Origin of the sequence: Siminovitchia sp. FSL W7-1587, assembly GCF_037963795.1 — a bacterium.
In the GTDB taxonomy this organism is placed as follows: domain Bacteria; phylum Bacillota; class Bacilli; order Bacillales; family Bacillaceae_C; genus Siminovitchia; species Siminovitchia thermophila.
In genome coordinates, this window is record NZ_CP150169.1 from 2,076,171 (window position 1) to 2,191,513 (window position 115,343).

Sequence of the window (115,343 nt, forward strand, 5' to 3'; positions counted from 1 at the left end):
GCAAAAGCGATGATGGGGCTTTCTTTTACAGACTTTGAAAAGATGGGTGTTTTTCTGCCTGTAACAAAATTAGAAAGCAACTATCTACAATCGGCAACTCTAGATCAAGAAATCGTTATTTTTTTAAAGCTGCTAGAACGCGATGTTGCAATCGCAACGTTTTATTATGACATGCGAGATAAAAATAGCGGGCAAAAGTTATTTGAAGGAATGACAGAACACGCCTTTGTTGATCGTCTTGACAAACTCCTTTTACATTACCCGGAAAAGTGGAATGAGGCGCTGCAACTAATAAAACAAACAAACCCATCCTATATACTCTAACCATTAACGTTATTCAGTTTCCTTATACGTGCCGTGCCAAACATCTTTTGGAGGTTCCTTTATGCTTAAATATGTTTTTCAAAACATCCGTAAAAGAAAAATACGGACGGTTTTAACGGTATTCGCGATTATGGTATGTATTCAAATGTTTACCGTCATTTATTCGATTGTAGAATATACAGTCGCCGACTTAGAAGGAGAAATGGCTAAATATGCGGGGCAAATGTATGTGAAAAATATTAGTGCGTCTTCTAGTGCCGGAGAAGATTTCCCACCGATTAACAGTACGATTTCAAGTAAAACAGGTGACGACATTCTCAAGTCTGTCGATGCCAAAGTAAATACAGATTTAAGTACACCGATTATTTTTCGGCCGATTGCGGGAGCAACCGCGCCCAACATGCCGCCTCAAGCATTAGCAGTCGGTGTTTCCAGCGGAAAAGAGACGGCCTATACCGGAGAGAATGTTGACCTTAAAAAAGGTTCCATGGAACTTGCTGAAGGTGAAAAACAAGTAGTACTCGGCGCTGGCGCAGCTCAATTTTTTCAAGTAAACAATATTGGTGAAAAAATAGATATTTCCGGTGAAACATTTGAGGTAATCGGTCTTTTGAAAAAAGGAAATCGAGTTACTGATCCGATGGTGCTAGCGCCCATTGATCAATTACAAAAAGTCTTTGCATTAGAAACCACATACTCAACCTTGTTGCTAACTGCAAAATCAATCGAACAAATTGATACGTTGTCAAAAACAATCGAAACCGATTTTAAAGACGTTGAAGTAATGACACAAGGAAATATTGCCGACAATATTAACCAATCTCTTGCTGGCACTAAAATGTTCATGAACACTATTTTAGGCACTGTCATCGCCGTTGCTGTAATTGTCATTTTAATCGTTATGACGCTCGCCATTATGGAGCGGACGAAAGAAATTGGTGTCATGCGCGCAATCGGTGCTCAAAAATGGGACATCACAAAAATTATTATCCTTGAATCGCTGTGCATGAGTTTAATCGGTGGAATTCTTGGCGTCATCGGCGGATATCTTATCATGCGGTTTATATTTACAGCACCAGAATTTATTACCGTAAAAATAGCAGTAACTTCTATCGTCATGGCTGTACTTGTCGGTATTTTGTCAAGCCTCTACCCTGGAATAAAAGCCGTCAGTATTCAACCACAGGAGGCTTTGCGATATGAGTGATTGTTTAATCGAAGCAAACCAATTATCTAAAACATATCAGATGGGAAAAGTCGGAGTCTCAGCTTTGAAAAAAGCTAGCTTTACCATTCAGAAAGGTTCGTTCACGGCAATTATCGGCACATCCGGCTCCGGAAAGAGTACGTTACTCAATTTACTCGGTTTAATTGATCATCCAACCGATGGTTCTTTAACATTCAAGGGATTAAATGTGAATCAGCTATCAAACTATGAACAAACAAAAATAAGAGCGGAAAATATCGGCTTTATTTTTCAAAGTTTTCACCTTGTTCCGGTAATGAACATCCTTGATAACGTCATGTTGCAATTGTCATTTAGCAAAAAGGATAAAAAACAGCGAAAAAAAACAGCAATCGAAGCATTAAATAGCGTTGGCTTAGGTACATACCTTCAACATTATCCCGCAGACTTATCTGGCGGACAACGGCAAAGGGTATCGATTGCAAGAGCATTAAGTAAAGATCCCGACTTAATTTTAGCTGATGAACCCACCGGTAGCTTAGATAGTAAATCAGGCGCGGGAGTGTTAGACATTTTTAAAGCATTACATAAACGAGGAAAAACCATTATTATTGTCACCCACGACTTGGAAATTGCTTCCATTGCCAATCAACAACTCGTTTTAAAAGATGGAGAATTACTTGAAACGAATACAAACGACGTAGAACAATTAAAAAAATATTATTACCGTTAGGGGAAAAGAAAGATGAAAACCATTCAAGTCGGAATTATCGGTTGTGGTACGATTGCAAAAATTCGTCATCTCCCCGAATGTCGAGATAATGAGCACGTAACGATCTTTGGCGTCTGTGATGTAAATGAAGAACGAGTGCAAAAGTTTGCCAGAACATATCGCACAAAAGCATTTGCAAATTACGAGGATATGTTAAATGACCCGGCACTAGACGCAGTTATTATTTCACTGCCCCATCATTTACATGCTCCAGCCGCAATCTATGCAGCCCGTGCCGGCAAACATATTTTAGTCGAAAAACCGATTGCGACAAATCTAAATGATGCCTGCGCTATCGTTGAAACAGCCAAGGCGAATGGCGTAAAGTTAATGGTCGCTCATAATCAACGCTTCGTTCCATCACATAAGCAAGCGAAAAAACTAATAGCAGAACGAGCAATTGGACGAATATATTCGTTTCAAGCGACATTCGGCCATAGCGGACCCGAGCAATGGAGTATTGATGGAAACGATTGTTTTTACACACAACCTAAACAAGAAGGTTTTGGCGTGTTAGGTGACTTGGCCATACATAAAATTGATTTAATACAATTTTTGCTCCAGGCAAAAATAGTCGATGTCCAGTCTATGATCGGCTCCTTGTCACGAACACAAACAGAGATTGAAGATGAAGCCGTTTTGGCAGTAAAAATGGACAACGGGATCATCGGATCGATTACAGCAAGTTGGAATTATATAAAACCCGACTTTTCAACCATCATATATGGGGAAAATGGAGTCATTCGGCTAGAAGATGATCCCGATTATCCACTTATCATCCAGTATCGGGATGGTACATCAATTAAGTATGAATTGCCTGACATACTCGAATATGAAAGAAAAATGCCAGGCAGAAGTCAAGTAATTACCTCTTTTATTAACAGTATTTTATACGATGAAACACCTCCTGTAACTGGAGAAGAAGCACTCGATGCGTTATCCATAGTTGTCCAATCAATAGAACAACAACGAGTGGTCATCTAGTTAACCGGAAGTTTTAGATCAATCATCACAGGGGGAATAGTGATGTCCACATTAATTGATTTTGATACGCACCGCCTGGGACTAAACTGTGGTTCAGCACCGATCAGAGACATGCTTGAATTTTACGGCTATCCATTTTCCGAACCTATGTGTTTCGGATTAGGAAGCGGGCTGCACTTTGTTTACCATCATGGCGGCAAAGAAGTAGTTGACAGACAGTATCGTGCGCCGCTAACCGTCATTACAGGACGTACAGAAACACCTTTTGTAGAACTTTGCAGTGTACTTGGCATAAAGATTACATTTAAACGAACGCATGACCGAGAGTTTGCGTGGCAAACCGTGAAAGAACTCGTTGATCGGCACATCCCTGTCGCTTGTGATATCGATGTTTCTAAAATCCATGATACAAATCCGATTGCGGAAACATTCGGTCTTTCAATGGGTGGACATAAAGTCATTTTAATCGGTTACGATGAAGATAAAAATACAGCAACCATTATCGAAAATGTGATTGAAGAACCAGTTACAATTCCTTTAGACGTGTTTCAGCACATTCGTTCATCGGCAGAATTATACCCGTCAGAAAATGAATGGTTTTATATTGATCCACCCCGGCAAATTCAACATATGAAAAAGGCACTTAAAATGGCCATTATTAAAAATGTCCAACTAATGAAGTATCCGGCATTTTCCTTATACGGGACAGATGTTGAATGTAGCGGCTTAAGTGGTATACAACTTTGGCGTGAAGAAATAACGAAATGGCCGGAAATTCTTCATCCAGAGCGTCTAGAGTTAAGTATCTTCACCGTCCATATCCAAAATAGCATTTCAGGCGGCGGGCTGTTTAGAAAAATGTACGCGCGCTTTCTACGTGAAGCAGATGATTATTTACATGAAGAAAACTTAGTCCGCGCCTCTAATATGTATCGCAAGCTGGCAAAGCACTGGGACGAGATCATTAAAACCATGTTAGAAGCCTATAAAAAGAAAGAGTATAACGTATTTTTCACAGAAGCATTCAGTCATCTTGCTGATGAAATTGTGATGAAAGAAAAGGAAGCGATTCGATTGCTAGAGGAGGCTTCAGATAAGTGGCTGTAAACAACAATCATTTGTTTGAAGTGTCTCCTATTCCCGGGGTTCATCCACATTTAAGTTTATTAACAACGATTTTTCGCTACCACCAACAACATTTTGGGAAATTGAAACAAGTAACATTATCTGAACCGCTTTTATTTGGACTCGCTTCCGGACCAGGATTTTTTTATAAAAAAAGAAGCAACCATTGTCTCGTCTTAGGCAGTCATTCCTTTGATCTTTTACAAGACCTTGCCACAAGTACCGGCACGTGGATTAATCGTCGTTTCTCTTTGTCTGGAAAGCATGCGATCAGAGAAATGAAGAACTATTTGTCAATATGGAAAGCCCCCATTTTGGTGACGGTTCCCTTGCATGTTTTTCCTCAGGCAAAATGCGACGAAGAAGAAGCGTTACGCACAACATTAGATGAACCAGTGACAAAATGTATCGTTACTGCCATTAATGATGAACTTGTCCAATGCTATATTCATACAAAAAACATACCCCTTTACCTTCGTGTAGAGTTATTTGAACGCATCTTAAACAAGTATTGCCATCGTTGGGCAGATATTATTTTCCCGAGTAACGACATTTCACTTCATTGGCTTTATGGCCATTCCATCGATCGCCATATCCAACGTTCAACAGGTTGGAGTGGGTACGGAACTCCACATGAACATATGCGCGCATTTTTTTATGATGCGGCACACCATCCGGCTGAACTCTCAATAGAAGCTGTCCTATTAAGTGCTGAAACATTAGGCGGCGACTTTGGCAGGACTTGGTATGGTCAATTTTTACAGGAAGCAAACAAACATATCGAAAGCTCCTATGTGGAAGAAGCGGCAAAACTTTATAAGTTAGCCGCTACATATTGGAAAAAGATTTTAAAAGACTTAGAGATGTCGATGGTTGATACCGATTCGATTGAAAACATGATGGAGATTGAAACATTAGCAGTAGAGAAACTAGCAAAGAGAAAAAAGAAGGCGGGTGGTTGTCATGTCTGCCAGCACAAAATCTCCCTACCAACATAAAAGAGGAATTCACTGTATCACTACAGCAATGGCCAACATATTAAGTGGCGAAAATATAGATCTTTCCGAAGAACTCTGTTTTGGGATTGGTAGCGGCTTAGGATTTACGTATACACGGGGGAAAAGCATCGAGCAATATCTCGTCTTCGGTAGAAGTGATGATTTAGAACTTAATTTATGTGAAATGCTTGGAATATATGCGAAGTTATCCCATGAGCCCGATAGTGACATGGCATTGGAACATTTAATGAAAAAAAAGGCAGCCAATGAGCCGGTTATTGTTGACCTTGATATTAGTAAACTGGCTTATTTAACTGAGGCATTGAAATGGCCGGAAACATCGTCTCATGGTGGCCATAAAGCAGTATTCGGCGGTTATGATCGTAAAACAGATGAAGTCTTTTTATATGAATATCTGTGGCTAGAACCGCAACGAATGAAACGAGAAGATTTTTTTCAAGCTTGGAATTCGTTTAACGGGTTAGCACCAGCTCGTAACTTATGGTACGAGTTTATCTTCCCTAACTCTACTGTGCCTTTGGAAACAGCCATTAAAAAAGGAATTCAGATGAATGTGTACCGTATGCTTTCCCCTTGGAACAAGTTTCATGGGATGGAAGGATTGAAAGCTTTTTTACGGGCGGTTCCGAACTGGCCATATTTATTTCAAGAAGAAGATCGCAGAAAGCTCGCTTATGCTTCATATGTTTCATTAGAAATTGGCGGTACCGGTAAAGGCGCATTTCGTAAAATGTTCAGCCGTTTTCTAAAAAAAGCTGCCCATTCTATTCATGATGAGGCGTTACGAGAGGTGGCGAAAGATTATTTACAGTTAGCGACCCTATGGTCCGAACTGGCCACCCTTCTATTTGAAGGAAGTGAAGATCCAAACAGCGGAATTTTTTCTGGCAGTCGGGAAAATGAAACGTTAACAGAAGAAATATATGCCAAAGAGAAACAAGCGATTCATCGACTATTCGCCATTTCTGAGAATTGGGGCTGAGGAAGTGTTTCGATGCTAAGTATTATTATCCCAACATTTAACCAACGTGAACGATTGGCAGTGACACTGGAAAATTTGGCAAAACAAGAACGAATAGAACATACGACCGTATATGTCGTAAATGATGGTTCGACAGACGGCACAAAACAGTGGTTAGACGAGTTGGACTATTCTTGGTTAGTTCCCATTCATCAAGAAAATAGGGGGAGAAGCGCGGCAAGAAATACAGGAATCAACCATGCACGCTCGACATATGTCCTTTTTTTAGATGACGATATGGTCGTAACCCCTCATTTTATTTGTGCCCATTTAGCAGCCCAACAGCAAAAAGAAGCCATATATATCGGCGAAATCATTAATATTCCGAATGAATATGTTGACGATCTATTTCATAGAAAGCAAACTTGTCTTACTTTCCATGAATTGGACCCATTTGAACAAGAAGATTTCCTCGTCAATTTAGGACGTTATTTTCAAAAGTGGAACAACGAAGGAAACGATATTTCATGGACATGCATGGTTGCGGCCAATGTTTCATTTCCAATCACATTATTTAAACAAGTCAACGGGTTTGATGAACGTTTTAAAGGTTGGGGTGTGGAAGATCATGAGCTCGCTTTCCGGTTTTATCAAGAAGGCGGTACATTTCAATTTTTAAAACAGGCAAAAGCGTACCATCTTGACCATCGCAAAAAAATAAATCGCACACAAATATTAGAAAATGTCTTATATTTTTATAAAAAAACAGGTCTTCACCCTGAAGTAAAAGCATATGTAGATTATGTGACTGGGAAAATTTCGATGAATGAATTATATCGCCAAACGATGAAACGTGAGCCTGCTGTGCATGAGGAGCCACTATTTTTCAAGCCCAATAAGCATTTAACCGATAAAGAAAGTAAGGGACATTTTCATGCAACACATCATTGATACATTCGTACAAAGACATAAACGCCCACAACTTGTAAACATACAAAAAGGCAAAAAAGTGCTTGTTTTAGCCCCCCATCCCGACGATGAAGTAATTGGCGCCGGTGGCAGTCTCTTAAAGCATAGGGATTATGAAAACAAAGTCCATATCGTTTTTATTACCGATGGCAGCAAAGGGCGAACGAGAGAACAGTCGATTGAAGAAACAATACGAGTAAGGGAAAAAGAGGCAATCAACCTCTGCAACGTGCTAAGTGCAGATTACTCTTTTTTAAAATGTAAAGATGGTGAGTACATTCCAGAACAAAGTAAAATTCAATGGATGAGAAATAAGATAGAATCGTATAACCCAACCGATATATATTTGCCGCATCTTGACGATTCTCATCGGGATCATTTTATGACGAATATCTTATTTTTTGAAGCATTGAACAGTTTACCAGAACAAGGACGGAACATATGGCAATACGAAGTCTGGTCTCCTGTCTCACCGAATATCGTCATCAACATTTCTAATGAATTTGAGCGAAAAAGAGAATTAATGTTGCTTTATGAGTCCCAATTACAACTCATCCCCTATGATAAAATAATGGAAGGACTAAATAAATATCGCGTCGCAACGGTACCATTGCCGGGCATTGAATATATAGAAGCTTTTTATCATTCAGATGAACAAGAATATAAGAATAATGTGCGCAGACGACAAGGAGAATGACGATGGAAATAAAAGAAATTATGACGAAACTGAATCACCGCTACCCCTTTTTACTCGTTGACCGAATTGTTGAACTAGAAGTAGATCAACGTATAAAAGGATATAAGAACATAACCTTTAACGAGCCATACTTTTCAGGACACTTCCCTGAAAATCCAATTTTTCCGGGCGTATTCATTATCGAATCGATGGCGCAAGTTGGTGGACTAATGTTCTCTAAAAGAAAGAAAGGCTTCCTCGTTGCTGTTGACAACGCAAAGTTCACGGAGTTTGTTACACCTGGTGATCGACTCATGACCGAAGCTACGTTAATGAAAGAGTTTGGTAAATATGCAAAAGTAGCTGTGACAGGGAAGGTTGAGGAAAAAATTGTGGCAAAAGCAGAAGTGACGTATTATTTTGATGAAACTGCCAATGAAAGAAGACCAGCTCAAGGAAGTAATGCCCTTTTTGAAAAATAATGATAGGATAGGCACATCAATAAATACGAAATCTAGTTGAAGCTTACTGGTCTTTCGTTAACGGATGGCAAACATAATAGGAGTTGGCTTACGAGCGGCTGCACCAACGACTGTTCCATATTTGCTTTGCCACTTTTGATCATGCCATCGACAGTGCTGGATCATCAAAACTTACGCCACAAAAGAAGCTTGTCCTACAACACGTTAAAGACGATGGATTGCGCATAAAGATTTAAAACGAATGAATCATCATACAAGAGGAGAAGATGAATTGCTGTGGGTTCCGAAAATTATGTCTTGAAATTATTGCTCGCTATTTTGCTTACAAGTGCAGCTTATTTTTTGGGAGATGCTATCATTGCGCACAAATTATTTATCTGGCAAACAATCGTCATTGGTGCTACTGTTGTTTTAGCGGGCGCCTTTGTAGAAAAAATCCACGCGCCAATGTGGTTAATCATTATAACACCTTTTCCAATCGGAATGACTTTACTATATGTTTTTCTAAATGAAACGACGTACACCTGGTTTATTACATATGCATTAACATTGTTTATTTATGTGATCATCCACGTTATTGCCAGTTCACTCTTTCGCTTTCATTCTTTAATTCCAGCCTGGAAGTTGCGAAAAGAATAGTAGCTAAAGAGGATAGGGTTGTTGTCAATTTATTTTATTTATGGACTCGTATCCGTACGGCAAATAACGTTTTGCGTATTATTTTTGGCGAAATGCCTTGTTCAAGGAAGCGGCTGGGACATAAGCAAATACGAAATAGCAAAAGCCGAACAATTCATTTATAATTGTTCGGTTTATTTGTGTTAAAAAAATCCCGATCATCGCTACGTCAACATATTTCGCTTTCCGCGGGCCCGGCTTCAGCTTCCTCGGAAAGCAAAGGCCGCTTTCCTGCGGGATCTTCAGCTCGAGCTATTCCCGCAGGAGTCTACCTATTTTGACTACGCTAAAAGTTTGCGTATGATACACTGGGACAATTTTTCCCGCATGTAAGGTGCCGTAAGACTCCCACTTCAAAATCTTGAGTGAATACAAAAGGGCTAAGTCGGAGATAACGGCACCTAAATGCCCGATTGGTTCAACTAACATTCAGTAGGAGATGGAAGAAAGCTCCTACTGAATGAAGTTTCACTTTATTGTTCGTTTTTTCATCAGCTGATTTAGTTGTGGCCCAGTCTCTTTTTGTCATGTGAATAGGATTTGATTTTTATTTTAAAACTCATGTGTTGACTGAGAATAACATGAATACGAATTACCTACTCCTTCCAACAGCATATCATTCACCTCAGATTGATCATACGAATGAAAATTGATTTGCTCTTGCTTCATCGGTACCCGAGAACAGAGCGCAAAATGATAGTTGTCCTGGATTTTTTCACTATAAAAATGATACGCACTACTTTTGTTCCCACCTTGGTAAAAATAAATGCTAGTTCCATCAATTGAGAACGAAAATGATTTTAAAGATACGTGCAGACCTTTTCCAATTGCTTTTACATAACTCTCTTTTAACGTCCACATTTTATAAAAAGCTTCTTCCACATTCGTGCTCTGAATGATGTAGCTATACTCTTCAGGAACGCAAAATTGTTTGGCAAGTTCCACATAGTCTAAGTTTTTATATTGTTCACAGTCGATACCTACCTCTTCCTTTGCGATTGCGATGGCAATCATGTCACCTGAATGAGAAATATTAAAGGAGCAATTAAGATGCGATACAAGGTAAGGTTTTTTATATTTACTATATGAAAATTGTACATCCTCCATCTTACAATCTAGTTCTTTTGCAAGTAAATATTTGACGAATAGATGGCTTAGCACTGTACGAACCTTATCCTTTTCCATCTTAAGGTTAGACATTGTTTCTTTTTTATTCCTGTCTAGTAATGGGAACAAACGCTTATATGGATCGATCGTTGATGTCTTGGACAGACGAATAAAATAAACTTGCAATCAGACCACTCCTTCAGCGAATAAAAAATGAGAAATCTCAACTTATATGGTTAAAATTTTCAGATGAAAGCGCTGATGATCAAGGAAGTGCTGTTGGGGACAGGATGTTGACACTGAAACCTTACATTCGGTGTCGATACTCACCAAGAGCAGCATTTTCAAAGGTAAAAACTGTTTTTTATTAGTGGTAGGTAAATAAAAAGTAACAGACCCGATTTCATATCAAAGTCACATCATTAATGCGCTTATTGATCATACCACTATAGTTTGTTCCCGCTTTATTGTGCTGCGCGACAAAATGGCCAGTCACACTGGACAACTGTGACGATTGTGCTGTTGCTTTACAAGTCATTTAATCGAGTGCGATCACAGTTCCTTATTTGCGTCATTAGCTATCCTCTTATATAAAGTACGACTGCAGTTGTCGCATAGTCACTATCAAAATCTATTCATATGGGGTATTATATGGCAGAGGCTGGGACATAAGCAAATACGAAATAGCAAAAGCCGAACAATTCATTTATAATTGTTCGGTTTATTTGTGTTAAAAAAATCCCTATCATCGCTACGTCAACATATTTCGCTTTCCGCAGGTCTCTTCAGCTTCCTCGGAAAGCAAAGGCCGCTTTTCTGCGGGATCTTCAGCTCGAGCTACTCCCGCAGGAGTCTACCTATTTTGACTTCGCTAAAAGCTTGCGTATGATACACTAGGACAATTTATCCCTTAAGACTCCCACTTCAAGACCAGTGTTGATACAAAAGGTAAGTGGGAGATAACGGCACCTAAATGCCCGATTCGTTTAACTAACATTCAGTAGGAGCCCTACTGAAAGAAGTTTCACTTTATTGTTCGTTTTTTCATTAGCTGATTTTGTTGTGTCCCAGCCCCATATGGCAAGAGGGGCTGTTTAAACAGCCCCTCTATGAGTGAGATTTATTGTCCGCCCATCTCATTCAAATTAACTTCCTGCGCGTTTTCCAATGCTTCTTTTGGCACTTCAATGCTTTCTACTTTATTATAGTTGCTGTAAGTGGATTTCATATCGAGATTCATGTTCATTTTCTGTCCGTTTACATCCGTATCCATATCTGTTACCATGTTCAACGCGGTTAAATAGAATGTTTCTTTGTCAATAAATAGCTCGTAGTCAACTTGATTGAATGTCACATCGCTCATCGCTGCTTCATCCTGCATGTCAGGAGGCATTGTGGCCTTGACATTATCTTTTAAAAACTGATCGAATTTTTCACCGGATGCTTTTAAAGTCAATATATAACTTTTTTCATCTTGTTTAAATTCAAAGTCATCAACAAATTGTTTTAATTGGTTTAATTGCTCAGAAGGGTTCGTTTGTCCTTCGGACATTTGCAAGATTTGACTTGAAAGTTCAGACGGGAGCTTCAACCACGTTTTTTGATTCGGCTCATACACGTAGAAACCGTCTTTTGTCAGATAAGCATCCAATTCCTGTTTTTCTTCCCCAATAGACATAGTCATTTTTTGATGTAATGTCATTGGTTCCATGATAAATTCCATGGCCATATCCGACTTGATTTCCTGCTTCTCCCCGCCTGCATCAACTTTTTGATTCATGGTAATATTACTTTCAAAGCTTTTGATATCCTTGTTTGCTTCCTCAACCTTCTTATAAACTTCTTCCAGTGTGAGATCTTGTTCTTTTTTTGTCGTTTCAGTCTTTCCATCTTTTTCGACTGGCTCCGCTGTTTGGTTACATGCCGACACCACCAGCATAAGCATGGCTCCTAATATGATTGTTAATGCTTTCTTCATGAAAGTCAGCTCCTTAAATGATGTTATACGCTAGGCTGCCCATTATTAAGTACGATTTAAGAGTCTTTTTGTTTCATATTTGTAAAAATTGGTTCTAATGGCATAAAAGGAAACTCGGTGCTGGTATTATATTTTTGAATTCCGCTCTTGCATAGCCCATTCCCAATATTCGTTTATTACCTTCAGCATTTCATCCAAGGAGCAGGCCAGAATTTTAACGGGTATGTTAACTTGTGTTTCCATGAGTCCTTTATTTACCTGGTTAAATAGCTTCTTAATACCCGTCGTCCGGTTGATGATCAATTCGCGGTCAAAAGTAGAAATACCAAGATAAATCTGACCCGAAAAGCTGACAAACTGAATTTCCTTTATTTCATCCCATTTTACGATCCCGGCTCCGATAAAACTAGATTGATCGACAATTCCTTCAGCAGAAATAATAACGGCCGGCTCCCGTTTGATAAATATTTTTAAGTAATAAATGAAACAAAGCCCAAAAATAACAATCGGTAGAATACTTGCAAGAGTCAGCCAGGCTGATTCTTCAGCCTTTACGCTAAAAGATATGAATAAAAGTACAATTCCAAGGACGACAAAAATCAGTGACAAAGCTGCCAGCATGAGAATCTTCTTCATTTTTGGCATAATGACAAAATGATTCATCAACATCCCTCTCTGAGCTAGCAAAAAATTCCATACTTATACAGCTTAATTGTTTTCGATAAAAACATAAATCCCCCAAAAGGACCATCCTAAAAGATCTGTTCGTTCCATCTTGTTTGTTGTATGTCTTATTGGGCATGTCGCAAGCCTGAAACTGGATTTCTACTTCGATATTTTTATGGCTTGGCTTCAATCGTCGTTTGTTTTGCAGCAACCACCGTGTTGTCATGCCGAAAAGTTGCGGACGTTCATTGCTTTTTTCAAGTTTTTCTTGAATGAACAAGGGAATACAACCGATAAAATTGGTAGGAAATGCCTAAATTGCGGAAACTCTTACGAATTGGTTATATGCCAATGACACTGAATAACATACTATTTATTCAGAATGTGAAGAGGTGGAACTTAAAAATGTGGAGGCCGGAACCTTTTTAGCATCATGAACCGCATGAAATCAAGCTTAAAAACCCTGAGTTCATGCGGTTTTATGTTTATCAATTCAATCAGAATTTTTTGCTCCGCATGTAGAAGATTGAGGGAGCTTGCTTAACCTTCATGAAATCAAGCCGGCAGGTTACGAACAGCGGATAATGGGGTCGGCCGCTGATCACCTTTTTTCTGTTGCATCAAACAAACCTCATAATGTCCGCGAAATGCGAACTGTAAATGCCTCTGCAACTTCTGAATCGAAGCAACTATGCCATGATCCAAGCACATTTTTGTTCATCCCATTCAACTGGTTTTTCTTCATTACAAATAACCGTTGAAATATTGGACAACGGGCAAATTTTAAAGTTGGACCTTTTATTGAATTTTGACGCATCGGCAAGTAAGATTGATTCTTTACTGCATTGGATCATCGTTTCCGAAACAAGAGATTCATCCATATCAAAGTCATAAATCGCATTGGTTGTAAAGCCTCCACAGGAGATAAACGCTCGGGTAAAATTAAATCTCTTTAAAAATTCCACTGTGGCCGTTCCTTTCACAGATGCTTGATAAGGATTTGTAATGCCTGGCAACATGATCACCTGTCCAGAAATCCGTCGCTCCTCGAGTGCTAAATTAAAGCGAATGGCGGCACTTAATGAATTGGTTACGACGGTCAACGATTGTACATCTTCAATCATATCGGCTATATGTACGGTTGTCGTGCCCAAATCCAATGCGATCGTATCTCCATGTTGTATCAGCTCAGCCGCCCGCTTTGCTATCCGTTTCTTTTCCTCAAGATATAAGGACATTTTCTTCTCATAAATCATTTCTCTTTGCGTCGGGATAAAGGGAACGGCTCCTCCGTGAATACGAGTCAGTTGTTCATTCATTTCAAGCTCTGCCAAATCTCTTCGAATCGTTTCCGGAGTAACGTTAAGTACATTTGCCAAATCCATTACTAACACTTTGTCGTGTACTTCTAGCTGTTTTACAATAAACATATGTCTTTCTTCTTTATTCAATCCAACTGGCCCCCATTCGATTTATCTCCTCTGGATACATGAACTAGCTAATTTCAATTTTTATATCTTAATTATAAAATAAGACTTCCTGAGCAAACATAAAAATCTAGCGCTATCATGAACCTTTTATGCTTGCGAACGCTTTATCATGTGAACATGGGCGAAAGGACTGCCCTTAATTAGACAATCCCTCCCTTACATGCTTCTCCCTTTCATTACAATAGGATTTCGCGTAATTGCAGGACATCATCAAAAATATAGTCGGCATTTAGTGCTTCAAACATTGAACGTGACGCTTTACCTGATAAACAACAAGTTAAAATAGCAGCAATTTTACATCCCATCGACTGCGCCGCCATATAATCTGCCACTGAGTCACCAATGATCAGAACATCCTCGCCCTTGTGAATGGGCAATGGTATGGACAATACTTTTTCATCCGCCACTTTTCTTCCTTTATACCCTTTTACGTACGTAAATGGTTTCGGTTTGCCAAGTGGTACTTGATTGGGAAATTTACGCTCCGCCTCGCTCACATCCGTTGCCGTCACAACATGTTCTGGATGAAAGTACTCCCAGAATCCAAGCCTTTGAAACGGAATTTTACATTCCAGATAGGGTCTGCTAGTACCGATCCCCAATAAATACCCTTTTTCCCGCAAATCGCGTAAAAAGGAGCGAATGTCTTCTACATTGGCGAGTGCTATTTCATCTTCAAGAAATCCATTTTTCCCCAAAGTATATGGACGCTCTCTTTCTGATTGCTCATAATATGGATCCCCTAAATACCATTCTTGGTACACTTTCCGTCCCAATTCCCACAAAGGATTGTTTATCGGAAAAAGATCATCATCTATTCCCAGCCAATGTCTGGCCAAATCATTCACATACAATAGTAGGTCCTGTTGCTCAACATCTGTTTGCTGAAAATCCCGAACGAACTCATCATAATTTGGAATAAATGAAATGTTGCTTTCATTACATGCTTCCCCAATTTCCCGCAAACGATCTTTATCGATAGGCCGCTGTAATATCGACTCTACGAATTCACGTCGTTCTAATGAGAGCTCGTATAATAATCGCACGAGTTGATGAGAAAAAGTTAAAAACACCATATCCCAATTCGAATTAATACCACGATCTTTTACAAATTGCAATATCGCATCGTTTGATAAGACATGTTCGCGAATACGGCGGATGTTTTCCTCTGTTGGGGAGACGGTAAAGGTATCTCCCGAAAGCCCTAAATATAGTGGATTGTAAACTAATTCCCAAATGGATAATGCGGTTGCATCAAAACAACGCTCCTCACTTAAAAATACGCCATCTACATCAAACAATATTGTTTTAACCATATTGAACGCTCCTTCCTAGCCGGCTTTGCTTCTTGATGCTTCTTGCCAAGCATTCATGCGCTTTTTTATTTTCTTGGTAAAAAATTCATAACCTAATCTAACGAGTATGTTCGTGACAATCACGATGATTGACATCGCCGCGGCAGACTCCGTATTACCTTCATCCATCATCGTTACGATGGCCACAGAAGCTGGTTTTGTTTGAGAAGTATATAAGAAGATAATCGCTGATATCGTCGTCATCGAGTTAATAAAGAAGTACACGAACATTTCCACAATGGCCGCAAATGACATAGGCATGGTGACTCGCGTAAATGTCCTATAAAAAGGGACATTCATCGACTCGGAAACCGATTCAAATTCATGATCCAACTTTTTCAATGCCGTATTGGCCGTGAAAAAGTTGACCGAGTAAAAATGGACGATATTGGCCAATACAAGAATCCAGATCGTGCCGTATAACATATTAAATGGGTTCGGTATGCTCAAATCGGTAAACGGAATCGCTAACGCCGCTTGATTAAAAAAGAAAATATACGCCAGACCAATCGCCAATCCCGGCAGCGCCAAAGGAATGATCGAAAGGAAATAAGCCGTTTGCCTGATTGCCTTAAAGGACCGTGATTTTTCAATCAAATAAGCACTGAAAAAAACAATCGCTGTTCCTAAAACAGCAGTCAGAAGAGCAATCCATAAACTATTTATATATGGTTGAATTCCGGTTGTGGAGGCGCGCTTAAACAAGAAGTGATCGAATGTCAGTGATAAATTATATGGCCAATATGTACTGATTGCGGGCAATAATACTGCTGCCATCAGCAATAAAACAGACCCTGAAATGATCAAACAATATATAAAATATAAACGATCACGCAGACGGTTCGGCTTTATTTTATAAGGTACAGATTTTGCGGAAATCACCGTACTCTGTTTTCTTTGGATGATCCGGTCGGCAATAAAAGCGATGACGGCAGGGATGATCAAAATAAGACCTACAGTTGCCCCCATTGACATCTTGAACTGCCCCACTACTTGCTGGTAAATATCCGTAGCCATCACATTATACTGCCCGCCCACTACAACCGGAGCGCCAAAATCTGTAAAGCTTAAAATAAACGAAATAATAAACGAACTAAATAAGGCGTACTTTACACTAGGCAGTGTAACGGTGAATAATTTTTTGATCGGTCCCGCGCCTAATGTATCTGCCGCTTCATATAAGCGATAATCCGTTGTCGCAAGTGAAATGCTTAATAGTAAAAAAGCTTGTGGAAACGTATAAAACACTTCCGAAATAATAATGCCGACCGGCCCGTACAGATGAATATCCACTCCTGCATTTACACCGAACATAGACTCAAATAAACCAAAAAACCCTGTTGTAACGACTCCATTATTTCCGAATAAATTAATTAACCCGATTCCGTAAGTCATGGTTGGAGCAAATAAAGGAATAAAAGCAATGTATTTAAAAATCGTTTTCCATCTCATTTCCGTTCTTGTCACCGCATAAGCAAATGTAAAGCCGAGCATGACTGAAATGACACCCGTTGTAATCGCAATAAACAACGTATTGTACATTGACTTTACTAAAGAGGGTGTGGAAAAATATTCGATAAAGTTTGCGAATCCAATAAACTGTCCTTGTTCATTCGATAATGCTTTCATAACGAGCTGTAACAGCGGCAGAACAATCGCAATGACGAGACCAAGAACCATTAAAATGATCAGTAGTTTTTGCAGGCGGTCAATCCACCCTGATTGCTGCCTTACCTTTTTATGACGAATCTTCCGTTTCATGGCTGATTGTGCAGGATAGAGCAACTGTTCTTTGTTTACCATATACTCTCTTACTCCTTAAAAAAATGAAATTCCACTGCTTGCCGGCATACTATATCCGCCCTCACTGCGCCCACTTTGGTCATATGTAATCAATCTGTCTTGAAAAAATGTAACAAACATTTCTTTACCCTTTTGCATCACTACATTTCTTGCTTGATTGATAGGCAGATCAACCACTAATAAATTTCTTTCCAATTGTATGTCGCTATTTTTCTCTAACTGTAAATAAACCCGACTTAACGAACCGCGAAACTCCACTGCTTCCACGACTGCTCTGATGCTATCTTCCGACTCTATTTCACTCATGACGATGTTTTCAGGACGAATAGCCACAACAGAGCCTAACGCGTTTTTAATGAAATTGGCTGTTCCAATGAAGTCGGCTACAAACGGTGTGATCGGCTGTTCGTAAACCTCAATGGGAGAACCAATCTGCTCAATACAAGCATCGTTCATGACAACGATTTTATCTCCCATTGATAAGGCTTCTTCCTGATCATGGGTAACCATTATCGTTGTCACTCCAAGCTGTTCTTGAAGATGTCGAATTTCCATCCTGAGATGCATTCTCACCTTCGCATCTAAAGCTGATAAAGGCTCATCCAGTAAAAGAAAGCTTGGCGACAAGGCTAACGCGCGTGCCAAAGCGACACGCTGTTGCTGTCCACCCGACAACTGTGTCGGATAATGATCACGCACACGTTCTAAATTGACTTGCGCAAGGCATTCTTGCACCTTCTCCTTTATGTCACTTTTACTCAACCTTTTGCTCTTTAATCCGTAAGCGATATTTTGGGCAACCGTCAAATTCGGAAATAACGCATAAGATTGGAAGACGATCCCGAAGTCTCTTTTATGCGGCGGCCACTTTGTTACATCCTGGCCTCCCATCACTATTTTCGAACCGGCATTCGGCTGTTCTAAGCCGGCGATTATTCTAAGCAATGTTGTTTTCCCACATCCGCTCGGACCTAGTAAACAGACAAACTCGCCTTTTTCCACTGTGAAATTGATATCATATAATGCGACAAAATTTCCATATGTTTTCGTTACATGTTGGATTTTTAAAAAATCCATCTTTTTCCCTCCTTCTATCAGGTAAGAAAAAAGAGGCATCCGGTACCTCGGAATAAAGAAGTATTCTACTCCAATCCGGATAATCGGAATGCCTCTTCGCCACTGTTATTATTCTTCTTCAGGCGCGCTCTTTTCGTCGTAGCGCTTTAACCACTCATCCAGTATGCCTTCTCGGTTTTGAGCGGCCCAGCTAAAGTCGTTATCAATCATTTGGTCAATGATATTTTCCGGAAATCCTTCATTTGCTTTCGTGTCCACATTAACGGCAACTACACCGTGATATTGTTGATATCCTTCCATCGCGTTATCGCTGATTGCCCAATCTAAGAATGTTTTAGCCGCTTCCTTGATTTCAGGTTTTTTAACAAGAGCATTGGCTTCGATTTCCCAACCAGAACCCTCTGACGGTAAAACCAATTCAACAGGTGCTCCTTTTTCAATTTCGCTTATGACTGGATACGCAAACGTTAAACCGATTGGAAACTCTCCTCTAGCTACGGCTTTTGCTGGTTTTGAACCGGAATGTACATATTGATTCATGTTTTTATGTAATCCGTCCATGAACTCCCAACCGCCTTCTTCCTCAAACATTTGCAGCCAAGCATTAACCATTAAAAATCCGGTTCCTGAAGATGCGGGGTTTGGCATAACGATTAAGTCTTTATATTTTGGATCTAATAAATCTTTGTAAGACTTAGGAGCTTCTACACCTAAGCGCTCTAATTCTTGCGTATTGACAGCAATCGCTGCGACAAAAGCGTCGTTTCCGGTCCAAAGTGCGGGATCATTGACTTGGTCTTTAAACTTAGGTTCTAAACGCTCGATGCCTTTTGGATTATATCCTTCCAATAGATCATGTTCCTCTAAAAATAACAAGCTGCTTGCAGCTACTCCAAACACTACGTCAGCCACGGGATTATCTTTTTCCGCTAATAGCTTGGAGGTCGTTACACCAGTAGAGTCACGTACCAAATCTACTTCAATTTCCGGATGTGCTTCTTCAAATCTTTTCATATACTCTTCTAACTCTTCTGTTTCATAGGAAGAATAGACGGTGATTTTTTCTTTTTTCCCTGAATCGCTTGCTTCTTTTCCTGAGGTTTCTTTCGAATCTTTCGATCCTCCAGAGCATCCAGCTATGATCAATGCGAATAGCGAGACTGCAATTAGTAACAAAATTGGTTTTTTCATCGTATTAGACCTTTCTACATAAGTGTTTTGTTGAGGTGGATTCTACGAAAGTGAAATAGTCACTTTCCCCACCTTATATAACTTGGTGATGGGCATTTTGTATGGAAGAGGGGGCGACCATATATTATATGGATCGCTCGTCCCATTCCATACTTATATAGGATATTATCCTTTCAATCTCTTTCTTTTATTGGCAATATACACGCTTAATCCTCCAATACCGACGAGAAGAAATCCTGCGAGAGCCCAATGAAACATAGAAGTAGCCGTATTAGGTAATTGACTACCTTTATGCCCTTTCTCTTGTTGTTGCTTATCATATGTTTTATTTACTTTTTTATTTCCGCTCTCTTTTTCATTCGTAGTTGGTTGGTCAACTTTTGGCTTGTCAACTTTCGGCTCTTCACTGACTACTAATTGGGTCATCGCGTCTTGTAATGCTTTTAGTGCTCCGTCTACCTCAGACTGGGTAGCATTTTCCTTATGAAGCACTTCCTTGGCGGCAGATAACTTCTCCAAAAATACTTGCACACTTTCTGGTGTATACTTATCTGTATTCATTTTTTCTGACCCTTTAATGAGAGACTCAAGTGCTTTTTTGTCAACTTCTTCTGAAGGAGCTTCTTTTTCTTGTAATGCTTTTATCGCGTCCTGCAGCGCTGTTACAGCTCCATCCACTTCTGATTGTGGCGCGGATTCGTTTGCCATTACTTCTTTTGCCACCGCTAATTTTTCTGCAAAAACTTGGACACTTGCTTCTGTATACTTCTCTGTATTGACTTTGTCTGCTTCAGCAATGACAGACTCGAGAGTTGATTTATCAACTTCTTCTGAAGGAGCTTCTTTTTCTTGTAATGCTTTTATCGCGTCCCGCAGCGCTGTTACAGCTCCATCCACTTCTGATTGTGTTGCGGATTCGTTTGCCATTACTTCTTTTGCCGCCGCTAACTTTTCTGCAAAAACTTGGACACTTGCTTCTGTATACTTCTCTGTATTCACTTTGTCTGCTTCGGCAATGACAGACTCGAGCGCTGACTTGTCAACTTCTTCAGAAGGAGCTTCTTTTTCTTGTAGTGCTTTTATCGCGTCTTGCAACGCTGTTACAGCTCCATCCACTTCTGACTGTGGCGCGGATTCGTTTGCCATTACTTCTTTCGCCGCCGCTAATTTTTCTGCAAAAACTTGGACACTTGCTTCTGTATACTTCTCTGTATTGACTTTGTCTGCTTCAGCAATGACAGACTCGAGAGTTGATTTATCAACTTCTTCTGAAGGAGCTTCTTTTTCTTGTAATGCTTTTATCGCGTCCTGCAGCGCTGTTACAGCTCCATCCACTTCTGATTGTGTTGCGGATTCGTTTGCCATTACTTCTTTTGCCGCCGCTAACTTTTCCGCAAAAACTTCGACACTTGCTTCTGTATACTTCTCTGTATTGACTTTGTCGGCTTCGGCAATGACAGACTCTAGCGTTGACTTGTCAACTTCTTCCGCAGGAGCTTCTTTTTCTTGCAATGCTTTCATTGCGTCTTGCAACGCTGTTACAGCTCCATCCACTTCTGATTGTGGCGCGGATTCGTTTGCCATTACTTCTTTCGCCGCCGCTAATTTTTCTGCAAAAACTTGGACACTTGCTTCCGTATACTTCTCTGTATTGACTTTGTCTGCTTCGGCAATGACAGACTCTAGCGCTGACTTGTCAACTTCTTCAGAAGGAGCTTCTTTTTCTTGTAGTGCTTTTATCGCGTCTTGCAACGCTATTACAGCTCCATCCACTTCTGATTGTGGCGCGGATTCGTTTGCCATTACTTCTTTTGCCGCCGCTAATTTCTCTGCAAAAACTTGGACACTTGCTTCTGTATACTTCTCTGTATTGACTTTGTCGGCTTCGGCAATGACAGACTCTAGCGTTGATTTATCAACTTGCTCCACATTTTTCAAAGGAATGACATGTTGGTATTCATCTATCCAGTCTGATTTCGTAAAGTCTCGTCCTTTAATAACGACTTTATCGTCATGGACTTCTACATATAATCCTGTACTGCCTGTTCCATCAATCACTTTCTCTCCGCCTTGACCATCTGGACCATACGTATTGATTACTGCTCCAGTACTCACTTGATAAAAGCCGTCATGATTTCCAAACATATCCGGCAAACGCAAATCCCAATGCTGGTGACCCGAAAAAACAATAGCATTCGGATATTTTGAAAGGGTCTCTTTTAATTGTTTATATTGATTAATACCGTCTCGATAGTACGCAACATCCCATGTTCCGTTAATGGTAAATGGCAGTGGCTGGTGCAAGAAAACAAAAATCGGTTTATTTGGATCTTGTTTTTTCATTGTGTCTTCAAACCACTGAAGCTGTGCGTCACTAAGATTAATGGGTTCTTTTGCTTCCTCTTGACCAAGTACAATAAACGGATATCCATTTACTTCTCTTTCGTAGTACACTGTGTCAAGGCCTGTAAAATCTAAAAATCGTTTCTTGCCCATTTCAGTATTCGTGCCATAATATTCATGGTTGCCGATTGTATAGAATAAGTTATCAGGGCGCGGGTTATCAGCCATCACTTGTTTCATTTCATCATATTGATTTTGATAACTGGAATCCACAACATCTCCAACCACGACCATTGCATGCTGATTAGGATTAATTAAATTTAAATCCCATAAAGCACGTTCTGTTTTCTTTATATTGGTATGGGTATCACTAATAACAGACATAGACATCTTTAATCCTTCATTAGCATTTGTGCCTGTTACCATTACTTCTCGAGTGACAGATTCAGTAAATCCGGTACTATTCGTAACACTATAAGTCACTTCATATATTCCTGGGTTAGATGTATCAATTTCATGCTCCACTACCACTTTATCGGTTAAATCCCCATCTAACTGATCAAATGCTGTAACTCCTGGATCAATAAACTCACTTCCGAGTTCGATTACTAAAGGATTTTCACCTTGTAATGTTAATTCTGGCAATGAGGCTTTTTCCAATAATCGGATATTATCAATTGCCCAGAAATAATTATTGACAGCATTAAATAATCTAAATTCAAGTGTCATCGATGTTGCCTGATCAGGCACTTTAATCTTTTTGATTTCTGTTTTATTTAAAACATCGATGCCTTTATTATCTGAGTTCTCATTGTGATCATAGCGTAATACCTGTTGCTCTTCCCCAGTATCAAATTTGGCCGTGATTAATGCCGTTTGAACTCCCTCTTGGCGATAATGAGTATCAAGGCTTAAATCAAGCGTATCTCCGCCATTAACATTCATCTTTGGAGACACTAAAGTACTATCGTACTGCCCTTGAGAAGCAGGGCTTCCTTGATCATCCCATTCGTCTGGATCAGCTATAGCTATGACACCAGATCCTTTTGAGAATTCTTCACGCAGTTGCGTATCAGCAGATATCCAAAAATCTCTCGTTGCAAAACTCCAACCTTGCCATTCTGTTACACCTTGAGGCATATTAGACGCATTTATTTTTTCCCATCCTTCTGGTGTTTCATGTGTCCAGCCTAGAACAGATGGATCAATGCTTTCATCTTTGGCAGGCTGTAGTTTTGCTTCTAGTCCATCAAAATTTTCTGAAAGGATATCAGTGACTAAAATAGCTTCACCAAAACCATATGTATCATTCCAGAAAGAGGATCTTTCAAATGCGCTCCATGCACTTACAGAAGAATCGTCTTCAGATTTGTTATCACGGTCAACAGCATGTACTTCGATTCCTAATTTCTTAGAAGTATTAGGATCAAAATCAAGCATTTCCCACGGTACGGCTATTTCTACAGACCAACCTTTTTCTGTTGTTTGAATAGCTCTTTTAATCTTGCTTTCATTTGCCGGATCATGATTGGCAATAGGTGCGCCACCAAAGTAAAAGTCTGGCTCATTTGAGTTGGGTTTATAAACAAGCCCAATTTGCAAATCATTATCTACATATGGACTGGATTGATGTAATGTCGGGTCTAAAAACAAGCCAATATTATCTTGTTGATACCAGTATCCACTACCATCATGAACGAGTGTGTCGTCGACCATGTCCATTGCCACATAAAGATATTCTTGATCCCAAAGAAGTCCAAATGTAGCTTCGGGAGCTTCTCCTTCTCCTATGTGTTTTGTTAATGGTTCACTAACCTTCCACATTGGCTCATCAATGGAACCATCAATCGTTGGGGCTTCGAGTGTTCTTTTCAAATCGATTGTAGGCCTTTTCTGATCCGCAGCCGATGCGTTTAGTACATGTAGATTCAATGTACTGAAGATCATCAAGAGAATCATCATCATCATGAACATCGATTGTTTTTTGATCACGTTTTGTTACTCTCCCTTATTGAGTGTGATTTGGAATTGCTTGGATGACCTTCTAAACAAATGTGTGGGTGTAATGGTCTTATTTGTTTTTTACTCATTTTTCGCATTGGCTGTTGTTATTAATTTTCACTGCTCTTTTTAACAGATCATTCAAGTAGTTCAATGAATTGCCAAAGCACGAAAGCTGAGTAACTGCAGTTTCCTCCTCTCTAACCTACTAAAAACCAAACATAAACGGACATTTATATTTTTTGTTTAATGTTTGTTTATGAATTAAAACTAGCAAACAAATGTAAAACAAACATTTACTTTATGTAAATTTCATGTAATTTTTCATATAAAAATGTGGTGAAAATTAATTTTTATTGAGAACATCCCTATTAAACCAAGCGTTTCGAAGTCATCAATAAGAAACACAGCCAAATATTCAAATGGTCGCTCATGTCTAAAGCAAACTAAGATATTAGCGTTAAGAGAATGGGTAAAATAACATTGCTGGTGAATCGCTCACTTTGATCAAAAAATGATGTAACAATGAAAAAAATGAGTATGGGACACAACTAAATCAACTGATGAAAAAACGAACAATAAAGTGAAACTTCATTCAGTAGGCGTTTTCTTCCATCTCCTACTGAATGTTAGTTGAACCAATCGGGCATTTAGGTGCCGTTTTCTCCCACTCAGATTTTGAAGTGGGAGTCTTACGGCACCTTACATGCGGGATAAATTGTCCTGGTGTCTAACCCGCAAGCTTTTAGCGTAGTCAAAATAGGTAGACTCCTGTGGGAATAGCTTGAGCTGAAGATCCCGCAGGAAAGCGACCTTTGCTTTCCGAGGAAGCTGAAGAGACCTGCGGAAAGCGAAATATGTTGACGTAGAGATGATAGGAATTTTTTTACACAAATAAACCGGCAAACGACATTTTTAGAATGCTATAAACACATTGGTTTCACCGCATCTTCTTTTGGATGTGGAAATCACTTACATTCTTCCTTAAATCCCCTTGATTAACCGTTCTAACTCTATCATTTCTGATAAATCTGTTTCGTTCATCTTTTATCCGATCATCGTATGTTCTTGTGGCGACCGTACGATTCAGGGCATTTTATTTCTTCGATCCCCTTCTTCTATTGATTAAGCTGTCTGCTGTCGATATTGGTTAACTGTGCTCTCTAGTTGGCTTTTCTTGGTACATATTGTGGTGACAAAACCTCTTCCATTTTTACAAAACTTTACAATTTTTTAACCGCTTACTAATAGTTGATACTTATACTTAATATTACATTGTAAAAAGGAGGAAAAATGATGAAAAAAAGGAATTTACGTACGCTATTAGCAGGAATAACTGCCATCATGCTAGTTATTACAAACTTATTACATACCAGCTCGATTGCGTATGCCACTGTTTCTCATCCACAGCAACAAACAGAACAAGCAACTGAAAGTTCTGGTTCATCTGAACAAGATGCGAAACAACAGTTGGAAATTCAACATGTAGCACCCGAATCATTTAATGCTTTAGAAAACCAGCAAGTAACCGCAACCATTCCAAATGCGGCAAAAGCAACCTTATACTATCAGTCTACACCCCTTTCCAAGCCGGTTGCCGTGATTATGAATAAGGCAGAAAATCATACTTTTACTGCTTCTATCCCGGCCACTTCAGTTTGGTCAAATAAAATGAACTATTGGATTGTAGCTGATGATGGGCAAACCGAAAGAACGTCAGATACTTTTACAGTGCCTATTAAAAATCAAGCGAAAACGGATCCACAAGCCGCTCCTCATCTGATGATAACGGAAGTGAATCTTGGTAAAGAGCCGTTTATCGAAGTGTATAACAACACGACAGAAGCCGTACCGTTAAAAGATTATTCATTGTTGATTCAGGATAAAAAAATTGAATTTAATGATTCAAACATTATTCCAGCTGGAGAAACCAAAATCATTTGGTTCACCAACAAAACGAATCATATAGAAACCTTTCATAACCATTACGGTACAAATGTAAAAAAAGAACAAGTCATCGTGATTGATCATGCCGCTGTATCAGCCAAAGATTCAACCATTAAATTTATCAAGCAAGATGACAATAAAAGTGTATCCGAAATTGCTTACATCTATGATGAAACCAGTGCTAGTCAGCTTTTTTATTTTTATAATAACCAAATGAATGACGGAGGTTTAGCGAAAACAGCTACACCTGGTACATTCACTCATGGACAAGTTCCAGATCAACAAGTGGAAATAGAAGTTTCTCAAGAAGCTCCTCAAGATAACAGCCAACAAGAAAAGACAGCCGATTCTACAAAGCCGGCTCAAAAAGAAGTACAAAAAAACGTTACGAATAAAGCAGAAACGACAAATGAAGAATCGATTATTAAGCACGAGCCAACGGAACAGATTTCCAATGAAAAAGATCTAACCATACATGCAACTGCCCCTAATGTGAAAAGTTTGACACTAACATTTAAAACAGGGAAGCAAATGATGAAGCAAGAGCTTCCTTTCACGAAATCGGAGGGTACAGATGCATTTACAGTAACAGTGCCAAAAGAATTCCTTTGGTCACCTAGTTTCAGCTATCAAATCGTGGCAGAAACTACTGAAGGTGGAACAGTTGTATACCCTAAAGAGAATGATATACAAGTTACCGTCGATCAAGTAACGAATGTGGATACGCAAAAACTTCCCAAGCTATTGATTACTGAAATCACTCCTGACACTGCAAATGTGAATAAAGCTGATGGTTATGAGTTCATTGAGATCTATAATAATTCAAACCAATCTATTAATATGAAAGACTATCAATTACTTTACCGTTACCCTGACGGTACAGCCGATCAAGTATGGAAGCTATCTGATAATAAAGTCATTGCGCCGCAAGAAAGCTTTATTGTCTGGATTAAAAATAGCGGCAACCAAGACAAAACACTTGCTGACTTCAACCAACAATATGGGTTAAATCTGCCAGAAAGTCATGTCACAGAAGTTCATAGCGATGGAATGGCGAATGGCAGTCAGCGCACCCTCGTCGTTGCAGATAAGTTTAATAACGAAATTGTGCAAGCAACCTATAATGATACTGCAGCAGATGATACACTTCCAGATCAAGGCATTGTGTACAGTTACCCTAAACAAGGAACAAAGATGCTGAAGGTTGGTATTGGAGAAACGATTACACCATTAACCATCGTTCCCGGGCAAGCTCCGGAAAAGCCCGTTATGATTGATGAAGACGAAAGCGGAAGCATCGCTAAACCGGTCATTAAAAATCCTGCGGTTACCGTTGACAACGATCAAATCAAGATAAATGTAACTATTTCATCGGAGCAGAAATTAGTAGGAGCAACTATTTCAATCTCACAAAGTGACAAAGCGGATTATCAAACTTGGCAATTGGAACCTTCTAAAGATGACCCGACTAACTATTCCGTGACGATTCCGCGGGATGCGATATGGAGCAATAAAATAAACTATTATTTTACAGCTTCCAATGAAGCGGGTGAGACAAAAACGGAAGTTCAAGAATACAAATTTCCAGCAGAAGATATTGATTATCAAAAGGTGCCGCCTCTTTTAATTACTGAACTTGTTCCGGATACGACAAATAGCAATGGCGCTGATGCCTATGAGTTTATCGAAGTCTATAACAATTCAACAGAACCGATTAATTTTAAAGACTATTCGATTCGTTATCGTTATCCGAATACAGGTGCGGGAAATGACTTAATTTGGGGCCCTAAAGATGACCAAGAAGTGATAATTGCTCCTGGAGAAACAATCGTATTCTGGATAATAAATCATGCAAACACGGATAAAACAGCTGCTGATTTTAATGCGAATTTTAAAACAAATTTAATGGAAGGGAAAAACCTTTTTAAGATTTATAATACATCAATGGCGAACAGCGGCCAGCGCACACTAGTTATTGCGACCAAAACAGGAAAAGAACTGTCCTATGCAAGCTATAATGATGAAGTTGATGTAGATGATACGGTAGCTAACAAAGGTATCTTTTATCGTTATCCAACCGACGGAGGCCTTTATTCGAAAAAAATCAGTGCCGGAAAATCGCCGGCAACTCCAGGATCTGTATTAACGGAACAAGTGCCGGCAGAAAAAGTCAACATACCGAAAGACACAGAAAAACCAGTCATTACAGATACAACAAATAAAAAAGAAATTACTTCAAAAGAACCGGTGACACTTTCAGCAACAGTGACAGATAATCTCGATGTTAAATCCGTTACTGTCTATTATCGTAACGATAAAACAGCCGACTTCAGAAAAGTCAACTTAGTAACACAAGCTGATCATAAATATGAACATATTGTTTATGAACCAGAGTTAATTGGCAAAAGTGAATTAGAATACTATTTTGTCGCGAGCGATGGAAGAAATGAAGCGGTTTCTAACGCCAGTACGATCAGCATTGAAAACCCTAATTTGCAAGAAGGTTTGCGTCTGAATGTCAGCGATAATGAGCTGATTTCCGGCGAAAAAGTAATGAAGGCGACCACAGATGATGGGAAAGCCGCGCCTCAACTATTTATTGATAACAATGAAGTAACAAACACCTTTAAAGCAATGGAATCCGAGGCATATTTTGCCTTTGAGGTAAAAGATACAAATATTTATTTCCAAAACGGCGTAACGATGGGAGATGAAATTCTCCATATCTTCGATGATACGCATACGAACTTTACGACATTTACGATTCCAATCCCTGCGGATAAACTGAAACAAGGTGAAAATACCGTTACGATTCGCGCCGGTAACAAAGTAGGGCCATTTGATGAAACTTCTCAAGAAAACCGAGATGACTTTACGATTAAAAACATCCGCTTGGTTTTATCTGATGGAACAACGATATATGATCCGAAATTCAGTGATCCGAATCAGGATTACTGGATCGGCGACAGCCCGGGAAAAGATCCCATTTATGACTTCACGTTTAATCTCGGGGAAGAAGAATTTGCTTCAACCGCTTATTTATTTGATACAACGAAAGTGCCTGATGGCAAGCATCACATAAAAGCTGTCTCAGGAAATGAAGAAGTTGCCGCTACGGTTATAACGGATAATACGAAACCGATTATTCTTTCTTCTATTAAAGATGGGGAAACGTATAAGGGAGAATTTACAATTGACGCAGAAGCAAAAGATGAAACGAGTGAAGTGACTTCATTAACCGCACAACTAGATGGAGAATATATTTCACTTCCTTACAAAACATCTTCCGCCCTTTTAAAACCGGGAAAACATGAGCTCGTCTATCAAGCTACCGATGCTGCCAACAATACAATGGAAAAAAAGCTGACGTTCCATGTAGTTGAGGAACATCCGTTTTTACCTGACTGGCTATCAAACGATCCGGATAGCACGAGCGCGAATCTATCCGTTACGGTAAAAGATCCGACAAGCGATGAAATGGATGTCGATTTTTACCAAGCATATCAATATACTGCTGAAGACAAAAATATGACCATTTCTCAGAATGCTGTCGACACCGAGCCTCCTAACGAGCATCTTCCTGAAGGAGAAGAGCGGATAACAGATGATGAGCGCAAACCATTGCAAGCTCTGGATGGAAACAAACTAGAAACGGAATCGGATTATCAGTTTCCTTACCACCGTTTTGATGTTACGGTTGATCAGAAAGTAGATGAAAACGACGAAATTGAAATTGTTTGGAATGGTTCTTCCTTAGAAGGCAGAAAAGTAACGATGTATGCTTGGAACTACCAAACTAGTAAATGGGATGCTCTTGTAACGACGATTGCCGGAAAAGAAGACTTTGAACTTGTGGGAACTGTTCAAGGACTGGAATATGTTCAAGATCAAAAAATTAGCGTCATTGTCCAAGACCAAATTGCGACTATTGGGGAAGATTTCAGTTTTGTCTGGATGTCAGATACACAATATTATACGGAAAGCTATCCATATATTTATGAAAAGCAAACAGACTGGATCGTAAAAAATAGAGAAAAGCTAAACATTGAATATGTTTTCCACACGGGAGACATCGTAAATGTTTACGATGATTTAAACCAATGGAATGTTGCGGATAAAGCGATGAAGACGTTAGATGATGCCGGTGTTCCATATGGCGTTCTTGCCGGAAACCATGATGTCAACAACAAAGACCATGATTATAGTTACTATAGTCGTTTCTTTGGAGAAGACCGTTTTAAAGACAACGATTATTATGGAGGTTCTTTCCAAAATAATCGTGGACATTACGATTTACTGTCAGTCAACGGTATGGACTTTATCATGATCTATCTTGGTTGGGGTATTGAAGAAGAGGGCATTGCCTGGGTAAATCAATTGCTCGAAGCTCATCCCAACAGAAAAGCTGTTCTGAATGTACATGAATATTTATTAGCAACGGGTAATAGAAGTCCTATCGGGGATGCGCTTTTTGAACAAGTGGTTGTGCCAAATGAAAATGTCTTTGCCGTATTGTCTGGCCATTATCATAACGCCCAAACATTGGTAGACGAAATTGATGATAATGGGGACGGCATTGCTGATCGGACCGTTTATCAAATGTTGGCTGATTATCAAGGCGGCCCTGAAGGTGGTCAAGGATATTTACGGATTTTAAATGTCAAAATGAAAGATAATCAAATCTATGTCCAAACATATTCTCCTTACCTGGATGATTATAATTATTATGATCCAGCGGAGTATCCTGGAAAAGATGAATTTTCATTTGATTTTGATACAGCGGCACAAACGAAAAAGGTTGCTACGGATTACATTGAAGTCAATGTGTATACAGACGAAAAAATTGGCACAGTAAACAATGTTCCTAGCGGGGAAAAAGCCTCTGTTGTATGGAATGATTTAGATCCGAACCATGAATATTTCTGGTATACGGTAGTGACTGATAAGTTCGGTGGTCAAACACGCTCTGACATTTGGAGTTTTCTAACGGTTGATGGAGAAGTTATTGAACCAGAAAAACCAGAGAAACCGGAAAAACCGGAAAAACCAAGCGATGGCGGCCAACCAGGTGGAAAGCCAAATGATGGTAAAAACAAGCCAGGCAATTCCAATGGAAACGGTCAAGATTCTGAAAAGCCTCGTATAGAACGACCAGCAGCCAAGAATGGCAAAAACCAACCGAAAGTAAGTCAAACAAAGGATGATGGCCAAGCGCCCATTATTAAAAATACATCCAATCATAATGGTACAGGATCATCTTCTTTACCGAATACAGCAACAAATCTATATAATTGGATGTTGCTCGGCGCATTCTTACTATTAATGGGTACGAGCTTATGGCTCATTCAACACTATCGTAAAAAGAAAACGATCAACTAAGACAAAAAACGGACCGGCTGAAACTTAAATTCAAGGAACACTCTTCTTCTTGAAATTGTACTATTGAAGGAGCCGGGACATAAGTTGAAAGCTGATTCATATTCGTAAAAATCGCGAGAATAAAGCCGCGTGAAATCAAGTTTTTTAAACTTGATTCCATGCGGTTTATTTCATTTTTACAGGGTTTTTTCCGGCCCCTATTTGTGTTAAAAAATCCCGATCATCGCTACGTCAACATATTTCGCTTTCCGCAGGTCTCTTCAGCTTCCACGGAAGCATAGGTCGCTTCTGCGGGATCTTCAAAAAGCTTGTCGATACTCCGTATCTAACTAATAAGAACGTTCTTTCATCAATGCTTTTCCAAAATAAAGAAAGAGCGAACCTTCATTGACACCTGCTTGTTTCGCTTTCCTTTAGTAGCACCCCTTATTGCAAAGAATGACAGCTGTCAAAATACGATCTTTTGCCTGTTTCGTTGTATATCCACAAGCATCACCTGATTGATGAAGATGAGACAACAAAACGTTCGTAAGCCGCCGGATCATGACTCGGAATACAAATGAGGTCTGGATGGTTCTGTTCCAATTGCTTAAACAGTGAGAACCATGAAATCATTTGCTTGTAATTGAAATGGGCCAGACGACTCCACCAACTGCCTGTCGTCAGCGTACGATAATTTTCATTCAGATAAACCGCATCAGCTAAGAGAAAAAACCGTTTCCCGCTCGGTTGGTTTAAGAGGAGACCGTATTGACCAATCGAATGTCCTGGCAGTGAGATCAATATAATGGAACCATCTTGAAATAAATCAATTGCATGTTTAAAGGGACCGTATGGAGTGCCATTTTTCTCGAAATGGAGGAGCGTCCGTTTACTCAATGGAATCTGATCATATAGCTTTTTAATATAACCGTTTAGCAAAAGCCGCCATGCGGCGCGCTGACCAAATTCCCACTCTTTACAATCCACGAAAAACCGCGCGTGTTTAAAATCTTGCACTCCCCCACTATGATCAACATGCAAATGCGACAGCAAGACATGCCGGATCTCTTCTGGGGCGATCCCGATTGCTTTCAGTTGAGTAGCTGCATTTTCTTGATCGGTAATGTGAACAGGCGTAATGGCGCTCATAAGTGAATATGGAAAGGTGGCAGTATAGGCGTAAAAACGAGTAGAATAACCGGTATCAAATAACAGATTTCCTGCAACGGGATGTTGTATTAAAAAAAACAACGCAGGAATTTTCATTGTTGTCTTTGGCTTATTTTTTACAAGATGATGGTGTTTCGCCCTACAAAAACCTGCATTGAATACCTGAAGTTCACATGGGGGAGTATCTGGGTGGATGTCCGGTAATGTAAAAGTTTCCCTCACTCGCTTTTACTCTCCTCACATATATCTGCCCTTTGTCCCCATCTCGAATGTTGGAGAGCAGGCAGCTGACGCGGAACAAATTGTGTCAATGTACCGAGTCGATCAAATGTAATCGAAATACGATCCCCTGGACGAATCCATTCATCACGATCGAACCCGCAACAATCTGGAATGGTTCCCATCCCAATCACCGTTCCAGCTGCAGGTTGAAAAATCTTTTGCACATAAGCCAGGACATCATTAGGATGCACCGTGTATTCAGATGTACTTCCTTCCCATCTCCATCTATCCGCAATTTGAACAGATACATGCAAAGCGAGAGGGTTTTCGACTTCATCAGGTGTCACAAGATAAGGGCCAAATCCATTACTTCGTTCAAAATCCTTACTTGTGCTGGGACCACATAAGCTACGAAAATCTTCCCACTGGACATCCCGCGCTGACACATCATTATAAATAACGTAACCTGCAATTGTTGGCACAACTTCACCTGCGGCATCCAGCTGATGGCCAATGACAATGCCAAGTTCCGGTTCAATATCCAAGTAAGATGTATACGCTGGCCATACCAACTCCTCATCTGGTCCACTTACTTGTAGATGATTACATTTGTAATACCGATAAACTGTTTTCTTTTTCTCTTTTTGAAAAGAACGCTTTAAAAACCACTTCAATAAAGAGCGAAGAGGCCACTGAAATTCATGGTTGATGAGTGTCTCACCTGCATTTGCCAAATGCCTCGGACTAAAACCAAAATCTAGTAAAGCCGAAACAGTGTCGAGCGGTGATAACAATTGAACTTCATGTAAAGGATAGATGGCATCATCAGTCGCAAATTGCTCGTACTGCCTGCCAAACTCGACTAAACTTTTTGCTTGCTGTTCACTTGCTGGTAAGTTCTGAAGATACGTCCCACAATCTGTTAACAATGAAGCCGACCTGCCACTTATGTGGTGAAGAGTTTCAAATGAAACGACTCGTTCATTTAATAGTACACCAAAATGAATGTCTTGCTGACCCTTCATGCGAAAACGTAACAGTTTCAAGAAAGCCCCCTCCTTCTCGTTACTCATATTGTACAGATCGCCCAGCATGAATGCAAGTACTTGCTTGCAAATATAATTCAAATGCTTTTTACTCAATAAAAAGTGTTGTTCTGATCGAAAACAATTGTAAATCCTGCGCTCGTAAAAACGATGAGCCCACGCTTGCACTTGGCCTTCGTCCAAATATCGACAGCAATACAACTGGCGCCTCCATCCTGACCTAAAAAAAATATATGTGGCTTTGCGAAAGGCTCACTTGAACCTCCATTGAATGGAATATCTATCTGCAAGTATACTGCGAAAGCAAGTTAAACTTTTCTGTAGTAAGCGTAAAAAATGGCGAATAAAAAAAAGCCCGAATGAATGGTAATCAAAACCACTTCATCACGAGCCATTGCTGTATTAAATTCCCTTCAAACAGTCTTCATGAAGATAGAAAGCCGATCATCCATCTCGAGCGAATTTGTTCTAGCTACGCAAATCCGTGTAAAATACTTCAAAATACCCTCGCAAAATGAATGCGCAATTCATCATCCACTTCATAAACTTGTCGACTTTCCGTGACTGCAGTACTGTCGTTGCTTGGATCAACTCAATTATAATTCATTTAAGTGATTAAAAGGAACTTTATTTTCTAGCACTCTCTTTATATTTTCAATAAAGAATTGAAACCTTTTTTGATGAAACTTCATTCCGTCAGGCATTCCTGCCGTATGCGGTGTTAAAATGACATTTTCCAATTGTCTAAGTTCGCTCTCTAAACTGAGTGGCTCATTTTCAAAAACATCTAAACAAGCGCCACCAATCTCTCTATTTTTGAGTGCAGCGATTAAATCGGGTTCACATACAATCGGTCCTCTAGCTGTATTAATGAAAAGAGCATCTTTCTTCATCTTACTTAAAAATTGACGGTCTACTAAATGTCTAGTCGATTCATTTAGAAAAATATTGACGGTAATCACATCAGACTTTTCGATCAGTTCTTCTAATTCAACAAGAGTGGCTATTTTATGATCGATATTTTTATTAATATCATAAGCTAACACATTCATTCCAAATGCGTTTGCCAACTCTGCAACTCTTTTACCGATTGCACCTAGCCCGATTGTGCCGATTGTTTTCCCAAACAATTCTCCACCTGTATAACTCAATTGCGTTTCATCTTTTTTATTTTTCATAAAGTGGTCTAAGTAAGGGATATTTTTAAAGTAACTGAGCATAAAAGCGATAATATGCTCGGCTACTGCATTGGCGTTAACCCCGGCAGCATTGCTCACCCAAATATGTTTTTTTGAACAAGCATCAATATCAACATTATCGTAACCTGCTCCTGTTTGCACAAACTTCAATTTTTTTGCTTTTTGAAGCAACTGACTATTGACTTGAATATGTTCCGGGATTAAAACGTCAGCTTCACTAATATATTCTTCAATGAGTTCAGGTTCGATCACTTTCACGGACCACTCATTTGGAAAAGCTTGAATGACTCTCCGTTTTGAACCCTCACTATAATAACCTGTTATTAAAATATTCATATATGCACCACCTAGGCCATTTCCCATGCTTCTAAAAATGTACGTTTCACATTAGCAATAACCAATTGCGAGGATTCCTGCTCCAAACGTCCTACTTCAAATGTGACGACAGGCTTTCTCGTCGGTTTTGGACTTTTAAAAAAGTCGATTTCATGTAGTGTCCGAATAAATTGTGCCAGCTCTTCCACACCTACTTCGGAATCTTGAATACCAAATGGAATATGCTTATCACCAAAATATGGTACATTTCTATCTTTGATATAACTGTTTCCGAGATGAATATGTGTTAAATAATCTTTTGCTAACCAAAGCGACTTTACCGGATTTTCTTGCATGATTGGTAAATGACTTTGATCCAGTAACAAACCAAAGTTCTGATATTCACTGCGAATCTTTTGGGCTACACTTACCGCTTCATGTGTTGGTCCTAGTAAATATTGACGATCAACATGCCGATCACCAATCTCTAACGATATACAGAGTTCATAATGTGCCGCTTTTTTTCTAGCCTCATGACAAATCTCCATCGCCGACTGTATAAATGCTTCGATATTCTGTTTTCGATACGCTTCGCCTTCATATTTTCCAGTGACGATATGCATCACTTTGGCGTTCATTTCATAGCAATGTTCGATGAGCATTTTACATTTTTCAACAGACGCTTCTCTCTTTTTTGAATCTAAAGAGCTCAAATCAATCTGTAACGCTCTAAAAGCATCCCCACCGTTAAAAATGACTTCTACTCCGCTATATTCTGTATATTTCTTCACTGCTTGTCTAGCTTTTTCATCCGCGATATAAGACACTTCAACAGCTGTAAAAAATGGATCTTCTAAAATAGACAGTAAATTTGAGATGAATTTTTCAGGTTCTTCTTGAGAAAATGGATACAGCTTTGGTAATACAATGCCGATACTTGCGAGACTTCTAAAACTTTTCATTAGACAATCTTGCCCGATTTCATTAATTCTGGTAAATCGGCTACTGTATTTAAAACATGGGTATGCCAATATTTTCCCCATACTTCAATGGGTGTAGAACCTTGCATAACACCAATTACCGCTCTACAACCTGCATTATAGCCTTCCAACATATCCGCTGGTGTATCGCCTAATTTAATGACTTTCCGCGCATTTTGTACATTCAAATATTCCATTGCTTTAAAAATCATAAATGGCGCGGGTCTCCCTTTCCCTTCTGGAACCATATCTAAATCGACAGCACAGTCAATTAAACCATTTTTCACCCAACCGAGCTTTTCCATAATGACCTGATTGATATCACTATGGAAACCTGTACCCGTCGCTACTTTAATACCATTTTCTTGACACCATTTTAATGTTTCAGTAGCACCTTCGATTTCTTCGCAATTTTCTTCATAATAAGAGATCATATATTTAGTATAATCGTGATAAATGTCTGTTGCTTGTTCACGTGTGGAATCGTCGATGTCCACTTCAAAGTTCTTGAAATCTATCATATTGCCGTTTTTACGAGCAATTAAAAATTGATATAAGTGGATTTTATTTGTGCCCATATGTGTGCTAATTTCGTCTTTTGTAACATCCAAACCATGAGCGATTGCCGCTTTATGTAAGCAATCTCTCACCCCATTATTATCTTTTACAAGTGTTCCGGCCAAATCAAAAACAGCAAGTTCTATTTTTCCATTCATGTTATAGCGCTCCTTTTTCATTCAGTCTATTTTATTTTTTCAATACTTTATCTAGTTCTTTTTGGGCTTTCTTTTGTGCTTCTTCTAACGCTTCTTTTGCCGGTATGTTTTGAATTAACACTTTGTCTTTTGCTAATTCAATTTCGGTATAAATTTTTCCGCCTGTTGGATCGACATATGGTGGAATACCTTTTGTTTTTGCTTGTTCTAATGGAACTGCCAAATAGGGATTTTCTTTTAACTTTTCTTGGTAAATATCTGTCTCAACAGCACTGTCCCTGACAGGAATATAGCCTGTTTCAACTGCCCAATAAGCTGTTTGTTCCGCTGCTGTGTAAAATTTGACAAATTCCCACGCGCCTTCTTGTTGTTCTTTAGGCGCATCTTTAAATAAATTAAACATAACAGAAACGGCTACTGGTCTCGGTTCACTGTCTTTAAAACCTTTTTGCATACCTGTGGCGACTTTTGTAAAATCTAAATCTCCACCATCGCCAGAGGAACCGGTATAACCTGCTGAACGATCATTCATCACGTTGTCAATGGTTTTATACCACCATTCCCATCCGTTTCCTCCGTGGACAGTATCCATTATTTTATCTTCATGAATCCATTTTCTAATACTATCCCAAGCATAGACCCATTCTTCTGAATCAATTGTGACCGTTTTTCCATCCTCACTTACAATATCTCCACCTGCGGAGCGGGCATAATCAATCATGTGCTCGGTATACCACATAACAGACCAACCACTAATGCCTTCCTTTTCTTTGATTAATTTCGCTGCTTCGGCAAGTTCTTCAAAATTTTCTAACTCATCGTAGTTAATGTTATGCTTTTCAAAAATATCTTTTCGATAATACATCATTTGTGAAGCGACAAATGCTGGAACACCTAACGTTTTTTCATCGTACAACCCTTGATCAAGTAAAAGCATGTCGTCTTTGTTAAACTCAGGCTCATTCATATATTCATCTAACGGCAGTAAGACATCACTATTTGCTAACTTCATAAATTCCGGGTATCTATTAATGGCTAATGCCGGCGGTTTTCCAGCAGCTAACGATGCTTGCAAAGCTTGTAATGTTTCACCATATTCACCTTGCACAACTGGTACAATTTCATATTTGTCATTTGATTTATTAAAATCTTCGATTAATTTATTCATCGTTTCGCCGAGCTTTCCACCTAAGCCATAGTAAAATTCGAGCTTAATTTTTTCTCCATTGGCACTTTCAGTCTCTTTCGTCGTTGATCCTTTCGAATCTCCATTCGAACAACCTACTAATACAGCTATAAGTAAAGCGAAACTGGCGATGAAGAAACTAAGATGCTTCCATCTTTTGTTGTGACTCTTCATGTACACTTCCTCCTTTATTTTCTTGCTTCCTTGAAAGATTTGTAGTACCTTGTCCAAATTCTTTATTGATCACCTCCCTATTTGTTCACATACAAGTTGGACATAGAACGGATAATTCTTTTGTTAAAAATAATGAGCAAGAGTAACATTGGTAAAAGTGAAATCGCACTTGCTGCCATTGCAAAAGGAAAGTCCATGCCATACCCGGCCTGTGTCATAAATAAACGCCTCATGCCAATTGTCACTAACATGTTTTCTTCGGACTTCATTAATAGAGACGGCCACATGTAGTTGTTGTAACTATATATAAAAGTAATCAAAATAAGAGAAGCAATCGCACTTTTTGTATAGGGGATATAAACAGTAAAAATCAGCCTTAAATGTCCTGCTCCATCTAATTTTGCCGCTTGTACAACTTCTTTCGGAACCTTCGAGAAAGATTGCCTGAGAAAAAAGATGGCAAATATGCTAATTGCTTCACTCAAAATATAGCCCAGATGTGTATCCAGCAAATTCATATTGGAGATTAATATAAACGACGGAATGTAAGTTACCGCAGAAGGCAACATATAAGTCGCTAAAATCAAAACAAAGCAAAATTGCACCCATTTTTTCTTAATCGCCACAAATGAATAGGCTGCAAAGATAGCGGATAATATTTGTACAATAATAATCACAGCACTGACAAAAATACTGTTCCATAAATACTGCCCCATATTTGATTCAGTAAAAACTCTTACATAGTTCTCAAACTGAAAGGTCGAGGGAAGGATATTGCCGCTATACAATTCATCTTTCGGTTTAACCGAAATCATCAACATCCATAAATACGGAAAGGCCATTAGTAGACTTAGCAACACTAATGTCGAATAGATGGTTACTTCCTTCCACTTTTTGGTGTACAATCATTTCACCTCAATTTTTAAACGTCATTTTCGTGACCATATAATTGATTGCGCTAATGAGTAAACAAATGACTAAAAAGATCATGGCGAGCGCAGAAGCAGGGCCCGTTTCATACCATTCAAAGGCAAGCACATAGAAATAATACAAAATCGTAGATGTCGCTCCAGATGGTCCTCCTTGTGTTAAGATGTAAATTTGATCGTAAGCTTTCAATGAATCTAAAGTAAATAAGACCAATAAGAAAATAAGAATTGGAGAAATAGCTGGCAACGTAATTCTGAACAATTTCCTAAAACCTCTTCCGCCATCTAAACTATTTGCTTTCTCAACATCTGGATCTAATTGAGCCATGGAAGAAGTAAGCAATAAGATCGATAAACCCGCATAGCGCCATATTGTTACAATGATGACAACGAGCATCGCCGTCGTTTCACCAGCCAACCATCCGATTCGTTCAACACCAAACTTGGATAAGATCGCATTAACGATACCAGTATCTTTGTCAAAAATACTTACCCAAACCATTGAAACGACAACAGTTGGCGTAATCCATGATGAAAAAATAGTAGCAACGAAGAAGTTCCGTACTGCTTTTATTTTGTTTAACAACACCGCTCCAAATATACCGATAATAATGGGAGGAACGACTGTGAAAAATGTAAAAACAAAAGTATTTAGTAATACTTTTAGAAAAAAGGAATCTGTCACTAACCCTTGATAATTATCAAATTGGACATAATCATAATCGGGTGAAATATAGTTCCAATCTGTAAAGCTAATATAAAATGTTTTCAACAAGGGATATAACCAAAATACCGTCAATGGAATTAAAGTAGGCAATAACAATAAAAACGGCCACGAATGACTCTTAAAACTTTTTATTAATTTAGGCATTTACCCATGCTCCTTCAAAAAACCTTTCATTACTTCCCCGTCGCTACCATGAGATGTTTTGAATAATTTCGCTATAGTAGGTGCAAGATGGATTAATTTACTTTCTGGAACAATTTTGTTCTCTACAATTTGGTCTCCTTTGCAAATCATAAAGCCATTCATCTCTTCTATTTTTAATGGGTCGTAACCATGTAAACTTTTTAAATTGCGGTAACGAGGTTGCTCGGGAGGAATGAAGTCCTCACCACAAACATTCATTTGTAAATCTAAAATGCCGTAAGGCGCAAATGGTGAATGATTTACCCCTTCTAATATATGAAAAGCTCTCACTTCTTCCATTGCAGTAAAGTCACCCATTATCTTTTGATTACTTTCTTCATCTAATAAGCTGTAAAACAATAGAGAACCACTTCCGTCACCGATAAATCGAACTTTGTTTGTCAATAACGCTTCTTTCCATTCACTTGTAAATAGCCTTTCATTCGGATAGAAGAATGATTTCACATCACTTTGTCCATGATCTGAAAAAATAATGATGTTGAATGGTTTCTCCTGCTCAACCAATGTTTGTTCCAATTTATCGACGCTATCAAATAAAAACGTCAAGCTTTCCATTGCTTCTTTAGAATCTTTTCCAAATTGGTGAGAAAGTGAATCATAAGCCACAAATCTAGTTGCGATAAAATCAAACTGATTTGATCGAATACAAGCAATCGTTTCTTCTAAAGCAATGGTGTCCAAGTTATAAACAGCATGACTTTCATCAATTGAATTATTCTTTTTACTACTTGATTCTGTCACTAAATGTTGTACAAATGGATTATCCGTTGTTAAGGGCCAATGAATGCAGCTACTCTTAAAGGATTGCCTCGCTAAAGTAGAAAATAACGTTTGTTCATGCAGCTGCTGATTACAAAGAGCTTGATGATCACCATATAACACTACTTTTTCTAATGTCTTTGAATGACTAACGATGTTGTCAAAGACAGAATGTTTCTTATCTTCATTTCCAGTTAGAGCTGTTGCATGTGCATTGAATGTAACGGATGGAAATGTCGTCATCATTTTTTTACAATATGAATATCCTCGATTCAAAAAGGAATCTGCATACTTTTCGAACGTTTGATAACCAATCCCATCCAGCGAAATTAAAATATTCATTCGTACACCCTCAAGTTCTTTTCAGTACTTTTATGAAATAAATTGAATTTATCGGCATGAATGCCTACTTTGATTTTTTGCCCCTTTTCATATAACTGATCTAGATTTTTCTTTAGAAGAAAAGATTGATTTTTATATTGCAAATGTAAAAGTACATCAGTACCGATAATTTCAGTAAATAATACTTCCATTAAAAGTCCATGTTCATTTTCGTTGGCGACGAAACAATGTTCAGGCCTGATCCCGGCAATCACTTCATCTCCAAATGACATCCCTGTTAACTGTAAAGGCATTGTTATTTCCCATGACGCGCCATCTATCTCTACAAAGACGCTTCCGTTTTCTTTCGTTAGTTTTGCATTTACATAATTGATTGGTGGAGAGCTTATGAAACTTGCAACAAACATATCTGCCGGACAATCAATGATCTCCAGCGGTGTGCCAATTTGTCTAAACTCGCCATCTTTCATAATCGCGATACGATCTCCTAAAGTAACGGCTTCTACTTGATCATGTGTCACATAAATAAATGTGGAATTAAGTCTTTCATGTAGCTTCTTAATTTCAATTCTCATTTCATTTCTTAGTTTTGCATCCAAATTGGATAATGGCTCATCCATTAAAAAAACTTTAGGCTCTTTCACAATGGCTCTGCCAATTGCTACCCTTTGTTTTTGACCACCAGATAACTGATTCGGATAACGTTTGAGCAAAGGAGTGATTTGTAAAATCTCCGCAGCTGCTTCAATTCTTTTTTTTCTCTCTTCTTTTTTCACTTTTTGTATTTTCAAACCGTAAGCCATATTTTCAAATACGGTCATATGAGGATATAAGGCATAGTTTTGAAATACCATCGCCACGCCTCTATCCTTCGGTTCAACATCGTTGACACACGTCTGTCCAATGAATACTTCACCTTCTGTTACTTCTTCAATCCCCGCAATCATTTGAAGCAAAGTGGATTTTCCACAACCGGATGGACCTAGCAAAACTAAAAATTCTTTATCCTCAATCTCTAGATTTAATTGATTTAATATATTTCTATCTTTCGCATATTTTTTTGTTAAACTCTTCAGTGTAATACTGGACATACTTACATCCCCTTACGCTTTGTTGTTATTACCAGAAATTGACCGATGGTATTGGATTTCATCCTGATCCGTACCACTGATCAAACTCCTATGTTGTAATATCCCCGGTTTATCACAGAGGTTACATTCGATCCTTTGATAAATCATGGTCTTGAAAAGCTCCATCGGCAGATATTTGATCGGTGGATGGACTGAACCATTTACCAAATGACGTGATAGTGTATGCTTGTCCAGGCAATCACCTCTCCGGCGGCTATTTTAAAGGAGAGCTTTTCCGAGTTTTTAAAAATAATATAGAACATACTAGAGAGATGATAGACCGACTTTTCATCATATAACTGAACGCGAAATTATTATTTTAGAATACTATAATCACCCTTCGATAACTTGACTATTGTTCAATATATATTTAATATTTAATCATAAAGTGCTTTTTAATAACTTTTTTAATATGTATTCAATTTTTATTGAACGATATCAGTGTACTCCTAGATTATTAAATATATATGTAGATAAAATTAAATTTTTGTAAATTCATTTTTACAATGACTGCGTCTAATTTCAAAATAAGTTCTTCAAAGACGGGTCCTCAGCTAAAACAATTTGATTTACAAGTAAGTCCGGGTGTGGACATACAGAAATGAAATTATTATTCTAAATATAGTGAAGTATGAAGTATTTTTATAAAGAGGTATTTAATCGTTGTGTCAATTTGATCTAGCACATCGACGAAATGATAAAAGGAGCGTTCAATTGTGGAAAAACAAAAAGAAGAATCAAGCGTCCAAAATGAGCTAAGAGAAAAAGTAATAGACGCGATTGCTCAAACAATGGATTTATATGGTGTCAATTACTCATTTGGAAAATTATACGGTATCATGTTTTTTGAAGAGAAACCGTTAACACTTGAAGAGATGAAAAGCTACATGAATATGAGCAAAAGTAATATGAGCTATGCAGTTCGATCATTAGTCGATTCAGGGATGGTTACGCAACTAGAGGAAAAAAAAGATCGAAAAAATCAATATGTAGCTGAAACTGATTTCTTTAAGACTTTTCGTAACTTTTTCACTGTGAAATTACAAAGAGAAATCGATGTCATGTTAACAGCAATTAACGAAGCCATAACAACACTTTCAGAAATTGTATTATCTGAAGAAACCACGGAGGAAGAAAGACAAGCTTGTTTGAAAGACTTACATAAACTAAAACATAGTGCCAAATACTATAATTGGCTTCAACAATTTGTTGAGCTATTAAGAAATAATGATTTAAGTCTTTTTGATCTTAAAAAGATAGAAAAATCTTAACTCATACAAGAATGAATGAAGTTTCAGGAAAAGAATGTGAATCATATGCGCGTATCCGCTATTGTCTAGTATATGAGTAAGGAGTCAAAATAAAGACTTATAGCTAACTTTAATTCAAACCAAAATCGAGTTTGCTCGTCCATTATGACCGCAAAACCCATATATATAAAACGGCCCAATCTTTGGAGATAAGTTGAAAGCGATTTGATATTCCTACAAATGATGAAAAATAGAACCGCGTGAAATCAAGTTTTAAAAGTTGATTTTACGCGGTTTATTCATTTCTAACATAACCTTAAATGCTCCTCATCACCTTCTCCCGCACCGATTTAGCAGGATCATTCAAATCTTAGCACCCTCTCCTTGGTCATATGCTTTTTCTCCCCCTGAACGAAACTTCTATTTGTAAATTAGTTGGAATTTTTACATTTATTTACTTTCACATACAAGCCTTTAAGGAGGGGAACACTCTCTAATATAAAGAGCCATTTAGTTTTTGCTTAGAAAATGCTTAGAAAAAATTTACCTTTTTGTTGTATATTGGTCTATGTTCACCGAACTATTTACTAATTAGCCCCTAAATGAACTTGGACAATAAGGGTAAAAAATAATATACTGCTTAATGTACCAAGGAGGCTAACAACATGACACGAAACAAACACTCCAAGGAGTTTAAATTACAAGTCATCAAAGAGGCCCAGGAGACAGGCAATAACAGCCTTGTTGCCCGCCGTTATGAACTGAATTCCAACATGGTATGCCGTTGGGTGCGGGAATATAAAGACGGAAAATATGGTGATGTTGATGTCGCTGTTTTACCAGATTTTGACCCGAAAGAAGTATCCAAGGAAAATGAAAAGCTTAAAACATTGCTTGGTGAAAAAGACCTTGAAATCGCGATTTTACGCGACATTATAAAAAAGAAAAACCCTCACTTGCTGAAAAAATTGAAGTAGCCGACCACTGGATTCAAAAAGGCTATTCTATTTCTAAGGTGCTAAAGGTCATAGGGATCGCTCGTTCCACCTATTATTACCAAAAGAACTACCGTGTGGAAGAGAAAAAAGTGAGTGAGGGACGTCCAGCACCAGGTTATTCCTTCACAGAAGACGGACGAAAAGTATCAGACGAACAAATCAAAGAATTCCTTCTGGAGGAAATTGCAGGCGATGGCTTCAACTATGGCTACCGCAAACTGACTAAGAGGCTTCGCCGCGAATATAGCCTTGTCATCAACAAGAAGAAAGTCTACCGGTTGTGCAAAGAGCTGGGTATCCTGCGTCCACAACGCAAAAAGAAGACCCAACACCCTAGGAAACTGGCACGAAACCGTACGATAACAGACTCAAACCAACTATGGGAAGCGGATATCAAATACGGCTACATCGAAGGGGAAGACCGGTTTTTCTTCGTCATGTCCATTATCGATGTATATGACCGTGGAATTGTCGCCTATCATAACGGATTAAGCTGTACAGCTAAAGATGCCGTCCAGGCACTTCAACAAGCATTGTTAAGACGCCAACAATTCAACGCAGCGATCAAACCAGTGATCCGAACAGACAATGGGCCACAGTTTGTTTCCCATACTTTTGAGGAATTTTGCGAAAAATACCATATGGAACATGAAAGAATTCCGCCAAGAACGCCGAATATGAATGCCCATATTGAATCTTTTCATCGAATTTTTGAAGATGATTGCCTCTCAAGGTGGCAGTTTGAAACCTATGCGCAAGCCTATGAAGCTGTCACGGATTTTATGGTCTTCTACAACGAAAGACGGATGCATTCAAGTATTTTGGACCTATCACCTCAGGAGTTTTACGAACAAAATAAGCATCATAAATTGGAAATCAAAGAGGTTCGCGTGTGATCGATTTGAGGGAGTCAGGGCCGATAGGAATCCTAGTCAGGCTACGAAAGGAGCCACAGCGCAGCTGCTTGCCATTTACCGCAGCGCCCGATTCTTAGTAGGCGGTGGAAGGGGTCGGGGCCCCGCCAACGAATACTTAGAATCGACTTGTCCGTGTTACCATCTGTTGCAGGCGAGCCTCTAGGCTTTTATTTTCGCTAACCTGCATGGATACCGCTACACGGACAAAAGCAAGGTCAATGGTGGCGGACAAGAAGCACAGAATCCAAAATCAAGAAATAGAGAGCTATTTTAAGAAAAAGATAGATTAAGAGTAACCATGTCCAAAATACGGGGGTTAATCCGTTTAGTATTCATAAAAATAAATGTATATAAATCTAGATAAAAATATGCGATTTTTTATAAAATTTTTATAGGGGGGGAAATATTGTGAAGACATATATTATTATAGATGATAACCAAAAGGATGTGGAGTTATTATTTCGAATATTAAATTCTACAAAACAATTAAAATTAGTGAAAAAATACACGGGTGCAATACAACTAGAAAAAGAACTAACTGATTTACACTTAGATTTTGAAATAGCTTTTATAAAAACATGGGTGTTTGGACAAAACGGTATTACGATTGCTAAACGCTTAAAAAAAATACGTCCTAATATACAGATCGTTTTTATTTCCAAAGAAAAGGAGTTTGCAGTAGATGCATTTGAATTAGGCGCTATTGACTATATATTGCAACCATATAATAAGAATAGGATTTATAAAACAGTAAACCGTCTTTTGAAAAATAAGAACACTTCTTTACCCAGAGAGAGAGTAGATATGGTTTGCTGTTTTAAGCATTTACATTTTAAAGATCAGAAACAAGAGATTATACCAGTTAGATGGAGAACAACGAAAACAAAGGAATTGTTCGCTTTCCTTATTCAAAATAGAAACGAATTAATGGTGAGAAAAGATGTTTTGATTGAATTACTTTGGCCAGAAGAAGATGTCAATAAAGCATTTGAGAATTTATATAGTTGCATCTACGAAATTAGAAAATTATTAAAGCAAATTGGAGCAAACATTCAAATTATCAGCATAGATAGTGCTTATGAAGTAATTTTAAATGATGTCAAGTGTGATGTTGATGAATGGGTGGCAGGAATTAATGAGCTTCCTTTCATTTCAGAGGAAACACTGCCTAAAGCGTTAACATTAATAAATCAGTATACAGGTGACTATTTGGCAGATGAAACGTATATATGGAAAGAGAATGAACAAGAAAGTCTAAGAATGTTATATCAAGCCTTTTCAAATAAGGTACTTCGATATTTAATTGCCAACGAGCAGTATACAAAAGCTACTTTACTAGCATTGAGAAACCAAAGACTTAACCCTTATTTAGCGGATTCATATTATTTTTTAATGAAAATATACGATAAACTTGGAGACATTTATAATGTTGAAAAACAATTTTCCAAATTGGTAGAAATGTTTAGAACCGAATTCAACACTGTTCCTCCAACTCATATTAAAGATTGGTATAGGAAATGGATCGAAAAACAAGTGAAAACTCCTGAAATATAAATAGACGGGCCACAACTAAATCAGCTGATGAAAAAACGAACAATAAAGTGACACTTCATTCAGTAGGCGTTTTCTTCCATCTCCTACTGAATGTTAGTTGAACCAATCGGGCATTTAGGTGCCGTTTTTTCCTTTTGTATCAACTCAGGTCTTGAAGTGGGAGTCTTACGTCACCTTACATGCCGGATAAATTGTTCTAGTGTATAATACCCAAGCTTTTAGCGTAGTCAACGTAGACTTCGGCGGGAATAGCTTCAGCTGAAGATCCCGCGACCTTTTGCTTTCCGAGGAAGCTGAAGAGACCTGCGATAAGCGAAATATTTTGACGTAGCGATGATAGGTTTTTATAACAGAATAGGGGCTGGGACATAAGTTAAAAGCTGATTGATATTCGTAAAAATCGTGAGCATAAAACCGCGTGAAATCAAATTTAAAACCTTGATTTCACGCGGTTTATTCATTTTTACAGGGTTCTGTCCCCGCCCCTTTTGCTGTTTCGTATTTGCTTATGTTCCAGCCCCGTTTCCTACGATTAGTCAAGTATCTTTATAATACTTTTCAATTTACTTTGTATGGAATATCTGGGCATAAGAAATAAACCTCAAGTATTTTATTTTTAAATTGAGGTGTGATATGTGATATAATCTAATTGATTTATTGGTCCATAGAGGCCGTGTACGAATAATCGTACTTCGTATTGTTCCTGACCATGGAATAAATACATTTTAGTAGCTTGTTCATGCAAGCTACTACCGCAACCTTGTCCTTCTTCGGATGAGGTTGTTTTTTTAATTTGTAATAGTAATCTACAATGTGATTTGGTGCTGCTTTTTGTTGACGAATCATGTTCCGGACAATGAAATATAAAATTTTTCTTCCTTTTGGATTACCACGCTTATTAATGTGATCCTGGCCTGCATATTTTCCTGATTGGTATCTCCGAATATCAATCCCAATAAAGGCATTTACTTTCTTATGATCAGAAAAGCGTGATAGGTCGCCGATTTCACCAATAAAGAGTGCTGCACTTATGTCACCAATGCCTGGAAAACTTATGAGTAACTCAAACTCTGGAAGTTGTTTGGCTTTCTCGGTCATTTGTTTAGAAACCTTTTCTTTTTCTTCTAATCGTTGAAGAAGTTGTCTTGCGTAATATTGAACCTTTTGAGTTTGAACACTACTTGATGAAACAGCTGGATAAGACTCTTTGGCGTATTCAAAAATTTCACTTGCATTCTGCTTCGCACGATTCTCGGATATCTTTTTAGTGGTACTTCTTATCAAAAGGTTTTTTATTTTTGTTTTACTTGTTTGTAATACAAAATCTGGATGTGGAAATAAATCGATTAGTGTAAGTGCATAAGGTGTGACTCTACTAGAAAAGAATCTCTCAAGTTCTGGAAAACTTAATTGTAACGCATTATGCAAATACATCCGTGTACGCTTTATATCCTCTTCTACTTCTTGATAAAAGCGAGATAAATCACGTATATCATGATAAATATCTGGTTGGTCTAATTTTTCTGGTCGATCATTTTGTCGATGAACTTGGGCCAATTTATGGGCGTCATGTTTGTCTGTTTTCCAGCTTCGTAATGTCCCTTGTTCTAATTGCTTTTTGGCTGCCAAGGGGTTCAATAAACAATAACGTAATTGATTTTTTTGACAGAATGTTTCTAGCGTCTTAGAGTAAATTCCAGTAGATTCAAAGACAAGCATCAAATCTTCAGGAAGTGTATATATTTCATCCAAGAGTTCCTGAAAACCAGCTTGACTATGTATTACTTCACCTTCAGAAAGACACTGTTGATCGTCGTAAACAACCTTGTAGCTTTTCCCCATTGATACATCTAAAGCCATTACTGTTCCCATTTAACTACCTCTTTTCTCTCTTAGTGATGAAAGTTCTTCACTTATTCATTTCGATTCCAATTTCCTATACACGAGCTCAAGGCCCCAACATACTTAAACCTGATTCAAAAATGAAAGTGAAGAAGCCCGGTTTTTTATTCGGATTCGCAATCCTCGAGGCTACGGTCGGGCTTTCTCTCACTTCTCACTATATCTTAAAAAAGAAATAGTGGGTAAAATCATCCGTCGATGATCTTACCCACTAATCTTAGTATGTTTTATATCTAAAATTCAGTTTGTTGCGCTAAATTACTTTTGCTTAGTTATTGCTTAGTTTTTTCATATAAATAGGCAGGTTTTTGATGAGTATTTTCACAAGTACAACTTGTTAAAATATTTTCGAATTAGTTATTGAAAGGAGTAAAAGCGCGCGTATATTGTTTGGAGCTTGGCAGAAGTGAAAGAGTTGTCCACCTAAATGGAAAAAAAAGGAGGCTAATTAGTAATAATCAATCTATTATTTTGGCACTTATCATCGTAAATACCCATTTTATCCGGCAAATGTAATGGCTTCCACATCAGAAGTTCCACCTTTTTCATTTCGTATTACCGATGAAAAAGTAGATGAGAAACATTTTAAATATGGCTTTTTTCTAGGGTTAGAAAAGTGGAAACCATAAGGATCGCAAATTAGTGACTGGTTCGGTTGAGGTTAACAGTGGCTAATCGTGATCCAAGTGGAGCTGAATTACCTTGAATGATGTGTTGCACGATAAGTTAAATGCGGCAAATTGATCTTTTCATTTGAAAAACAGCCCATTCCATAATCAGTGAAACAGGAGATGGAAAGTTTAGCTATTCTACAAATAATTCAGCTTCATAAGGGTTTTCCGGCAAATTCAAATGAAAAAAAGCGGATGATATATTGCCAAATGGAAATGGTAAGAAAATCTCTACGGTATAGATAATCGCACCTCTTTATCCAATTCATAACAAGAAATTTCTTTATCAAAGTGAAGTGATGATGCCCGAAACGCTTGCATAGCCAAGTTATTAATCATGTCTACTGTGAGGAGATAGAACTAAATGAGGAAGTCAAACATAGATTACAAAAAACAAATGAATAAAAACCATAAAAGAAATTTCAAGAAAAAATCTTCTATGGTTGCCGTTGCCTTATTAGCCACAACTCAGGCAATGAATCCTGTTAATGCTATGGCGTCTATGCCTGCTACACCAAATTCTGTCATTCAGCCTTTTTCATCTAGTATTTATGATGAAGAAATTGACTACAAATATATTAAATATGGTCATCTAGAAGTTAGAAACCATCATGTGAAAAAATCGGAAGTAAATCTAACTTATTATACTCACTATTCATTAAATATGGCTTTTAAATTAAAGCATGCAACCTTTAATTTAACAATTGATGAGGATTTAAAAGATTACATCTCAGATGTACGGGTGAGAGTCGGTAGGGAATGGATATCAGCGCATAAATTAGCAGATGGTACATACAGCATCAATCACCGCGATGTGCTAAGTACAGCCCTTATTGGTGTCAATCAACAATTTGATATTAAAATTGTGCTGAATAAAGAAATTCAACATTTAGATAAGGATTTTTATACTGCTGATATTGCCCTTTTTGATAAAGAGAATAGAGTCGTTGTCAATACGACAGACAGTGCTTATTTTAAAACAAAAGATAGTGGCATGAGTCGAGAGAATAATAATCTCGTAACTGGTTCCGGTTATACCGTTGCTGATAACGATCCTCATGGTACAGAAATAACGTTAAGATATACAATGCATTATAAGTTAAATGCAACCAAGCACAATGACGGTCAATTTAGATTCAAGCTTGATGAAAAATTAATCCCGTTTATTAGTGATGTATTAGTTCAAACAAGAGATGGAAAATTCAAGTCTGTTATCTATGATAAGAATGGAAATTTTAGTTATGCATCAAATGAATTAGTATCACACGCGCTTATAGGGATTCGTCAAGGTTTTTCGGTAAAGATTAAATTAAAAGAAACTGTTGAGAATTTACCTAGCGGAATATACTTATTTGATGTTTATCAAACAACTGGTGACGGTAAGAGGATTTTAGACGGTACAGATAATACTACATATTTCCTACATGAAAATCCAAATGATGATGCGGACGCAGATGCCGACGCTGACGCAGATGCCGATGCCGACGCGGATGCCGATGCCGACGCGGATGCCGATGCCGACGCTGACGCGGATGCGGACGCCGACGCAGATGCCGACGCAGATGCGGATGCCGACGCAGATGCTGATGCCGACGCGGATGCCGATGCTGACGCAGATGCGGACGCTGACGCCGATGCGGACGCCGATGCGGACGCCGATGCGGACGCCGACGCTGATGCTGACGCCGATGCTGATGCAGATGCGGATGCCGATGCTGATGCTGATGCCGATGCGGACGCAGATGCCGACGCCGATGCGGACGCCGATGCGGACGCCGACGCGGATGCCGACGCGGATGCGGATGCCGATGCCGACGCCGACGCCGATGCTGATGCCGATGCGGACGCCGACGCGGATGCGGATGCCGACGCGGATGCAGATGCCGACGCGGATGCCGACGCCGATGCTGACGCGGATGCGGATGCCGATGCCGACGCAGATGCCGACGCGGATGCGGACGCCGACGCGGATGCCGATGCCGACGCGGATGCGGATGCGGACGCAGACGCGGATGCGGATGCGGATGCGGATGCCGACGCCGACGCTGACGCGGATGCCGATGCGGATGCCGATGCGGATGCGGACGCCGATGCTGATGCCGACGCGGATGCCGACGCGGATGCCGACGCGGACGCCGACGCAGATGCGGATGCCGATGCGGATGCGGACGCCGATGCGGATGCCGACGCGGACGCCGATGCCGATGCCGACGCAGATGCTGATGCCGACGCAGATGCGGATGCTGATGCAGACGCAGATGCGGATGCTGATGCAGACGCAGATGCGGATGCTGATGCAGACGCAGATGCCGACGCGGACGCCGATGCCGACGCAGATGCCGATGCCGACGCGGACGCTGACGCGGATGCAGACGCAGATGCGGATGCGGATGCAGACGCAGATGCGGATGCAGACGCAGATGCCGATGCCGATGCCGACGCAGATGCCGATGCCGATGCTGATGCCGACGCGGATGCTGATGCCGATGCAGATGCTGATGCCGACGCGGATGCCGATGCTGACGCGGATGCCGACGCCGATGCGGATGCCGACGCGGATGCCGATGCAGATGCCGACGCAGATGCTGATGCCGATGCCGACGCAGATGCCGACGCAGATGCTGATGCCGACGCAGATGCCGATGCCGACGCAGATGCCGATGCTGACGCGGATGCCGATGCTGACGCAGATGCCGATGCCGACGCCGACGCAGATGCCGATGCAGATGCCGACGCAGATGCAGATGCCGACGCAGATGCTGATGCGGATGCAGACGCGGATGCCGATGCTGACGCAGATGCGGATGCAGACGCGGATGCCGATGCTGACGCAGATGCCGACGCGGATGCGGACGCCGATGCGGATGCAGATGCCGACGCAGATGCCGATGCCGATGCCGACGCAGATGCTGATGCCGACGCAGATGCGGACGCCGATGCGGATGCAGATGCCGACGCAGATGCCGATGCAGATGCCGACGCAGATGCTGATGCCGACGCAGATGCCGATGCCGATGCCGATACCGACGCTGACGCCGATGCCGACGCAGATGCGGATGCAGACGCGGATGCCGATGCTGACGCAGATGCCGATGCGGATGCGGATGCCGACGCGGATGCTGACGCGGATGCCGATGCCGATGCGGACGCCGATGCGGACGCCGATGCAGATGCCGACGCGGATGCCGATGCCGACGCGGATGCCGACGCGGATGCAGATGCCGATGCGGACGCCGATGCAGATGCGGACGATTCTAATGGGAAAGAAAGAGTTGGCACTGAAGAGCGTTTAGCTGATAAGGACAATAACGAAGGTGGAAAAAAGCTACCAAATACTGCTACATCTATTTTTAACACAGGCTTAGCAGGATTAACTGCGCTGCTGGCAGGTATTGCTGGATTATTTGCTCGTAATAGAAGAAAGAATAGTAGATAGTTAGTATCTCTATGGAAGTCAGCCTATATTTCACTTGAAATGTAGGCTGACTCATTTATAAAGGGAAGGAAAAGATAATGGGACAGATCTCAAATCTTACATATATCAACCAAGCAATGGATCAGTATGAAGTATATTTTAACAAGCAAATGGCCAATGAAAATATCCAAAGTGTTTACATTCATAATGATGAGTTTTACATTCTCTTCTTGTCAATAGGAAATCAGCACATTCGTTCACGAGTTCTAAAAGCAATGGATACAAGTTTTCATAAAGCATTCCAAAAAATAAAACGAAAGGCCATTCAACTTGTTCAGAAAAGTGGTGTCGATCCACAATGGTTAAAAGTGGATATCGTATCAGAAGTTAAAAAAGTACCTTTTGAAGTTTTAGAAGAAAAGGTTAAAAAAGCGCGTAAAAATTATTTTCGTTGGGGGATTTCTTTTGATTCAGAGTTTCGTTTAGCTTTTTTAGAACAAGAAATTAACGGTAATGCGATGATTAGGAGTACTAACAAACAGCCCTTATCCTTAGATGAAGTAAATATCAATCATTATTTGAAATATAATGAAGGATTACGATTTCCTTTTATAAAAAAACTATACATAAATAAAGACGTCTATCTTTTTAAAACAACAGCTACTTTTAAAAATAAACTTGATGATGAAATTCACGAATTATATAATGGCGAGCTAACAAATGGCATCAGAAAAGTAACGAATATTAAAAAAGAAACAAAACAACTTATAAATAAATCGACATTATTTCTAATGAAGCAAATGACAGATAACGGTCAGTTCGAATACGGCTATTTCTCCGCATTTGCTAAGAAAATAGGAACATATAATATTTTGCGGCATTCTAGCTCTCTTTATGCGCTGGCAGAAGGATATGAAATTTTGCAAGAACCGAAGATATTGGAAGCCATTGAACGTGGGCTGAATTACTTGATAAAAGAAGCGATTGTTTATAAGGAGGATGCCGAGGAACAGACAGCTTTTGTTGTGGATTATTCGAATGAAAACGAAATAAAACTGGGCTCTAATGCTACAGCCATCTTGGCTATGACGAAATATATGGAGGTTGCACAAAGTGACAAATATGTAGAAGTCGCCCAAGCATTAGCTCGAGGCATTATTCATATGAAGCTTCCTGATGAAGGATTCATTCATGTATTGACATACCCCACTTTTCGTGTAAAAGCACTAAATCGAATTATCTATTATGAAGGCGAAGCCATTTTTTCACTGTTGCGTTTATATGCGATTGATAAAAATGATTACTGGTTAGAAGAAGTAAAGAAGACATTCGATTATTTTATTAAATATGATTATTGGAAATACCATGATCACTGGTTAAGTTATGCAGCAAATGAATTAACGATTTACGAGCCAGAGGATAAATACTTTATTTTCGGATTAAAAAACTGCAATCATCGGTTGAATTTTATCTATCATCGTGAGACAACTTATCCTACTTTTCTCGAATTGACAATGGCTGTTTATAAAATGGTAGGTAAAATAAAAGAACTACAAAAAGATTACTTACTCAAATTAATTGATGAAACGTATTTAGTGCAAACGATCAAGCGCCGCGCCGAATACCAACGTGTTGGATTTTTCTATCCCGAGTTAGCCATGTATATGAAAAATCCTGGATTAATCTTGCATGGTTTTTTTATTCGTCATCATTCTTTCCGTGTAAGAATCGATGATGTTGAACACTATTTATCAGGATACTGTCAATTTTTTCATTATTTTATACCGGATTTAATAGATTTTAATCTAACGATTTCAGATTCACAGGAAGATGAATAGGAAATGAGGGTAAGAAATGGCAGCAGGTTTTACTTATCAAGAAATAGCAGACATATTAGATGGTTACTTCTTCAATGAATTGGAACAAAGTTCACCAATCGTTGATTTCGAATTTGACCCTGCCCAGCTTCAGAAAGGGGTATCAGGTAATTGCTTTATTTCTATTTCAAGAGAAAGATGGAATCAATTTCATAAGAAAGAATTACCGTGGATAGATGGTAATGTTCGCATTTTAGAATACTATAAAAACTGTGATTTAATCATTACGGAAGAGCCGATTAAAGAACTGGCCCCGTTTGTAGCCCAGATTATTGTAAAGAATAGTATCAAGTCTATGCAAATTTTAGCAAAACAAGCTAGAAATAAAATGAAAAATCCGGTTATCGGGATTACTGGTTCCGTGGGAAAGAGTTCTACTCGCTTAATACTGGAACACCTTCTAAAAGAAATTAGTAATGTTGTTGCAACCCGCGGAAATCATAATACACAAACAGGTGTTCCGTTATATGGCGCGAAATTATGTCGTAATCCTGATATGGGGATTGTAGAAATATCATTAAATGCGCTGAATAATCGTGGAAATCAAGCCTTAACAATAAGACCTGATGTGTGTATGGTTACTTCTATTGGAGAAGCGCATCTTTCCACATTGCATTCAACCATGAATGTAGCTACATTTAAGGCGAGAATATTCGATGGTTTAACAACAGGTGGTTTAGCAATCATCAATAAGGATATTGGCAAAGAAGAGTTTAGGATTTTATATGAACAGGCCAAAAAAAGAACGAATCGGATTAAAACATATAGTTTGATAGATAAATCCGCTGATTTATTTCTTAAAAAACGGATCTATGAAAAATATAAAACAACGGTCATTTTTCAATATAAAAAAACGGCTTATACGTTTGATATGATCATGCCGAGTGATGGCATCATGATGAACACGTTAGGGGCGCTCCTCTGCCTGGCAGAATTAGGATATGATATTGATTCAATGGCAAGAAAAGTATATGATTTTAAATCACTCGACAGAGTGATGGAATTAAAACGGCTTAACTCAAAGGACCAAAGAAGAATAGACATTATTGATGATTCGCATAATGCCGCAATTCCATCCATGATCAATGCGATAAAAACATTTAAGGAAAAACAGTTTTTTTACAAAGGGAAGAAGATTTTAGTTTTAGGGCAAGTAGCCGACCTCGGTGATCAAAGTGAATACCTGCATGATAAATTAGTTCCTTATATTCTTCAATCGGATGCCGACTATGTCTTTGGCCATGGAAAATACATGAGGGATGTGATTAAAAAACTACCTGCAAACATGGTAGGTGGGTGGTTTAACAATGCGCTAGAACTATCAACTCGTATTCCCTATTATTGTTCTGACGATTCATTCATTCTTTTAAAAGGTTCTGTATCCGGCAGTGACTTTAGAAAAACGAGCCATTATCTCCCTGCACAGATTAAACGTTCGACTAAAGAAATAAAGGACATTACACCACAACCACAGGTATTAGTTGATCATATTCAACCTATGTGGGGCATTGTTGGATACGATTTAAAAGAAAACAAAGAAATTTTTCATAAAGGATATCTCCAAACCAAATCGATTGAAGGAATAGGTCCGATCATCTTATTACTGCTACTCTTTCAGATGGGAATCCAAGACCAGAAAGTGAGTCGTTTGAACAGGTGGCCCACAAATGAAGGGGTAAGTATCAATCAAAAACCTTTTCATTTTGGTCAGACATTCACACATCGTGAATTAGCAGAAGAAGTGATGCTAACCCAACATCCGAGCGCTGTTTTTGAACTGGCCCATTTATATTTTTCTAACAGAAACAAGGCAATGAAAGAGATTACGAAGTTGGTAGAAATGCTGGACATTACGCCGTCAGCCGCTCTTAATTTGACAGGACGGTATCGTGTGAAAGAACAGCAATCATTTCAATTAAGTGACTTAATAAAAGTTGGAAAAGCACTGAAGCAATATCAATCAGAGTTACCCATCATCATGAACTGTAATGGAATGAATATGAGAGGAATCGCATTTGGAACCCTTCGATCACATTGTATCCTTTTTATTGAGGATGTATTATATTGTGGCAGCGGAATGACCAGTGTTGAAGACCTGAAACGCAACTTGACTTTTAGCATGGAATTGACACGAATGAAAAGCTAAAGGGCTGATTCGATTGGATAAAATAAATGCTAAGAGCGAGGACTTAGAAAAAATAAACGAAGAAATAGAAGAAGAGTTATTACAGTACTTGGAGACTGGTGAATTACCAGATGACCAGCCTGAACAATCAGGGAAAAAATCTTCATTTCAGTCGCCATTTCAAGTTTTCGTGACAGGCGCTTTCATTGTCGTTATAATTACTAAGCTCATACAACTTGTTTATGGTTTATTTTAGGAAAGGTCCTTGCCCGGATTTTAGCAAACGGGAAATAAGAAATGGGAAACTTGAAAGAATTGGTGATTAACCAAAAGAACAGTTCCCTGGAACGTTTTCTAGTAGCTCAATTTTCAGAGTATAATCATAACCGCAAGTTCAGCATCCGATGCCATTTAGGAATAAAAGCAAATATCTTGTAGTAGTTAGTTTTTTTGTATACTGACCTTGCGGGGGGCGAAAAGCTCCATCGCCAAATGATTGATAAGCCTAACCCTTTTACCAAATAATATAAATAGCTACATAATAGACGGAAAGGTAATTGTCTGTCCAAATCTACTACAAAGAAAGATCCCTATGGACCTTTTTTGACGTGTCTAGATAATTGTATGCAACATTAGTGATTAGTTGCCATGTTTGAAACACTGGGGAATCATGCTTATAACCCGCTATCCTTGACGTTGTTAGCGGTCATGGTTATGTAACTCCTGAATGAGGAAGTACAGTCATGCTACCACGACCGCTCTCTTCTATGTTTGGCTCTTTTCATTTTCAAGCTGATATATTACTTTTCGGTCAGCTCCTATAAATAATTAGGTAAATTACTTTTTTGATTTAAGGGCGAATAGTGCATATATACATAGGAATACTCCTAAAGCTAGCCCCAATGCACTCGTGTAATTGACCGGTTGATAATATAAATCGTTCACGATATTATTGATAAAAAAAACAAGCATTGATACCGATAAGACTAACATGATCCATATAATTAGTTTGGTACCCCTTGAATATTTCGAATGTTTTTCTTTTTTCATTAAATCCTGCACCTTGGCCCTGGAATTTTATCAAATGCTTTTACTGCTTTGTCGTAAATATAAACATTTATCACCGAATAAAATTGTACCAATACCAGGTATTTAAAAAACACCTTCCTTCACTTACATCCCTCCTTTTTCCTTATAATATCATTATTACAAATATTATGTAATATTTAAAAATTTTATTTCTTTTAAACAAACTCTGTCAAAAAAAGATTGATCATTATCATTGGGTTGTTCGCGTTTGCTTTTATTGCCACCAGTCTTCTTCCCAGACTTTGGAGTAAGTACTTAGATCAACAATGGCTTAAAATTGTTATCTTACTTCCAATTGGTTTCTGTTTATTATGGTTTTGGTTTAAAGCTGAATATACAATAATAAAGATTAACATTCACATCATTAGAGAAGCCAGAAGTCCATTTATGCTTTATGTTCTATGAAAGATTTAACCACAAAACTAAGTTAAGTATGTTTACAGCCAAATCCATCATTTTGAGGATATAAAGAAGGTGGGAAATAGGCTGAAAACGAATCAATATTCGTACAAACCATGAAAAATAGCACCGCGTAAAATCAAATTTGATTTTACGCGGTTTATTGGTTTTTACATGCTATTCATCATCTTCCTCCGCACGGGCTGGCAGGATCAATCGAATCTGTGTACCCTTATTCGGAGTGCTTTTCACTCGAATGGACCCATTATGAAGCTGTACCAATTGTTTCGTAATGGCCATCCCAAGGCCCGTTCCACTGCCGGAGTCGCTTGTGTTCGTGCCTCGATAGTAACGCTGGAACAATTTATCAAGGGTTTCACTATCCATCCCTATCCCGTTATCTTCTATTTTGATAATGATCAAATGTTGTTCTATCAAAGAGGTGGATACTGTGATGGTAGTGCCTGGTGGATTATATTTAATAGCATTTGCGATTAAATTATCGAGAATCCGTTGAAACCACTTTTGGTCAATATAGGCATAAATGATTTCATCATAAGGATGGAAATCGAATTGTATTTCGTTATGAGCCGTTTCATTAATAAAATGTATAATGGTCCGACGTATAAATTCGTTGAGATCAACTTTTTCTTTGACAATCGGCAAAGCTTGATTTCTTAAACGATATGTTAACGTTAAGTCCTCAAGTAATTGCATCATATAAACAGACTTCTCGGAAATCACTTTGGCAAACTCTCTTGTTTCCTTTTCACTCCACGAATAATTTTCAGATTCCAGCATTTGTGAATAACCTGTTATAGAAGCAAGCGGCGTTTTTAAATCATGGGAAATACCCGTTATCCATTCTTCCCTTATTTGCGTCATTTTCTGCCGCTCCGATTCGTTTTGCTTTAAGGTTTTTGTTAATTGAACAAGTGTGGTAATGAAATCCTTATATAATCGGTATTTCTTTTTCAGTCTTCCTTTTTTGTTTAACAAGATGGGACGTTGATGGATATCTTGAGGCTGTTCATATACTCCTTTACCCAGGTTCTCAAGCCATTTCATCATCATAATTAAGGGAACTCCGAATTTACGCGCATACCAAAATGTCCCTATGAAAAGAAAAAGGATCAATAAGATAAAGATGATAAAAAGACTATGACTAACTGTTTTATAAATACCTTCTTCTAAGCTAGAGTTTGAATCTGATTTATACGTCCCCACAATAATGGATTGCTCGGTCTCCTCATCAAAATAAGCGGTCGTTACATGATGCTGATCTTGTGATAATGTCATGAGATCTTGATTGGAGTACTTAGTCGGCTGTTTCTTCGTACCATATTCATCTACTACTTGTCCTGTTGCATCGATCAATTGGACCCAGCCGTTTTCTTCATTGATTTTTTGATAAGCCCTATCTGAAAGGTTAAGCTGATGATTTTTCCAATCAATCTCTGGCTTTATCTCATTTACTATGTCTGTGCCGGAATTTTTTTTACCAAATAATAGGATATACGGCCGTTTATACCCTTCTTCTAATTTCCAATATGAGTATTCCGCGGGAGTTCCCAAAATCAATGAAGCAACTTCACTCTCATTCATATGAGCGGGTACTTTTTCAGCAGTATTGTAAGAGCCGATCACAGCACCTTTCTCCGTTAGAACGATCAGTTGGCCATTCTGATTTTTCACCATTTGTTTTAGTTTTTTATCGAATGTGACCTTTTCATCTTTGATTGAAATCTTATCAATAAAAAACAACTCGTCTGCTTTTGACAAATCTTTTGCAACATCCGAATTCATGATGGAAAAGCCAATAATGGCCCACATGATTATTAAAATAAGAGATAACAAAAAGAAAGCCAGGATGATTTGGATGAAAAACTGTACGATAAAACGTTTATGAATGTTCATGTTTGTCACCATCGGGAACAAATTTATACCCGAGGCCTCTAACTGTTATAATGTGACTCGGTTTGCTTGGGTTTTCCTCGATTTTTTCACGCAGCTTTCTTATATGAACCATAATCGTATTATCCTCGCCTAGAAAATCCCCGCCCCATACCTGCTCATACAGTTGGCTTTTGCTAAATAGTTGATTTGGATGTTTACAGAAGAAGAGCAGCAGTTGGTACACTTGAGCAGGCAAATCCACCATTTTACCATTTACTTTTACTTCGCCGGAAAGTGTATTTACATGGATGTTTCCATATTGATAAGTTGTTTGTGAAGTTGGTGTCATATGGACCATTTTCCTGCGCAAATGCGCTTTGATCCTCGCGACAACTTCCAGGGGATTGAAGGGTTTTGTAATATAGTCATCCGCTCCCAAGGCAAAACCGGAGAGCTTATCCAAATCGGAAGATCTGGCAGTTAAAAAGAAAATAGGAGCATCGGTGGTTTCCCTGATCATGGGACAAATATCAAAACCGCTCCGGTTGGGGAGCATCACATCCAACAAAATCAAGTCATATCGTTTTGTTTTACAAAGTGCAAGCGCGTCCTCGGCTGTAGCGGCTGTATCGATATGTTTGAACGCCTCTCTTTTTAAAATCGTCTCTAACATCTGTAAAATGGCTTTTTCATCATCTACAATTAATATATGTGCTTCTTGCATCAAGATCACCTAATCGTCGTTAATTTATATGAGTATCATATCATCCAAAAAACCAAAGTTGCGAATAATTAAGGGAGAATTAAGGTAGTGTTTCGGCTAAATTAATGTAGGCAACTTATAATAGCTTTCGTAAACAAGAAAGGGGAAGCAACATATGTATGTCATCGGTAAGCGAGAGTTTTTCAACATGTTTAAAAGCATTAAATCCATTTTAATCATTTGCGTTTTATTATTGACCGCCTATTATTCAGCCAAATTTTCAAACGTATTAACGAATATGATAGAGTTTACCCCCAAAGAGATGAAGCATATCCACACGCTTGGCCTGTTAACGTTACTTTTTTTATTTGGGCAATTATTTGTCATGGGGTTATCCCATGATTGTATGAATAGGGAAACCCATGAACGAACGATGCGCTTTTTAGTTAGCAGGACATCAAGATCATCCATTTTATATGGGAAATTTTTTGGCATTGCGCTCTTTTGGTTTGTTTGTGTGGCTATCTCTTTTTTGATTATTAGCTTCTTTGCAAAACAATTTGATTTCTTTATTTTTTCTCAGACCATGAGTTTATTATTCTACCAAATTGCCTTGACCCTTTTACTGTCCGTTCTCATCCCGAAACCAGGCATTACGATGTTTCTTGGCATTATGATTGGTCTTGCTTTTCCGGTTTTTGGTTTATGGATCTCCTTCACAACCAATGAATGGATCAGCTGGTTGAAGTTTATCATGCCTTTTTATTATTTGGAACGTGAGGACTTTTCTTTATTAGTGATCATCATATTTTCAGGTTTGATGCTTTTGATCGCAAATCTGATTTTTAAAAGGAGGGATTGTTAATTGTTTGCCATTGAAACGAAGCAGCTTCAGAAAGTCTATGGAGCGACTCAAGTCGTAAAAGGTATTGATCTAACTGTAGAAAAAGGGGAAGTATTTGGTTTTCTTGGCCGGAACGGTGCCGGAAAGTCTACCTTTATCAATATGCTGACGGGAATTATTCAACCAAGCTCCGGCACTTATTCACTTTTAGGGGTAAAGGGGCCAAATGACCAAGTGAAGAAGAGAATTGGTGTAATGCCCGACTACTCTACTTTTTATGGTTCATTAACAGCGCTGGATCATTTAAAATTCTTGTCTGCTCTCTCGGGAAAGCCCACAGGAAAGCACGGTTGTCTGGAAGTCTTGCGTTTAGTAGGTTTAGAGGACCACGCCCAGTTGAAAACTGCCAAATTTTCATTCGGTATGAAAAAGAAGCTTGGCATTGCACAAGCGATTATCCACGATCCGGAGTTAATTTTTCTTGATGAACCCACTTCCGGGTTGGATGCAGAGTCCGCTATTCATATTCATAAACTAATTCGCCATTTACAAAAAGAAGGAAAAACAATCTTTATGACATCCCATAATTTAGACGAAGTAGAGAAAATTTGCACGAGAATCGCCATTATGAAAGAGGGCAAAGTGGCTAAAATTGGAACAATGTCTGAGCTTAGGTCATTCTATCGCTCAACGCTTACAGTAAGAATTAAGCATTCTCCAATTCCTAAAACAGAGGAGTTGACGCTAAACCAATGGCTGCAAACGGTTGGGACAGATTTGGAGAGAAAAGAATCATTTATAACGATTACGATTGATCATGAGAGAAAAATTGCTGAAATCATACGGGCTTTTAATCAGTATAAAGTGGATATCTACCGCGTTGAAGTGGACGAACCATCACTCGAAGAAATATTTTTAGATGAATAGTTGTGTATTGGCGGTGACTTTATGAATAACTCCTTAGATTTACCAAAGAAACGTTTATCGAAAGATGCGATCAAGGTATGGCTCATCAGTGACACGATTGGAAACATCGTCGGTTTTATTATCCTGGGCACCTTGTTTTACCTTGATGATCGCTTTTCATGGAAAGAATGGATCGGGTGGATTTTAATCGGAATAACAGTACTATTGATCATCGGGTTTATTTGGTCATTGATTGAGCCCTTTTTTCTTTATAAAAACTGGCGTTACGATGTTAATGAAGAGTTTCTGCAATTAAAATCAGGCGCAATCAATGAAACGCATGAGCTGATCCCGATGACTAAAATCCAATCGGTCGCCACCGAGCAAGGACCGATTCTTAGAAAATATGGACTGTACTCCGTGTCGGTTGAAACAATGGGATCTTCTCATACAATACCTGCCCTGCCGAAAGATGTAGCTGTTGAATTGAGAAATCAAATTGCTCAATACGCCAAAATTAAGGAAGTGGAGCAATGATGAAAATGAAACGTTATTCTCCACTCGTAATGCTTTTTCATATAGCGAAATTATTAAAAAATGCCATTTTCTTCGCGTTCTTTTTGTATGTGGTGAAGGCTGGCTCGGAATCGCTCTTCATAAAGTATGGAAGGATTGTTTTCCTGATTGTAGTTGGGTGGTCTTTGTTGTCTATCATTTATGAATGGTTCACCCATAAATACAAACTTGACGAAAAGTCGTTTCACCTTTACAAAGGATTGTTCAACAAATCTGAACAAACGATTCCTTTTTCCAAAATTCAAAACATTAATCGCCATACTTCCTTCTTCCATAAGATCTTTCATATGACTTCCATTTATTTTGAAACTGGGATGAAAGGCGAGAATGCGACGGTAAAGTTCGAAGTGATCTCGCCAATGGAAGCCGATCAAATGGAAGCTCGTGTACAAAATACAGAGCAGAGGGAAGCGACGGATCGGATTCCTGAATCTGCTCATTCAGAGGTTCAAATGGAACAGCAAAACCCGAGTCATTTTGATAATGGGATGGATGGCGAGAATACGACTGTAAAATTTGAAGTGGCCTCGCCAACAATGGAAGCCGATCAAATGGAAGCTCGTATACTAAATACAGAGCAGAGGGAAGCGACGGATCAGATCCCTGAATCCGATGATGCAAAGGTTGAAATAAAGCAGCAAAACCCGAGTCGAACGATTCATTTTCAACCAACGAAAGAAGACATTTTAAAAGCATCGTTTACATCATTAAGCTTTTTAGTTCTTTTCTCTTTGATTGGCTCACTTTATTTCAAAGTCAATGATGTTTTTCATCTGGAAGATATAACAGGGGAACTGATGAAAAAGATCACAAGCACATGGTGGGTTGTGACACTCATTGTGATTGTACTCGTCATTACTTCCATAGCCTTTGGAATCGTGAGAACCTATGTAAAGTATGGAAATTATGAAATATCTTCAGATGCAAATCACATTTATATCAGGAAGGGCGTCATTGATGAAGCGGTCTTATCCATTTCAAAAGAAAAGGTGCAAGCAATTGAAGTGGAGCAATCGATGCTGAAAAGATTACTCGGGCTCGCCGAAGTGAAGTTGACAAGTGCCGGCGGTTTTAGTTCAGGCGATGAATCGCTTGAAATCAATACGCTCTATCCTTTTCTGCCGGTAAAGAAAGCATACGCGATGATATCGGACATTCTGCCATCTTATACGATCACAGAAGACATGACTCGCCTGCCAAAAAAGTCGTTTTGGGTGCGCATATTGTGGCCAAGCTGGTTCTGGTTCATTGCGACAGGTGCTTTATTTTATTTCAAGCCGGCCATCTTGGGGTTGGAACAGGCTTGGATAATTGTATCAGCCGCCCTCTTACTTTGTATTCTAATAGCAAGATCGTTAGATTTTTTCCATACCCGCTATGTCATAAATGGCCAATTTATTCAATTTCAAAAAGGAGCGCTTACCACCTCTTTATTTATCTCAAAACGAGAAAAGGTCATAGAAGTGAAGGCAACACGAAACTTCATTCAAAAAATGCTGGGTCTTGCTTCAATTGAGACTATCAACAGAGGAAAACCCGTACATCATTCAGGTTTGGACGATGTGCCAGTTGAACTGGCGAATTCCTTTTTCCAGTGGTATGTAGACCGGAAAAAGGAAATCAGAGTTGAATAAAGTTAACAACTTGCCTTGAATTAAAGTCATCACATGCCCAACTTGAAAAGAAGGAGACTAGAAAGCGAGACAAAAACTAGGATAGCTAGTTTAGAATATTGAATGTACCATCAACTTTGTTGCTAGCAAGTGAGGGATATTGTATCTACCGCCCTTTCTAAGGGCGGCTGTTCCATGGCCGGCAGTTCACACTTCGTACGCCCTCATCACCTTCAAGACAACGGTTATTTCCAGATGCTTTTTCGTTCAGTCCGTTTGACAAACTTCCCTGACATCGCTTGAACTCGGGCTTTTAACAATAGCTTTCTCCCTTCCACATTTCTTGTGAAAATGGCATATGCCTGTCCAAGTTTCTTTTGCCACTTATCTTCAAAAAGCTGAACGTATTCTTTTTTGCGTCCGATTTCATCAGGGATCGCATGATAATCATGACGGGTATACCACTTTTTCCCGGATGTCCGATGAAGAATATATCTCGGATTATCTATCGGATCAAGAAACTGCTGTAAAGATTGCAAAAACAGCTTTTGTTCGTAGGGAGTCCCCCTTTCAAGCGAACAGCAGACCATGCCATTTGATAACTCCTCTACTACTACTTTATTTCGCTTTAGCGGGGTCTCGATACTGCCAATCTCAACTAAAACATCATAAATGATCTGCCCTGCCGTTTGTAAACTTGATTCTATCGATGAATTGCCAACAAAAATCCGAATAGCCTTCCACCAAAAAGGTGCAGAAACAATCCCGCCCACAACAAGGGCAAAAGTTAACATGGGCAAAAGGCTATCAAACCCTCTATACCTGCTTCCTTCAGCAACATAATACACTGTGCCTATTATAATGGAGGCAGTCATAATGAGCAGTGACTTAAATGTATGCGCAAATAAAAATGGCCTTGGTACAAATGACTTACCTACATCCAGTTGTTCTCTTTTCTTTTCCCCTAGATTTGTTGCTTCCCGCCACCTTTCAAACAAGTTTGCCTTATTTGTAGCTCGTTTCATCATGAGGTGATTTACGTCCTCTGGTGTTTTGGCTGAGAATGGCGGAGACGGAAGGCGGAGACGCTCTATCCCTGAAACAATAATCGGCAATTCCTCATCTAATCCGCTTAATGATTTAAACCGTCTTGATAATGAAAGGTAGTCATATCCTCCATCCAATGTGTTGACATCGACACATACCAAGTGCCAAATATTTGCGCATTTTCGAGAATTATCCTTGTCTGACCGGATGGCTCTCCCTCTCATTTGATTGGTTAACATGAATGATCCGACATAAGAAGCTAAAATGAGCGTGTTTACGCTTGGCGCATCCCAGCCTTCTCCGAGCAAGGCTGTTGTTCCTACCAGCGTATCAATGTGCCCTTCTGAAAAGATGGACGTTATGACTTTGACTATCTCTTGCCTGGATGCTCCAGTAACAATCACTTCACTGTACACGGGATCATGCCGTAAGGGCTGGACTGAAAAATTCAAACCGAATGAATGCAAATGAGGAACTGCATTTGTTGGGATGATGACGATCGAGCCAGTTAAAACACCAAGCCGGCAACGATTTTTTAATTGCCTTCTTAACACTTCAAAGATTGGAATAACACCGATCCGATTGAGTGTTTTCATATCTTGTTCTGCCATTGGCAAGTCATTTTTATAAATGTAGTCCGCCAACACAACAAGCCGGAGATCATCTCCTTGTGCTTGCTTTTCAAGTGAAACGATATGCGTTATACTTTGTAACTTCGAAGCACTCTGCAATAAAGTTCGTTGCATCGTCTTCTTTGCTGTTAGACGGACGTTTTTTCGTTCAAGTGCTCCGATTCCTGATAACTTCTTTCTGATGCTTTTGATCGGCTCATTTTTCACATTCACATGTTGGTCGCGATAGAGAAGCCCACCAAGCAATTCTTCCATCCACTCGACAGTAAACTTCGGCAAATCAGCATGTTTTTCATCCATTTGTTGAAAAGGCCATTGCCACCGGTCGCTGCCCACCTCTTTTAAAAACAAAAGAATGGAAATGAAATACCCATATTTCGCCAGCTTTTCTTCAAGATATTCTTCCGATTTAATCCACGGATGATTTTCTAACAAGCGTATCAAGTCTTTATTTTGTTTGATCTCTTGAATGAACTCTTTTACCTCATCGTGAAATGCACGGATTGGGCCAGCTTCCTTCGGGACCGGGACAGACATCCAGACATAGTCTTGGTGTGGACACAAATCCCCTTCTCTGACTAATGCGGCAATATCAATTTCTTCATCGATCGGTCCGCATAATTCCATATATTTTTCCCATTCCGCCGAGCTTACATCGTAGGGCGGGGTTGCGGTTAACGCAACTACAGTCGGTTGATCCAAATGGTTACGGAACCTTATTGTTGTTTCCCACCAGCTTGTCCTTAAATGATGTGCTTCGTCCATTTGGAAATTTTGCTGAAGCAACTTTTCCAACGCCTTTTCTTTCATGCAAACATCAAATTCATTCTGTTCTTGTTCGACATCATCTCCATCAGAGCCGCTGTCTACCTCTTTCACTTTGCTTTCTAATAAAGCATGTAGCCCTTGATAAGTGGTCACCGTCACAAACGCCGGGTTCCTTAAGTCTGTTGAAATCCAATCAGGTGGCTCTGACTGTTGTAAGAACAACTCTGTAAAACGATCCACCCACTGGTTTCGTATCGCCAGTGTGGGCGACACAATAAGAGTTGGTTTGTTTAACCGTAGCATGACTTCTAAACCAAGTACCGTTTTTCCTGAACCTGGCGGGGCGACAAGATGCAAATGATTGTTTTCTAAATGGGCATCCAAATGTGCCAATACCTCGCGTTGATAACTTCGCCAAGGATAACAAAATTTGATCCCCTCAGGAAATTGCTTCACTTGCTTCACCAACCTACATGTAATCTACTAGCTATTTTTCTTGATAAACCTTATCAGCATCTTCTTTATCTATACACTACTATATTCCATTAAACTCAAATGATCGAATGTTTTCAATATATTTTAAGCGGATCGGAACGTCTCAATAAAAAAAGATACTCGTTGTAATAAAACGACAATTTGGTATGCCTATCCTCATTTGATCGGCCCCCTTGTTCGCATCTTGTTATGCAGCTCTTCTGGACCTTCCACGTGCGAAATTTTTACCATATGAAAGTATTTGTACTAAGGGTTGCCCACGCTTCGAATGAAAAATGTCCCAAAGCGATTCATTTATATTCATACGATTATAAGATTTGATGAAATACATGAAACATTTTTCCAGTCTATATAATGACCTGAAAATGACCAATTTTATTTTCGGTTAAAAACGGCTTTTTATAGAAAACATACTAAGATTAGTGGGTAAGATCATCGACGGATGATTTTACCCACTATTTCTTTTTTAAGATATAGTGAGAAGTGAGAGAAAGCCCGACCGTAGCCTCGAGGATTGCGAATCCGAATAAAAAACCGGGCTTCTTCACTTTCATTTTTGAATCAGGTTTAAGTATGTTGGGGCCTTGAGCTCGTGTATAGGAAATTGGAATCGAAATGAATAAGTGAAGAACTTTCATCACTAAGAGAGAAAAGAGGTAGTTAAATGGGAACAGTAATGGCTTTAGATGTATCAATGGGGAAAAGCTACAAGGTTGTTTACGACGATCAACAGTGTCTTTCTGAAGGTGAAGTAATACATAGTCAAGCTGGTTTTCAGGAACTCTTGGATGAAATATATACACTTCCTGAAGATTTGATGCTTGTCTTTGAATCTACTGGAATTTACTCTAAGACGCTAGAAACATTCTGTCAAAAAAATCAATTACGTTATTGTTTATTGAACCCCTTGGCAGCCAAAAAGCAATTAGAACAAGGGACATTACGAAGCTGGAAAACAGACAAACATGACGCCCATAAATTGGCCCAAGTTCATCGACAAAATGATCGACCAGAAAAATTAGACCAACCAGATATTTATCATGATATACGTGATTTATCTCGCTTTTATCAAGAAGTAGAAGAGGATATAAAGCGTACACGGATGTATTTGCATAATGCGTTACAATTAAGTTTTCCAGAACTTGAGAGATTCTTTTCTAGTAGAGTCACACCTTATGCACTTACACTAATCGATTTATTTCCACATCCAGATTTTGTATTACAAACAAGTAAAACAAAAATAAAAAACCTTTTGATAAGAAGTACCACTAAAAAGATATCCGAGAATCGTGCGAAGCAGAATGCAAGTGAAATTTTTGAATACGCCAAAGAGTCTTATCCAGCTGTTTCATCAAGTAGTGTTCAAACTCAAAAGGTTCAATATTACGCAAGACAACTTCTTCAACGATTAGAAGAAAAAGAAAAGGTTTCTAAACAAATGACCGAGAAAGCCAAACAACTTCCAGAGTTTGAGTTACTCATAAGTTTTCCAGGCATTGGTGACATAAGTGCAGCACTCTTTATTGGTGAAATCGGCGACCTATCACGTTTTTCTGATCATAAGAAAGTAAATGCCTTTATTGGGATTGATATTCGGAGATACCAATCAGGAAAATATGCAGGCCAGGATCACATTAATAAGCGTGGTAATCCAAAAGGAAGAAAAATTTTATATTTCATTGTCCGGAACATGATTCGTCAACAAAAAGCAGCACCAAATCACATTGTAGATTACTATTACAAATTAAAAAAACAACCTCATCCGAAGAAGGACAAGGTTGCGGTAGTAGCTTGCATGAACAAGCTACTAAAATGTATTTATTCCATGGTCAGGAACAATACGAAGTACGATTATTCGTACACGGCCTCTATGGACCAATAAATCAATTAGATTATATCACATATCACACCTCAATTTAAAAATAAAATACTTGAGGTTTATTTCTTATGCCCAGATATTCCATACAAAGTAAATTGAAAAGTATTATAAAGATACTTGACTAATCGTAGGAAATGAGGCTGGAACATAAGCAAATACGAAATAGCAAAAACCGAACAATTCATTTATAGTTGTTCGGTTTATTTGTGTTTAAAAAATCCCTATCATCGCTACGTCAAAATACCTCGCTTTCCGCGGGCACGGCTTCAGCTTCCTCGGAAAGCAAAGGTCGCCTTCCTGCGGGATCTTCAGCTCGAACTATTCCCGCAGGAGTCTACCTATTTTGACTACGCTAAAAGCTTGCGTATGATACACTGGGACAATTTATCCGGCATGTAAGGTGCCGTAAGACCCCCACTTCAAAATCTGGAATGAATATAAAAGGTCTAAGTGGGAGATAACGGCACCTAAATGCCCGATTGGTTCAACTAACATTCGGTAGGAGCCCTATTGAATGAAGTTTCACTTTATCCGGCATGTAAGGTGCCGTAAGACCCCCACTTCAAAATCTGGAATGAATATAAAAGGTCTAAGTGGGAGATAACGGCACCTAAATGCCCGATTGGTTCAACTAACATTCAGTAGGAGCCCTATTGAATGAAGTTTCACTTTATCCGGCATGTAAGGTGCCGTAAGACTCACACTTCAAAATCTGGAGTGAATATAAAAGGTCTAAGTGGGAGGTAACGGTACCTAAATGCCCGATTGGTTCAACTAACATTCAGTAGGAGCCCTACTGAATGAAGTTTCACTTTATTGTTCGTTTTTTCATCAGCTGATTTAGTTGTGTCCCAGCCCCAAAATAAATCAGTCGTAGAAAAACGAACCATTTTTCTACGACTGATTTTGCATTTGTAGGGTTTCCTCCTGAAAGTAGCCGGCGGATGCCCGCTACTTTCAAGAAGTTGTGGGCAAGGGCCACGAACCCGAATTCCAAGTGGACCTTTTCAAGGCTCCGAAGGGAAAATCGGCGGAACGACCGATTGCACTTGATGTGACCGAACACATTTTCCACCAATCAAATTTACGCTTTTTGTTTTGATAATGATAGAAAAGTAACTAGCAGTATGAGTGAATAGAAGAATATCCAAAGAAAGGGAATGAACTCCAGTTGGGAAATAGATTCTCCTGTCCAGTCTAACAATGATACGTGTGTCATTAATGCTGGAGGGAGGAGCCAAACCATGTTCTCCAATGGAGCGGGTAAAAGCTTTTGAATTCCAATGGCCGCAATAGATAAAATGAGCGCTAGTGCAAGCCCTCCATAAGAATTCACTGTGCTTTCCATGACTCCCTTACTAAACAAACTGGCAAGCATGATTCCCAATGTTGCCAATAAAATATGATTGAGAATAGACATGAAACCGAGTGTAAATGTCACTGATTCATTAAACATATTAAAAATGATCGGGTATACAAAAGCGTATATCGCGAGTAGGATAGAAATGAGCCAAATAGAAATGATTTTAGCTAGATAATAGCGATAACTGCTTCCGATATGGAGAATCATCAGTTGTCTCTGTATAGGGGGATCAAGTGCGAGCATACTAACACTAATCCAAGCAGAAATAACATATACGACTAACGCAGTTACGGCATAACTATCAACAACTGGATTAGGTGTATATGTATAAAAAACAAAAATGACAATGATGAAGGTTGATATAGGTGGAAAATATTTCTGGGAACGAAAAAAGTCCTGCAATGTATATTTTATTAGATCTATCAATCCAATCTCTCCTCTTCGTGTGATAGATAAGTTAACTTATTCCTCTTCATATATATTTAATGTGGAAACCGTTTTAATGCTTCCTTGTGAATGAAGAATCTTTAAGAGGATTTCATCACAATGTTCGGCAGATACATGCAGATACCGTTCACTTCCTTTTTCCTCCATACGCAATACGCCATCCCACTCCATCATATGAACATGAGCGTTCTCCATGTGTTCAACAACAATTAATTTAATAGATTCTTTACTCCTATCTGTTTTCGAGATAAGACCATTATGTAAATAATACGTACGATTGATGATAGATTCAAAAATATTAGATTCATGGTAACTTAATACAATTGAACTTCCCTCATCCCGGAGTTTTACAAGTGTCTATACTAAATCCTGCTGCGCTTGATAATCGAGACCAGATAGAGGCTCGTCCAATATGATTAATTCGGGATCATTTAAAATGGCTTGTATAATACCAACCTTTTGAATATTCCCTTTCGATAGCTCCATAATACGCTGGTTATTTAATGTTTCAAGTTGAAATCGCTGTAGGTAATGTTCGATTCGTTCTTGAAGATTTTCCTTTGAAATGCCACTTATTTTCCCCATATAATATAAATACTCACGTGGTGTGAAACGAAGATGTTTAGGAAATCGTTCAGGGACATAACCAATTCGGATATGTTTGTCAGAATAAATAATACGCCCTGAACTAGGTTGTTCAATACCAGCTATTAGCCGCAGCAACGTGCTTTTTCCTGTACCATTGCCACCAAGTATCGCTATAATCTGATTTTCTTCAATGGAAAGTGAGATTTCACGCAAGACTTGTTTCTTTTTATAATTTTTGTTCACTTTCTCAAGCTCAACAAGTATTCTCATAGATTTACCATCCTTTATGTTCGCCCAAATACGACATTTTAGTGTGAACATACCACATCCCGAATAAAACGTTGGCACTGCCTTTTCCGTTCCTAATATATCACACGCCATTCATTTCTGGTGATCCAAGAGCAGACGCCCCACTTTCGCCCCTTCTCTCAATGCCATTTCTTTCCGAAAAATACTGGACTGGATGTTCTGCCGGTATTTCTTTCGACCTCCACTTTGATTGCTTCTTTCTTTATGAATACGCTTCATCACTTTTCACTTTTATTTTGTACTACACACCTATCCATCTTGACTAGCCTATATTTAAAATGCAAGTATTAACGGCCTTTCATCTTCTTTTGAAATATATATACTGCTAATATTGTAATTCCCACGCCATAACCTGCTATCCACCATAAATGTGGAAAGAGGTTGGCATAATCTCCCCGAATCATCGCTTTTCCCATCTCAACAGCATGCACAAATGGTAAAGCATAAGCGATTTTTTCCAACCGGCCGCCAACTAATTCTAAACTAAACCATGTCCCCGACAGCCAGGCCGTTACGTTTGTCAATAGCGCCCCGCAAATTCCCGCTACTGCTTTTTCGTTGAAAATGGTTCCACATAAAAGTCCTATACCTATAAATAAAATGGCTACTGGCAAGATAGTGATAATCGCTAGTAAAACATTCCACGTAAACTCCATCCCCAATATGATTGCCAGGCCATAACAAAGCATTGTCTGTACCAATGCCATCGGAATTAAGGGCAACGTATAGCCGAGTATAAAATCATATGCTGTCATGGGAGTCGTAAATAAACGGGTTAAAAAATCACTTTCCCGATCCTTGGAGATGATTTGAGCCGAAAACAGGGTCATAAAGGATAAACCAAAGACCGCCATGCCGGGCGTTAAACTGCTAATATCAAATAAGTTATTCGGGATATTTTGGTTAATGAGATTTAGTAATAATAATATAATAACCGGAAACGCTACACCAAAGAACAACGATATGGGATCACGAATGATTTCTTTCGTTGTGCGCGAACCAAACTGCATCATTTTCATATCGACCCCTCACCCACTAAATCAATAAACGCATCCTCAAAAGACTGCGCAGATGTTTGTGCGATTAATTCTTTTGCTGTCCCAAGTGCTTTCACTTCGCCTCGTTTTAAAATACAGATACGATCTGACAGACTTTCCGCTTCCTCCAAATAATGCGTCGTTAGAATAATCGTAACCCTTCCTTTTAACCCTTTAATCACTTTCCAAAGTTCACGTCTTGCTAAAATATCAAGCCCTAGTGTCGGTTCATCTAAAAATAAAATATCTGGCTCACTGATCAATGCCATCGCAATACTTAAACGGCGCTTCCATCCTCCCGATAAGGTTTTACTTCGTTGCTTTTCAAAAGGGATAAGCAAAAAAGTACCCATTACTTCTTTCAGCTTTCTCTCACGATCTTTTTTTGAAAAACCATGTGCGCCCGCCATTAGTTCTAAATTTTCATATACGGTTAAATTCGGCGCAATCGCTGTTTCTTGCGGAGAAACAGCGATGAGTTTTTTCACTTGAGCCGCTTCTTTCATGACATCGTACCCAAAAATAAACGCTTTACCACTTGTTAGCTTCACTAAACAAGATAGCATTTTAATAAGGGTTGATTTCCCGGCTCCATTGACACCGAGTATCGAAAATACTTCTCCTTTTTGAATAGTAAAAGAAACATCATTAACAACCTTTTTGTCGCCATATGTTTTCGTTACATGATTTGTTTCAATTGCGGTCATTCGTCTTCCTCCTTTTTGCGAAGGAGTACATTCGGTGGAAAAAATCCTTGCATATAACTTTGTGGGACAATCGCAAGACCTCGTTCTTCATCACCAACAATAACTAGTGTTTCTCCCGCTTCTATATGAAACATCTCCCGCGCCTTTTTAGGAATAACAATTTGCCCGCGCTCTCCAACCGTTGCCACACCAAAAAAATGCTTCCCCTTCGGCGGAATCGATATACCAGACTCTCGCTCGTTATAGTTCACTAAATTATCAATCGTAACATCATACAGTTCTGCTAGTTTGATACAGAAATGGATATCAGGTGTGGAATCTCCCCTTTCCCATTTAGCAACTACTTGGCGGGTGACGCCCAGCTTTTCTGCTACTTCCTCCTGTGTATAATGATGCTGCAGTCGCAGCCGTTTCAAATTCATATGTATCATACATTTCACACCTCCCATCACCAGTATGCTTTACATGACCGTGACCGTCTATCAACAAAGAGTAACATCTATGTTCGAATTTGTTGCCTACAAACAACTTATTAAAAGCAACATGGAATTAGGTAAAAGGAGTAATGGATATGTTATTTACATTTGAAGCCGAATGAAGAATATGTAAAATACAAAACAAACTTCTTTAAGGGTATTTGATACGAGTATCATCATATTTTCTAAACACAATACTGTTCAGTCAGAAATGGCATTCGCTAATTTTTCCCCCATAAAAAACAGACTACCTCATCATAAATGAGATGGCCTGTAAACGTTGAAAAAATGAAGGTCTTGAGAAATACACTTCTAAATTGCAAGCATATCTAATCCATTTATAGCAATAATTAGTAAAAATATAAATGGATAAAAACGTGGAAGGTTATTGAAAAAATCATAATAATTCAACCAGTTAAGAACCAAAAGTGATAGATGTTAGTTGAATACAATATGAAGTATTCTATTTATTTCTAGTTCACATTTATATCTGTTATATTCTCTTCAATCATTTAATTTCATTCTGAATTACTACCAATATGAAGCCTATCTTACCATGGAAAAGCGTTAAAAACATAGCGATTAAAAACTAGTACAATCAACACTTTTAGAAAATCTATTGTATATAAACAACTTATTGAATCATGAAATGGTCATTGAATCGCCACTATTACCTACAATCAATCAATTCTTAGACAAAATGTTAATATGGAAAGAATAAGTATTCAACAAACGGAGGCAGATTGTTTGGAAAAAGGTAGTTTGAAAAAACGATGGATTTTTTGGTGGATTGTTAACTTATTTTGGATTGTTCTTTTTGCAGTAGGTACAGCTGTTGTTTGGTTAAGAGAAGTTGATGGCGCTGGTGCTATCCCAAACACCTGAACTTAAATTAGTCGCTTTTATAGTATTGTTAATTGCGTTTATAATTCCAGTAATTATTCAGATTGTATGGCTAATTATTAATTTGAAAATGGGCAGGAATAATTAAGCAGTTGGTGCGATTGTGGAATAAAAGAAAACTTCTTGAAACATTAAAGAATCTGGGACATGAGCAAATACGAAATAGCAAAAACCGAACAATTCATTTATAGTTGTTCGGTTTATTTGTGTTTAAAAATCCCTATCATCACTACGTCAAAATATTTCGCTTTCCGCGGGCACGGCTTCAGCTTCCTCGGAAAGCAAAGACCGCTTTCCTGCGGGATCTTCAGCTCGAGCTATTCCCGCAGGAGTCTACATATTTTGACTACGCTAAAAGCGTGCGTATTATACACTAGGACAATTTATCCCGCATGTAAGGTGCCGTAAGACTCCCACTTCAAAATCTTGAGTGAATACAAAAGATCTAAGTGGGAGAAAACGGCACCTAAATGCCCGATTGGTTCAACTAACATTCAGTAGGAGCCCTACTGAATGAAGTTTCACTTTATTGTTCGTTTTTTCATCAGCTGATTTAGTTGTGTCCCGGCCTCTTTTTTGCCTAGTATCTATAACATTAACTTATTAGATAGTTGTTTGATAAATGTACATATCATCGTTGACATGTATACCTTGGATAGATTGCTTTCAAATGATCCCCTGGTTTCTACCATACTCTATTAAGCTTTCATAAGGATCGCCACTTAATTTCAATAAATAGGCAAAGGCAGGTTCTGTTTTATAACCCTGCTTTTTTAACTTAATTACCTTTTCTTTAAGACCATTCACATTTTTTATTAGAAAATATTCTATAACCATGTGCAAATAAGCGTTTTGCTCTTGCACTGGAATTGATTGTCCAAAAAGTTCGATTTCCACCCCTTTATAAAAAAAACTGGATTTAACAACTTTATTATTTTTTATTACTTTTACTTTTATGTGAAAAGAATCATAAAAACTATACTTTTCTTTTAACATATTTTTATAAACTTTGAAATCCTTTACTTCCATAATGATATCAAGGTCTGAATCTGGAAGGCTGATATCGAGCGGAACGGTTCCACAAAGAACTGGATTGAATATTTTTAACTCTTCAAATATATTTAATTCACGCAAATGGTAGTATGCTTGTTTTTGTTTCGCACTTCCTACTTTAAGGTAATTAATATCTGTAAAATCCAATCCTATCCCTCCATTTTATACTTCTCTCAAAGGATCATAACAAATCAAAAAATAAATTTCAAAATGAACAATGAGAGCTTTCGGAGTATATTTTTATTTCGATTTGTTTTGTATAAGTTAATATGGTTAAGGTATAGATGAAAAACATCTATGTTCGAATTAAGAAAAAATGGGAAAACCCAACCATAAACATTCTCACCCTTATAAACAATCGTATTATAAGAGACAAAAAAGAAAAGCATTTTTAACCTAAAGTCAAAAATGCTTTACCTGCAAGGCCAATATTTATAAAGCGCTAGTGCAGAACCATACCCGCATTTCCATGAGAGAATCCGATGTATGGGTCGTTATTTGTATTACCGCAGCGCCGAGCGATACCCTGCTTTTGATGCGTTGCATTCCGTGATGACAAATGAATTTAATTTCGCCAGCCAGCGTATTGGAAAGGAAACTATTATGCAAACATTAAAATGCTGTAAGTAGGTTCTTAATAATGAAAGCTAATCCTTCACATTCAACGGGTCCACTCTTTTTGTAGCCACTCTCTTTTTATAGATAACATAGCTTCTATTTAAATAGCGAATGGGGAAACTAAATGCGTGCACAAGCCTTGTAAACGGCCAGACAACAAATAAGCTAAAAGTAGCATATATATGAATCTTAAACCAAATTGGAACTGTCACCATCAATTCCGGTTGTACGTGAAAAGTGAGTATACCTCGAAGCCATGGAGAAATAGTCGTTCGATAATCAAATCCTTGTGAATCGATATTGAAGCTCGTAGCCAGCATCCCCGTCGTAATTGCCAATAATACAAACAGTAAACTAACCCAATCGCTCCATGAAGTTGTTGCTTTAATTCGTTTGACACTCATTCTTCGATACAGTAAAAGAAAAGCTCCCAATAGAGCAACGAATCCAGCTGGTAATCCAAAACTAATAGCAACTATATGATACATTTTTTCCGTTATACCAAGGGAATTATAAAACTCAACTGGAACTATGATGCCTAAAAAATGTCCACCTAATACAATAAAAATGCCGAAATGAAATAGTAAAGACCCTACTCGCAAGCGCTTTTTTTCTAAGAACTCACTGGATTTTGATGTCCAGCCAAGCTGATCTTTTTGATAGCGGTAAATATGTCCACCAATAAATATAGTTAAAACAATATATGGGAAAATTCCCCATAATAATAGATTTAACATGTTCATCTACCTCTTTTCAATAAGCGCATTTGATTGTTTGCATTCGTCTATATTGACTCCATTTACGTCCATTTGGATAAAAAGCGCATCTAATAACAATCCATAATCATTATTCATAGAATGTAGCTTTTCACGTAGTAACCAAATCGCTCCTCCATAATTTGCAAGTAACTCATTACTTTGTTTAGTAGGAACTTGTGCGCAAAACTCCAGCATGGCAGGTAAATAGTCAGGAAGTTCTTTATCAGTAACGGTAAAGCCAGCTTGTTGATAGATTTTTTTTAATTGCAGTAGCTCCATACCTCTTTCCCGTTTTTCCCCTTGTTTTAAATACGTAACATACAAATTCGTTGCTCTGCCAAAGTCAAATGTTTCAATGTATCTATCGAGCCAATCTGTAGAACTACTGTTATTGACTGCTTCTACAAACTTGACTAGTTTTTCTTTCAGCGGTTCATAAGTAATCTGCTCTATTTCAAGCTTTACGTCGGGCAACCCCTCTTCCCAACGACGATCAGGGTACTGCAAAAGAAAAGATATCAGTTGATAATTCAACGCTGGATTCATAAAAAGCCGTCCTTTCATGGTTTCAAATGATATTTATAATAGGATACAGCGCCTCATCTATTAGATGAATCTACAATCAGTAGGCTGTTCTTTTATCTCCTACTGATTGTGTACCTCTTTGGTGTGTCATAAAGACATCTGAACAAATCAGACATTTGGGTGCTAATTAGACGCTTTGGAAAAAAATCATTCTGAAGTTTACATGGACCTTATATTCAACATCTCCGCTATTTAAAAACACGATCACGAAAATACGCCACAACTTCCTGGGCCGCCTTCAAAGTCTAAGCCACACATCCCCTGTTCACTATAAAGATCAGCTATTTCTTCTTTGTGACTCATCGGAATAACAAAACGATCATTGTATTTGGCAATGGCCAATAACCGATACATCTCTTGGATATCTTCTTTTTTTAGCCCGAGTTCTGTAATCAAATCAAGATGAAATGCTTTACCAGTTACTTCCGCCCGCATATAACTTCGCATCACTGCCATCTTTTTCAACACTTTGCGAATTACATCCGTATCTCCGGCGGTTAATAAATTCGCTAAATATTCAATTGGGATACGCATATGATCAATTGCAGGAAAGATATCATCTGTAGCCACTCCGCTTTCCTTTCCTTCAATCGTATTCATGATTGGACTAAGCGGAGGAATGTACCATACCATTGGCAATGTTCGATACTCTGGATGTAAAGGTAACGCAATCTCCCAATCTATAACCATCTTGTATAAGGGAGATTTTTGGGCAGCTTCTATCCAATCCATGGGAATGCCCTCTTTTTTTGCTTCAGCAATCACTTCAGGATCGTGGGGATCCAAAAAGATAGTTTTTTGTGCTTCATATAGTTTTTTTTCATTTTCTATAGAAGCCGCCTCAAGCACTTTATCCGCATCGTACAGCATGACCCCGATATAACGAATTCTTCCTACACAAGTTTCGGAACAAATGGTAGGTTGGCCATTTTCTAATCTTGGAAAGCATAGGTTGCATTTTTCCGCTTTATGTGTTTTCCAATTAAAATATACTTTTTTATACGGACAAGAGGTGACACAATGTCTCCAAGCTCGACATGCATTTTGGTCAACAAGTACAATTCCATCCTCTTCACGCTTGTACATGGCACCAGATGGGCAAGCAGAAACGCATGCCGGATTCATGCAATGTTCACAAATCCGCGGTAAATACATCATAAATACGTCTTCAAACTCTGTCTTAATCCCTTCTTCCATTTGTACAACGTTTGGGTCACTTAACCCAGTGACATGGCTACCAGCTAGATCATCTTCCCAGTTTGGCCCCCATATCAAGTCCATGTACTCTCCAGTAAGTGCTGATTTTGCTCTGGCTACTGGCTGATGTTGTTTTTCTGGTGCATTCGTTAATGTTTCATAATCATAATTCCAGGGCTCATAATAATCATCTAATTCAGGCTGATATGGGTTGTAAAACAAATCGACAAGCCGCTTTGCTTTTGACCCAGATTGCAATGTCAATTTTCCATCCTTTAACTTCCAGCCGCCTTTATATTTTTCTTGATCTTCCCAATGCTTTGGGTACCCAATACCAGGCTTCGTTTCGACATTATTAAAATACATATATTCTGCTCCAGGGCGATTTGTCCACGTGTTTTTACATGTAACACTACAAGTATGGCAACCAATACATTTGTCGAGATTCATTACCATCCCTGTTTGTGCTTTAATTTTCAAGCCAATCTACCTCCTTCAACTTTCTAATCACGACATTTAAATCTCGCTGATTTCCAGTTGGTCCGTAGTAATTAAATCCGTAACTAAGCTGCGCATATCCACCAATCATATGAGTTGGTTTTACATGAATACGCGTAGGGCTATTGTGTGTTCCACCACGGTTATCTGTTAATTTGGTACCAGGAGTGTGGATATGACGATCTTGTGCATGGTGCATAAACGCCATAGTTTGTGGAATACGGTGAGAAACAACTGCTCGCGCTACAACAACGCCATTTTGGTTAAAACATTCAATCCAATCATTGTCTTGCACATCTATTTCTTGCGCATCATCTTTATTTAACCAAATCGTTGGACCTCCTCTAAATAGCGTCAACATTGGTTGCGAATCAAAAAACATGCTATGAATAGACCATTTATTGTGAGGTGTCAAATAGTTCAGTACAATCTCTTTCCCTTCTATTTCTGGACGCTTTGTCCGAAATGGTTGATGATTCAAGATCGGTTTATACACCGCCATCTGTTCTCCAAATTCCTTCATCAGTTCATGATCCAAAAAGAATGATTGTCGCCCAGTTAACGTTCGAAACGGTATTTTTCTTTCTATATTCGTCGTAAATGGCGAATATCTTCTGCCGCCTTTTTCTGAACCAGTAAATGCCGGAGAAGTGATTACAGTCTTTGGCTGTGCTGTAATTTGGTCAAATGTAAATAATTCTTCTGCTCTATCAGCCGCCAAATCCTTAAGCTGAAGGTTTGTTTGTTTCTCTAATGCTTCCCAAGCTTTCACTGCAACCTTTCCATTTGTCGTAGAAGAAAGCATGAGAATTGCTTCACAAGCATCTTTCGCATTTGTAATATCCGGACACCCGTTTGCTATACTCCCATCCTTTATCGTTCCTATTTTCCGTTTAATTTGTTCATACTCTTTTTCCATCTTCCAGTTAATCCCTTTTCCGCCATAGGGCTTGCTGGCAATATTCGGACCAAGGGCTGTCATCTTCGTATAGATTTCCTTATAATCTCTTTCTACCACATGAATTTGTGGCATTGTTTTACCAGGAATCGGTTCACATTCTCCTTTAGACCAGTCCTTAATTTCTCCAAATGGTTGGGCTATTTCTTCGGTTGTGTCATGGTTTAATGGAGTCGCTACAATTTCTTTCATTGGTTCCATATTTATTGTTTTTGCCAAATCCGAAACGGCTTTCGCCAATGCTTTGAAAATATCCCAATCCGATTTCGACTCCCACGGTGAAGCGATAGCAGGGTTAAAGGGATGCACAAAAGGATGCATATCCGTGCTGGATAAATCATATTTTTCATACCAAGTAGCTGCCGGCAAAATTACATCGGAATATAACGCTGTACCAGCCATTCGAAAGTCCAAATTAATTAACAAATCCAATTTACCTTCGGGAGCTTCTTCTCGCCAGTTAATCTCTTCTGGACGCACCGTGCCCTCATCCGTATTTAACAACCCGTGTGAGGTGCCTAACAAATATTTCAGAAAGTATTCATGTCCCTTTCCCGAACTGGAAATTAAATTTGCTCTCCATACAAATAAATTTCTCGGAAAATTCTTTGGGTCATCAGGGTCTTCAATCGCAAATGTAAGTTTCTTTTGTTTTAGTTGTTCAGCTACATATTCTCTTATTTCCTCTATTGTCTCACTTCCGTTTTCAACGGCTTCCTGATATAAATCGATCCCATTCTGATTAAACGTAGGATATGATGGAAGCCATCCCAGCCTTGCGGCTAAGACATTATAATCTCCATGATGATCGTATCTTGCTTTCTCCACATTAGCTCCGGTGAGCTGACTGACTGCCGTTTCCTCAAATCTCCACTGAGAGGTGGCAAAGTAAAAGAAAGAAGTTCCATTTTGCAACTTTGGCGGACCTCCCCAATCTTTGGCAGTTGCTATTTGTGTCCATCCTTCAACAGGGCGTAATTTCTCTTGTCCTACATAGTGCGCCCAGCCGCCTCCGTTGACACCTTGGGCTCCTACCATCATGACAAGGTTTACCACCGCGCGATAAATGGTGTCAGAATTGAACCAGTGATTTATCCCGGCGCCCATAATGATCATCGATCGTCCTTTTGTATCAATCGCATTTTGAGCAAATTCGCGCGCGATTTTAATGACTGATTCTCGATCAATACCAGTAATTTTTTCTTGCCATGCAGGTGTAAAGGGAGCCTCTTCATCATAAGACTTGGCAACATTACCACCTATTCCTCGATTTATGCCATAATTTGCCAGCATCAAATCATAAACAGTGGTGACATACTCTTTCTTTCCATTTATAATTATTTCTTTTGCTGGCACTGCTCGTTGCATTAATTTATGCTCTTCATTGTCAAAGTAAGGCAAATCAACTTCTACTACTTTGTCTTCTTGCCCTAGAAAACTGAGAACAGGTTCTATTTCTTCTCCTGTTTTTTCATCAATTAATAACAGATTCCACTTTCCTTCTTCATCCCACCTAGAACCAATCGTACCTTGTGGGATCGCAAATTCTCCCGTTTTTTCATTACACATTGCTGGTTTCCATTCACTATGTTCACAATCTATGCTAAGATCTTTAGCCTGCAAAAATCGGTCAGCTACATAGTTTTGTTTACCTTTTTTTAATCGAACGATAAAAGGGAAGTCGGTATATTCCTTAGCGTATGATTCAAAATAAGGCGTCTTTTGCTTGTCATAAAATTCATTTAAAATCACATGCCCCATTGCCATTGCAACAGCACCGTCTGTTCCTTGTTTCACTGACAACCAATCATCCGAAAATTTCGTCGATTCCGCGTAATCCGGACTAACTGATACTACTTTTGTTCCTTTATATCGCGCCTCAGCTAAAAAATGCGCATCAGGAGTACGGGTTAAAGGCACGTTTGACCCCCAAGTAATAATATATCCCGCATTAAACCAATCCGAGCTTTCTGGCACATCCGTTTGATCCCCCCAAATTTGCGGTGAAGCTGGCGGCAAATCTGCATACCAGTCATAAAAGCTTAGCATCGGTCCGCCAATCAAAGACATAAACCGGCTGCCGGCAGCATGACTAATCATTGACATCGCAGGAATTGGTGAAAAACCAATATTGCGATCAGGGCCATATTTAATCACTGTATACAGTACAGAGGCTGCAACGAGTTGCGTTATTTCCTCCCACTCTACTCGTACTAATCCACCTTTTCCTCTTGCAGTTTTATATCTCCTTGCTTTTTCTTTATTTTCCACAATACTTTTCCAAGCTTCTAAAGGATGCTCATGCTCTGTTAAAGCTTCTCGCCATAATTCTAATAATTTTTTTCGAACATATGGATATTTAACTCTAAGTGGACTATATAAATACCACGAAAAACTGGCCCCTCTCGGGCAACCTCTTGGTTCAAATTCAGGCATATCTGGTCCTGTTGTCGGATAATCTAAATGCTGCCCTTCCCAAGTGACGATTCCATCCTTAACATAAATATTCCAGCTGCATGATCCAGTACAATTCACTCCATGAGTAGAGCGAACCACTTTATCATGTTGCCACCTTCTCCGATACACATTTTCCCATTCTCTATTTCCTGCTTGTAATTGACTATGTTGATTTGAATAATTTTCTATTGGCTTCACATAATTTAAACGGCGCCATAGCGGTGAGCGTTTCTTCTTCATCGAAATCCCTCCAATAAGTTGCTTTAACCCCATTTAAACACCAGCCTAAAAAGAAAGGTGTGATCTGGATCACACCCCCATTTTTTAATTATTTATATGATGAACATAACTTAGTACGAGAGGGATGAAGAGATGATGACAAAAAAGCCAAGTATTCAGGTTTCCCTGCAAACATCTAGTCTTATTGCCGGCTTTATGATTTGGGTATTAATATCTTCCTTGATGCCAAGCATTAAAGAAGACATTGCATTAACAGCTGGACAAGTGTCATTGGTTACAGCTATCCCGGTTATTTTAGGTTCCGTTCTTCGTGTTCCTGTAGGTTTTTTCACAAATAGATTTGGTGCCAGAATGATAAACATCATCAGCTTTCTCATATTGTTACCGCCAGTATTTTATATAAGCAGGGCTGATTCGTTTTTGGATTTAGTATTAGGAGGATTTTTCATTGGAGTAGGCGGGGCTACTTTTTCCATTGGAGTAACTTCATTGCCAAAATATTATCCAAAAGAAAAACATGGACTCATTAATGGCATATATGGGATTGGTAATATCGGCACTGCCGTATCTACTTTCTTAGCACCTATTGTTGCACAACACTTAGGATGGCAAAAAACCGTTCAGCTTTATCTCATACTTATTTTAGCCTTTCTAGTATTGAATCTCGTGTTTGGCGATAAGAAAGAGGCTAAAATAAACACCTCTATGTCAGAACAAATTAAAAAAGTATACAACAATTCAACGTTGTGGTTCCTATGCTTATTTTATTTTATAACTTTTGGAGCGTTTGTTGCGTTTACTGTATTTCTACCAAACTTCCTAGTAACCAATTTCGATTTAACTTCTGTCGATGCCGGTATACGGACAGCCATCTTTATTGCAGTTGCTACAGCACTTAGACCAATAGGTGGATGGTTAGCAGATAAATGTAATGCTTACATTATTCTCATATTTGTATTTGTTGGTGTAGGGTTATCAGGGATTCTATTATCATTTTCTCCAAATATAGAGTGGTATACGATCGGTTCCCTCTCTGTTGCCGTTAGTGTTGGTATAGGAAACGGAACAGTCTTCAAACTTGTACCACTTTATTTTTCCAAACAAGCTGGGATTGTAAACGGTGTTGTGGCCGCAATGGGAGGATTGGGAGGATTCTTTCCACCACTTATATTATCTATCGTATTTAATATAACTGGTCACTATGCCATTGGATTCATGGCACTTTCCCAATTTGCTTTCATAAGCTTGATTATTGTTATCTTTATGTATTATAAAGATCAAAAAAATATAGAAAGAAAAATTTTAGAAGGTACTGTAGAAGGTATAATGGTAACAAATAAACATGGTGAGATTGAATATGTAAATACGGCATTTAGTAACATCACCGGCTATTCGAAAGATGATGTGATCGGGAACAAGCCTAGTATTTTACATTCTGGAAAGCAGGATAAGGCTTATTATGAAAAAATGTGGGATGACATAAATAACCAGGGATTTTGGCAAGGAGAAATATGGAATAAACGAAAGAATGACGAAATTTATAAAGAATGGTTACATATCACTTGTATTAAAAATGATTCTGGATCGGTGCAATACTATGTAGGTATGTTTAACGATCTATCAATGAATCATAAATAAAGTGGAAGTTCGTAGCGGAAGTTGGCTTTTACAGGCATTAGAATAGGCATGCAAAACGATGATATTGTTGCATTGCGTCTTACACTTCTGTGTTCACAACCCAGCTGATAGGAACAAATGAGATAGTGAGGTTGAGGTACCGTTATTCCTCAGTGGAATTTTTGTTGCTAATTCCATTAGGTAGCCACGGCACCTTTGTAGTTAGGAAAGAGTTTTAACTTAGCTGATCGAAATAATTATATGCAGATGTCAAGAAATCATTTTAAAATTTTGTGTAAAAATACGAGCGATAACGGGGTTTTTTGCTGAATCTCATTGCAAAACAAAAAAAGAAAAGCCCGTTATCGCTTAATTAATATTGCAAATATCAATAGAACAGTACTCACAACCTATTTCATCCCTAAGAAACTTGGAGTTTTTAATTAATATTCTTCCATCTTTTTCAATTGAAATAACATCCCATTTTTTTAACTGACTAAGCATCCGGTTAATGCTTTCTCTTGTTGCTGCGCAGAAACGGGCTAATTCTCTATTGGTGAATGCCATATTAATAAGAATTCCTTTCGGATGAATGACGCCATAACTGTTTGATAACCGAATTAGGGTGGAGTACAGCGCGCCTTTTTTGCCGTTTAAAAGCAAATCTCTAATCTTCGTTTGGAATTTGCGCATATGGTCAGCTTCCCATTTCATGAATTCAAGAGCTAAAGACGGATTAGAGAGTAATTCTTTTTCTATTCTCTCTTTATTTAGCATGATGACTTCACCGGAGTGAATAATTTCAGCACTTAAAAAGTAAGTGGCGTTATCACTGAATAAAATAAGCTCACCAACTATATCGCCACTATTACATACCCTTAGCAACAACTCTTTACCATCAGCAGTCAGTTTGGAAATTTGAATTTGACCAGATTTAATTAGATATATTTCATTTGCGTCATCACCTTCATGAAACAAATGGCTTCCTTCATGAATTGGTTTTACTGTACCTATTTCATTTAACATGATGGCTAAGGCTGAGGGCTCTTTCTCTGTTACTTTTGGTAACTTATTTATGAATTCATTATCCATGGAATACTCCTTTCTCTTTCTGTTGAAAAGCAGTTTTCCTATTGCAAGGGGTTTATTTTTTCTGCGGATTGCTAGTACCGTAAAAATATCACTTAAAAACGTTTGAAAGAAAATGTTGTGTTCTTTCATTTAGGCTCTATTGTATTACCCAGATCCCGCAAAAGTAGGAATCTTTCCGGCATCTTGCGTACAAATGATTAGGTGTTAAGTTAATCATCTATATCAATTGTAACATGCAATGATATTCATTCATTGTTGGGTGTATCAATAATTTTGTGTCTATATCCATTTTAATGCACCTCGGGAACAACCTCCTTAAGAACAATTTATGAAATTTAGAGAAAATCCTGTTTGGTAGAATGGGGAGGAGGTATTTAATGAAAGTTCTAACGGACCATTAGGCCGTCCCTTGCACGATTTAAGGATTTCTGTAACTGCCCGCTGTAATCTTGGTGCCTAAAGAGATATTTGGTACAGATTTTAAATTTATGCTAAGAGAGGAGCTTCTTTATTTTGAAGAGATAGAAAGAATGGTGAAAATTTTGGTGCCACTTGGCGTCAGGAAGATTCGTTTGACTAGTGAGAGCCATTATTGCGCAACGATTTACCTATATGATTGAAAAGTTATTTCATATAGAAGGAACAGAAGATATTGCTGTAACGCCCCATGCTTCCTTTAAAACTTTGCTGATTTCAACTTAACTGAGGCATTCCTATCTATTACATGGAGATTAACAAAGTAAACCGTAAAAGAATACAAATCACCCACTAGTCTTTTGACTGCCCCCTGTCAAGTAGACAGTGAAATAATAAAAATGATGTAAGCGGCTTTAATTCTAGATTCTATAGGGATGAGTTCGTTTAATCATGATTATAAAAATATATATATACTCATCCACCGCTTTAGATAGCTCCTCAAATGTCTCATACTTATGTAAATAATGCTTTTCGCTTTTAAGTATTTTAATAATTTAGGGGATGGTTTCGAAGAAAGGATTTCTATAAAAGACAGATTTTTTCAAGCCCCTATCCTACTATGATTTAAACTCTTAGTATGTAGACTGCGGCTATTATCATTATATAACCAGTTTTACGACTCTCTTTCCAAAATGCAAAAATTAAGTAAACCGAAACACTTAATAGAGGATCATAAATAGATTAGTAACAATATAAATTACCTTCGACGGGTGCTTAGTACCTTATAAGTACAAAAACATCAAATGGTATCTTGTTTTGAAAAAAACTGTCAATCCACTGAAATGAAACTGATTGCAAGTTCTTTACATATTAGAAGCAATACTACTGTTCATGAGGCTACCAATCCATTGTGTCGTCACTTATTGTTCTGGATGCTTCCTTTTGGCGCACTCGTAACTTCTCGGTTAGCCAATACACCTTTGTATGTTCACTATGGCATTGTGTAGGTGTAATAATTTTCAACCCATCGTGCAGATAGATTTCAAAGCAAAAAGCTTGCTCCGGCCACTTCGTGCATCCTCCAAGGAGGCAAAGCTTTTGTAGAGACTTCCAATCTGATTTAGGCGTCTGAAACATCTCGCCTATATAAGGATTATCATTGCTTAACCATGAACTAGAAAGTGAACTTTGAATGGCCACACAAAATTGGCTATTCAAAATGATTTAGGAAATAGCCTTCTAAACTATTATCTTGATCGCTTTCACGTTGAATCCTGTCTAAATAGAGGTCAATGGTTTCATGTTTTTTTATGTAACGGTCTGTTTGGTGAATTAATGTGATCAATTCCTGCTGAATCTTGTTTATTTTAGTAATCTACTATGAATGGCCTTCTTACAGCTTTTTATATCGCTAAAAGTTTTATGAAAAAAACTTTTAACATTGTTTCCTTTGATAGCCTTACATTAACATCGCTTTCAACTTCTTTAAAAAATGCTTCTCCCCCAGGATTCGTATAGTGAAAACCCTTAGTTCTTGCCTCTTTTTCTTTTGATTTAGCTGGAAAATATACACCGAAACTATGCACACCCTCTATCCATCTTCTAGTAAGGTTACTATATAGAGCATCATTATGACAAATACCTATATGACTATAGATAGTGGAAACGTAATGATCCATTCCAGACTTCATTAGTAATCTTCATCTAAACCGACTTTTTAATCAAATTTTGAACTCTCCTTATACTTTGAAACGGAACACAAGCTTTAATTAATGTTTCGCGAAACTCATCTTCAAGATCTGATGCTTCTACAATAGCCCCACCTATTCCAAAAGTTGCGACTTGATCTTTAATGACGATCGTTCTAATGACAATACTTAAATCGGTATAACCGTTAAAGCCAACCCAACCTATAGATCCTGAATATACACCTCTATGCGACTCTTCAAGTTCATCTATTATGCTCATGGTTCGAAGTTTCGGAGCTCCAGTCATAGAGCCTCCCGGAAAGCATTTTCCTATAGATTTAAAAATACCATTTTCCCAATTTAATTCTCCTACGACTGTAGAAACTAACTGGTGTACAGATGAATATGTTTCTACAACAAAAGCTTCTGGTACTCTCACTGTATCAGGATAGCAAACTTCATTAAAATCATGCCTGACTAAGTCGACAATCATTAAATTCTCCGCTCTATCCTTTGAGGAGTTCATTAAACTTTCTTTCTCCAAACTATCTTGTTTTTCAGTAATGCCTCTTGCTCTAGTTCCCTTAATTGGTTTAGATACCATTTTTCCATTTTCATCAATACTTATAAACATTTCTGGAGAAGAGCTTAATATTGAAAAATCTTCAGTATTGAAAAAAGCGCTATATCTCACTGGGCTCAAAAGTCTCATTTCTTTGTAAAGCAATAATGGATCAAAGCTATAAGGCATAGACGCGCGATTCGTTAAACATATTTCGTAGGATTCACCTTCAGCAATGTATTTTTTACACAATTTGATCTTTTCTTTATAATCATCACGTGTAATTTCTAAATCAATCTCATCTTCCGTTGGGGGTATTAAATGTTCTGGTGTTCTTTTTTGTATATACTTTTCGCTCTTATTAAGCATACTTTCTGTTACATTTAAAGTTTCACCCCAAAAGTTACACACATAACTCTTCTGATCTTTATGATCAAGCACTAAGATATTTTTAGGTAAATAAAGAACAGCATCCGGCATATCTGATGTATGTTTATTTGTTACCCCTCTAAGGGCTTTTAATTCATATCCTAAATAGCCAACGACCCCTCCTTTAAACGGGTGAAGAACATCTTTGGAGTTTTCATTGTCTATTAAAGAAAATATACAATCCATCATTTCGTAAAAATCTCCATAAATTGACTCTTGCCCTTTAGGGCCAGTTATATCCAACCTTGAATCTTTCACATAATAAATGAAGGAAATGGCAGAATCCCGATCACAATTTCCCATAACTGAAAACCTACTGCCGAACTCACTTGATAATTCTCCATCTAACCAAAAACTATCTTTTGAACCATAAAACAAACTCTCATATACTTCAATAGTAGAGAAGTCTATATCTTTTTCAACATTCTTTGGAGTCACACTCATTGGACATCCTACACACTCTAACTTTTCTTTAAGCAAAATCTCGTACATTTAATTGCCTCCCATAGAAATTTCTATAAAATTTCTAATTAATTCAACCCCAAACTCTGAATCAATTGATTCGGGATGAAATTGCACGCCATAAATAGGCAACTCTTTGTGTGAAATACCCATTATCAAACCATCTTGAGTGTAAGCAGTTACTTTAAGTGAAGGAGCGAGTTTAGTACAGATCAAAGAATGGTATCTAACTGCGAAAAAACTATTTGGCAAGCCTTTAAATATATTTTCGCCATTATTGAGAATAAGCTCCCTATAACCGTGTACTGGTTTAGGAGCCTTTCCGACCTCTCCACCTAAATAATAATTAATACCTTGGTGACCCAAGCAGATGCCTAAAATAGGAATATTCACTTCGTTAATGATCCTTTTACATATACCAAAATCTTTATCTTTTTCTGGAGTTCCTGGTCCGGGAGACAAAATAATATTTTTAAACTCGGAAAAATTAATTTTATGGAAAGGATAATCGTTAGTTATTACTACAGGAGAGACCTTCGTTACTTTATAAACATATTGCGCAATATTATTGGTAAAGGAATCATAATTGTCTATTATTAATGTTTTCATTTATTATCTTTCATCCTTTGATACCTTGCCTTCTACCTCACACGTTTCATTCTTATAACTAGGTTCTAATGGATAACTAAAAAATATTATATGAACAAGGTTTTCTTGTTCGATAGAAATGTAGGAAACGGCAGCTACTTTATGTATAAAAAAGCCACTTGCCAACATCCGAAAAAATACATACACTCCTGTTGTTCGGGCATTACGTTCACGGGAGGTATATAGGAGATGTTGGCAATGGCTGAAATTAATTATATCAGATACGAAACCAATACAAAAGGACGCAACTATTCTGAAGTTGCGAGACAGATGGGAGTAGACAGGCGGATGTAAAGAAGTATTCCGACATGGAATCGCTTCCTCGAAAACGTCCTGACACGATAGTCATACTAGGTATCGGCTCTTGATCTCATATTAAGATAACGAGCTCCTTTACAAAGCTCACCATCAAGAAAAGTACATTTCTGTTATGTTAATTCCCTTCCAACCAAGCTGGAAGCTCTTCCTCTGCAATTAGTTTCATATATTCCTTCATTTCCACAGGATATACATCGATTTCATTTGCTTCCATCACAAAGCTATAATCTAGAAACCACACACACGACTTTCCTCTTAAAAATAGATATACTGGCTCATCGCCCTGCGCCTCTTCCACTTCTTCTCCGAACATAAACGTAATTGAATCAAAAACGGCATGACGTTCTTGAAAGTCTCTTAAAAAGGAGCGGAAAGAGATTGGATGGTCCTCATCCTTACAAATTGCGTCCATTTCTTCATCTGTATATGTACCCATGGAGTCAAACAGTTCTCTTTCGATCTTAAAAGGTGCAATCCCCTCTTTTGGCTCTTCCTCAGGTAAACCATAAAAGTCGATCAGATGCTCAACATAATCAAGATTACCATTCATCATCGTAAATATATGATCCATGCCTTCGAAACGTTGGACAATCCTGCCTCCATCTGCTAGGTGATGAAATATCAATGCATACTGTCCATATACGCAACGAACCTTTTTCGGCGCCTTCATCACAGCATGAATCAGGTCTTCTACTTCTTGGACTAGTTGTGTTGAACGGGCTTCATCCCAATAACCGCGATGCTTTAACAGCCTTTCTACGTGATACGCGAAAGCGCCTAGCTGTTGCTCTGTCATATCCCGCTTTAGCAATGAGGCTTCACGTGCAACATCCTCATAACCACACAAGGCGAGCACCCCAATCAATTCATCTGTCGATAAGGCAATCTTCTTTTCTTTTAACAAATTCATCATCCATCCCTCCATAAGCACATCCGCTCTTGTTTAAAAACCAAACCACATTTTTATCCGTGTCATGATCATCTGTATCAATGAGGATGCTTCTGTAGGATAGAAGTATACTTGACTTTGCGTATCTACTTCCGTGTAATCGATATACCAAATGCACGATTTTGACGGTAAAAACAAATGTATTTCTGGAATTTCATTCTCATCTGTGATGTAGTCAGACTTGATCAATGAAAAATTATTAAGGAAACATCCATTCTTCACAAACGCTTTCATAAATGCCTGCATAGCTGGAGGATGCTCTCCTTCAGAAAGCAATTCATTGATTTGTTTTGCGGTCTTTGCAACAGAAAAAGATTGGAACATCTCACTCGACATTATAAAGGGCTCCATGTCGATCCGTTCTTCGGAGGGAAACTGATAAAAGTCTTGTATTGTATCTTCACCTTGTTTATTTTTTGTCATATCCATGTCGTAAAAGCTATGCATGCCATCTTCACATTTTTGCACAAGCACTTTCCGAGACCCCATGTTATGTAAAAGCATCACCGTTTTATCGTGCACGCAACGTACTTTTTTCTCTGCTCTCATCAATAGATGAATCAAACTTTCGAGTCCATGATCTATTTCACCTTTTTCATTTTGATAGCCGCGACGCCATAATAACAATTCCGCTTCTCCGACAACTTCTTGTAGTTGTTCGTCACTTTTCCAATCCCGTGTGTTCTTCAACGCATCAGCCGCCGCTTGCTCGTATCCACACAACAGCATCGCTACGCTTAGTTCTTCTGTCGATAACGAAAATGCTTTTTTCTCCTGAATCATTGTCCATCCCTCCACTAGGTTTATTCATTATCGCAATCAGAGGTACAACTGAATGTGCCTATCCAATTTTTTCTTGATCTATAAACTGCTCAACAAATTCCAACACTGCCTCTAACGGAACATCACTTGCATTTTGTGGGATACTGATAGGAATCTCTTTTTTCTTGTTCATACTTAAAAGGGCACGTTTCACACCTCTTTGTCGCTCCAGAAATGGCTCAAAATCTTTTGGAATGATGCCAATCATTTTTTGGCCCATCATCGAATACATCACAATCCGTTCAATTTCATCCCAACGGATCTGGCCTACACCTACAAAAGAAGCATTTTCGTAAATTCCTTCTTTATCAACTCGTAATGACGGTTTCGGTTTGACAAGACGGTACAATAAATACACAGTACAAAGACTAAAAAATGGGATGGCTACCGCGACCACTACAGGTAAAATTGGAGCGGTTACTGATGTGATGCCTCGTGCTTCTTCTAAAATAGATTCCCGATTTAATGCTGCCCATATTGAACCAGCAACAAATGCTAGAGATAAGATAGAAAGTAACAACATTCTCCCTTTCCCTGGATAAACAATCATACTGTCTTTACTGACTTGTGTTCGTTTTGTTTCACTCATCTAAGATTCCTCCTTCAAACTATTTTTTCATGACAATGAAAAAAGAGCATCAATACTCTCTATACGAATACTCATTCTTCAAACTCTTGCTATTCATACCTTTCGATCCTAGATTCGTCAATGTCATCTGGCAATTCCACAAAATATGGAACTTCTAAACGCTCTCTGATCGCCCGCTTTAAATATGCACGTTTATCGTCTTCAAATTCATGTAATTCCTCTTCTCTTTGAATCGTCCATTCCGGTAGTAACACTGGTTCTGGTTCTTGCCCAGATGTTTGACAATACCATTGCCCGTTCTCTTTGTACAAAATCATTTCTTTTGGCGGATCAAATTTCATTCGACTAAAATGACGCACACCATTTTCCACATATAAAAATAGCACATTTTCAAATGTCTTCGATCCTTTTTCTCGATAACTCTCATCCGGATATTCTAGCTCACCATATTCCAAATAACGCCCACTTGACAGCATTTCCTCTGATACTTTTCGTATTGACGCCTCTTCGCGTGCTTTTTCTTCTGCCATCATTTGCGCTCGTTCTTCTGGGGTAATATATAAATCGATACCCGCTACCATCATCACACGTGTCCAAAACAAGGAAAAGAAAAGAGCCCAGCCTGGCCAGATAAGAGCCACCGCAGCATCCTCCCCAAATAAAAACACATAAATACCCGCGCCTTTCGTCGAGTTAAAGGACCCTAACAGATGGAACAAGAAAAAAGCGCCTAGCGTAATCGTCACTGCCTTTCCTACAAGCTCACGTGTACGAGTGGGAATCCACTTGATCCATGAGAATAAAATTAAAAAAATTTGGTTCCAAAGAAGATTGATATAGACTTCTTGATAAAATGGATGATCGACTAGCGCCTGGATACCATATAAGTTAATTGCCACCAATGACCATAAACATAATGGAATACCTTGAAGATACGTTTTGAGTCGCTCATAACTTGAAAGGTGGTAACTGACAACATACGCAAAACCTACACTAATAATGAGATAACTCACGTAGAGGACAATCGCAAACAAGCGCCACGTATTGTTAATGTATACAAAAAAGATATTTGCAATACTGTAAAGATGAACAAACAGCCCAAACACAAGATACATGCCTAAATTTGATCCGTAACTTTCCTTCTCCTCTCTTTGATCAGACAAAGAATCGATGTTTCTCACAGCCACACCTCAACCCAATTTCCAAAATCACTTGCGGCATTCCAAGCAGCTTTTCCTGCATCCCCTGCAGCCTTCCAACCTTTTTAGCTGCAACTCCAATTTTCTCTCCAACTTGCCGTACAGGCTCTCCTAAAGCCATTTTTTATCGGACCAAAACATTCTCTACAACAGCTGACAGCTTTTGCAAAAATATAAAAATACAATTTTATCCACCCCTGTCAATCTCGGACTCATCAATGTCACTCGGAATCTCTACAAAGTACGGGACTATACGTCTGTATTCAATTGCTTGTTCCAAATACTCACGTTTATCGATTTCAAGTTCGTCCTTTTCCTCTTCTAAATGCTCTGGCAACAACACTCGTTCACGTTCTTGCCCTGTTGTCTGACAGTACCATTGCCCGTTCTCTTTGTACAAAATCATTTCTTTTGGCGGAGTCCAATTCAAGCGATTAAAATAACGAACACCATTCTCTACATATAAAAACTCTACGTATTCAAACGTCTTCGATCCCTTTTCCCGATAGTTGCTTATTCCCTCTGTAATATAATAGTCCAACTCTCCATACTCTAAGTAACGTCCACTTGACAGCATTTCTTCCGATGGTTTTCTTTTCTGCGCCTCTTCGCGTGCTTTCTCTTCTGCCATCCTTCTGGCCCGCTCTTCTGGCGTAATGTCTAAATCTATGCCCGCCCCCATAATCAAACGTGTCCAAAATCCAGAGAAAAAAAGGGCAATGCCTGGCCATGTGAGAGCTACCGCTACCTCTTTACCGAACAAAAATGCATAAATACCCATACCTTTAGTGGAAGCAAAAATCCCCAACAAATGAAACATAAAAAAAGCGCCAAGGATAATGGTTACGATACGAGCTATCCTTTCTCGTGTACGAACCGGGATCCACTTGATCCATGAAAATAAAATAAACAACAATTGAATCCATAGAAGATTAATATAAAGCTCTTGGTAAAATGGTTGATCCACCAGCGCCTGTATTCCATATAAATTAATCGCCACCATTGACCATAAACCTGCAGTGAATACAAACGAATAAGTTGACAGTCGATTATTATCTAGAAAGCGATAATCGACATATGCAGAAATGACACTCACAATCAAATAACTTCCCCACAGCAAAATGGCGAATAGACGCGATGCATCATTTATATACACAAAGAAGATATTGGGAATACTATAGAGATGAACCAACAACCCGAAAAAAAAATGATACCCACTATAAATAAAGAGAAAGCTTTCCTTTTTTTCGTAGGTATGAGTAGAAGGGTTAACATTTACCATCATTTGCACCTCAATTCCACAAAAATTATGAGGAAAGGAATATTCCCCATCACCTACATTAACCAAACAGGCTTCCAAGAGCTTTGGCGCCGCTTGATAGTAAATTCTTCGCTCCTTCTTTGACCTCATTTCCAAAATCACTTGCGGCATTCCAAGCAGCTTTTCCTGCTTCCCCTGCAGCCTTCCAACCTTTTTAGCTGCAACTCCAATTTTCTCTCCAACTTGCCGTACAGGCTCTCCTAAAGCCGTTTTTTGTCGGACCAAAACATTCTCTACAACAGCTGACAGCTTTTGCAAAAATAAAATTTTATCCACCCCTGTCAATCTCGGACTCATCAATGTCACTCGGAATCTCTACAAAGTACGGGACTATACGTCTGTATTCAATTGCTTGTTCCAAATACTCACGTTTATCGATTTCAAGTTCGTCCTTTTCCTCTTCTAAATGCTCTGGCAACAACACTCGTTCACGTTCTTGCCCTGTTGTCTGACAGTACCATTGCCCGTTCTCTTTGTACAAAATCATTTCTTTTGGCGGAGTCCAATTCAAGCGATTAAAATAACGAACACCATTCTCTACATATAAAAACTCTACGTATTCAAACGTCTTCGATCCCTTTTCCCGATAGTTGCTTATTCCCTCTGTAATATAATAGTCCAACTCTCCATACTCTAAGTAACGTCCACTTGACAGCATTTCTTCCGATGGTTTTCTTTTCTGCGCCTCTTCGCGTGCTTTCTCTTCTGCCATCCTTCTGGCCCGCTCTTCTGGCGTAATGTCTAAGTCTATGCCCGCCCCCATAATCAAACGTGTCCAAAATCCAGAGAAAAAAAGGGCAATGCCTGGCCATATAAGAGCTACCGCTACCTCTTTACCGAACAAAAATACATAAATACCCATACCTTTAGTGGAAGCAAAAATCCCCAACAAATGAAACATAAAAAAAGCGCCAAGGATAATGGTTACGATACGAGCTATCCTTTCTCGTGTACGAACCGGGATCCACTTGATCCATGAAAATAAAATAAACAACAATTGAATCCATAGAAGATTAATATAAAGCTCTTGGTAAAATGGTTGATCCACCAGCGCCTGTATTCCATATAAATTAATCGCCACCATTGACCATAAGCAAACCATGAAAAAAAGCAGGTTTGTCTCGAGTCGCTCATAACTTGGAAAGCGGTAAACAATATATGCAGCAACTGCGCTCATCACAAAATAACTTAAACAGAGTAAAACCGCAAACAAACGCGATGTACCATTTATATACACAAAAAAGATATTGGGAATACTATAGAGATAAACAAACACCCCACCCAAGAGATAATTGATTAAAATTGACCGGTAACTTTCCTTCTCCTCACATCTATCATAAAAAGAATCGATGTTTCTCACAGCCACACCTCAATCCTCGATTTCAACACAATTTAAAAAATAGTAAATATAGGCAAGTGGAGATCCCCCCATCACCTACATTAACCAAACAGGCTTCCAAGAGCTTTGGCACCGCTTCATAGTAAATTCTTCGCTCCTTCTTTGACCTCACTTCCAAAATCACTAAGTTTATAAAATTCCCTCTAATATCATCTCCACGCCTGACGTAATTTACAAACCGCTGTCCATTTTTATAAATCACCGTTGGACCTGAAGCTCTGTTCAACAGACCTCCAACTCCTACATTAGGCAGATTCCTTAATCCCGCTATTTCTTTTGGAAGATTGCTAGGCATATATCCATAACGTCGAACAATATAATTCCCTTTTGGATGTTTCATATTTTAGAAGCCAGCTTTGAAAAGTTTATTCATTCCCTGTCAATCTCGGACTCATCAATGTCACTCGGAATCTCTACAAAGTAGGGGACTATACGTCTGTATTCAATTGCTTGTTCCAAATACTCACGTTTATCGATTTCAAGTTCGTCCTTTTCCTCTTCTAAATGCTCTGGCAACAACACTCGTTCACGTTCTTGCCCTGTTGTCTGACAGTACCATTGCCCGTTCTCTTTGTACAAAATCATTTCTTTTGGCGGAGTCCAATTCAAGCGATTAAAATAACGAACACCATTCTCTACATATAAAAACTCTACGTATTCAAACGTCTTCGATCCCTTTTCCCGATAGTTGCTTATTCCCTCTGTAATATAATAGTCCAACTCTCCATACTCTAAGTAACGTCCACTTGACAGCATTTCTTCCGATGGTTTTCTTTTCTGCGCCTCTTCGCGTGCTTTCTCTTCTGCCATCCTTCTGGCCCGCTCTTCTGGCGTAATGTCTAAATCTATGCCCGCCCCCATAATCAAACGTGTCCAAAATCCAGAGAAAAAAAGGGCAATGCCTGGCCATGTGAGAGCTACCGCTACCTCTTTACCGAACAAAAATGCATAAATACCCATACCTTTGGTGGAAGCAAAAATCCCCAACAAATGAAACATAAAAAAAGCGCCAAGGATAATGGTTACGATACGAGCTATCCTTTCTCGTGTACGAACTGGGATCCACTTGATCCATGAAAATAAAATAAACAACAATTGAATCCATAGAAGATTAATATAAAGCTCTTGGTAAAATGGTTGATCCACCAGCGCCTGTATTCCATATAAATTAATCGCCACCATTGACCATAAGCACCCAGTGAATACAATCGAATAAGTTCCCAATCGAGTCTGTTCTTGAAAACGATAGTACACATATGCAGGAATGACACTCACAACCAAATGACTCCCCCACAGTAAAATGGCGAATAAACGCGATGTATCATTTATATACACAAAAAAGATATTGGGAATACTATAGAGATGAACCAACAACCCAAAAAGAAAGCAATACCCGTTATAAGCAAGGAAGAAATTTCTTTTTTCACTGTTTGTATCAGGAGAAGGATTAACATTTATCACAATTTTTCACCTCAATTCCGCAAAGATATTGGGAATGCTATAAAGATAAACAAACACCCCGCCCAAGCGATAATTGATTAAAATTGATCGGTAACTTTCCTTCTCCTCACATCTATCATAAAAAGAATCGATGTTTCTCACAGCCACATCTCAACACACGATTTCAAAGTGGATATCCCCCTATCACCTGCATTAACCAAACAGGCTTCCAAGAGCTTTGGCACCGCTTGATAGTAAATTCTTCGCTCCTTCTTTGACCTCATTTCCAAAATCACTTGCGGCATTCCAAGCAGCTTTTCCTGCTTCCCCTGCAACCTTCCAACCTTTTTTAGCTGCAACCCCAATTTTCTCTCCAACTTGCCGTACAGGCTCTCCTAAAATTTTGTTCGCTGAGATACCGCCAATTGCCGCGCCAACAAATCCACCAACAACCGTACCAACGCCAGGGAAAATCATCGTACCTATAGCCGCCCCTCCGGTTGCACCCGCATATGCAGCACCAATATCCAACGCTGTTCCGGCAAGCGCGCGACCCGTTCTTTGTGCCGTACTTTTATCTTTATGTGCATCCGAAAATGCCTCCATAAAGTTGAGTCCCACCGCCAATACATTTCCTGCGCGGGCGAGATTCTTTTGCCAACCGCCGCCACCTGGTTTTATATTTTTAAGTGATTTTTTCACATCAACGCTCTTTATTGTTGGTATGAAATTGTTACCTAAATTTTTCAATAAGTTTATAGAATTTCCTCTAAAACCATCCCCACGCCGGAAGTAATTTACAAACCGCTGTCCATTTTTATAAATCACCGTTGGACCGGAAGCTCTGTTCAACAGACCTCCAACTCCTACATTAGGCAGATTCCTTAATCCCGCTATTTCTTTTGGAAGATTGCTAGGTATATATCCATAACGTCGAACAATATATTTCCCTTTTGGATGTTTCATCAACTCATGTATTTTAGAAGCCTGCTTTAAAAAGTTTATTCATTCCCTGTCAATCTCGGACTCATCAATGTCACTCGGAATCTCCACAAAGTAGGGGACTATACGTCTGTATTCAATTGCTTGTTCCAAATATTCACGTTTATCGATTTCAAATTCTTGCTTTTCTTCTTCTAGATGCTCTGACAACAACACTCGTTCAGGTTCTTGCCCAGTTGTTTGACAATACCATTGCCCGTTCTCTTTGTACAAAATCATTTCTTTTGTTGGAGTCCAATCCAAGCGATTAAAATAACGGATACGGTTCTCTACATATAAAAACTCCACATCTTCAAACATCTTCGATCCTTTTTCTCGATAACTCACATCCGGATATTCTAGCTCACCATATTCCAAATAACGCCCACTTGACAGCATTTCTTCCGATACTTTTCGTATTGACGCCTCTTCGCGTGTTTTTTCTTCTGCAATCATTCGCGCTCGTTCTTCTGGCGTGATATCTAAGTCAATCACCGTTCCCATAATAAATCGCGTCCACAAACCAGAGAAGAAAAGAGCCCAGCCCGGCCATCCAAGAGCCGTTGCGACATCCCCAAACAAAAAGACATAAATTCCTGCACCTCTCGTTGAATTGAAATCAGCTAACAAATGGAATAAACAAAACGCTCCTAGCGCGATCGTCACTGCCCGTGCCACTATTTTACGTGTGCGAACTGGAATCCATTTGATCCATGAGAATAAGATTAAAAACAATTGACCCCAAAGAAGATGAATATAGACTCCTTGAAAAATTGGATGATCGGCTAGAGCTTGGATTCCATATAAGTTAATTGCTGCCATTGACCATAAATATACTGTAAAAGAGAACAGAAGTGTCCCACGTTGCTCAGGATTCAAAAAACGACATTCAACGTATGCCGCACCAGCACTCATAATAAAATAACTTACACATAGTATCATTGCAAACAAGCGCCACATATCGTTTGTGTACACAAAAAAGATATTTGGAATACTGTAAAGATAAACAAAAACCCCACACACAAGATAGAGGCCTAAAATTGATCGGTAGCTTCCCTTCTCCTCACTTTGATCAGGAAAAGATTCGATGTTTCTCACAACTGTACCCCCAGTTCCACCATCAGACGCTTAGGAAATGAGGACGCCCCCATTTCCAACTTTAACCAAACAGACTTCCTAGCGCTTTTGCGCCTCCTGATAGTAAATTCTTTGCCCCTTCTTTTACATCATTGACCACATTTGAAACTGTTTCTTTCGCTTTGTTCCAACCTTTTTCAACCGTGCTACCGATTCTCTCGCCTGCTTTCCTCACAGATTCGCCTAAATGCTTATTCGCTAGGTATCCTCCTGCTGCTGCACCAACAATCCCACCAACGACCGTACCGACGCCAGGGAAAATCATCGTGCCAAAGGCTGCTCCTGAGGCAGCTCCTGCAGTTCCAGCACCGATATCTAAGGCGGAGCCAGTAAGCGCACGACCGGTTCTTTCAGCTACACTTTTATCCTTATGTTTATCCGAAAATGCTTCCATAAAGTTGAGTCCGACAGCCAATACATTTGCTCCTCGAGCAAGATTCTTTTGCCAACCAGCCTTACGAGGGTTGAGTTTTTTTAGCGATTCTTTTACATCAATGTTCTTTAGGTTCTTTAGATTTTTCAAAGACTTGTTCACATCGATGCTCTTTATCGTTGGAATGAAATTTTGCTTCAAATTGTTACCAAGACTTTTAAAGAATTTCCCACTAGGATTGCTATTAAAGTTATTCACAAACTCCTGTCCATTTCTATAACTTACAATCGGCCCAGAAGTTCTGTTTAAAAGTTCCCCAATTCCTATTTTAGACACATTTCTTAATCCGGCTATACCTTTCAGGAGTTCACTAGGTTTATATGCATAAGGATTAATAAAACTCTTCCTGGTCGGATCATGTAAATTACGTAGTTTAGAAGCCCATTTCGACTCATAAACCCCTCCATTAGATTTCCATGTTGATTTGACATCCAATTTCTTTGTATGAGGGTTATATTCCAGCATTTTCGTTCCAAACATAATTGCTGTCGCCGCACCACGCGCACCATCCCTAATAACAGTTCCCCAATCATAAACATTTTTAAAGTCCTGACCGAGGAAATTCACTACTCCCTGCACTAACGAACGGTCATCTCCACGATTCAAACGAGCCATATCCACGCCTGGAGCTTCCTTATGTAATGTCATCTCTTTGAAGTGCGACTTCACGTCTTGAATATTCACCCCTTGTAAAAGAGGTCCGCCTGCATTGGTCCACTCTACCGCTTTTTGCACAATGGCATCTAGTTCGGTACGGCTCGCTTGTACGTCAGCCATTAAATCGACTCCGTCATTGTCAAGCATATACAATTCATCAACGACTTCGCTTGCGAATTTACGCGAACTCTCAATGCCGTTTAATACTTGGTCTATGTCTAGCTTTCCAAGATTCATAATATGGCTAACCGACGCCGCATACTCATCCACTTTTTGTTTGGACTGCTCCGTTGACTGCTCAACTTTATCTAGCCCTCGAGTCATTTGCGTATCCCAAAAGTCTTCGGTCACTACCCCATTTTCAGAGGGTTCAAATTCAAGGATATACGCCTTCATTTTTTTAATTTTTTCAATCGTAGTGGTGATGTGGGCGCGAAATGCCCGGATCGTTGGGAGCTGTAACTCCGCATGATTCAAGATGATTGCTTCCCCACCTTCTCCAGTGAATGCACCGTCCATATTCAGTACTCTTTCAATTCCTACATCTATCAAATCCAAAAAATCCAAGCGACGTTGCAATTGATCTATGTCTTTATCAAGCTTCGTGATCGCTTGACTGACATCTAAGATTTTCATTATTTTCACCTCATTTTCCCTGCAAGTTCATGGTCCACATTCTCATATTCTTGCACCAAGGTTTGGAATTGCCGTTCCATTTGACTCAACGTCTGAAAATACATGCTTAATTTATCCTCTATTTCTTCTACTTCTCCAGTTTCAGCCAGCAACATGTCTAGCCCTTCAGTTGAATCAACCGCTTCTTTTTGAAAACTGCCAGCAAGCTCTCCGACCGCTTGAAGGATTGCCAGGGCTTCCTCTACGTTTACTTTGATTTCCATCTTCTATCACCCCTTCTTTTCCCTTGCCAGTTTATCAAGCTTTCTTAAATGGTTAATTCGATTGTTTCGGTATTGAATTTGTAGTCTTCCACTCTCGATTTTTTCCTGGAGTCGATCTCGCTTACTATCAATGGCATCGATCATTTCTTGGACTTGCTCTGGTAACTTCACATGCTCCAGTTTAAGCTTATCACGCTCTGCCCTTTCGAAGTCAGATGCAATGGTCCCACGCGCTGCGTCATTTCCTAATTCCGGATGATCGATATGACTTTTATCTGATACTAACGTGCTTTTTTCAGTTACTAACTTACTTCGGACATCAAGCAACTCTTGACGATGCTCTCCTGCTATATCCATTCCTTTCCTAATCGTTCGGATCTCATGATTCAGCATATTAATTTGATTTAAATAATAGCTCATCACCTATACACCCTTCTTCGTTTTTATCACGCAGTTTCATCCTTCTTCACTGAATAAAACCATCCTTACTATCAAGTTTTATTTAGCCCTCGCCAGACGACAAAACCAAAAACAGCGATAACTGGTTAACATATTATACAAGGACAAGTAGATCTTCTTTTATCACTTCTGGGATTTTGATTTTCACATCTTGCCCATTGACGATATGGTAACCAAATCCCTCTCCTAATGTCTCTGTACGATCCATTGGAAAGCTTATCACGCTCTGCCCTGATTTTTTCATCAGAAGTATATGTTGACGGACAGACTTTAATTGTTCAATAACTGGGCTGCGCCCCAAACTAATTTCTCGATGATTTGCTGCGGCTATGACTTGGAACTGTAAATGCCCAAACGTTTTCATCATATCCGCAAAAGCAGTTTCTTTCGTCATGCCAAGTGCCTGTTTAAAGTCTGCAACATTATCAATAACAAAGAGATAAGGAGGGAAAGCGGGAAACTCCATCCCCTGACTTAACGCCTCTTCATATTGAACCTTTCTTAATTCCATAACTCGTGTCGCCTCTTCGATCTCTTGATGCATACCTTCCATTGTCATGACATAGGACACTTTTTCATGGCGGTTGAAATCAAATAACGGGCGATCGACTCCATCAAATACGATAATCTTTTCTATGTTAACGTACTTAAGGTAGAACGAAAGCATGACTTTTAACATATTTGACTTTCCACGCTGTGGTTCACCAACAACCAATGTGTGCGCCCCTGCATCCTCAGCCATATAGACTGGCAGCACAGTCTCTTCGTTCAGGCCGAGTGGGATTCCTGGTCGAGGAACTTCTTCCAAGCGTTCTCGGAACCCAGCGAGTGTCAAGCTCTTCGGCAACATGACCATCGATTTTGGCAGTGCCGATCCTTGATAGCGGCTATTGATCGTTTGGATACGCGCTTTCACGTTTTCAATTATTTCAAAGTCCGTTTCCCCTTCTGCTGGTAAGTACGTATGGGCAAGCCAGTTTTTACCTTTTGCGACAATCATTCGACCCGGAACAGACTCAATCGCAAATGGAACCCTTCCAAGTAATGATGTGACATCGGTTTTATCAATCATGTAATGACAAATCTTCATATTCATGCTGTTTAACAGCACAGGCTTCACTGCGTTTCTTGCAGTTACGGTTGCAAAGACATAAATGCCGCGTGATTGACCATCTCGGGCGAACCGAGTGAAGGCCGGCACTAGGTCTGAAAACTCTTCCGGCAAGATGTCATAGTTATCAATGACAATGAAAATCGATGGCATTGGCTCGTCACTCACCTCATTGTAAACGGAGATGTTGCTCACTTCTTTTTCCATAAACAGCTCACTCCTGCATTCCATTTCTTTTTCAATGTAGTCAATGAGCTTTTCTAACTTACGTCCTTCATCCAATTTAATATAATCCCCGGTATGACGAAGCTGGCGCAATGGCAGAAGGGCACCGTTCCCAAAGTCGAGCAAATAATAGTTTGCTTGCTCAGGTGATTGTTTCTCCGCAAATGCTAAGAGTAACGTTAGGAGCGTCATCGACTTTCCGTATCCGCTTATACCAAAGATCATTAAATTGCCGCTCTTGCCCCAATCATAACAAATGGGGAATTGCCGTTGATTCTCTGGGTCATCGGCAAGCGCAAATGGGAATGCTTGTGGATCATCTTCTTCGTAACTCTCAGCATCATAGAAGATCCGTTCTTCTAATGGGTCAAGCCACGGGCTTTTCGCTGGAACAATCGCCAATTCGTTTGTTGTTGTTATAATTTCTTCGACAATCGCCTCAATCTCGGTGATGCTTTCTTGTTTATTGTCCTTTTCCATCTCCGCTCGTGAAACAAGTTTTAAACCGAGATCTGTCACATAAGCAATCTCCTCTTCCCCCTCGTGAGCTGACCTCATATACTGCGCACCGCTCCATGCGCTTTGGAACAAGTCGTATTGCTCGTTACTACCAATTTGTAAATAGCCTCGTCCCGTTTCTTTAATATAAGCGGCATCTTCGTTTTTTAGAATTTCTCTTGAATCCGTGGCGTTTTGTACTTTCAAGGCGATCCGAAAACGGGAGTTACTCCAGATTTGTCCGTCTACCACTCCGCTCGGCTTTTGTGTCGCTAGGAGAAGATGTACACCAAGAGAGCGCCCAATGCGCGCCGCAGATACAAGTTCTTTAATAAATTCTGGTTCCTCATTTTTTAGCTCGGCAAATTCATCGGAAATAATAAAGAGGTGCGGCATCGGCTCTTTAGCGATACCTGATTTATACAGTTCCGTGTAGTCGTTAATATGGTTAACGGTATGTTCATCGAATAAGCGTTGACGCTTCTTTAATTCTGATCGAATGGAGGCTAGGGCACGTAAACTAAAGTTTTCACTCTCAGCAATATTAGTGATCACACCAAGTAGATGCGGCATCCCTTTAAATGGCTGCGCCATTCCGCCCCCTTTGTAGTCAATGAGCAAGAAGGCAACTTCATGGGGGTGGTAGTTGACGGCTAAAGACAAAATATAGGTTTGTAAGAACTCTGATTTCCCTGACCCCGTTGTTCCTGCAAGCAATCCGTGGGGACCATGCATCTTTTCATGTGCATCTAGCTCAAGCAGCTCATCTTTTGCCTTAAAGCCGATTGGCACTGCAAGGGATTTCGTGCTGTCATTGATTTGCCAACGTTTATTGATTTTTAAATCTTTCGCCCGCTTAATCCCTGGGAACATTTCCATAAAGGACACCATGTCAGGGATTGACCGTGTCATACCCTGTTGGTGATACAAAGAAGCGAGCATGCGCGCAAAGTTTTCGTTTGACGGATCGTATGGATCAAACTGGAAGCGTTTATGAATCGAAATGTTCCTTAGTAGCACGATTTCCCCTTCGTTTCGGTTTACTGCTTTCACAATTGTATGCACATGTTCATTTAAGTTTTGAGCCACGTCTGTTAAAAAGATGACGGTGAAGCCAAGCTGTTTATCTTTTCCTTCCAAATATTCCATAATACTGTGTTCTGCAATCAGTGAACGATTTGCGACAAGGAAAACGATGTGCGGGAGAAATTTTTTCGCTTCTCGTTTCTTCTCAAATGCTTCTTTTTGTGCCAATTCTCGCTGACGCAACATGTGATACAACGGATTTAAAATGTAGTCGCACGCCTTTTCATCATAGATGAAGCCTTTTGCCTCTGAACCAGGCAATTGAAAATGTGGTAACCAGCGCATCCACTCCCATTTTCTGCGCTGTCCTTCATGTAAAATCGCGACAAACCGTAAGTCATGATAACTGTGTGCAAAAGCGAGTTGCCCAATAATTTGCGATACTTCACGTTCCACAATGGAAGGCTTTCCAACATATCCGAGCGCACCGCGGGCGACACTTAAACGTAGTGGTGCATCCTCTAGGTGTGAATACTTGTCACGTAACCGCTCAAAATCCTCCAACAGCTCATCCCGATCACGATTCGATAACTCATCACTCGGTTGATTTAATTCAAAGCTGGCGGGCACAGACGAGCGTCCAATTCGAATATCTAAAAAATCTTCGTTGTCAATGGTTCTCTCCCAAATACGGCTACTGACACGACGCGTCTCATCCTTCATTTGTTCAAACGTCGGGAAATGATATGAAAGCGCATGCCTTTGCGCCTCCGCTAGCTCCTGCAATTCATCCCGCTTTACCTCTAAATAGCGAGTGTACACACGTTTACGCTTTTCTTCTTTTTGCTTCCGCTTTTTCTTCTCGCGAAAAAACATCATTGTCGCCACAAACGCCATAACCGTCATAATTGGGACAGACATGAACAACATCCACGTGCGTTTCAATGTAATCGAAATCGTGACCATGATCACGATAATGGAAAGCGGCGGCAGCAAAACCAACCACAGTGGCCGGCTCGTATCATCCACTTCTTCAGACGGCATAGAAAAATCCACTTTATCCGTCGGTTGTTCATAGATCATACGTGGCGTACGGCGGTAAATAGGATACTGTTGTTGCATGAGGGACGTTGGCGTTTCTACCTGGGTCAACGTCGTTTTATAATGCTCACTGCTTTCAACGACCAAAATAACACCATCTAAAATTTTCAAAAGCACGCGTCCAAAAAGAAGCTCATCACCGTCTAATATACGGGTCGGCGTGGATACTGTCACTCCGTTCACATATGGGGCCTGTGTCCCTTCTTTCGGATACAGCGTCCATTTCTTCTTTTCATATAGCAATAGGCAATCCACCTGAATATCCAGTGGTAAAACTACATTGGCAGAAGATTTATTGGAAATGGTCACAAGATTCGAATGACCCATATAATATTTTTTTTTACTTGGAGCCTCTTTTATGTATAGGAAAAAATAAGGTTGACCATCTATGTTCAAATTGCATGATTCACCAGAAGAAAGGGTAAGCAGTTCTTCGTCTCCACACGTAATCAAGCACTGACCATCTTGATCACGAACTTGTATGTCTTTTTGTAAAAAAGAAATACGTACCTTTACATGTTCCCCCGGGCCAATAACAGCAGGGAGTCCATCCACCGCCACCCTTTGCACATACTGATCGTAAAAGACCCACAATGTCGAGGACATTATTTGTCACCTCCACCCTTTTCCTTCTTATAATCCTTTTGATTCCTATCCTTTTCTTTTTCGTCTTTTCCTTCTTGTTTGTCTGGATTACCTTCATCATTCGGCTGGGATGGTTCCTCTTCCTCCGCTAACTCTTCAAGTTCATGCATATAATTATCAATCTCCGCTTCAATCTCCTTGATTAAGTCTTCCCGCTCTTTTCCTGACAGCTTATTATCATTTTTGACTTCTTCTCGACGCTTCAAATTGGCGTATACAAGCCACTCTTTATCTTGAAGCCCGCGGGCAATATCAATGGCTTCTTCATTTTCGCCCCGTCCAATCGCAATCCAGTAATCGAAGTAAGGCTCTGCAGCTTGCAGTACGAGCACATTTTTAAGGTTTTTCCGATGATAGTCTTGCAATGGTTCTACTGCGACATAAGATTGCGCGAGTTCATATTTCACAACACGGGGCATGCTGCTTGGTGAATACGGTTCAAGGGTATCAATCACTTCACTATAGTTTTCATTTAAGAAAGCGGAATGGCTAGCGGTAAATGCTTCTTGCCTTGGTTGTAAAAAGGCAAGGACGTACACAATATACACAATCGCTGGTACAAGCACGGAAATGAGCCCGATGCCTACCCACTTTTGTAGGATCCACCTTGTTTTCGGTACTTTATGTAATTGCTTTTCTTGTTGTTCCTGTTCTCGAATCCAATCACAAACAAGTTCACGTAATCCTTCTAACGTTGTTTGTTGGATGAGAGCTTCTGCTCTATGTGATAGTTTTAATGTGTCATGATGATTCATATATTCATTAAATCGATAATTCCCATCTAAAAGCACTAGTAATGTGGTACGTAATTCAAGAAATAATCTATCGGGGGTTTTTTCATATGGGGGGATACTGTCTTTCACACCATAATGGATAAATGTCACCTCCAGCCCATCACTGACAAGCACGTTCTCCGGGCTGACAATCAAATGAAGTAGATCGTGATTATGTTGGATGACTTTTTGGATCAATGCGTGGGCAACAAAGAGTTTCACACTTTCTTCTTTATTTTTAAGCGTACCAAACGACTTCAATGGGATCACTGGTCTCACTTTAATGACAAAGTCGTCTTCATTTTGTTCGATTTCTCTCGTAGTGTACGGATCACAACCGTCTAGTACTCTTGCTTCTAACGTATCATTTAATTGAATCTCTTCATTTTGAAATGTAATAGTATAATAGCCGTTTTCATCTTTCCCTAACTGCATACCTAGTCGCTCTTCTAAATAAAGTCGTTTTCTCTCACTCATTTTCCCAACTCTGCCCCTCTCCTATGAGCGAATGTTCACAGTATCACTAAACGATCACCATTTGTGACACCATGGTCTGCCAAGATCTGATCTCCTCCAAGTATCCGCGCTTTATTTTCAATCCGGATATAATCCCCCTCTCGTCGCTGTTGGTTCAGCTTTTCAATTTCCCACACAATGTCGATGAACTTGCGCACAGTGTATTGGTCGGATAAACGCAAATCTATCTCCTTTTCTAAATAATTACGCAAATCAACTGTTACTTTTATGTACACAAAAACACCTCTTCCCAGAGAAAAAGCAATCACAATCCACAATAACATGAATCGCGATTGCGCTCCGTAAAATGATTTAGTATCCAATGCGGCTACGGATTTCTTGGTCTGTTGTTTCCACAACGTTCGCAATATCATCCGTTTGTGCTCCAAGCTCTTCGTACAACTGGATGAGCTCTTCTACGTGCCTCCGTTTGTCTTGCCACTGTTCAGCAAATCCTTGGAATGCCTCCCCTTCCCAAGTAGAGCCCAACTTCATAATACGTGCATCTCCTCTTTGCAGTAACTCTTGGTACGATGCTGCATCTGCACGGGTCTCATTTGCCTCCGTGCGTAATTCATCAGGTGTCATACGAATTTGTGCCATGAAAAATCTCCTCCTGAAAATTATGATTTTTCTTTAATACATAATTATTGTAAGAGTGAAATTATTATGATGTCAACCTTTTTGGATATATTTTACAATCATCCTGTTTGTATCTCTTCTTCCTCAAGCACTAACTACCTTAGAAACCCGCTTTGTGGAAGTACAATCTTTTTCGAAGACTGAAACGGGAAGTTAATGATAGTTGAAGGTGTAATACCGTAACTTATCTCTCTTGTGTCTTCATCTTTCCCCAATCTGGTTGATGTGTTCCCCAAAAGTCTTATGTTATCGTTAATGATCAAACATAATTTTTCCATTTATTTATACTTTACACAAAATTATGTTTTTATCAATCATTGTTTCTGATACGATAATAAGTAAATCGTGACACGTATGGATAATCATTGAAAGAAGGAGGATTTAATAGACTGTGAGAAGCAAGAAAAACAGTGTCATCAGCCTATTCATCGCCATTCTAATCATCGCTTCGATCCCCATCGGCTTTTTTAATTACATTGGGCCCGAACCAACGTTTCGTCCAAAAAACACGACAGCACAAATCGCAATTGTTAACGAAGATGATGGTTTTCTTCAAGCAAAAGATAATCTCGTCACGTTAGGACAAGACTCGATTTTAACGATTGAAAGCGGTGAATCTGAGTACGAATGGCCTGTTGTCAGCCGGAGCGCCGCACAAACAGGGCTAGAAAACAAAGAATACGATGCTGTCATTTATATTCCTTCCTCGTTTTCACGCGACATTATGTCATTTAAAGAGGAAGTACCGAGAATCACTAACATTCGCTTTGAGATATCACCCCACCTAAACGCGAAAAACCAAGAACGTGTCCAAAAAGAGCTCGAAGCTGCCCAACAAAAGCTGAACGGGCAAGTCACAGCCATGTATTGGCGTTATGTAAGTGAAGAAATTAACGAAGTTCAAACGAACTTTGGTGAAATACTGGACAAAGAGATCGATTTCTTAAATGAAATGTATTCGTTTTACGCTCCCAGCTCACAAGAACTTGGGGAGGAAATTGATCGCCAGCGTGAGCGCTTAAGACAGCTATTTTCCCACTCGAAAGAGGCGGCGGGTATTGCAGGAAATTCACAAAGCAGTCTTACAGAAGCAGAAAAAGCTTTTGAAACGCTCACGAACAATATCGACACGTACCTAGCTTATCAAGCAGATGTAGTAGATTCCTTACAATTAATCGATCTTGAAAATGAACAGCTGATAAATGAAGCATCCGCAGAGTTCAACTCATTATTAGAAGATGGTGAGAGACGGATCAGAGAAGGCCAAGAACCCTTTCAGCCGCGATTAGAAAATGAAGGAAACAACGTATACGACTATTTGCAAGCGATTCGTGCTGGAGTAGGTACTCTCGATCAACAAATGCAAGGCTTTGAAACGAATATGAACACCTCTTTTCAGGCATTACATCGAGAGATTGACCTTCTGCCGCAATCACACAGGGATGTCATTAGAAATTACAATCAGCAAGACGCTTTGAATGCCTTTTTATCTACAATGGAATCCACTCTCGTCATACGTAAGAACCTGACTCAAAAAACTCCCGATGAGCAACAGCGGCCAGGTGCACCACAAGATGATTTGAAGGGGCTGACACCAAGTACACTTGACGAGATCCAGGAGCAAGCCAAAACCATAAAAGAATTGCTTACCAAGCTTGAACCGGAAAAAGAGAAGCCTGAGCCTAATCCAATACCCGATCCGGAGCCAGACACTAAACCGGGATCATCGGGTGAACAAAACAACGATCTCGAACAAGAAAACACGATGGGGAAGTCAGAAGAACAACCTGATCCAACACCAGATACTGAACCAGGATCACCGAGTGAATCGGACAACGATCTCGGCCAAGAAGACACTTTAGGGAAATCAGAAGATAATGACCTAGACAATAAAAGAGATTCAGAAGAACAACCGGAACAACCAGGAGAACCACCGCAACCAGATACGCCTCAAGATGAACGTTCCCCGTATACGATCTGGGAAGAAGCAATGGCGATTATTGAGCAGCTAGAAAATGAATTGAACAGCCAAAAGACAAACATCAAAAACAACCACGATCTCGTATCCAGTTATGTCGACTACTTAGAAAAACTGCAGCGCTACCTAGATCAATTAGAAGAAAGAACAGAGGCGCTACCGAGCTCACTGATAGACAAAATTCAGGAGCGCGAAAAGCTGATTTTATCATCCGAACCAGCAAGTGAATTTGCGCCCCGTTTTAGTGATCCAATTCAAAATCGTGACCCTGGCTTATTGATGGACTATTACGGATTACTTTCTGAGCTTGAACTGACCATGCGAAACTATAGTTCTAGCAGTACTTTAAATCGGGAACATGCAGATGCGGCGATTAAGCAATTTGCTCGTATGGGAGAGTTAAGGGAACAAATCCTTGGATCACAAGAAAACGTGACATCCTTCATGTTCTTAACCGAGGATATTAAACAATTCCAGAAATTCTCTACAGACGCACGTACCGAAATGGATACTCTCCTTGAAGATACGAATACCGTGCTCGCCGACCTAAGTGATGAAATCAAAGAGGAACAACAGCTTATTTTATCATTGGTTAATGAAACACATGTACATGCGGGCAACGCTGTAGAGCAAATAAAGAGTAACCGCAAACCAATCGAAATTGAAGCTGGGCCAATCGAAGGCCTTAATGGCCACCTTGTGCAGATGAGTCATCAAGCGTCTTTAATGGAGGTCGAACAACTTGGCGATGTCGTATCCTCTCTTAGCAAGCACCAAGACGGTTTGATTGGGTCAACAGAAGAAATGTTTGGCCAAGTCTCAAGTGTCCAAAGCAAATCTGATGATCTAAATAACCGATGGAAAAAGAGTGTGGATACAACAAAACTTGTACATGACAATATGAATGATATTCTTCATAATGCGATTAACGATGGCTATTACAACGACTACGTATACAAACACTTGTCCAACCCTGTCAACGTTGCTGGAGAACAAGTGGTAGAACCTGCCGAACCGTTTACGCCACCAGTTGTCATGCTTGTGATTATCTTGCTTGTCAGCCTACTGATTGGATATTTGGCTCACCATTATGGGAATTTGCCTATCCTTGTGCATCTATCACTATATGTCATTTTATCGGTTGCTCTTGGATTAATTATTAGCATATACGGACTCAATATCTATAAAATGTCGGAGGCACAAGCCATTCAATGGTCCATTATTACGGTATTGCTTGTCCTGGCTACATCAGGATTAATGTGCTTAATACTCATAATCGGACCATGGATAGGAGCACTCGGGAGCGTTTTAATCATTTTCCTATTTACCACTCCGCTCCTTGATATGGCGATGCCAAACTTTCGTTCCAGTAACCCGATAGCTGAACTATTCATATCTATTCAACATCAAGAACAAAAACTATTCGTACCAGGTGCCACGGTACTATTCGCCATTACCTGCTTTTCAATCGCAATAATAGTGGCTAAACACATTTACAAAAATCAACAATTACGTCATTCAGCAGAGGAAGAGGAATATGAAATTTAAACGTTTGACTGTTTGTTGTGGTGTAGTAGTAGTGCTTCTTACAGGATTTTCTCCCCTCTCTTTTGGGGCGAAAGAACCTACACGTACGGATCCCGCCGAGTATCAAGAGCATGAAATCCGGTCCAATCTACGAAAAGATCACACTTCAGAAGAGGCACAAGAGCCGGTGCGTGTACCTGAAGAAGTGCGTAAGTTACAATTCGATCAACCACGAGAACAAGAATACGATAAAATGATTCGTACCCTCTCCTTCACAGGAGAAGATAAATTCACCACTGAAACGATTGCAAGTCATATTGGACTGTTTGATACAGAAAACCCTTTGCCGCAACAGACACCGAACAATGATAATTCATCCGTTGCTTGGCTCCCTTGGGCACTGGGAGGTGTTGTAATAGCACTCTTTTTAACGCTGTTTGTGTATATCTTGCCTAAAGGGTTTAATCAAATGGAGCAGTAAAATCATGAGACTGGGACATAAGTTAAAAGCTGATTGATATTCGTAATAATCGTGAGAATAAAACCGCGGGAAATCAAGGTTTTCAAACTTGATTTCCCGCGGTTTACTCATTTTTACAGGGTTATGTCCCAGCCATTATTTTTGTTAAAAAAATCCCTACCATCGCTACGTCAAAATATTTCGCTTTCCTCAGGTCTCTTCAGCTTCCTCGGAAAGCAAAGATCGCTTTCTGTTTACTGGGATAAGAATAGGTGCATTAGGAGTACTTCTTGAGAGCGACGTCAATAGCTTAGTGATCCCCAAAAAATACGGTAGAGAATGTAATTAAAATAATTCCAGTCACTCTCCATTTTTTGTACCTTTTTTTAATGGTTCTATGTCAAATGTTGGGGTGAAGTGAGATGGAATCTCACCTACCCAACATGACTTCCAATTTTTTTATACTTATGTAAAAGAAGTATTCTTGCCCTTGCCCTTAGGAAGTTCCTAAATCCAAAGGCGTTCCTCTTCATGACTTTCGTCAGGTTATTAATTCCCTCCAAAAAACCATTTGAGTAATCAAATAAAAAGCTGTTTAGTACCTCTGTCTGCCAGTTCTTGAATGTACGGATAGCCTTCACAAATTCAGGGATGCCCTCTTGTTCTACCTTCCTATAAAAATCCATTAATCCTTGCTTGGTTTCTTGGATCTTAGCCTGTCCATTTTCCTTGGCTTGCTTAAACCAACAGCAGTAGGACTCTTTCAACTCGTAAGCCCTGCGAAGCTCTTCGTCCATCCCAAGGTACCTGTCCAAATACCAGCGATCCTCTTCGGTCAGCTTTGCACTGTCTTTGTAAAACACATAGCGCATCCTTTTACATTTCTTCCGATCATAATCATTCCAATCAGACTGGATTCTTCTTCTGACCCCGTCAAGAGCCCAATAAATATAACGGCAAAAATGAAAACGATCTGCTA

The 115,343-nt window shown here is 39.1% G+C and carries 83 protein-coding genes and 2 pseudogenes (2 of these 85 cut by a window edge); 29 read left to right on the plus strand and 56 right to left on the minus strand.

Annotation, left to right across the window (positions count from 1 at the left end):
• From NST31_RS09635 to NST31_RS09685, 11 genes are all read left to right on the plus strand, one after another.
• A protein-coding gene (locus tag NST31_RS09635) for an acyl-CoA thioesterase (protein WP_339165268.1) crosses the window boundary here: on the plus strand, nucleotides 1-324 show its 3' portion. It extends 138 nt beyond the left edge of the window; the window shows 324 of its 462 coding nt (coding positions 139-462); its start codon lies beyond the left edge, outside the window; the stop codon is at nucleotides 322-324.
• Between the two features lie 61 nt (nucleotides 325-385).
• Nucleotides 386-1,531: an FtsX-like permease family protein gene (locus NST31_RS09640; RefSeq protein ID WP_339165270.1), complete on the plus strand. Its 1,146-nt coding sequence runs from the start codon at nucleotides 386-388 to the stop codon at nucleotides 1,529-1,531.
• Nucleotides 1,524-2,243 carry an ABC transporter ATP-binding protein gene (locus NST31_RS09645; protein ID WP_077113923.1) on the plus strand — a complete coding sequence of 240 codons (720 nt, stop codon included), beginning with the start codon at nucleotides 1,524-1,526 and terminating at the stop codon, nucleotides 2,241-2,243. Before NST31_RS09640 ends, NST31_RS09645 begins: the two co-directional genes overlap by 8 nt.
• A 12-nt stretch (nucleotides 2,244-2,255) precedes the next feature.
• Complete coding sequence (locus NST31_RS09650) at nucleotides 2,256-3,266, plus strand: Gfo/Idh/MocA family oxidoreductase (RefSeq protein ID WP_077113924.1); 1,011 nt, start codon at nucleotides 2,256-2,258, stop codon at nucleotides 3,264-3,266.
• Between the two features lie 42 nt (nucleotides 3,267-3,308).
• On the plus strand, nucleotides 3,309-4,373 hold the full coding sequence (locus tag NST31_RS09655) for a BtrH N-terminal domain-containing protein (protein ID WP_077113925.1): 1,065 nt from the start codon (nucleotides 3,309-3,311) through the stop codon (nucleotides 4,371-4,373).
• Nucleotides 4,364-5,389 carry a hypothetical protein gene (locus tag NST31_RS09660; protein WP_339165272.1) on the plus strand — a complete coding sequence of 342 codons (1,026 nt, stop codon included), beginning with the start codon at nucleotides 4,364-4,366 and terminating at the stop codon, nucleotides 5,387-5,389. The genes NST31_RS09655 and NST31_RS09660 overlap by 10 nt, the downstream gene beginning before the upstream one ends.
• Nucleotides 5,355-6,392 (plus strand): BtrH N-terminal domain-containing protein, encoded by a 1,038-nt coding sequence (locus NST31_RS09665; protein WP_339165274.1) that lies wholly within the window; start codon nucleotides 5,355-5,357, stop codon nucleotides 6,390-6,392. Before NST31_RS09660 ends, NST31_RS09665 begins: the two co-directional genes overlap by 35 nt.
• A 12-nt stretch (nucleotides 6,393-6,404) precedes the next feature.
• Nucleotides 6,405-7,322, plus strand: a complete 918-nt coding sequence (locus tag NST31_RS09670; protein ID WP_339165275.1) for a glycosyltransferase — start codon at nucleotides 6,405-6,407, stop codon at nucleotides 7,320-7,322.
• Nucleotides 7,306-8,037: a PIG-L family deacetylase gene (locus NST31_RS09675; protein ID WP_339165276.1), complete on the plus strand. Its 732-nt coding sequence runs from the start codon at nucleotides 7,306-7,308 to the stop codon at nucleotides 8,035-8,037. Before NST31_RS09670 ends, NST31_RS09675 begins: the two co-directional genes overlap by 17 nt.
• A gap of 2 nt (nucleotides 8,038-8,039) precedes the next feature.
• The gene (fabZ, locus tag NST31_RS09680; protein WP_339165277.1) at nucleotides 8,040-8,498 is read left to right on the plus strand and encodes a 3-hydroxyacyl-ACP dehydratase FabZ; all 459 of its coding nucleotides are present in this window, start codon (nucleotides 8,040-8,042) and stop codon (nucleotides 8,496-8,498) included.
• A gap of 276 nt (nucleotides 8,499-8,774) precedes the next feature.
• The gene (locus NST31_RS09685; RefSeq protein WP_077113931.1) at nucleotides 8,775-9,137 is read left to right on the plus strand and encodes a hypothetical protein; all 363 of its coding nucleotides are present in this window, start codon (nucleotides 8,775-8,777) and stop codon (nucleotides 9,135-9,137) included.
• Nucleotides 9,138-9,728: 591 nt separating this feature from the next.
• Here NST31_RS09685 and NST31_RS09690 read toward each other — a convergent pair.
• The 9 genes from NST31_RS09690 to NST31_RS09730 form a co-directional block, all read right to left on the minus strand.
• The gene (locus tag NST31_RS09690) at nucleotides 9,729-10,469 is read right to left on the minus strand and encodes a 4'-phosphopantetheinyl transferase superfamily protein (RefSeq protein ID WP_077109953.1); all 741 of its coding nucleotides are present in this window, start codon (nucleotides 10,467-10,469) and stop codon (nucleotides 9,729-9,731) included.
• 934 nt (nucleotides 10,470-11,403) lie between these two features.
• On the minus strand, nucleotides 11,404-12,261 hold the full coding sequence (locus NST31_RS09695) for a DUF6612 family protein (protein WP_205179972.1): 858 nt from the start codon (nucleotides 12,259-12,261) through the stop codon (nucleotides 11,404-11,406).
• Between the two features lie 126 nt (nucleotides 12,262-12,387).
• Nucleotides 12,388-12,924 (minus strand): STM3941 family protein, encoded by a 537-nt coding sequence (locus NST31_RS09700; protein WP_077109951.1) that lies wholly within the window; start codon nucleotides 12,922-12,924, stop codon nucleotides 12,388-12,390.
• A 692-nt stretch (nucleotides 12,925-13,616) separates the two neighbouring features.
• Entirely contained in the window at nucleotides 13,617-14,378 is a 762-nt protein-coding gene (locus NST31_RS09705; RefSeq protein WP_236017138.1) for a DeoR/GlpR family DNA-binding transcription regulator, read from the minus strand.
• A gap of 215 nt (nucleotides 14,379-14,593) precedes the next feature.
• Entirely contained in the window at nucleotides 14,594-15,733 is a 1,140-nt protein-coding gene (locus NST31_RS09710; protein WP_077110335.1) for an HAD family hydrolase, read from the minus strand.
• A 15-nt stretch (nucleotides 15,734-15,748) separates the two neighbouring features.
• The gene (locus NST31_RS09715; protein WP_205179983.1) at nucleotides 15,749-17,533 is read right to left on the minus strand and encodes a putative 2-aminoethylphosphonate ABC transporter permease subunit; all 1,785 of its coding nucleotides are present in this window, start codon (nucleotides 17,531-17,533) and stop codon (nucleotides 15,749-15,751) included.
• 57 nt (nucleotides 17,534-17,590) lie between these two features.
• Nucleotides 17,591-18,652, minus strand: coding sequence for an ATP-binding cassette domain-containing protein (locus NST31_RS09720; protein WP_205179970.1), 1,062 nt, complete (start codon nucleotides 18,650-18,652; stop codon nucleotides 17,591-17,593).
• Between the two features lie 108 nt (nucleotides 18,653-18,760).
• The gene (locus NST31_RS09725; protein ID WP_077110337.1) at nucleotides 18,761-19,843 is read right to left on the minus strand and encodes a putative 2-aminoethylphosphonate ABC transporter substrate-binding protein; all 1,083 of its coding nucleotides are present in this window, start codon (nucleotides 19,841-19,843) and stop codon (nucleotides 18,761-18,763) included.
• 165 nt (nucleotides 19,844-20,008) lie between these two features.
• Nucleotides 20,009-24,178 carry an immunoglobulin-like domain-containing protein gene (locus tag NST31_RS09730; RefSeq protein ID WP_339165280.1) on the minus strand — a complete coding sequence of 1,390 codons (4,170 nt, stop codon included), beginning with the start codon at nucleotides 24,176-24,178 and terminating at the stop codon, nucleotides 20,009-20,011.
• Nucleotides 24,179-25,480: 1,302 nt separating this feature from the next.
• On the opposite strand from NST31_RS09730, the gene NST31_RS09735 reads away from it, so the two are divergent.
• A complete protein-coding gene (locus NST31_RS09735; protein ID WP_339165282.1) occupies nucleotides 25,481-31,513 on the plus strand; it encodes a lamin tail domain-containing protein in 6,033 nt (2,010 codons plus the stop codon).
• Nucleotides 31,514-32,005: 492 nt separating this feature from the next.
• Here the strand turns inward: NST31_RS09735 and NST31_RS09740 are convergent, their stop codons facing one another.
• The 10 genes from NST31_RS09740 to ugpC all read right to left on the minus strand — a co-directional run bounded on the left by NST31_RS09740 (nucleotide 32,006) and on the right by ugpC (nucleotide 42,555).
• Nucleotides 32,006-32,746 carry an MBL fold metallo-hydrolase gene (locus NST31_RS09740; protein ID WP_339165284.1) on the minus strand — a complete coding sequence of 247 codons (741 nt, stop codon included), beginning with the start codon at nucleotides 32,744-32,746 and terminating at the stop codon, nucleotides 32,006-32,008.
• Nucleotides 32,747-32,883: 137 nt separating this feature from the next.
• Nucleotides 32,884-33,933: a fumarylacetoacetate hydrolase family protein gene (locus NST31_RS09745; protein ID WP_339165286.1), complete on the minus strand. Its 1,050-nt coding sequence runs from the start codon at nucleotides 33,931-33,933 to the stop codon at nucleotides 32,884-32,886.
• Nucleotides 33,934-34,529: 596 nt separating this feature from the next.
• Entirely contained in the window at nucleotides 34,530-35,468 is a 939-nt protein-coding gene (locus NST31_RS09750; protein WP_339165288.1) for an NAD(P)-dependent oxidoreductase, read from the minus strand.
• An 11-nt stretch (nucleotides 35,469-35,479) separates the two neighbouring features.
• Complete coding sequence (locus tag NST31_RS09755) at nucleotides 35,480-36,409, minus strand: TIM barrel protein (protein WP_339165290.1); 930 nt, start codon at nucleotides 36,407-36,409, stop codon at nucleotides 35,480-35,482.
• Nucleotides 36,409-37,143, minus strand: coding sequence for an HAD hydrolase-like protein (locus tag NST31_RS09760; RefSeq protein WP_077113985.1), 735 nt, complete (start codon nucleotides 37,141-37,143; stop codon nucleotides 36,409-36,411). Before NST31_RS09760 ends, NST31_RS09755 begins: the two co-directional genes overlap by 1 nt.
• A gap of 31 nt (nucleotides 37,144-37,174) precedes the next feature.
• The gene (locus NST31_RS09765; protein ID WP_077113986.1) at nucleotides 37,175-38,503 is read right to left on the minus strand and encodes an ABC transporter substrate-binding protein; all 1,329 of its coding nucleotides are present in this window, start codon (nucleotides 38,501-38,503) and stop codon (nucleotides 37,175-37,177) included.
• A 77-nt stretch (nucleotides 38,504-38,580) separates the two neighbouring features.
• The gene (locus NST31_RS09770) at nucleotides 38,581-39,408 is read right to left on the minus strand and encodes a carbohydrate ABC transporter permease (protein ID WP_077113987.1); all 828 of its coding nucleotides are present in this window, start codon (nucleotides 39,406-39,408) and stop codon (nucleotides 38,581-38,583) included.
• A 10-nt stretch (nucleotides 39,409-39,418) separates the two neighbouring features.
• A complete protein-coding gene (locus NST31_RS09775) occupies nucleotides 39,419-40,303 on the minus strand; it encodes a sugar ABC transporter permease (RefSeq protein WP_077113988.1) in 885 nt (294 codons plus the stop codon).
• Entirely contained in the window at nucleotides 40,304-41,464 is a 1,161-nt protein-coding gene (locus NST31_RS09780; RefSeq protein ID WP_339165292.1) for an alkaline phosphatase family protein, read from the minus strand.
• Nucleotides 41,461-42,555, minus strand: coding sequence for a sn-glycerol-3-phosphate ABC transporter ATP-binding protein UgpC (gene ugpC / locus NST31_RS09785; protein WP_339165294.1), 1,095 nt, complete (start codon nucleotides 42,553-42,555; stop codon nucleotides 41,461-41,463). The genes NST31_RS09780 and ugpC overlap by 4 nt, the downstream gene beginning before the upstream one ends.
• A gap of 755 nt (nucleotides 42,556-43,310) precedes the next feature.
• Between ugpC and NST31_RS09790 the strand changes: the two genes are divergently transcribed.
• From NST31_RS09790 to NST31_RS09800, 3 genes are all read left to right on the plus strand, one after another.
• Nucleotides 43,311-43,865 carry a MarR family transcriptional regulator gene (locus NST31_RS09790; protein WP_339165295.1) on the plus strand — a complete coding sequence of 185 codons (555 nt, stop codon included), beginning with the start codon at nucleotides 43,311-43,313 and terminating at the stop codon, nucleotides 43,863-43,865.
• A 644-nt stretch (nucleotides 43,866-44,509) separates the two neighbouring features.
• Nucleotides 44,510-45,738, plus strand: a protein-coding gene (locus NST31_RS09795; RefSeq protein ID WP_212951973.1) for an IS3 family transposase whose coding sequence is annotated in 2 segments (ribosomal slippage) — nucleotides 44,510-44,798 and nucleotides 44,798-45,738 — 1,230 coding nt in all. Because the reading frame shifts where the segments join, the coding sequence is not laid out codon by codon here.
• Nucleotides 45,739-46,167: 429 nt separating this feature from the next.
• Nucleotides 46,168-47,313: a response regulator gene (locus tag NST31_RS09800; RefSeq protein WP_077113992.1), complete on the plus strand. Its 1,146-nt coding sequence runs from the start codon at nucleotides 46,168-46,170 to the stop codon at nucleotides 47,311-47,313.
• A 654-nt stretch (nucleotides 47,314-47,967) separates the two neighbouring features.
• Here NST31_RS09800 and NST31_RS09805 read toward each other — a convergent pair.
• Entirely contained in the window at nucleotides 47,968-49,185 is a 1,218-nt protein-coding gene (locus NST31_RS09805) for an IS110 family transposase (RefSeq protein WP_339161619.1), read from the minus strand.
• A 1,065-nt stretch (nucleotides 49,186-50,250) separates the two neighbouring features.
• Here NST31_RS09805 and NST31_RS09810 point away from each other — a divergent pair.
• The 4 genes from NST31_RS09810 (at nucleotide 50,251) to NST31_RS09825 (ending at nucleotide 57,559) form a co-directional block, all read left to right on the plus strand.
• Nucleotides 50,251-53,322, plus strand: coding sequence for an LPXTG cell wall anchor domain-containing protein (locus NST31_RS09810; RefSeq protein WP_339165298.1), 3,072 nt, complete (start codon nucleotides 50,251-50,253; stop codon nucleotides 53,320-53,322).
• A 77-nt stretch (nucleotides 53,323-53,399) separates the two neighbouring features.
• Nucleotides 53,400-55,139, plus strand: coding sequence for a hypothetical protein (locus tag NST31_RS09815; protein WP_339165300.1), 1,740 nt, complete (start codon nucleotides 53,400-53,402; stop codon nucleotides 55,137-55,139).
• 16 nt (nucleotides 55,140-55,155) lie between these two features.
• Complete coding sequence (gene murF / locus NST31_RS09820; RefSeq protein ID WP_339165301.1) at nucleotides 55,156-57,324, plus strand: UDP-N-acetylmuramoyl-tripeptide--D-alanyl-D-alanine ligase; 2,169 nt, start codon at nucleotides 55,156-55,158, stop codon at nucleotides 57,322-57,324.
• A gap of 13 nt (nucleotides 57,325-57,337) precedes the next feature.
• Nucleotides 57,338-57,559, plus strand: coding sequence for a hypothetical protein (locus NST31_RS09825; RefSeq protein WP_077113994.1), 222 nt, complete (start codon nucleotides 57,338-57,340; stop codon nucleotides 57,557-57,559).
• Nucleotides 57,560-58,968: 1,409 nt separating this feature from the next.
• Here the strand turns inward: NST31_RS09825 and NST31_RS09830 are convergent.
• Both NST31_RS09830 and NST31_RS09835 read right to left on the minus strand, forming a co-directional pair.
• Nucleotides 58,969-60,708 carry a HAMP domain-containing sensor histidine kinase gene (locus NST31_RS09830; protein WP_077113996.1) on the minus strand — a complete coding sequence of 580 codons (1,740 nt, stop codon included), beginning with the start codon at nucleotides 60,706-60,708 and terminating at the stop codon, nucleotides 58,969-58,971.
• Nucleotides 60,695-61,411 carry a response regulator transcription factor gene (locus NST31_RS09835; RefSeq protein WP_077113997.1) on the minus strand — a complete coding sequence of 239 codons (717 nt, stop codon included), beginning with the start codon at nucleotides 61,409-61,411 and terminating at the stop codon, nucleotides 60,695-60,697. Before NST31_RS09835 ends, NST31_RS09830 begins: the two co-directional genes overlap by 14 nt.
• A gap of 154 nt (nucleotides 61,412-61,565) precedes the next feature.
• Between NST31_RS09835 and NST31_RS09840 the strand changes: the two genes are divergently transcribed.
• The 4 genes from NST31_RS09840 to NST31_RS09855 are packed head-to-tail and all read left to right on the plus strand — an operon-like array spanning nucleotide 61,566 to nucleotide 65,350.
• Complete coding sequence (locus NST31_RS09840) at nucleotides 61,566-62,255, plus strand: ABC transporter permease subunit (protein WP_077113998.1); 690 nt, start codon at nucleotides 61,566-61,568, stop codon at nucleotides 62,253-62,255.
• Nucleotides 62,256-63,161 (plus strand): ABC transporter ATP-binding protein, encoded by a 906-nt coding sequence (locus NST31_RS09845; RefSeq protein ID WP_077113999.1) that lies wholly within the window; start codon nucleotides 62,256-62,258, stop codon nucleotides 63,159-63,161.
• 21 nt (nucleotides 63,162-63,182) lie between these two features.
• Nucleotides 63,183-63,677: a PH domain-containing protein gene (locus tag NST31_RS09850; RefSeq protein ID WP_077114000.1), complete on the plus strand. Its 495-nt coding sequence runs from the start codon at nucleotides 63,183-63,185 to the stop codon at nucleotides 63,675-63,677.
• Nucleotides 63,674-65,350, plus strand: a complete 1,677-nt coding sequence (locus tag NST31_RS09855) for a PH domain-containing protein (RefSeq protein WP_083717746.1) — start codon at nucleotides 63,674-63,676, stop codon at nucleotides 65,348-65,350. The genes NST31_RS09850 and NST31_RS09855 overlap by 4 nt, the downstream gene beginning before the upstream one ends.
• Nucleotides 65,351-65,574: 224 nt before the next feature.
• On the opposite strand, the gene NST31_RS09860 is transcribed toward NST31_RS09855, so the two are convergent.
• On the minus strand, nucleotides 65,575-68,232 hold the full coding sequence (locus NST31_RS09860; RefSeq protein ID WP_339165303.1) for a DEAD/DEAH box helicase family protein: 2,658 nt from the start codon (nucleotides 68,230-68,232) through the stop codon (nucleotides 65,575-65,577).
• A gap of 703 nt (nucleotides 68,233-68,935) precedes the next feature.
• On the opposite strand from NST31_RS09860, the gene NST31_RS09865 reads away from it, so the two are divergent.
• The gene (locus NST31_RS09865; protein ID WP_339161619.1) at nucleotides 68,936-70,153 is read left to right on the plus strand and encodes an IS110 family transposase; all 1,218 of its coding nucleotides are present in this window, start codon (nucleotides 68,936-68,938) and stop codon (nucleotides 70,151-70,153) included.
• A gap of 805 nt (nucleotides 70,154-70,958) precedes the next feature.
• Here the strand turns inward: NST31_RS09865 and NST31_RS09870 are convergent.
• The 7 genes and pseudogenes from NST31_RS09870 to NST31_RS09900 form a co-directional block, all read right to left on the minus strand.
• Nucleotides 70,959-71,225, minus strand: a pseudogene (locus tag NST31_RS09870) (transposase); the annotation flags it as partial.
• A gap of 9 nt (nucleotides 71,226-71,234) precedes the next feature.
• Complete coding sequence (locus NST31_RS09875; RefSeq protein WP_077111604.1) at nucleotides 71,235-71,939, minus strand: hypothetical protein; 705 nt, start codon at nucleotides 71,937-71,939, stop codon at nucleotides 71,235-71,237.
• Between the two features lie 36 nt (nucleotides 71,940-71,975).
• Entirely contained in the window at nucleotides 71,976-72,134 is a 159-nt protein-coding gene (locus tag NST31_RS09880; RefSeq protein ID WP_171973891.1) for a hypothetical protein, read from the minus strand.
• Nucleotides 72,135-72,317: 183 nt separating this feature from the next.
• Nucleotides 72,318-72,818 (minus strand): ABC transporter ATP-binding protein, encoded by a 501-nt coding sequence (locus NST31_RS09885; protein ID WP_171973890.1) that lies wholly within the window; start codon nucleotides 72,816-72,818, stop codon nucleotides 72,318-72,320.
• A 326-nt stretch (nucleotides 72,819-73,144) separates the two neighbouring features.
• Nucleotides 73,145-73,870 carry an ABC transporter permease gene (locus tag NST31_RS09890; RefSeq protein ID WP_339165306.1) on the minus strand — a complete coding sequence of 242 codons (726 nt, stop codon included), beginning with the start codon at nucleotides 73,868-73,870 and terminating at the stop codon, nucleotides 73,145-73,147.
• Nucleotides 73,871-73,872: 2 nt separating this feature from the next.
• Nucleotides 73,873-74,601: an ABC transporter ATP-binding protein gene (locus tag NST31_RS09895; RefSeq protein ID WP_077111600.1), complete on the minus strand. Its 729-nt coding sequence runs from the start codon at nucleotides 74,599-74,601 to the stop codon at nucleotides 73,873-73,875.
• Nucleotides 74,598-75,032, minus strand: coding sequence for a helix-turn-helix transcriptional regulator (locus NST31_RS09900; protein ID WP_077111599.1), 435 nt, complete (start codon nucleotides 75,030-75,032; stop codon nucleotides 74,598-74,600). Before NST31_RS09900 ends, NST31_RS09895 begins: the two co-directional genes overlap by 4 nt.
• 807 nt (nucleotides 75,033-75,839) lie before the next feature.
• Between NST31_RS09900 and NST31_RS09905 the strand changes: the two are divergent.
• A pseudogene (locus NST31_RS09905) lies at nucleotides 75,840-76,068 on the plus strand (DUF3923 family protein).
• A gap of 578 nt (nucleotides 76,069-76,646) precedes the next feature.
• On the opposite strand, the gene NST31_RS09910 reads toward NST31_RS09905, so the two are convergent.
• From NST31_RS09910 to NST31_RS09930, 5 genes are all read right to left on the minus strand, one after another.
• Nucleotides 76,647-77,180, minus strand: a complete 534-nt coding sequence (locus NST31_RS09910) for a DUF4269 domain-containing protein (RefSeq protein ID WP_077111598.1) — start codon at nucleotides 77,178-77,180, stop codon at nucleotides 76,647-76,649.
• 500 nt (nucleotides 77,181-77,680) lie between these two features.
• Nucleotides 77,681-78,388 carry a respiratory nitrate reductase subunit gamma gene (gene narI, locus NST31_RS09915; protein ID WP_077111597.1) on the minus strand — a complete coding sequence of 236 codons (708 nt, stop codon included), beginning with the start codon at nucleotides 78,386-78,388 and terminating at the stop codon, nucleotides 77,681-77,683.
• Nucleotides 78,389-78,394: 6 nt separating this feature from the next.
• Nucleotides 78,395-78,955, minus strand: coding sequence for a nitrate reductase molybdenum cofactor assembly chaperone (narJ, locus tag NST31_RS09920; protein ID WP_077111596.1), 561 nt, complete (start codon nucleotides 78,953-78,955; stop codon nucleotides 78,395-78,397).
• 243 nt (nucleotides 78,956-79,198) lie between these two features.
• Nucleotides 79,199-80,671, minus strand: a complete 1,473-nt coding sequence (gene narH, locus NST31_RS09925; protein WP_077111595.1) for a nitrate reductase subunit beta — start codon at nucleotides 80,669-80,671, stop codon at nucleotides 79,199-79,201.
• Entirely contained in the window at nucleotides 80,661-84,344 is a 3,684-nt protein-coding gene (locus NST31_RS09930; RefSeq protein ID WP_339165309.1) for a nitrate reductase subunit alpha, read from the minus strand. The genes narH and NST31_RS09930 overlap by 11 nt, the downstream gene beginning before the upstream one ends.
• 135 nt (nucleotides 84,345-84,479) lie before the next feature.
• On the opposite strand from NST31_RS09930, the gene NST31_RS09935 reads away from it, so the two are divergent.
• Entirely contained in the window at nucleotides 84,480-85,982 is a 1,503-nt protein-coding gene (locus NST31_RS09935) for a nitrate/nitrite transporter (RefSeq protein ID WP_077111609.1), read from the plus strand.
• Nucleotides 85,983-86,330: 348 nt separating this feature from the next.
• On the opposite strand, the gene NST31_RS09940 is transcribed toward NST31_RS09935, so the two are convergent.
• Nucleotides 86,331-86,987, minus strand: coding sequence for a Crp/Fnr family transcriptional regulator (locus NST31_RS09940; RefSeq protein ID WP_339165517.1), 657 nt, complete (start codon nucleotides 86,985-86,987; stop codon nucleotides 86,331-86,333).
• Between the two features lie 645 nt (nucleotides 86,988-87,632).
• Here NST31_RS09940 and NST31_RS09945 point away from each other — a divergent pair.
• Nucleotides 87,633-87,755 (plus strand): hypothetical protein, encoded by a 123-nt coding sequence (locus NST31_RS09945; protein ID WP_339165310.1) that lies wholly within the window; start codon nucleotides 87,633-87,635, stop codon nucleotides 87,753-87,755.
• Nucleotides 87,756-88,873: 1,118 nt separating this feature from the next.
• On the opposite strand, the gene NST31_RS09950 is transcribed toward NST31_RS09945, so the two are convergent.
• The 19 genes from NST31_RS09950 to NST31_RS10040 all read right to left on the minus strand — a co-directional run bounded on the left by NST31_RS09950 (nucleotide 88,874) and on the right by NST31_RS10040 (nucleotide 110,360).
• Nucleotides 88,874-89,161 (minus strand): hypothetical protein, encoded by a 288-nt coding sequence (locus NST31_RS09950; protein WP_339165312.1) that lies wholly within the window; start codon nucleotides 89,159-89,161, stop codon nucleotides 88,874-88,876.
• A 13-nt stretch (nucleotides 89,162-89,174) separates the two neighbouring features.
• Entirely contained in the window at nucleotides 89,175-90,641 is a 1,467-nt protein-coding gene (gene pabB, locus NST31_RS09955; protein ID WP_339165314.1) for an aminodeoxychorismate synthase component I, read from the minus strand.
• On the minus strand, nucleotides 90,642-91,220 hold the full coding sequence (locus tag NST31_RS09960) for an aminodeoxychorismate/anthranilate synthase component II (protein ID WP_339165316.1): 579 nt from the start codon (nucleotides 91,218-91,220) through the stop codon (nucleotides 90,642-90,644).
• A gap of 472 nt (nucleotides 91,221-91,692) precedes the next feature.
• Entirely contained in the window at nucleotides 91,693-92,490 is a 798-nt protein-coding gene (locus tag NST31_RS09965; RefSeq protein ID WP_339165318.1) for a hypothetical protein, read from the minus strand.
• A gap of 30 nt (nucleotides 92,491-92,520) precedes the next feature.
• Nucleotides 92,521-93,309 (minus strand): hypothetical protein, encoded by a 789-nt coding sequence (locus NST31_RS09970; protein WP_339165319.1) that lies wholly within the window; start codon nucleotides 93,307-93,309, stop codon nucleotides 92,521-92,523.
• Nucleotides 93,310-93,367: 58 nt separating this feature from the next.
• A complete protein-coding gene (locus NST31_RS09975) occupies nucleotides 93,368-93,937 on the minus strand; it encodes an STM3941 family protein (RefSeq protein ID WP_339165320.1) in 570 nt (189 codons plus the stop codon).
• Between the two features lie 89 nt (nucleotides 93,938-94,026).
• A complete protein-coding gene (locus NST31_RS09980; RefSeq protein WP_339165322.1) occupies nucleotides 94,027-95,118 on the minus strand; it encodes a hypothetical protein in 1,092 nt (363 codons plus the stop codon).
• Nucleotides 95,119-95,323: 205 nt separating this feature from the next.
• Entirely contained in the window at nucleotides 95,324-96,754 is a 1,431-nt protein-coding gene (locus NST31_RS09985; protein WP_339165324.1) for a hypothetical protein, read from the minus strand.
• The gene (locus tag NST31_RS09990) at nucleotides 96,726-97,817 is read right to left on the minus strand and encodes a hypothetical protein (protein ID WP_339165325.1); all 1,092 of its coding nucleotides are present in this window, start codon (nucleotides 97,815-97,817) and stop codon (nucleotides 96,726-96,728) included. Before NST31_RS09990 ends, NST31_RS09985 begins: the two co-directional genes overlap by 29 nt.
• Before the next feature lie 408 nt (nucleotides 97,818-98,225).
• Complete coding sequence (locus tag NST31_RS09995) at nucleotides 98,226-99,317, minus strand: hypothetical protein (RefSeq protein WP_339165327.1); 1,092 nt, start codon at nucleotides 99,315-99,317, stop codon at nucleotides 98,226-98,228.
• Between the two features lie 192 nt (nucleotides 99,318-99,509).
• Complete coding sequence (locus NST31_RS10000; protein ID WP_339165329.1) at nucleotides 99,510-100,262, minus strand: hypothetical protein; 753 nt, start codon at nucleotides 100,260-100,262, stop codon at nucleotides 99,510-99,512.
• A 39-nt stretch (nucleotides 100,263-100,301) separates the two neighbouring features.
• Nucleotides 100,302-101,375 (minus strand): hypothetical protein, encoded by a 1,074-nt coding sequence (locus tag NST31_RS10005; RefSeq protein WP_339165331.1) that lies wholly within the window; start codon nucleotides 101,373-101,375, stop codon nucleotides 100,302-100,304.
• Between the two features lie 61 nt (nucleotides 101,376-101,436).
• The gene (locus NST31_RS10010; protein ID WP_339165332.1) at nucleotides 101,437-103,140 is read right to left on the minus strand and encodes a T7SS effector LXG polymorphic toxin; all 1,704 of its coding nucleotides are present in this window, start codon (nucleotides 103,138-103,140) and stop codon (nucleotides 101,437-101,439) included.
• A 5-nt stretch (nucleotides 103,141-103,145) separates the two neighbouring features.
• Nucleotides 103,146-103,403, minus strand: a complete 258-nt coding sequence (locus tag NST31_RS10015; protein WP_339165334.1) for a hypothetical protein — start codon at nucleotides 103,401-103,403, stop codon at nucleotides 103,146-103,148.
• A 6-nt stretch (nucleotides 103,404-103,409) separates the two neighbouring features.
• On the minus strand, nucleotides 103,410-103,823 hold the full coding sequence (locus tag NST31_RS10020; protein WP_139345629.1) for a DUF5082 family protein: 414 nt from the start codon (nucleotides 103,821-103,823) through the stop codon (nucleotides 103,410-103,412).
• Nucleotides 103,824-103,956: 133 nt separating this feature from the next.
• Complete coding sequence (gene essC / locus NST31_RS10025; protein WP_339165336.1) at nucleotides 103,957-108,429, minus strand: type VII secretion protein EssC; 4,473 nt, start codon at nucleotides 108,427-108,429, stop codon at nucleotides 103,957-103,959.
• Nucleotides 108,429-109,718: a type VII secretion protein EssB gene (essB, locus tag NST31_RS10030; protein ID WP_339165338.1), complete on the minus strand. Its 1,290-nt coding sequence runs from the start codon at nucleotides 109,716-109,718 to the stop codon at nucleotides 108,429-108,431. The genes essC and essB overlap by 1 nt, the downstream gene beginning before the upstream one ends.
• A 35-nt stretch (nucleotides 109,719-109,753) precedes the next feature.
• Nucleotides 109,754-109,993 carry an EsaB/YukD family protein gene (locus tag NST31_RS10035; protein WP_018709244.1) on the minus strand — a complete coding sequence of 80 codons (240 nt, stop codon included), beginning with the start codon at nucleotides 109,991-109,993 and terminating at the stop codon, nucleotides 109,754-109,756.
• Nucleotides 109,994-110,069: 76 nt separating this feature from the next.
• Complete coding sequence (locus NST31_RS10040; protein WP_077111584.1) at nucleotides 110,070-110,360, minus strand: WXG100 family type VII secretion target; 291 nt, start codon at nucleotides 110,358-110,360, stop codon at nucleotides 110,070-110,072.
• 430 nt (nucleotides 110,361-110,790) lie between these two features.
• On the opposite strand from NST31_RS10040, the gene esaA reads away from it, so the two are divergent.
• Nucleotides 110,791-113,925 (plus strand): type VII secretion protein EsaA, encoded by a 3,135-nt coding sequence (gene esaA / locus NST31_RS10045; protein WP_339165341.1) that lies wholly within the window; start codon nucleotides 110,791-110,793, stop codon nucleotides 113,923-113,925.
• Entirely contained in the window at nucleotides 113,915-114,385 is a 471-nt protein-coding gene (locus NST31_RS10050) for a YueC family protein (protein WP_339165343.1), read from the plus strand. The genes esaA and NST31_RS10050 overlap by 11 nt, the downstream gene beginning before the upstream one ends.
• Before the next feature lie 413 nt (nucleotides 114,386-114,798).
• On the opposite strand, the gene NST31_RS10055 is transcribed toward NST31_RS10050, so the two are convergent.
• Nucleotides 114,799-115,343: the 3' portion of an ISL3 family transposase gene (locus tag NST31_RS10055; RefSeq protein WP_253191846.1), read on the minus strand. It continues 610 nt past the right edge of the window; 545 of the gene's 1,155 nt are visible here — the last part of the coding sequence; the start codon falls outside the window, past its right edge; the stop codon is at nucleotides 114,799-114,801.

What these genes read in the sequence shown, in the direction of transcription:
- NST31_RS09640 (WP_339165270.1), top strand. Translation starts at nt 386, where the DNA reads ATGCTTAAATATGTTTTTCAAAACATCCGTAAAAGAAAAATACGGACG.
- NST31_RS09645 (WP_077113923.1), top strand. Translation starts at nt 1,524, where the DNA reads ATGAGTGATTGTTTAATCGAAGCAAACCAATTATCTAAAACATATCAG.
- NST31_RS09650 (WP_077113924.1), top strand. Translation starts at nt 2,256, where the DNA reads ATGAAAACCATTCAAGTCGGAATTATCGGTTGTGGTACGATTGCAAAA.
- NST31_RS09655 (WP_077113925.1), top strand. Translation starts at nt 3,309, where the DNA reads ATGTCCACATTAATTGATTTTGATACGCACCGCCTGGGACTAAACTGT.
- NST31_RS09665 (WP_339165274.1), top strand. Translation starts at nt 5,355, where the DNA reads ATGTCTGCCAGCACAAAATCTCCCTACCAACATAAAAGAGGAATTCAC.
- NST31_RS09670 (WP_339165275.1), top strand. Translation starts at nt 6,405, where the DNA reads ATGCTAAGTATTATTATCCCAACATTTAACCAACGTGAACGATTGGCA.
- NST31_RS09675 (WP_339165276.1), top strand. Translation starts at nt 7,306, where the DNA reads ATGCAACACATCATTGATACATTCGTACAAAGACATAAACGCCCACAA.
- fabZ (WP_339165277.1), top strand. Translation starts at nt 8,040, where the DNA reads ATGGAAATAAAAGAAATTATGACGAAACTGAATCACCGCTACCCCTTT.
- NST31_RS09695 (WP_205179972.1), bottom strand. Translation starts at nt 12,261, where the DNA reads ATGAAGAAAGCATTAACAATCATATTAGGAGCCATGCTTATGCTGGTG.
- NST31_RS09700 (WP_077109951.1), bottom strand. Translation starts at nt 12,924, where the DNA reads ATGAATCATTTTGTCATTATGCCAAAAATGAAGAAGATTCTCATGCTG.
- NST31_RS09710 (WP_077110335.1), bottom strand. Translation starts at nt 15,733, where the DNA reads ATGGTTAAAACAATATTGTTTGATGTAGATGGCGTATTTTTAAGTGAG.
- NST31_RS09715 (WP_205179983.1), bottom strand. Translation starts at nt 17,533, where the DNA reads ATGAAACGGAAGATTCGTCATAAAAAGGTAAGGCAGCAATCAGGGTGG.
- NST31_RS09720 (WP_205179970.1), bottom strand. Translation starts at nt 18,652, where the DNA reads ATGGATTTTTTAAAAATCCAACATGTAACGAAAACATATGGAAATTTT.
- NST31_RS09725 (WP_077110337.1), bottom strand. Translation starts at nt 19,843, where the DNA reads ATGAAAAAACCAATTTTGTTACTAATTGCAGTCTCGCTATTCGCATTG.
- NST31_RS09735 (WP_339165282.1), top strand. Translation starts at nt 25,481, where the DNA reads ATGATGAAAAAAAGGAATTTACGTACGCTATTAGCAGGAATAACTGCC.
- NST31_RS09750 (WP_339165288.1), bottom strand. Translation starts at nt 35,468, where the DNA reads ATGAATATTTTAATAACAGGTTATTATAGTGAGGGTTCAAAACGGAGA.
- NST31_RS09755 (WP_339165290.1), bottom strand. Translation starts at nt 36,409, where the DNA reads ATGAAAAGTTTTAGAAGTCTCGCAAGTATCGGCATTGTATTACCAAAG.
- NST31_RS09760 (WP_077113985.1), bottom strand. Translation starts at nt 37,143, where the DNA reads ATGAATGGAAAAATAGAACTTGCTGTTTTTGATTTGGCCGGAACACTT.
- NST31_RS09765 (WP_077113986.1), bottom strand. Translation starts at nt 38,503, where the DNA reads ATGAAGAGTCACAACAAAAGATGGAAGCATCTTAGTTTCTTCATCGCC.
- NST31_RS09775 (WP_077113988.1), bottom strand. Translation starts at nt 40,303, where the DNA reads ATGCCTAAATTAATAAAAAGTTTTAAGAGTCATTCGTGGCCGTTTTTA.
- NST31_RS09780 (WP_339165292.1), bottom strand. Translation starts at nt 41,464, where the DNA reads ATGAATATTTTAATTTCGCTGGATGGGATTGGTTATCAAACGTTCGAA.
- ugpC (WP_339165294.1), bottom strand. Translation starts at nt 42,555, where the DNA reads ATGTCCAGTATTACACTGAAGAGTTTAACAAAAAAATATGCGAAAGAT.
- NST31_RS09805 (WP_339161619.1), bottom strand. Translation starts at nt 49,185, where the DNA reads ATGGGAACAGTAATGGCTTTAGATGTATCAATGGGGAAAAGCTACAAG.
- NST31_RS09810 (WP_339165298.1), top strand. Translation starts at nt 50,251, where the DNA reads ATGAGGAAGTCAAACATAGATTACAAAAAACAAATGAATAAAAACCAT.
- NST31_RS09815 (WP_339165300.1), top strand. Translation starts at nt 53,400, where the DNA reads ATGGGACAGATCTCAAATCTTACATATATCAACCAAGCAATGGATCAG.
- murF (WP_339165301.1), top strand. Translation starts at nt 55,156, where the DNA reads ATGGCAGCAGGTTTTACTTATCAAGAAATAGCAGACATATTAGATGGT.
- NST31_RS09830 (WP_077113996.1), bottom strand. Translation starts at nt 60,708, where the DNA reads ATGAACATTCATAAACGTTTTATCGTACAGTTTTTCATCCAAATCATC.
- NST31_RS09835 (WP_077113997.1), bottom strand. Translation starts at nt 61,411, where the DNA reads ATGCAAGAAGCACATATATTAATTGTAGATGATGAAAAAGCCATTTTA.
- NST31_RS09840 (WP_077113998.1), top strand. Translation starts at nt 61,566, where the DNA reads ATGTATGTCATCGGTAAGCGAGAGTTTTTCAACATGTTTAAAAGCATT.
- NST31_RS09850 (WP_077114000.1), top strand. Translation starts at nt 63,183, where the DNA reads ATGAATAACTCCTTAGATTTACCAAAGAAACGTTTATCGAAAGATGCG.
- NST31_RS09855 (WP_083717746.1), top strand. Translation starts at nt 63,674, where the DNA reads ATGATGAAAATGAAACGTTATTCTCCACTCGTAATGCTTTTTCATATA.
- NST31_RS09865 (WP_339161619.1), top strand. Translation starts at nt 68,936, where the DNA reads ATGGGAACAGTAATGGCTTTAGATGTATCAATGGGGAAAAGCTACAAG.
- NST31_RS09880 (WP_171973891.1), bottom strand. Translation starts at nt 72,134, where the DNA reads ATGATGGAGTGGGATGGCGTATTGCGTATGGAGGAAAAAGGAAGTGAA.
- NST31_RS09885 (WP_171973890.1), bottom strand. Translation starts at nt 72,818, where the DNA reads ATGAGAATACTTGTTGAGCTTGAGAAAGTGAACAAAAATTATAAAAAG.
- NST31_RS09890 (WP_339165306.1), bottom strand. Translation starts at nt 73,870, where the DNA reads ATGATGCAGTTTGGTTCGCGCACAACGAAAGAAATCATTCGTGATCCC.
- NST31_RS09895 (WP_077111600.1), bottom strand. Translation starts at nt 74,601, where the DNA reads ATGACCGCAATTGAAACAAATCATGTAACGAAAACATATGGCGACAAA.
- NST31_RS09900 (WP_077111599.1), bottom strand. Translation starts at nt 75,032, where the DNA reads ATGATACATATGAATTTGAAACGGCTGCGACTGCAGCATCATTATACA.
- narI (WP_077111597.1), bottom strand. Translation starts at nt 78,388, where the DNA reads ATGTTAAATCTATTATTATGGGGAATTTTCCCATATATTGTTTTAACT.
- narJ (WP_077111596.1), bottom strand. Translation starts at nt 78,955, where the DNA reads ATGAATCCAGCGTTGAATTATCAACTGATATCTTTTCTTTTGCAGTAC.
- NST31_RS09930 (WP_339165309.1), bottom strand. Translation starts at nt 84,344, where the DNA reads ATGAAGAAGAAACGCTCACCGCTATGGCGCCGTTTAAATTATGTGAAG.
- NST31_RS09935 (WP_077111609.1), top strand. Translation starts at nt 84,480, where the DNA reads ATGACAAAAAAGCCAAGTATTCAGGTTTCCCTGCAAACATCTAGTCTT.
- NST31_RS09940 (WP_339165517.1), bottom strand. Translation starts at nt 86,987, where the DNA reads ATGTTAAATGAAATAGGTACAGTAAAACCAATTCATGAAGGAAGCCAT.
- NST31_RS09950 (WP_339165312.1), bottom strand. Translation starts at nt 89,161, where the DNA reads ATGAAGTCTGGAATGGATCATTACGTTTCCACTATCTATAGTCATATA.
- pabB (WP_339165314.1), bottom strand. Translation starts at nt 90,641, where the DNA reads ATGTACGAGATTTTGCTTAAAGAAAAGTTAGAGTGTGTAGGATGTCCA.
- NST31_RS09960 (WP_339165316.1), bottom strand. Translation starts at nt 91,220, where the DNA reads ATGAAAACATTAATAATAGACAATTATGATTCCTTTACCAATAATATT.
- NST31_RS09965 (WP_339165318.1), bottom strand. Translation starts at nt 92,490, where the DNA reads ATGATGAATTTGTTAAAAGAAAAGAAGATTGCCTTATCGACAGATGAA.
- NST31_RS09970 (WP_339165319.1), bottom strand. Translation starts at nt 93,309, where the DNA reads ATGATTCAGGAGAAAAAAGCATTTTCGTTATCGACAGAAGAACTAAGC.
- NST31_RS09975 (WP_339165320.1), bottom strand. Translation starts at nt 93,937, where the DNA reads ATGAGTGAAACAAAACGAACACAAGTCAGTAAAGACAGTATGATTGTT.
- NST31_RS09985 (WP_339165324.1), bottom strand. Translation starts at nt 96,754, where the DNA reads ATGAGTCCGAGATTGACAGGGGTGGATAAAATTTTATTTTTGCAAAAG.
- NST31_RS10000 (WP_339165329.1), bottom strand. Translation starts at nt 100,262, where the DNA reads ATGAAACATCCAAAAGGGAAATATATTGTTCGACGTTATGGATATATA.
- NST31_RS10010 (WP_339165332.1), bottom strand. Translation starts at nt 103,140, where the DNA reads ATGAAAATCTTAGATGTCAGTCAAGCGATCACGAAGCTTGATAAAGAC.
- NST31_RS10015 (WP_339165334.1), bottom strand. Translation starts at nt 103,403, where the DNA reads ATGGAAATCAAAGTAAACGTAGAGGAAGCCCTGGCAATCCTTCAAGCG.
- NST31_RS10020 (WP_139345629.1), bottom strand. Translation starts at nt 103,823, where the DNA reads ATGAGCTATTATTTAAATCAAATTAATATGCTGAATCATGAGATCCGA.
- essC (WP_339165336.1), bottom strand. Translation starts at nt 108,429, where the DNA reads ATGTCCTCGACATTGTGGGTCTTTTACGATCAGTATGTGCAAAGGGTG.
- essB (WP_339165338.1), bottom strand. Translation starts at nt 109,718, where the DNA reads ATGAGTGAGAGAAAACGACTTTATTTAGAAGAGCGACTAGGTATGCAG.
- NST31_RS10040 (WP_077111584.1), bottom strand. Translation starts at nt 110,360, where the DNA reads ATGGCACAAATTCGTATGACACCTGATGAATTACGCACGGAGGCAAAT.
- NST31_RS10050 (WP_339165343.1), top strand. Translation starts at nt 113,915, where the DNA reads ATGAAATTTAAACGTTTGACTGTTTGTTGTGGTGTAGTAGTAGTGCTT.